This is a genomic window from Micromonospora sp. R311, from assembly GCF_056780015.1.
In genome coordinates this window covers 1-114,289 of sequence record NZ_JBSWCE010000002.1, presented here as the reverse complement: position 1 = coordinate 114,289, position 114,289 = coordinate 1, and the positions used below count along the sequence as shown (strand labels likewise).

At 74.0% G+C, this 114,289-nt stretch carries 98 protein-coding genes, 1 tRNA gene and 3 pseudogenes (1 of these 102 cut by a window edge); 65 read left to right on the top strand and 37 right to left on the bottom strand.

Annotated features, from left to right (window positions below; translation table 11 throughout):
* The 4 genes from AC1WTP_RS01885 to AC1WTP_RS01870 all read right to left on the bottom strand — a co-directional run.
* Positions 1–2,285 carry the 5' portion of a multifunctional oxoglutarate decarboxylase/oxoglutarate dehydrogenase thiamine pyrophosphate-binding subunit/dihydrolipoyllysine-residue succinyltransferase subunit gene (locus tag AC1WTP_RS01885; RefSeq protein WP_481647507.1) on the bottom strand. Its footprint begins 1,447 nt before the window's first position, so 2,285 of the gene's 3,732 nt are visible here — the first part of the coding sequence; the start codon lies at positions 2,283–2,285; the stop codon falls past the left edge of the window.
* Between the two features lie 247 nt (positions 2,286–2,532).
* Complete coding sequence (locus tag AC1WTP_RS01880; RefSeq protein ID WP_481647506.1) at positions 2,533–3,345, bottom strand: ABC transporter permease family protein; 813 nt, start codon at positions 3,343–3,345, stop codon at positions 2,533–2,535.
* On the bottom strand, positions 3,342–4,274 hold the full coding sequence (locus AC1WTP_RS01875; RefSeq protein WP_481647505.1) for an ABC transporter ATP-binding protein: 933 nt from the start codon (positions 4,272–4,274) through the stop codon (positions 3,342–3,344). Before AC1WTP_RS01875 ends, AC1WTP_RS01880 begins: the two co-directional genes overlap by 4 nt.
* Before the next feature lie 135 nt (positions 4,275–4,409).
* Positions 4,410–5,066, bottom strand: a complete 657-nt coding sequence (locus AC1WTP_RS01870) for a hypothetical protein (protein WP_481647504.1) — start codon at positions 5,064–5,066, stop codon at positions 4,410–4,412.
* Between the two features lie 184 nt (positions 5,067–5,250).
* Here AC1WTP_RS01870 and AC1WTP_RS01865 point away from each other — a divergent pair, with 184 nt between their 5' ends.
* The 9 genes from AC1WTP_RS01865 to AC1WTP_RS01825 all read left to right on the top strand — a co-directional run bounded on the left by AC1WTP_RS01865 (position 5,251) and on the right by AC1WTP_RS01825 (position 14,615).
* Positions 5,251–6,024, top strand: coding sequence for a GNAT family N-acetyltransferase (locus tag AC1WTP_RS01865; protein ID WP_481647503.1), 774 nt, complete (start codon positions 5,251–5,253; stop codon positions 6,022–6,024).
* Positions 6,021–6,905 (top strand): lysophospholipid acyltransferase family protein, encoded by an 885-nt coding sequence (locus AC1WTP_RS01860; protein ID WP_481647502.1) that lies wholly within the window; start codon positions 6,021–6,023, stop codon positions 6,903–6,905. The genes AC1WTP_RS01865 and AC1WTP_RS01860 overlap by 4 nt, the downstream gene beginning before the upstream one ends.
* A gap of 92 nt (positions 6,906–6,997) precedes the next feature.
* Positions 6,998–7,825: a DUF4097 family beta strand repeat-containing protein gene (locus AC1WTP_RS01855; RefSeq protein WP_481647501.1), complete on the top strand. Its 828-nt coding sequence runs from the start codon at positions 6,998–7,000 to the stop codon at positions 7,823–7,825.
* Entirely contained in the window at positions 7,822–8,448 is a 627-nt protein-coding gene (locus AC1WTP_RS01850; RefSeq protein WP_481647500.1) for a PadR family transcriptional regulator, read from the top strand. The genes AC1WTP_RS01855 and AC1WTP_RS01850 overlap by 4 nt, the downstream gene beginning before the upstream one ends.
* Before the next feature lie 108 nt (positions 8,449–8,556).
* On the top strand, positions 8,557–9,258 hold the full coding sequence (locus AC1WTP_RS01845) for a response regulator transcription factor (protein WP_481647499.1): 702 nt from the start codon (positions 8,557–8,559) through the stop codon (positions 9,256–9,258).
* A complete protein-coding gene (locus tag AC1WTP_RS01840) occupies positions 9,255–10,817 on the top strand; it encodes a sensor histidine kinase (protein ID WP_481647498.1) in 1,563 nt (520 codons plus the stop codon). Before AC1WTP_RS01845 ends, AC1WTP_RS01840 begins: the two co-directional genes overlap by 4 nt.
* A 62-nt stretch (positions 10,818–10,879) precedes the next feature.
* On the top strand, positions 10,880–12,523 hold the full coding sequence (locus tag AC1WTP_RS01835) for a S1C family serine protease (protein ID WP_481647497.1): 1,644 nt from the start codon (positions 10,880–10,882) through the stop codon (positions 12,521–12,523).
* 174 nt (positions 12,524–12,697) lie between these two features.
* Positions 12,698–13,369 (top strand): BON domain-containing protein, encoded by a 672-nt coding sequence (locus AC1WTP_RS01830; protein ID WP_481647496.1) that lies wholly within the window; start codon positions 12,698–12,700, stop codon positions 13,367–13,369.
* 184 nt (positions 13,370–13,553) lie between these two features.
* Positions 13,554–14,615: a glycosyltransferase gene (locus AC1WTP_RS01825; protein ID WP_481647664.1), complete on the top strand. Its 1,062-nt coding sequence runs from the start codon at positions 13,554–13,556 to the stop codon at positions 14,613–14,615.
* A 20-nt stretch (positions 14,616–14,635) separates the two neighbouring features.
* On the opposite strand, the gene AC1WTP_RS01820 is transcribed toward AC1WTP_RS01825, so the two are convergent.
* Complete coding sequence (locus AC1WTP_RS01820; protein WP_481647495.1) at positions 14,636–16,096, bottom strand: serine/threonine-protein kinase; 1,461 nt, start codon at positions 16,094–16,096, stop codon at positions 14,636–14,638.
* A gap of 131 nt (positions 16,097–16,227) precedes the next feature.
* On the opposite strand from AC1WTP_RS01820, the gene AC1WTP_RS01815 reads away from it, so the two are divergent.
* The 5 genes from AC1WTP_RS01815 (at position 16,228) to AC1WTP_RS01795 (ending at position 23,080) form a co-directional block, all read left to right on the top strand.
* On the top strand, positions 16,228–17,061 hold the full coding sequence (locus AC1WTP_RS01815) for a patatin-like phospholipase family protein (RefSeq protein ID WP_481647494.1): 834 nt from the start codon (positions 16,228–16,230) through the stop codon (positions 17,059–17,061).
* Positions 17,061–18,077, top strand: coding sequence for a 1-acyl-sn-glycerol-3-phosphate acyltransferase (locus AC1WTP_RS01810; protein ID WP_481647493.1), 1,017 nt, complete (start codon positions 17,061–17,063; stop codon positions 18,075–18,077). The genes AC1WTP_RS01815 and AC1WTP_RS01810 overlap by 1 nt, the downstream gene beginning before the upstream one ends.
* A gap of 9 nt (positions 18,078–18,086) precedes the next feature.
* Entirely contained in the window at positions 18,087–18,404 is a 318-nt protein-coding gene (cutA, locus tag AC1WTP_RS01805; RefSeq protein WP_481647492.1) for a divalent-cation tolerance protein CutA, read from the top strand.
* A 47-nt stretch (positions 18,405–18,451) separates the two neighbouring features.
* Positions 18,452–21,889, top strand: a complete 3,438-nt coding sequence (locus tag AC1WTP_RS01800; protein ID WP_481647491.1) for an SCO7613 C-terminal domain-containing membrane protein — start codon at positions 18,452–18,454, stop codon at positions 21,887–21,889.
* A 144-nt stretch (positions 21,890–22,033) separates the two neighbouring features.
* Positions 22,034–23,080 (top strand): fatty acid desaturase family protein, encoded by a 1,047-nt coding sequence (locus tag AC1WTP_RS01795; RefSeq protein WP_481647490.1) that lies wholly within the window; start codon positions 22,034–22,036, stop codon positions 23,078–23,080.
* Positions 23,081–23,136: 56 nt separating this feature from the next.
* On the opposite strand, the gene AC1WTP_RS01790 is transcribed toward AC1WTP_RS01795, so the two are convergent.
* Positions 23,137–23,904 carry a hypothetical protein gene (locus AC1WTP_RS01790; RefSeq protein WP_481647489.1) on the bottom strand — a complete coding sequence of 256 codons (768 nt, stop codon included), beginning with the start codon at positions 23,902–23,904 and terminating at the stop codon, positions 23,137–23,139.
* A 251-nt stretch (positions 23,905–24,155) separates the two neighbouring features.
* Here AC1WTP_RS01790 and AC1WTP_RS01785 point away from each other — a divergent pair, with 251 nt between their 5' ends.
* Together AC1WTP_RS01785 and AC1WTP_RS01780 are read left to right on the top strand one after the other, a co-directional pair.
* A complete protein-coding gene (locus AC1WTP_RS01785) occupies positions 24,156–24,449 on the top strand; it encodes a 4a-hydroxytetrahydrobiopterin dehydratase (protein ID WP_481647488.1) in 294 nt (97 codons plus the stop codon).
* Entirely contained in the window at positions 24,446–25,597 is a 1,152-nt protein-coding gene (locus AC1WTP_RS01780; protein WP_481647487.1) for an FHA domain-containing protein, read from the top strand. The genes AC1WTP_RS01785 and AC1WTP_RS01780 overlap by 4 nt, the downstream gene beginning before the upstream one ends.
* 82 nt (positions 25,598–25,679) lie before the next feature.
* On the opposite strand, the gene rocD is transcribed toward AC1WTP_RS01780, so the two are convergent.
* From rocD to AC1WTP_RS01765, 3 genes are all read right to left on the bottom strand, one after another.
* On the bottom strand, positions 25,680–26,894 hold the full coding sequence (gene rocD / locus AC1WTP_RS01775; RefSeq protein ID WP_481647663.1) for an ornithine--oxo-acid transaminase: 1,215 nt from the start codon (positions 26,892–26,894) through the stop codon (positions 25,680–25,682).
* Positions 26,894–27,709: a dimethylargininase gene (ddaH, locus tag AC1WTP_RS01770; protein ID WP_447138934.1), complete on the bottom strand. Its 816-nt coding sequence runs from the start codon at positions 27,707–27,709 to the stop codon at positions 26,894–26,896. The genes rocD and ddaH overlap by 1 nt, the downstream gene beginning before the upstream one ends.
* 585 nt (positions 27,710–28,294) lie before the next feature.
* Positions 28,295–29,095 (bottom strand): thrombospondin, encoded by an 801-nt coding sequence (locus AC1WTP_RS01765; protein ID WP_481647486.1) that lies wholly within the window; start codon positions 29,093–29,095, stop codon positions 28,295–28,297.
* A gap of 188 nt (positions 29,096–29,283) precedes the next feature.
* On the opposite strand from AC1WTP_RS01765, the gene AC1WTP_RS01760 reads away from it, so the two are divergent.
* Positions 29,284–30,093 carry an Fpg/Nei family DNA glycosylase gene (locus tag AC1WTP_RS01760; RefSeq protein ID WP_481647485.1) on the top strand — a complete coding sequence of 270 codons (810 nt, stop codon included), beginning with the start codon at positions 29,284–29,286 and terminating at the stop codon, positions 30,091–30,093.
* 132 nt (positions 30,094–30,225) lie between these two features.
* Here AC1WTP_RS01760 and AC1WTP_RS01755 read toward each other — a convergent pair whose 3' ends face one another.
* The 4 genes from AC1WTP_RS01755 to AC1WTP_RS01740 all read right to left on the bottom strand — a co-directional run bounded on the left by AC1WTP_RS01755 (position 30,226) and on the right by AC1WTP_RS01740 (position 35,331).
* On the bottom strand, positions 30,226–31,098 hold the full coding sequence (locus tag AC1WTP_RS01755) for an aminoglycoside phosphotransferase family protein (protein WP_481647484.1): 873 nt from the start codon (positions 31,096–31,098) through the stop codon (positions 30,226–30,228).
* Positions 31,099–31,201: 103 nt separating this feature from the next.
* Complete coding sequence (locus AC1WTP_RS01750; RefSeq protein WP_481647483.1) at positions 31,202–32,623, bottom strand: WGR domain-containing protein; 1,422 nt, start codon at positions 32,621–32,623, stop codon at positions 31,202–31,204.
* 167 nt (positions 32,624–32,790) lie between these two features.
* A complete protein-coding gene (locus AC1WTP_RS01745; RefSeq protein ID WP_481647482.1) occupies positions 32,791–34,170 on the bottom strand; it encodes an FAD-dependent oxidoreductase in 1,380 nt (459 codons plus the stop codon).
* Positions 34,171–34,194: 24 nt separating this feature from the next.
* Positions 34,195–35,331 (bottom strand): carboxylate-amine ligase, encoded by a 1,137-nt coding sequence (locus AC1WTP_RS01740; protein WP_481647481.1) that lies wholly within the window; start codon positions 35,329–35,331, stop codon positions 34,195–34,197.
* 174 nt (positions 35,332–35,505) lie between these two features.
* On the opposite strand from AC1WTP_RS01740, the gene AC1WTP_RS01735 reads away from it, so the two are divergent.
* From AC1WTP_RS01735 to AC1WTP_RS01720, 4 genes are all read left to right on the top strand, one after another.
* On the top strand, positions 35,506–35,793 hold the full coding sequence (locus AC1WTP_RS01735) for a DUF6412 domain-containing protein (protein ID WP_481647480.1): 288 nt from the start codon (positions 35,506–35,508) through the stop codon (positions 35,791–35,793).
* 94 nt (positions 35,794–35,887) lie between these two features.
* The gene (locus AC1WTP_RS01730; protein WP_481647479.1) at positions 35,888–36,649 is read left to right on the top strand and encodes a YidC/Oxa1 family membrane protein insertase; all 762 of its coding nucleotides are present in this window, start codon (positions 35,888–35,890) and stop codon (positions 36,647–36,649) included.
* A 72-nt stretch (positions 36,650–36,721) separates the two neighbouring features.
* A complete protein-coding gene (locus tag AC1WTP_RS01725; RefSeq protein ID WP_481647478.1) occupies positions 36,722–38,131 on the top strand; it encodes a carbohydrate-binding protein in 1,410 nt (469 codons plus the stop codon).
* A 146-nt stretch (positions 38,132–38,277) separates the two neighbouring features.
* The gene (locus tag AC1WTP_RS01720; protein ID WP_481647477.1) at positions 38,278–39,654 is read left to right on the top strand and encodes a chitinase; all 1,377 of its coding nucleotides are present in this window, start codon (positions 38,278–38,280) and stop codon (positions 39,652–39,654) included.
* A 62-nt stretch (positions 39,655–39,716) separates the two neighbouring features.
* Here the strand turns inward: AC1WTP_RS01720 and AC1WTP_RS01715 are convergent, their stop codons facing one another.
* Together AC1WTP_RS01715 and AC1WTP_RS01710 are read right to left on the bottom strand one after the other, a co-directional pair.
* Positions 39,717–40,376 carry a DedA family protein gene (locus AC1WTP_RS01715; protein WP_481647476.1) on the bottom strand — a complete coding sequence of 220 codons (660 nt, stop codon included), beginning with the start codon at positions 40,374–40,376 and terminating at the stop codon, positions 39,717–39,719.
* A 94-nt stretch (positions 40,377–40,470) separates the two neighbouring features.
* Positions 40,471–41,067 (bottom strand): DUF1349 domain-containing protein, encoded by a 597-nt coding sequence (locus tag AC1WTP_RS01710; protein WP_481647475.1) that lies wholly within the window; start codon positions 41,065–41,067, stop codon positions 40,471–40,473.
* 63 nt (positions 41,068–41,130) lie between these two features.
* Between AC1WTP_RS01710 and AC1WTP_RS01705 the strand changes: the two genes are divergently transcribed.
* A complete protein-coding gene (locus tag AC1WTP_RS01705) occupies positions 41,131–42,783 on the top strand; it encodes an alpha-amylase family protein (RefSeq protein WP_481647474.1) in 1,653 nt (550 codons plus the stop codon).
* Positions 42,784–42,897: 114 nt separating this feature from the next.
* Positions 42,898–43,656, top strand: coding sequence for a 3-oxoacyl-ACP reductase FabG (gene fabG / locus AC1WTP_RS01700; RefSeq protein ID WP_481647473.1), 759 nt, complete (start codon positions 42,898–42,900; stop codon positions 43,654–43,656).
* Here the strand turns inward: fabG and AC1WTP_RS01695 are convergent.
* Positions 43,629–44,113 (bottom strand): annotated as a pseudogene (locus tag AC1WTP_RS01695) (hypothetical protein). The gene fabG and the pseudogene AC1WTP_RS01695 overlap by 28 nt on opposite strands.
* A pseudogene (locus AC1WTP_RS01690) lies at positions 44,106–44,515 on the bottom strand (hypothetical protein). The pseudogenes AC1WTP_RS01695 and AC1WTP_RS01690 overlap by 8 nt, the downstream one beginning before the upstream one ends.
* 149 nt (positions 44,516–44,664) lie before the next feature.
* On the opposite strand from AC1WTP_RS01690, the gene AC1WTP_RS01685 reads away from it, so the two are divergent.
* Together AC1WTP_RS01685 and erm are read left to right on the top strand one after the other, a co-directional pair.
* A complete protein-coding gene (locus AC1WTP_RS01685) occupies positions 44,665–45,570 on the top strand; it encodes a Gfo/Idh/MocA family protein (protein ID WP_481647472.1) in 906 nt (301 codons plus the stop codon).
* 523 nt (positions 45,571–46,093) lie between these two features.
* On the top strand, positions 46,094–46,891 hold the full coding sequence (gene erm, locus AC1WTP_RS01680; RefSeq protein WP_481647471.1) for an ErmE/ErmH/ErmO/ErmR family 23S rRNA (adenine(2058)-N(6))-methyltransferase: 798 nt from the start codon (positions 46,094–46,096) through the stop codon (positions 46,889–46,891).
* Between the two features lie 47 nt (positions 46,892–46,938).
* On the opposite strand, the gene AC1WTP_RS01675 is transcribed toward erm, so the two are convergent.
* A complete protein-coding gene (locus tag AC1WTP_RS01675; RefSeq protein ID WP_302919253.1) occupies positions 46,939–47,130 on the bottom strand; it encodes a DUF2795 domain-containing protein in 192 nt (63 codons plus the stop codon).
* 92 nt (positions 47,131–47,222) lie between these two features.
* Between AC1WTP_RS01675 and AC1WTP_RS01670 the strand changes: the two genes are divergently transcribed.
* Positions 47,223–48,479 carry an erythromycin esterase family protein gene (locus tag AC1WTP_RS01670; RefSeq protein WP_481647470.1) on the top strand — a complete coding sequence of 419 codons (1,257 nt, stop codon included), beginning with the start codon at positions 47,223–47,225 and terminating at the stop codon, positions 48,477–48,479.
* On the opposite strand, the gene AC1WTP_RS01665 is transcribed toward AC1WTP_RS01670, so the two are convergent.
* Positions 48,461–49,102 carry a TetR/AcrR family transcriptional regulator gene (locus AC1WTP_RS01665; RefSeq protein WP_481647469.1) on the bottom strand — a complete coding sequence of 214 codons (642 nt, stop codon included), beginning with the start codon at positions 49,100–49,102 and terminating at the stop codon, positions 48,461–48,463. The two genes, AC1WTP_RS01670 and AC1WTP_RS01665, sit on opposite strands and share 19 nt — an antisense overlap.
* 106 nt (positions 49,103–49,208) lie before the next feature.
* On the opposite strand from AC1WTP_RS01665, the gene AC1WTP_RS01660 reads away from it, so the two are divergent.
* Positions 49,209–49,850 carry a CatB-related O-acetyltransferase gene (locus AC1WTP_RS01660; RefSeq protein WP_481647468.1) on the top strand — a complete coding sequence of 214 codons (642 nt, stop codon included), beginning with the start codon at positions 49,209–49,211 and terminating at the stop codon, positions 49,848–49,850.
* Between the two features lie 180 nt (positions 49,851–50,030).
* Here AC1WTP_RS01660 and AC1WTP_RS01655 read toward each other — a convergent pair whose 3' ends face one another.
* From AC1WTP_RS01655 to AC1WTP_RS01645, 3 genes are all read right to left on the bottom strand, one after another.
* The gene (locus tag AC1WTP_RS01655; RefSeq protein ID WP_481647467.1) at positions 50,031–52,238 is read right to left on the bottom strand and encodes an MMPL family transporter; all 2,208 of its coding nucleotides are present in this window, start codon (positions 52,236–52,238) and stop codon (positions 50,031–50,033) included.
* 39 nt (positions 52,239–52,277) lie between these two features.
* Entirely contained in the window at positions 52,278–52,823 is a 546-nt protein-coding gene (locus AC1WTP_RS01650; RefSeq protein WP_481647466.1) for a TetR/AcrR family transcriptional regulator, read from the bottom strand.
* A gap of 111 nt (positions 52,824–52,934) precedes the next feature.
* A complete protein-coding gene (locus AC1WTP_RS01645; RefSeq protein ID WP_481647465.1) occupies positions 52,935–53,375 on the bottom strand; it encodes a winged helix-turn-helix transcriptional regulator in 441 nt (146 codons plus the stop codon).
* 74 nt (positions 53,376–53,449) lie between these two features.
* On the opposite strand from AC1WTP_RS01645, the gene AC1WTP_RS01640 reads away from it, so the two are divergent.
* Positions 53,450–54,937 (top strand): MFS transporter, encoded by a 1,488-nt coding sequence (locus AC1WTP_RS01640; protein WP_481647464.1) that lies wholly within the window; start codon positions 53,450–53,452, stop codon positions 54,935–54,937.
* 27 nt (positions 54,938–54,964) lie between these two features.
* Here AC1WTP_RS01640 and pdxR read toward each other — a convergent pair whose 3' ends face one another.
* Positions 54,965–56,377, bottom strand: a complete 1,413-nt coding sequence (gene pdxR / locus AC1WTP_RS01635) for a MocR-like pyridoxine biosynthesis transcription factor PdxR (protein ID WP_481647662.1) — start codon at positions 56,375–56,377, stop codon at positions 54,965–54,967.
* Positions 56,378–56,429: 52 nt separating this feature from the next.
* Between pdxR and AC1WTP_RS01630 the strand changes: the two genes are divergently transcribed.
* From AC1WTP_RS01630 to AC1WTP_RS01615, 4 genes are all read left to right on the top strand, one after another.
* Entirely contained in the window at positions 56,430–57,200 is a 771-nt protein-coding gene (locus AC1WTP_RS01630) for an isocitrate lyase/PEP mutase family protein (protein WP_481647463.1), read from the top strand.
* Between the two features lie 71 nt (positions 57,201–57,271).
* Positions 57,272–58,231: a DNA polymerase domain-containing protein gene (locus tag AC1WTP_RS01625; protein WP_481647462.1), complete on the top strand. Its 960-nt coding sequence runs from the start codon at positions 57,272–57,274 to the stop codon at positions 58,229–58,231.
* Between the two features lie 98 nt (positions 58,232–58,329).
* Positions 58,330–59,190, top strand: coding sequence for an RNA polymerase sigma factor SigJ (sigJ, locus tag AC1WTP_RS01620; protein WP_481647461.1), 861 nt, complete (start codon positions 58,330–58,332; stop codon positions 59,188–59,190).
* A 50-nt stretch (positions 59,191–59,240) separates the two neighbouring features.
* Positions 59,241–60,431 (top strand): NAD(P)/FAD-dependent oxidoreductase, encoded by a 1,191-nt coding sequence (locus AC1WTP_RS01615; protein ID WP_481647460.1) that lies wholly within the window; start codon positions 59,241–59,243, stop codon positions 60,429–60,431.
* Between the two features lie 62 nt (positions 60,432–60,493).
* On the opposite strand, the gene AC1WTP_RS01610 is transcribed toward AC1WTP_RS01615, so the two are convergent.
* From AC1WTP_RS01610 to AC1WTP_RS01595, 4 genes are all read right to left on the bottom strand, one after another.
* Positions 60,494–60,565 (bottom strand) — tRNA-Arg (locus AC1WTP_RS01610).
* Positions 60,566–60,749: 184 nt separating this feature from the next.
* Positions 60,750–61,442, bottom strand: coding sequence for a winged helix-turn-helix domain-containing protein (locus AC1WTP_RS01605; RefSeq protein WP_481647459.1), 693 nt, complete (start codon positions 61,440–61,442; stop codon positions 60,750–60,752).
* Between the two features lie 223 nt (positions 61,443–61,665).
* Positions 61,666–62,331 (bottom strand): DUF305 domain-containing protein, encoded by a 666-nt coding sequence (locus AC1WTP_RS01600; protein WP_481647458.1) that lies wholly within the window; start codon positions 62,329–62,331, stop codon positions 61,666–61,668.
* A 7-nt stretch (positions 62,332–62,338) separates the two neighbouring features.
* A complete protein-coding gene (locus AC1WTP_RS01595; RefSeq protein ID WP_481647456.1) occupies positions 62,339–63,145 on the bottom strand; it encodes a DUF3105 domain-containing protein in 807 nt (268 codons plus the stop codon).
* A gap of 100 nt (positions 63,146–63,245) precedes the next feature.
* Here AC1WTP_RS01595 and argS point away from each other — a divergent pair, with 100 nt between their 5' ends.
* The 9 genes from argS to AC1WTP_RS01550 all read left to right on the top strand — a co-directional run bounded on the left by argS (position 63,246) and on the right by AC1WTP_RS01550 (position 80,830).
* Positions 63,246–64,910: an arginine--tRNA ligase gene (gene argS, locus AC1WTP_RS01590; protein ID WP_481647455.1), complete on the top strand. Its 1,665-nt coding sequence runs from the start codon at positions 63,246–63,248 to the stop codon at positions 64,908–64,910.
* Position 64,911: 1 nt separating this feature from the next.
* Positions 64,912–66,297, top strand: coding sequence for a diaminopimelate decarboxylase (lysA, locus tag AC1WTP_RS01585; RefSeq protein WP_481647454.1), 1,386 nt, complete (start codon positions 64,912–64,914; stop codon positions 66,295–66,297).
* Positions 66,298–66,305: 8 nt separating this feature from the next.
* Positions 66,306–67,628, top strand: coding sequence for a homoserine dehydrogenase (locus AC1WTP_RS01580; RefSeq protein ID WP_447138931.1), 1,323 nt, complete (start codon positions 66,306–66,308; stop codon positions 67,626–67,628).
* A gap of 138 nt (positions 67,629–67,766) precedes the next feature.
* Positions 67,767–68,816, top strand: a complete 1,050-nt coding sequence (gene thrC, locus AC1WTP_RS01575; protein ID WP_481647453.1) for a threonine synthase — start codon at positions 67,767–67,769, stop codon at positions 68,814–68,816.
* A gap of 240 nt (positions 68,817–69,056) precedes the next feature.
* Positions 69,057–72,338: an efflux RND transporter permease subunit gene (locus tag AC1WTP_RS01570; protein ID WP_481647452.1), complete on the top strand. Its 3,282-nt coding sequence runs from the start codon at positions 69,057–69,059 to the stop codon at positions 72,336–72,338.
* 100 nt (positions 72,339–72,438) lie between these two features.
* Entirely contained in the window at positions 72,439–73,689 is a 1,251-nt protein-coding gene (locus tag AC1WTP_RS01565) for an MFS transporter (RefSeq protein WP_481647451.1), read from the top strand.
* Between the two features lie 62 nt (positions 73,690–73,751).
* Positions 73,752–74,696 carry a homoserine kinase gene (gene thrB / locus AC1WTP_RS01560; RefSeq protein ID WP_481647450.1) on the top strand — a complete coding sequence of 315 codons (945 nt, stop codon included), beginning with the start codon at positions 73,752–73,754 and terminating at the stop codon, positions 74,694–74,696.
* A gap of 294 nt (positions 74,697–74,990) precedes the next feature.
* Complete coding sequence (gene rho, locus AC1WTP_RS01555; RefSeq protein ID WP_481647449.1) at positions 74,991–77,009, top strand: transcription termination factor Rho; 2,019 nt, start codon at positions 74,991–74,993, stop codon at positions 77,007–77,009.
* Between the two features lie 314 nt (positions 77,010–77,323).
* The gene (locus AC1WTP_RS01550) at positions 77,324–80,830 is read left to right on the top strand and encodes a phosphodiester glycosidase family protein (protein ID WP_481647448.1); all 3,507 of its coding nucleotides are present in this window, start codon (positions 77,324–77,326) and stop codon (positions 80,828–80,830) included.
* 44 nt (positions 80,831–80,874) lie between these two features.
* Here the strand turns inward: AC1WTP_RS01550 and AC1WTP_RS01545 are convergent, their stop codons facing one another.
* Entirely contained in the window at positions 80,875–81,771 is an 897-nt protein-coding gene (locus AC1WTP_RS01545) for a phosphatase domain-containing protein (RefSeq protein WP_481647447.1), read from the bottom strand.
* A 337-nt stretch (positions 81,772–82,108) separates the two neighbouring features.
* Between AC1WTP_RS01545 and rpmE the strand changes: the two genes are divergently transcribed.
* Together rpmE and prfA are read left to right on the top strand one after the other, a co-directional pair.
* Positions 82,109–82,333 carry a 50S ribosomal protein L31 gene (gene rpmE / locus AC1WTP_RS01540; RefSeq protein WP_109900196.1) on the top strand — a complete coding sequence of 75 codons (225 nt, stop codon included), beginning with the start codon at positions 82,109–82,111 and terminating at the stop codon, positions 82,331–82,333.
* A gap of 92 nt (positions 82,334–82,425) precedes the next feature.
* A complete protein-coding gene (gene prfA / locus AC1WTP_RS01535; RefSeq protein WP_481647446.1) occupies positions 82,426–83,514 on the top strand; it encodes a peptide chain release factor 1 in 1,089 nt (362 codons plus the stop codon).
* Positions 83,515–83,533: 19 nt separating this feature from the next.
* Here prfA and AC1WTP_RS01530 read toward each other — a convergent pair whose 3' ends face one another.
* On the bottom strand, positions 83,534–85,084 hold the full coding sequence (locus tag AC1WTP_RS01530) for a GGDEF domain-containing protein (protein ID WP_481647445.1): 1,551 nt from the start codon (positions 85,082–85,084) through the stop codon (positions 83,534–83,536).
* 82 nt (positions 85,085–85,166) lie between these two features.
* Here AC1WTP_RS01530 and prmC point away from each other — a divergent pair, with 82 nt between their 5' ends.
* The 4 genes from prmC (at position 85,167) to AC1WTP_RS01510 (ending at position 89,652) form a co-directional block, all read left to right on the top strand.
* Positions 85,167–86,105, top strand: coding sequence for a peptide chain release factor N(5)-glutamine methyltransferase (prmC, locus tag AC1WTP_RS01525; protein WP_481647661.1), 939 nt, complete (start codon positions 85,167–85,169; stop codon positions 86,103–86,105).
* Entirely contained in the window at positions 86,105–86,752 is a 648-nt protein-coding gene (locus AC1WTP_RS01520; protein ID WP_481647660.1) for an L-threonylcarbamoyladenylate synthase, read from the top strand. The genes prmC and AC1WTP_RS01520 overlap by 1 nt, the downstream gene beginning before the upstream one ends.
* The gene (locus AC1WTP_RS01515) at positions 86,753–87,364 is read left to right on the top strand and encodes an arsenate reductase/protein-tyrosine-phosphatase family protein (protein WP_481647444.1); all 612 of its coding nucleotides are present in this window, start codon (positions 86,753–86,755) and stop codon (positions 87,362–87,364) included.
* A gap of 176 nt (positions 87,365–87,540) precedes the next feature.
* Positions 87,541–89,652 (top strand): transglycosylase domain-containing protein, encoded by a 2,112-nt coding sequence (locus AC1WTP_RS01510; protein ID WP_481647443.1) that lies wholly within the window; start codon positions 87,541–87,543, stop codon positions 89,650–89,652.
* On the opposite strand, the gene AC1WTP_RS01505 is transcribed toward AC1WTP_RS01510, so the two are convergent.
* Positions 89,627–91,120 carry an SDR family oxidoreductase gene (locus AC1WTP_RS01505; protein WP_481647442.1) on the bottom strand — a complete coding sequence of 498 codons (1,494 nt, stop codon included), beginning with the start codon at positions 91,118–91,120 and terminating at the stop codon, positions 89,627–89,629. The two genes, AC1WTP_RS01510 and AC1WTP_RS01505, sit on opposite strands and share 26 nt — an antisense overlap.
* A gap of 35 nt (positions 91,121–91,155) precedes the next feature.
* Here AC1WTP_RS01505 and AC1WTP_RS01500 point away from each other — a divergent pair, with 35 nt between their 5' ends.
* The 13 genes from AC1WTP_RS01500 (at position 91,156) to AC1WTP_RS01440 (ending at position 102,115) form a co-directional block, all read left to right on the top strand.
* The gene (locus AC1WTP_RS01500) at positions 91,156–92,445 is read left to right on the top strand and encodes a serine hydroxymethyltransferase (protein WP_481647441.1); all 1,290 of its coding nucleotides are present in this window, start codon (positions 91,156–91,158) and stop codon (positions 92,443–92,445) included.
* Complete coding sequence (locus AC1WTP_RS01495) at positions 92,438–92,872, top strand: hypothetical protein (protein ID WP_481647440.1); 435 nt, start codon at positions 92,438–92,440, stop codon at positions 92,870–92,872. The genes AC1WTP_RS01500 and AC1WTP_RS01495 overlap by 8 nt, the downstream gene beginning before the upstream one ends.
* A gap of 180 nt (positions 92,873–93,052) precedes the next feature.
* Positions 93,053–93,289 carry an AtpZ/AtpI family protein gene (locus AC1WTP_RS01490; protein ID WP_447138876.1) on the top strand — a complete coding sequence of 79 codons (237 nt, stop codon included), beginning with the start codon at positions 93,053–93,055 and terminating at the stop codon, positions 93,287–93,289.
* An 11-nt stretch (positions 93,290–93,300) separates the two neighbouring features.
* Positions 93,301–94,098 (top strand): F0F1 ATP synthase subunit A, encoded by a 798-nt coding sequence (gene atpB / locus AC1WTP_RS01485; protein ID WP_481647439.1) that lies wholly within the window; start codon positions 93,301–93,303, stop codon positions 94,096–94,098.
* A 67-nt stretch (positions 94,099–94,165) separates the two neighbouring features.
* Positions 94,166–94,396 (top strand): ATP synthase F0 subunit C, encoded by a 231-nt coding sequence (locus AC1WTP_RS01480; protein WP_363768919.1) that lies wholly within the window; start codon positions 94,166–94,168, stop codon positions 94,394–94,396.
* A 27-nt stretch (positions 94,397–94,423) separates the two neighbouring features.
* A complete protein-coding gene (locus AC1WTP_RS01475) occupies positions 94,424–94,963 on the top strand; it encodes a F0F1 ATP synthase subunit B (RefSeq protein ID WP_481647438.1) in 540 nt (179 codons plus the stop codon).
* On the top strand, positions 94,963–95,784 hold the full coding sequence (locus tag AC1WTP_RS01470) for a F0F1 ATP synthase subunit delta (RefSeq protein ID WP_481647437.1): 822 nt from the start codon (positions 94,963–94,965) through the stop codon (positions 95,782–95,784). Before AC1WTP_RS01475 ends, AC1WTP_RS01470 begins: the two co-directional genes overlap by 1 nt.
* Before the next feature lie 90 nt (positions 95,785–95,874).
* Positions 95,875–97,530, top strand: coding sequence for a F0F1 ATP synthase subunit alpha (gene atpA, locus AC1WTP_RS01465; protein ID WP_481647436.1), 1,656 nt, complete (start codon positions 95,875–95,877; stop codon positions 97,528–97,530).
* Positions 97,531–97,540: 10 nt separating this feature from the next.
* On the top strand, positions 97,541–98,470 hold the full coding sequence (locus tag AC1WTP_RS01460; RefSeq protein WP_447138871.1) for a F0F1 ATP synthase subunit gamma: 930 nt from the start codon (positions 97,541–97,543) through the stop codon (positions 98,468–98,470).
* The gene (gene atpD, locus AC1WTP_RS01455; protein ID WP_481647435.1) at positions 98,470–99,909 is read left to right on the top strand and encodes a F0F1 ATP synthase subunit beta; all 1,440 of its coding nucleotides are present in this window, start codon (positions 98,470–98,472) and stop codon (positions 99,907–99,909) included. Before AC1WTP_RS01460 ends, atpD begins: the two co-directional genes overlap by 1 nt.
* Positions 99,910–100,130: 221 nt before the next feature.
* Positions 100,131–101,273 (top strand): LCP family protein, encoded by a 1,143-nt coding sequence (locus AC1WTP_RS01450; RefSeq protein WP_481647434.1) that lies wholly within the window; start codon positions 100,131–100,133, stop codon positions 101,271–101,273.
* Positions 101,274–101,363: 90 nt separating this feature from the next.
* Positions 101,364–101,648 (top strand): F0F1 ATP synthase subunit epsilon, encoded by a 285-nt coding sequence (locus AC1WTP_RS01445; protein WP_481647433.1) that lies wholly within the window; start codon positions 101,364–101,366, stop codon positions 101,646–101,648.
* Positions 101,649–101,659: 11 nt separating this feature from the next.
* Positions 101,660–102,115 carry a DUF2550 domain-containing protein gene (locus AC1WTP_RS01440; protein WP_481647432.1) on the top strand — a complete coding sequence of 152 codons (456 nt, stop codon included), beginning with the start codon at positions 101,660–101,662 and terminating at the stop codon, positions 102,113–102,115.
* Between the two features lie 168 nt (positions 102,116–102,283).
* Here AC1WTP_RS01440 and AC1WTP_RS01435 read toward each other — a convergent pair whose 3' ends face one another.
* Both AC1WTP_RS01435 and AC1WTP_RS01430 read right to left on the bottom strand, forming a co-directional pair.
* Positions 102,284–102,673, bottom strand: coding sequence for a VOC family protein (locus AC1WTP_RS01435; protein ID WP_481647431.1), 390 nt, complete (start codon positions 102,671–102,673; stop codon positions 102,284–102,286).
* 23 nt (positions 102,674–102,696) lie between these two features.
* Entirely contained in the window at positions 102,697–103,269 is a 573-nt protein-coding gene (locus AC1WTP_RS01430; protein WP_481647430.1) for a cob(I)yrinic acid a,c-diamide adenosyltransferase, read from the bottom strand.
* Here AC1WTP_RS01430 and murA point away from each other — a divergent pair.
* Positions 103,268–104,710 (top strand): UDP-N-acetylglucosamine 1-carboxyvinyltransferase, encoded by a 1,443-nt coding sequence (murA, locus tag AC1WTP_RS01425; protein ID WP_481647429.1) that lies wholly within the window; start codon positions 103,268–103,270, stop codon positions 104,708–104,710. The genes AC1WTP_RS01430 and murA overlap by 2 nt on opposite strands.
* A 72-nt stretch (positions 104,711–104,782) precedes the next feature.
* A complete protein-coding gene (locus AC1WTP_RS01420) occupies positions 104,783–105,631 on the top strand; it encodes a 3-hydroxyacyl-CoA dehydrogenase family protein (RefSeq protein WP_447138864.1) in 849 nt (282 codons plus the stop codon).
* Positions 105,632–105,655: 24 nt separating this feature from the next.
* Here the strand turns inward: AC1WTP_RS01420 and AC1WTP_RS01415 are convergent, their stop codons facing one another.
* Complete coding sequence (locus AC1WTP_RS01415) at positions 105,656–106,840, bottom strand: MFS transporter (protein WP_481647428.1); 1,185 nt, start codon at positions 106,838–106,840, stop codon at positions 105,656–105,658.
* Between the two features lie 118 nt (positions 106,841–106,958).
* On the opposite strand from AC1WTP_RS01415, the gene AC1WTP_RS01410 reads away from it, so the two are divergent.
* Positions 106,959–107,852 (top strand): ArsR/SmtB family transcription factor, encoded by an 894-nt coding sequence (locus AC1WTP_RS01410; protein ID WP_481647427.1) that lies wholly within the window; start codon positions 106,959–106,961, stop codon positions 107,850–107,852.
* 43 nt (positions 107,853–107,895) lie between these two features.
* Here AC1WTP_RS01410 and AC1WTP_RS01405 read toward each other — a convergent pair whose 3' ends face one another.
* Positions 107,896–108,741, bottom strand: coding sequence for an ABC transporter permease (locus tag AC1WTP_RS01405; protein WP_481647426.1), 846 nt, complete (start codon positions 108,739–108,741; stop codon positions 107,896–107,898).
* Entirely contained in the window at positions 108,738–109,586 is an 849-nt protein-coding gene (locus AC1WTP_RS01400) for an ABC transporter ATP-binding protein (RefSeq protein ID WP_481647425.1), read from the bottom strand. Before AC1WTP_RS01400 ends, AC1WTP_RS01405 begins: the two co-directional genes overlap by 4 nt.
* 151 nt (positions 109,587–109,737) lie before the next feature.
* Between AC1WTP_RS01400 and AC1WTP_RS01395 the strand changes: the two genes are divergently transcribed.
* The gene (locus tag AC1WTP_RS01395) at positions 109,738–111,744 is read left to right on the top strand and encodes a protein meaA (RefSeq protein WP_481647424.1); all 2,007 of its coding nucleotides are present in this window, start codon (positions 109,738–109,740) and stop codon (positions 111,742–111,744) included.
* 72 nt (positions 111,745–111,816) lie between these two features.
* Here AC1WTP_RS01395 and AC1WTP_RS01390 read toward each other — a convergent pair whose 3' ends face one another.
* Together AC1WTP_RS01390 and AC1WTP_RS01385 are read right to left on the bottom strand one after the other, a co-directional pair.
* Positions 111,817–112,116, bottom strand: coding sequence for a DUF1540 domain-containing protein (locus tag AC1WTP_RS01390; RefSeq protein ID WP_481647423.1), 300 nt, complete (start codon positions 112,114–112,116; stop codon positions 111,817–111,819).
* Between the two features lie 59 nt (positions 112,117–112,175).
* Positions 112,176–113,090: a polysaccharide deacetylase family protein gene (locus AC1WTP_RS01385; RefSeq protein ID WP_481647422.1), complete on the bottom strand. Its 915-nt coding sequence runs from the start codon at positions 113,088–113,090 to the stop codon at positions 112,176–112,178.
* A gap of 945 nt (positions 113,091–114,035) precedes the next feature.
* On the opposite strand from AC1WTP_RS01385, the pseudogene AC1WTP_RS01380 reads away from it, so the two are divergent.
* Positions 114,036–114,289, top strand: a pseudogene (locus AC1WTP_RS01380) (hypothetical protein); the annotation flags it as partial.

Genomic DNA, 114,289 nt, shown 5'->3' with positions numbered 1-114,289 from the left:
ATCACGACGTCCTTGTTGAACGCCTGGCGGTACTCGAAGGCCAGCCGGGCCACCCGGACCACGGCCTCCGGGTCGTCGCCGTTGACGTGGAAGATCGGCGCCTGGATCATCCGGGCCACGTCGGTGCTGTACAGGCTGGACCGGGAGTACTCCGGCGCGGTGGTGAAGCCGACCTGGTTGTTGACCACCACGTGCACGGTGCCGCCGGTGCGGTAGCCGCGCAGCTGGGACAGGTTGAGCGTCTCGGCCACCACGCCCTGGCCGGCGAAGGCGGCGTCACCGTGCACCGCCAGCGGCAGCACGGTGTAGCCCTCCAGCTTGAGGTCGATCCGGTCCTGCTTGGCCCGGACGATGCCCTCCAGCACCGGGTCGACGGCCTCCAGGTGCGACGGGTTCGCCACCACCGAGACCTTGACCGAGTGCTCGCCGCCGGGGGCGGTGAACTTGCCGTTCTGGCCGAGGTGGTACTTCACGTCGCCCGAGCCCTGGGTGGAGCGCGGGTCCAGGTGCCCCTCGAACTCGGAGAAGATCTTCTCGTACGGCTTGCCGACGATGTTGGCCAGCACGTTGAGCCGGCCGCGGTGGGCCATGCCGATGACGACCTCGTCCAGCCCGCCCTCGGCGGACGCCTCCAGCACCTCGCCGAGCAGCGGGATCAGCGACTCGCCGCCCTCCAGCGAGAAGCGCTTCTGGCCGACGTACTTGGTCTGCAGGAAGGTCTCGAACGCCTCGGCGGCGTTGAGCCGGTTGAGCACGTGCTTCTGCTCTTCCGGGGAGGGCTTCTCGTACTTGCGCTCGACCCGCTCCTGGATCCAGCGCCGCTCCTCCGGGTCCTGGATGTGCATGTACTCGATGCCGACCCGGCGGCAGTACGAGTCGCGCAGCACGCCGAGGATCTCGCGCAGCTTCATCCGCTGCTTGCCGGCGAAGCCGTTGACCGGGAAGGTCCGGTCCAGGTCCCACAGGGTCAGCCCGTGCTGGAGCACGTCCAGGTCGGGGTGCTTGCGGATCTTGAACTCGAGCGGGTCGGTGTCGGCCATCAGGTGCCCGCGCACCCGGTAGGCGTGGATCAGCTCGTGCACCCGGGCGGTCTTGTTGATCTGGCCCTCGCTGTCGACCGCGACGTCGCGCATCCAGCGCACCGGCTCGTACGGGATGCGCAGCGAGGTGAAGATCTCGTCGTAGAAGCCGTGCTCGCCGAGGACCAGCTCGTGCATGGCCTTGAGGAACTCGCCGGACTGCGCGCCCTGGATGATCCGGTGGTCGTAGGTGCTGGTCAGCGTGATGACCTTGCTGACCGCCAGCTCGGCCAGGGTGGCCTCGCTCATGCCCTGGTAGGGCGCCGGGTACTCCATCGCGCCGACGCCGATGATCGCGCTCTGCCCCTGCATCAGCCGCGGCATCGAGTGCACGGTGCCGATGCCGCCCGGGTTGGTCAGCGAGATCGTGGTGCCGGCGTAGTCCTCCATGGTCAGCTCGTTGCGGCGGGCCCGCCGGACCACGTCCTCGTACGCCTGCCAGAACTGCCGGAAGTCCATCTGCTCGCAGGCCTTGATGGAGGGCACCACCAGGTTGCGGCTGCCGTCCGGCTTGACCAGGTCGATGGCGATGCCCAGGTTGACGTGCTCCGGGCGGACCAGGGCCGGCTTGCCGTCGGCCTCGGCGAAGGAGTTGTTCATCTCCGGGTGCTGGGCCAGCGCCCGGACCAGCGCGTAGCCGATCAGGTGGGTGAAGCTGACCTTGCCGCCGCGACCGCGGGCGAGGTGGTTGTTGATCACGATGCGGTTGTCGACCAGCAGCTTGGCCGGGACGGCGCGCACGCTGGTCGCGGTGGGCACGCTCAGCGAGGCGTCCATGTTCTGCACGATCCGGGCCGCGACGCCGCGCAGCGGGGTGGTCTGCGGGCCGGCGGCGGTCGGCTGGGCCGCCTTGGCCGGAGCCGCCTTCGGCTGGGCCGGCTTCGCCGGGGCGGGCTTGGCCGCGGCCGGCTTCGGCTCGGCCGGCTTCGGCGCCGCCGCCGGCTTCGCCGGGGCGGGCGGCTGGGCGACCTTGGCCGCCGCCTCCGGCTGGCCGTCGGGCTCCGGCCGGACGGCGGGCGTGGTCGGCTTGCCGTCACGCGGCGTGGCGGCGCCCGGCCCCGGCCGGTAGTCGGCGAAGAAGTCGTGCCAGGCCGGGTCGACGCTCTTGGGGTCCGCGAGGAACCGCTGGTACATCTCCTCGACGATCCACTCGTTCGGGCCGAAACCCGCCAGTGGGTTCTCCTGCGAAGTCTGCTGGGTCGACACGGCCGGTAATCGCCTCTTTCACGCGGGTTTGTGTGTCACGCGGTGCCCGGCGACGCCCGCCGATCGGGCGCGCACGAGACGGCTCCCAGGCTACGCCGTACGGATGCCGCAGGCATTTCCGCCTCTGCGGCGTGGTCGGTTTCACAGAAGATGCCAGAAGTTCGGCAAACGCTGCGTGTGCCGACGACTCCTGGTAAAGCGCGGGGGGTGGCGCCGGCCGGCGCCACCCCCCGCGGGACCGCGTCGGTCAGGAGATGTCCCGCCGCCGGGTGATCAGCACCCCGAAGGTGCCGGTGACCACCGCGTAGCCGATCAGCACCAGGGCGCCGACCCACCACGCCGGGGTGAACTCGGACTGGCCCTCCGAGATCATCACCGTGGACGCCACCGCCGGCCAGATCACCTGCCACTTCACCACGGCCGGATTGTCCAGCGCGTTCGACAGCAGCAGGAAGAGCAGCCCGATCACCTGGGTGCCGACAAGGTAGAGCACCGCGGCCGTGATCACCGCGCCGAGCTGGTTGGTGATCAGCGTGCCGATGCCGACCCCGAGGATCGTCCAGATCGCGTACGCCAGCAGGTTGAACAGCAGCGCCCGCTGCACCGCCCACTCGCCGAGCAGGGCGCCCTGGTCCTGCAGGTTCAGGAAGACCGCGCCGGCGACCAGGTCGATCACGGTCGTCGCCAGCCAGAACAGGAAGCCCAGCAGGCTGGCCGCGACCAGCTTGCCGGCGATCACCGAGGTGCGCCGCGGGGTGGCCAGGAAGGTGGTGGTCGCCGTCTGGTGGAAGAACTCGTTGGTGACCATCAGGATGCCGATCAGCATCACGAACATCAGGCCGAGGTACTGGCCGGAGGTGTAGAGGTTCGCCGCCTGCGCCGCGGCGGTCGCCTGGTCGGGGCTGAAGCCCAGGTTCTCGCCGTTGCCCTTGAACACCTCGCTGGCCGCCCAGGCGTTGAACGCGAAGGCCATCGCGATCGCCAGGAACGCGCCGATCGCCAGCCACCACCAGGTGCTGGTGGTACGGATCTTGAGCAGCTCGGATCGGACCAGGTTCATCGGATGTCCGCCTTTCCGGCCGTCAGCTCCAGGAAGACCCGCTCCAGGTCGGGCCGTTCCGTGGTGAGTTCGTGCAGCTCCACGCCGGCCGCCAGGGCGATCCGGCCCACCGTCGGCGCGTCCACCCCGCCGACCAGCAGGGTGCCGTGCTCGTCGACGTCGACCGTGGCCGGCTCCGCCTTCAGCGCCGCGGTCAGCGCCTCGGCCTGCGGGGTGCGGACCCGCACCCGGACGCCCTGCGCCATCGAGCCGATCACCTGGTCGACCGGGCCCTGCCGGACCAGCTGACCGGCGGCGATGATCACCACGTCGTCGGCCAGCAGCTGCATCTCCGACAGCAGGTGGCTGGAGACCAGCACGGTGCGGCCCTGCTGGGCCAGGCCCTTGAGGAACCCGCGCATCCACCGGATGCCCTCCGGGTCGAGCCCGTTGGCCGGCTCGTCGAGGATCAGCACCCGCGGGTCGCCGAGCATCGCGGCGGCGATGCCCAGGCGCTGCTTCATGCCCAGCGAGTAGCCCTTGAACTTGCGCTTCGCCGCCGGGGTCAGCCCGACCAGGGCCAGCGCCTCGTCGGCCCGGCTCTTCGGCAGCCCGGCCGCCGCGCAGATCACCCGGAGGTGGTTGATCCCGGTCCGGCCCTTGTGCGCGCTGGACGCCTCGAGCACCGCGCCGACGTGCCGCAGCGGGTCGGTCAGGTCGGCGTACCGGCGCCCGCCGATGGTCGCCACGCCGGCGGTCGGGGTGACCAGGTTCAGCAGCATGCGCAGGGTGGTGGTCTTGCCGGCCCCGTTCGGGCCGAGGAAGCCGGTCACCCGCCCCGGCTCGACGGTGAACGACAGGTCGTTGACCGCCGTCACGTTCTTGTACTGCTTCGTCAGGCCGGACACCATGATCTGACCGTCGGTGGGGCTTCGCTGCCCGTCAGTCATTACGCTCCCTCCGTGCGATGGCGTCGGGGTACGCCGTGGCACAGCGTGACGGGCCCGCGCAACAAGGTCAATCAGGCGCGGTCCGTAGTTTCGTCTCCACCCCGGGCAGGAGGCGGGTCATCCTCCCGAACGACCTCAGCCGGTCGGCAGCGCCACCCAGGTGGCCCGGGCCGCGCCGAGCAGTCGCCCGGCCGGGCCGTACAGGCTGGTGTGCACGAGCGCCTTGCGGCCCTCGCCGCCCACGGTCGCGCCGGTCACCACGCACACCTCGCCGGGCGCCGGCAGCGCGTGCACCGTCGCGGCGATCCGGCCCAGCACGTACGGGCGGCCGGGTGCGATCACCGACCAGCCGCCGGGGCAGTCCAGCGCCGCCCACACGGTCGCCGCGTCGACCTCCGCCGGCACCCGGAACGGGGCGGCGGTCCGGCCGTCCGGCAGCCGCCCCGGGAAGATCCGCAGCCCGTCCGCCCGCTGCGGGCCGCACACGTAGCACCCGGGGAAGGGGTGGTCGACCAGGCCGGGGTAGCCGGCCGCGGCCGCCCGGGCGGCCGGCAGGTCCACCGGCGGCACCACCGCGTCGACCTCCCCGGTCGCGCGGACCTCGGCGACGAGCAGCCCGTCCGGGTCGCGCACCTCGCCGTCGGCGAGGGCCAGCGGGGTCTCCAGCGGCGGCGGCCGGCGCAGCGTCACCTCGACCGGATCGGGCCCGCCGTACGCGGTCGCGAAGAGCCCGGCGCTCCAGCCGCCGTTGCCCGAGCCGGGCGGCCCGTTGAAGCGCGACTCGATGATCATCGAACACCTCCGGACGGTCGCGGTCCCGGCGTCGTCGCCGGGGCGCCCCGGCAGCCTCGCACGACCGGCGTCCCGGCAGCCCCGCGCCCCGCGCCGCGGCGCCGCCACGGGCCGCCGGCCGGCGTTCACCGGATCGACACTCCTGGTCACCGTGACCGGTACCCGGGCCGCCTACACAGGTCCCATGGCTGTCCTGCCCGCCGCTGGCGCACCCCTGACGACCAGCGGTTACACCCTGCTGATCGCCGACGACCCGACCCAGGTCGCGGCCGCGCAACGCCTCCGGCACGAGGTGTTCGCCACCGAACTCGGGGCCACCGTCCCGGGCGCCGCCGGCCTGGACGCCGACGACCTCGACCCGTACTGCGACCACCTCGTCGTGCGGCAGGAGCGCACCGGCGAGGTGGTCGGCACGTACCGGCTGCTGCCGCCCGGACGGACCGCCCGCTGGTACGCCGAGGGCGAGTTCGACCTGACCCCGCTCGCCCCGCTGCGGGGCGCCCTGGTCGAGGCGGGCCGTTCCTGCGTGCACCCGGATCACCGGTCCGGCGCCGTGATCAACCTGATGTGGGCCGGCATCACCCGCTATCTGCACCTGCGCGGCTCCCGCTGGCTCGGCGGCTGCGCCTCGGTGCCGGTCGCGGACGGCGGGCTCACCGCGGCCGAGGTCTGGGCCCAGGCACAGGCCCGGCACCTGGCCCCGCCGCCGCTGCGGGTCCGCCCGCTGCGGCCCTGGTTCGCCGAGCCGGGCGCCCCGACGTCGACCCCGGGCGCCGGCGCGGCGGGCCGGCCCCCGGTGCCGCCGCTGCTGCGCGGCTACCTCCGGCTCGGCGCCTGGATCTGCGGCGAGCCGGCGTACGACCCGGACTTCGGCGTTGCCGACTTCTACGTGCTGTTCTCGCTGGACCGGATGAACCCGCGCTACCTGCGGCACTTCCTGGCCGGGGCGCAACGGTGAGCGGGCGGGACCTGTTCCGGCCGGTCTCCGGCTGCGGCCCCGACTGCCTGCCGGCGCCCGATGAGGTCCGGGGCGTGCCGGTCGCCCGCCGGGCCGGCCGGCTGGCCGGCCTGCTCGGGATGCTGGTGCTCGGCGCGGGCCTGGCGGTGCTGCTGCCGCTGCTGCCCGCGCCGGAACGGCGGGTGCTGCTGGGCGGCTGGGCCCGGGGCGCCGCCCGGGCGCTCGGGGTGCGCCTCGTGATCCGCGGCCGGCCACCCCGGCGGCGCGCGCTGCTGGTCGCCAACCACGTGTCCTGGCTGGACGTGCTGGCCGTGCTCGCCGTCGCACCGGCCCGGCTGCTGGCCAAGCGCGAGGTGCGCGGCTGGCCGCTGCTCGGCTGGCTCGCCCGGGCCGCCGGCACCCTCTTCGTGGACCGGGCCCGCCCCCGTGACCTGCCGGCCACGGTGGACCGGGTGGCGGACGCGCTGCGGGCGGGCCGGTCCGTGGCGGTCTTCCCGGAGGGCACCACCTGGTGCGGCGCGGCGGCGGGCTGCCGGCCGGCCGGCGGGTTCCGGCCGGCGGTGTTCCAGGCGGCGGTCGACGCCGGTGCGCCGGTGGTGCCGGTGCGGATCGGCTACCGGCACGCGGCGACCGGCGACGCGACGACGGCGGCGGCCTTCCTCGGCGACGAGAACCTGTGGCGGTCGCTGCGCCGGGTGCTGGGCGCCCGGGACCTCGTGCTCACGGTCACCGTGACGGCCGCCCTGCACCCGGCCCCGGGCGCGGACCGGCGGCTGCTGGCCCGGGCCGCCGAGTCGGCCGTGCACCTCCGGCCGGCGGTCGCCCGCCCGGTACCGGCCGGGTGGCGCGGCGTGAAGCGGGAGGTCGACCTGGCCGCGTGATCCGTGGGCGGCCACTTGTCCTATCGCGATGTATCGCGTTAGTCTCCTCGGCGTCGGAAACGCCCCGCCGCGTTCCGCCGAGGGGAGGAACCATGACCGAGTGGACCGTCGACAGCCCCCAGCGGCTCACCCTGGACGGGCCGGTCACCCAGCTCGACGTCCACCTGGTCAGCGGCCGGCTGAACGTGGTGGCCACCGACGGTCCGGCCCGGCTGGACGTCACCCGGGTCGGTCGCCGGCCGGTCCGGGTGGAGCACCGCGACGGCCGGCTCTCCGTCCGGCAGAAGCGCGGCGACCGGTGGTTGGACCTGCTGTTCCGGGCCGGGCCGCTGGCCCGGCTGCCCCGGGTCGACGTCTCGGTCGCGGTCCCCGCCGACGTGCTCGCCGATCTCAATCTCATCGAGGGCTCGCTGGTCGCCTCGGGCCTGCGCCGGCAGACCCGGGCCGACGTCACCGCCGGCCAGATCACCCTGATGGGGCTGCGCGGGCGGACCGCCGCGAAGATCGTGTCGGGCCCGGTGGAGGCGCTCGGGGTGACCGGCGACCTCGACGTGGAGACGGTCTCCGGCGAGGTGATCCTCGCCGACAGCGCCGCCGGCAAGGTCCGCGCGCAGACCGTCTCCGGCGCCATCACCTGCGACTTCGACAACCCGCGGCGGAGCGACATCCGGCTGAGCACGATCTCCGGCAGCATCACCGTCCGGGTCCGGGAGGACAGCGACCTCGCCGTCCGGCTGCACACCTCGTCCGGGCGGATCACCAGCGGCTTCCCGGCGGTGCGCGGCAACGCCGCGCTGGGCGCGGTGGTCGACAGCGAGGGGGTGCTCGGCACCGGCGAGGGTAGGCTCTCGGCGTCCGCCACGTCGGGCAGCATCGCGCTGCTCGCCCGCCCGGTGGACGACGAGGAGGAGCTGCCGTGACCGCCGTGTTCAGTCACGGGCGGCTCCGGCTCTACCTGCTCAAGCTCCTCGACGACGGCCCGAAGCACGGTTACGAGCTGATCCGGCTGCTGGAGGAGCGCTTCCTCGGCCTGTACGCGCCCAGCGCCGGCACCATCTACCCGCGGTTGCAGCGGCTGGAGGCCGACGGCCTGGTCAGCCACACCGCCGCCGGCGGCCGCAAGGTCTACGAGATCACCGATGCCGGGCGGGCCGAGCTGCGCCAGCGGGCCGGCGAACTGGCCGCCCTGGAATCGGACATCGCCGCCTCGGTGGCGGATCTCTCCACCCTGGCCGGGGAGATCCGCAGCGAGGTGAGCGGGTCGGTCCGCGACCTCAAGCGGGAACTGCGCGAGGCGACCCGGCAGACCCGGCGCGGCCGGTGGACGCCCCCCGCCCCCGCGCCCGCCGCCGCCCCCGCCGCCGCCGGGCCGCGGCCCGGGCCGGAGCCGGCCGCGCAGGCCGAGTTCGACCAGCGGCTGGCCGCCTTCACCGGCGAGGTGGCCGCGCTGGTGCGGGCCCGCCGGCTCAGCGACGCCCAGCTCCGCACGGCGATCCGGCTGCTCGACGGCGCCCTGGACGGGCTGCGCCGGCTGCTGCGCTGACCCACCCGCGACCACCCGCCCGGCCGCACGGTCCCGGCCGGGCCGGCTCACAGGATTTTTCCAGCGACCGCCCAGCCCGGACGCAGCGAGAACGCGGATGATGGGCACATGCCCGCTACCCAGACCGAGGCGCGCCTGCTCGTCGTCGAGGACGACCCCAACATCCTCGAGCTGCTCTCCGCGAGCCTGCGGTTCGCGGGCTTCGACGTGGCCACCGCGACCAGCGGCAGCGCCGCGCTGCACGCCGCGAAGGACCACCGGCCCGACCTGGTGGTGCTCGACGTGATGCTGCCCGACCTGGACGGCTTCGAGGTGATCCGGATGCTGCGCGAGGGCGGCACCCGCACCCCGGTGGTCTTCCTGACCGCCCGGGACGCCACCGACGACAAGATCCGCGGGCTCACCCTGGGCGGCGACGACTACGTCACCAAGCCGTTCAGCCTGGAGGAGCTGACCGCCCGGATCCGGGCGGTGCTCCGGCGTACCAGCACCGGCGAGCAGGCCCCGTCCCGGCTCACCTTCGCCGACCTGGAGCTGGACGAGGAGACCCACGAGGTGCACCGGGCCGGCCAGCGGGTGCAGCTCTCGCCGACCGAGTTCAAGCTGCTGCGCTACCTGATGCTCAACGCCAACCGGGTGCTGTCCAAGGCGCAGATCCTCGACCACGTGTGGAACTACGACTTCCGGGGCGACGACAACATCGTCGAGTCCTACATCTCCTACCTCCGCCGCAAGGTGGACAACACCCAGCCCCGGCTGATCCACACCCTGCGGGGCGTCGGTTACGTGCTGCGCAAGCCGGCGGCGTGAACCCGTACCAGCAGGCGAAGGTACGGCTCCGAAGCGTCCCGCTCCGGGTCAAGCTGGTCACCTCCGTCCTCGCCCTGGTGGCGCTCGCGCTGCTGGTGATCAGCTCGCTGACCGCCTTCTTCCTCCGCAGCTACCTGGTCGACCAGGTCGACAGCGAGCTGCGGGGTGGCGCGGCCGGGGTGGCGCAGGCGCTCGAACGGGCCCGGCGCGAGGGAAACCAGATCTCGGTCGGCATCCCCAGCGACTACGTGGCCGCGCAGGCGTTTCCGCCGGCCAGCGTCGATCCGGTCGCGTACTACCCGGGGCTGCGCCCCGGGGAACTGCCCCCGATGCCCGGCAGCTACCAGGGGTTCGCCGAGGAGGTCGGCGAGCCGTTCACCGTCCGGTCCGTCGACGGCCACACCCGTTGGCGGATGCTCTACACGGAGCTGGACAACGGCCGCATCCTGGCGTTCGGCCAGCACCTCACCGACGTCGACCGGGCGGTCACCCGGCTGGTCTGGATCGACGTCCTGGTCGGCGGGGCGGTGCTGATCCTGCTCGCCTCGATCGGCGCGGCGATCGTCCGCACCAGCCTCAAGCCGCTGGTGGAGATCGAACAGACCGCCGCCGCCATCGCCGGCGGCGACCTCACCCGGCGGGTGCCCGACCCGGAGGAGGGCCAGCCCTGCCCGACCTCGGAGCTGGGCCGGCTGTCCCGCGCGCTGAACGCGATGCTCACCCAGATCGAGGCGGCGTTCACCGCCCGGGCCGCATCGGAGACCGCCGCCCGCGCCGCCGAGGCCAGCGCCCGGGACGCGGCCGGCGCCGCGCAGGCGTCCGAGGCGCGCGCCCGCCGCTCGGAGGAGCGGATGCGGCAGTTCGTCGCCGACGCCTCGCACGAGTTGCGTACCCCGCTGACCACCATCCGCGGCTTCGCCGAGCTGTACCGGCAGGGCGCGGCCCGCGCCCCGGAGCAGACCGCCGACCTGCTGCGCCGGATCGAGGACGAGGCGGCCCGGATGGGCCTGCTGGTGGAGGACCTGCTGCTGCTCGCCCGGCTGGACCGGGAGCGGCCGCTCGCCCTCGCCCCGGTCGAGCTGCCGGTGCTGGCCAGCGACACGGTGCAGGCCGCCCGGGTGGTGGACCCGGACCGCCGGATCGAGCTGGAGATCGAACCGGGCTCCGGCCCGCTGGTGGTCTACGGCGACGACGCCCGGCTCCGGCAGATCATCGGCAACCTGATGACGAACGCGCTGACCCACACCCCGTCGGACGCGGCGGTGACCCTGCGGCTGCGGGCCGAGCCGGGCAACCTGGCCGTGGTGGAGGTCGCCGACACCGGCCCCGGCCTCTCCCCGGAGCAGGCGGAACGCGTCTTCGAGCGCTTCTACCGGGCGGACGCCGCGCGGACCCGGCGGGCCGGCGGCAACACCGGCACCGGGCTCGGCCTGGCCATCGTCGCCGCGCTGGTGAGCGCCCACCACGGCACGGTCGAGGTGGCCGAGACCCCGGGCGGGGGCGCGACCTTCCGGGTCCGGCTGCCACTGGTGCCCGACGCGGACGCCGACGGCGAGTGACTTTCAGCCAACCTTCAGGCCGGTTCCAGGCTGGTCGCAGAGCCCCGGGGCAAGGTGGAGCCATGACCGAGTACGAGTCCGACCCGCAGCGCCGGCCGGCCCCCACCGACGCCGAGCCGTCGCACCCCACCGCCGAGCTGCCGCACGTCGAGCGCGCGCAGTCCGACTCCGCGACCACCGGGGCCGGCGCCGCGCCGGCCGCCGAGCAGCCCACCGCCGCGACCGCGGCCACGACGAACGCCGGCGGCCCGACCGGCCCGGTCCCGGGTGACCCGGGCACCGCCGAGCCGGCCCGGACCGACGGCGACGCCGCGGCCCGTACCCCGGAACCCGCCGGCGCCCCCGGCCCGGCCGCCGACGCTCCGGCCAGCGAGCCGACGGTGCCGCTGGCGACCGTGCCCGCCGGCCAGCCGCCCGCGGCCACCCCGTCCGCCCCGCCCTACCCGGTCTCCGGTCACCCGCAGGCCGGCGGCTACCCCTACCTCGGCGGCCGGCCCGGCCAGCCGCGGGGCGGCTACCCGGGCGGCCCCTGGTACGCCGGGCAGCACTCCGGCTGGACCGGCGGGGGGCAGCCGGGCGCGACCGGTCCGGTCTTCCCGCAGCAGCACGCGGGCCAGCCGGCCCCGGCCTGGGCTCCGGCGCACCCCGCGCCGCGCCCCGGACGGATCGCCAAGTTCGCCGGCGCGGGCGTCGCGGTGCTGGCGCTGATGCTCGGCTCCGGCGTCGCCGGCGGCGCGCTCGCGCTCGCCGTGGACGGCGACTCGGGCGGAATCACCCGCACCTACTCCGCCGCACCGGTGATCAACGGTGCGGACCTGCCGCGGATCGCCGCCTCGGTGCAGGACAGCGTCGTCTCGATCAACACCGACAGCGGCGAGGGCTCCGGCGTGATCCTCAGCGCCGACGGCTACGTGCTCACCAACAACCACGTGGTCGCCGCGGCCGGCGGGAACAGCGTCCGGGTGGTCTTCGCCGACGGCAAGAGCGCCCAGGCCCGGATCGTCGGCACCGACCCGAAGACCGACCTGGCCGTGGTGAAGGCCTCCGGGGTCAGCGGCCTGAAGCCGGCCACCTTCGGCGACAGCGACGCCATGCAGGTCGGCGACCAGGTGCTCGCCCTGGGTAGCCCGCTGGGGCTGCAGGGCTCGGTGACCGCCGGCATCCTCAGCGCCCGGGACCGCACCATCCAGGCCGGCAGCGCCGAGCAGCGGCAGGACCCGAGCCAGGGGGCCAGCTCGATCTCCGGGCTGCTGCAGACCGACGCGCCGATCAACCCGGGCAACTCCGGCGGCGCGCTGGTCAACACGCGGGGCGAGGTGATCGGCATCAACACCGCGATCGCCACCGCCGGGCAGGGCAGCGGCAACATCGGGGTGGGCTTCGCCATTCCGAGCAACAAGGCCAAGGACGTGGCCGGCAAGCTCCAGCGCGGCGAGAAGGTCAGCCACCCGTCGCTGGGCGTGAGCGTCAACGCCGCCCCGGACGGTGGGGCGCTGGTCGCCTCGGTCACCCCGGGCAGCGCCGCCGAGAAGGCCGGCCTGCAGCGCGGAGACGTGATCACCCGGTTCGGCGACAAGGTGATCAACGACTCCAACGACCTGGTCGGCGCCGTGCAGGCCGGCCGGGTCGGGGACCGGGTCGAGGTGACGTACCAGCGAAACGGATCCGAATCGACGGCAACCGTGACGCTCGCCGAAGCGTCCTAATCCGTACCGAGCCTGCCTCCTCCCACGGGCGGCGGGTGACGGGGCCAAGGGGGTTGGCTCCGTCACCCGCCGCCCCCTCCGTTTCCGGGTGGTTCACCCGGTCCGGGTGAACCACCGTCACCCGCCCCGCGGGCACCGTCGGCAGGAGACCCGGCAGGCGTACGGGAGGGTGCGATGACCACGGCAGCGACCGTCCGGACCGACACGCAGATCCAGCGGGACGTGCTCGAGGAACTGGCCTGGGACGTCCGGGTGCAGCCGAACGAGGTCGGCGTGACCGTGCACGACGGCGTGGTGACGCTGACCGGCTGGGTGGACAGCACCGCGGCGAAGTGGGCGGCCGAGCGCTGCGCGCAACGCGTCCGCGGCGTGCGGGTGGTGGCCGACGACGTCGAGGTCCGGTTGCCCGGTTCGGCGGAGCGGACCGACGAGGACATCGCCATCGCGGTCAGCCGGGCGCTGGAGTGGGACAGCTTCGTCCCGGCCGAGCGGCTGGACGTCACCGTGGCCAACGGCTGGGTGATGCTCCGTGGCGAGGTGGAGTTCGGCTGGCAGCGGCGTACCGCCGAGCACGAGGTGCGGCGGCTGCGGGGTGTCCGCGGCGTGACCAACCTGGTCGACGTGCGGCCCGCCGCCCGCCCGGACGGCGAGCGCACCCGCCGGGACATCCAGCGGGCGTTGTCGCGGGGGATCGGCACCGAGCGGGTGACCGTCACGGTGGACGGCGACACGGTCACCCTCGAGGGCGTGGTCCGCTCCTGGTGGGAACGGGACGAGGCGGAACGGACGGCCTGGTCCGCCGAGGGTGTGGGGGCGGTGCGCGTCCACCTCCTGGTGGGCGGTTGAGCGCCCGGGATGCCCGGTTTAGCGGGATCGTCGCCGGGAAAGCGCCGCCGATCCTGAGCGGGCGGGTCGCGGTGGACGCCGGCCGGCGGACGGCCCGCCCACCGACGGGACGGACGGGGGAGGACTCGTGGCCGTGAACGACCTGCCGGGCGGCCGCTCGCCGGCGCGGCCGCTGCGGATCGCGATGGTGGTCCCGCCGTGGCTGTCGGTGCCCCCGCCCGGGTACGGCGGCCTGGAACAGGTGGTCGCGGTGCTGGTGGACGCGCTGGTCGCCCGCGGGCACGCGGTGACCCTGTTCGGCGCGGGGCGGGCGCACGGCACCGCCGCCGACGTCGTCCCGACCGGTCGGGACCTGCAGTACGAGCGGCTCGGCGAGGCGCTGCCCGAGCTGGCCCACCTGGCCCGGGTCAACCAGCTGATCAGCGCCGACGACTTCGACGTCATCCACGACCACACCACCATCGGCCCGCTGGTCGCCGGCCGCCGGGCGGTGCCCACGGTGGCGACCGTGCACGGCAACCCGGTGGGCGAGTACGGCACCGTGCTCAGCGACACCGACCAGGGCGTGGGGTTGGTGGCCATCTCGCACGCCCAGCGCCGGCTCAACCCCCGGCTGCCCTGGGTCGGCACCGTGCACAACGCGATGGACCTGCGGGGCGTGCCGCGCAAGACCGCACCCGCGAGCGGCCCGGTGCTCTGGCTGGCCCGGTTCAGCCCGGACAAGGGGCCGGACGCGGCCATCCGGGCCTGCCGCGCCGCCGGCCTGCCGCTGGTGCTCGCCGGCAAGTGCAACGAGCCGCCGGAACGCCGCTACTACCAGGAGGTGGTCCGGCCGATGCTCGGCGAGGACGTCACCGTGGTGCTCGACGCCGACCGGGACGCCGCGCTGCGGATGCTGGTCGACGCCCGCTGCCTGATCATGCCGATCCAGTGGGAGGAGCCGTTCGGCATGGTGATGGTGGAGGCGATGGCGACCGGCACGCCGGTGGTGGCGCTGAACCGTGGCGCGGTGCCCGAGCTGGTCCGGCCGGGGGTGACCGGCCTGGTCTGCGACCGGGTCGAGGAGCTACCGGACGCGTTGCGCGAGGCGCACCGCCTCGACCCGGCCGACTGCGTGGCGCACGTCGCGGAGAACTTCTCCACCGAGCGGATCGCGATCGGCTACGAGGACGTCTACCGGCGGTTCGTCGCCGGCTCGGTGCCGTACCTGGGCAGCCGCGAGCCGGTCCGGGCCGCGCCGCGCTGAGCACCCGTCGGTCGGAACGCTCAGACCCGCGCGGCCCCCAGCTCCGCGATCGCCGCGTCCAGCCGCTCGGCGTACCCGGGAGTGATGCCACCCTCGCGCAGCCGGGTGGCCACCTTCTCGCGCAGTCGGGCCACCGGCCCGGTCAGGTCGGCCGGCCCGGAGCCCACCGCGGCGGTCAGGTTGCGGAGTTCGTTGCGCAGGTCCAGGCCCACGTCGGCGCGGATCTCGCCACCGTCGAGCCCGGTGCCGATCAACCCGTCGAGCCGGTTGGCCACCGTCAACAGGCTGTCCGGCCCGGGCACCGCGCCGGTCGACCCGCCGGGCCGGGGTTCGGCCGCGGGAGCCGACGTGCGGGGGGTGGTCTCCGGCACGCGGGGCGTCGGCTGTCCGGTCGCCTCCGTGGTGGGCAGCGCCGCCGGTGGCGGGGACCGGTCCGGCCACAGCGCCGGCACGGCCAGCCCCGCCGCGGCCAGCAGGGCCACCGCCGCGACCAGCGCCGGGCGGGGCACCCGGCGGGCCGGCCCCGATCCCGGCGCGGTACGGCCGGCGGTGGCCGTCGGGGCGTGGCCGGGCGCCGGTGCCGTCGAGGCCGCGGGGGGCTCGGGCGGGGTCAGGGGCGGCGCGAGCGTGGTGGCCGCCTGCGATTCCGGAAGCGGGTGGTCACGCAGCACGGTGGCGACCTGACGGGCGGTCGGCCGCCCGGCCGGGTCCCGGGTCAGGCAGCGCAGGCAGATCCGGGCCACCTCCGGCGGCAGCCCGGGCACCCCGGCCAGCGAGGGCGGCCCGCCCGCGGCCAGCGCGGCGCTGAGCTGGTCCCAGGTGTCGGCGGGGTACGGGACCCGACCGGTCAACGCCTCGTGGAGCAGCACCCCGAGGGAGTACACGTCGGTGGCCGGCTGCGCGGGCGCCCCGTCGAGGCGTTCCGGCGCCACGTAGGCCGGGGTGCCGAAGGTGCCGCCGTCCTCGTCCTCGTCCGGCGCGCCGACCCGGGTGGCGATGCCGAAGTCGAGCACCTTGGCGCCGACCGGGGTCATCATCACGTTGGCCGGCGTGATGTCGCGGTGCACGATGCCCAGCCGGTGCGCGGCGGCGAGCGCGTCCGCCACCTGCGCGCCGATCTTCACCGCCTCCGGCCAGGGCAGCGGGCCCTCGGTGAGCCGCAGCTCCAGCTCCTCGCCGACCAGCAGCTCCATCACCACGAACGAGGTGATCGAGCCGTCGGGCGCGACCGTCTCGCCGTAGTCGTGCACCGAGGTCACGTGCGGGTGCACCAGTTGGGCGGCGGAGCGCGCCTCGGTGCGGACCATGTCCCGGAACCGGGCGTCGGCGGCGAGCGACGGGGCGAGCACCTTCAGCGCGACGACCCGGTCCAGCACCTCGTCGTGGGCCCGCCAGATCACCGACATCCCGCCGGCGCCGATCTGGTCGAGCAGCCGGTACCGGCGGGCCAGCAACCGGCCGGGGTGCAGCGCTGGCTTCACGGATCGCACCTGCCTCGGGGTGGGAGCGGTATCAGGTTGCGTGAATGTGTCCGGCCTGTCAACGGGTGGGGCGGCGCGGGCGCCGACCCGCTCCACGGGGGCACCGGCGCGGGCGTGCCAGGATGAACGACATGGCGCGGGGACCGGTGGCGTTCGTGCTCGGGGGCGGGGGCGTCCTCGGCGCGGTCGAGGTGGGCATGCTGCGCGCGCTGTTCCGCGCCGGGATCCGGCCGGACCTGGTGCTCGGCACCTCGATCGGCGCGGTGAACGGCGCGCTGGTCGCCGCCGACCCGTCCGAGGCGGTCACCGACCGGCTGGTCCGGCTCTGGGCCTCCCCCGAGGCCAGCGAGGTGTACGGCGACTCGGTGGCCCGGCAGCTGCGCCGGTTCGCCGCCCGGACCCACCTGCACTCGCCCCGCCCGCTGCGCAAGCTGCTCGAGAGCGAACTGGGCGCGGAGACCACCTTCGCCGATCTGCGGGTGCCGTTCCGGTGCTGCGCGGCGAACATCGAGCGGGCCGCCGAGTACTGGTTCGACAGCGGGCCCGTGGTGCCGGCGGTGCTCGCCTCCGCCTCCGTACCGGGGCTGCTGCCACCGGCCCGGATCGGCGACCAGCACTTCGTCGACGGGGGAATCGTGAACTCGATCCCGATCGGCGAGGCGGTCGCCGCCGGCGCCGGGCAGATCTTCGTCCTCCAGGTCGGCCGGATCGAGCGGGAGCTGACCCCGCCCCGCCGGCCGTGGGAGATCGCGCAGGTCGCGTTCGAGATCGCCCGCCGGCACCGGTTCGCCCGGGAGATGGCCGCCCTGCCGGTCGGGGTGGAGGTGCACGTGCTGCCCACCGGCGGCCTGAACCCGCGCGACGACACGCCCTGGGCGTACCGGGACATGGCGGCGGTGGGGCGGCGGATCAGCCGGGCGTACACCGCCTCCCGGCGCTACCTGGCCACCATGTTGGAGCGCTGATGCCGCTGCCGCCGCGGTGGGTACGCCGGGTGCTGCTGGCACCGGGATTGGTGCTGCTCGCCTTCGCGGTGGTGACCACGCTGCCGATCTGGGCGCTGCTCGCGGCGGCCGCGTCGCCGCTGGTCCCGGGCCGGTTGCGTCCGCTGCGGCTGCTCTGGCTCGGCTGCGTCTACCTGGTCTGGGACGCCGCCGCGCTGCTCGCGCTCTTCGTGCTCTGGCTGGTCTCCGGCTGCGGCTGGCGGGTCCGTGCCCCGGGCTTCCAGCGGGCGCACTACCTGCTCGCCGGCTGGTTCCTGCGACTGCTGTTCTGGCAGGCCCGGTGGACGCTGCGGCTGCACATCGACATGGTCGGCACCGACCCGGACACCGCCCTGCCCGGCCGGCCCGAGTTGGTGCTCTGCCGGCACGCCGGGCCGGGCGACTCGTTCATCCTCATCCACGCCCTGGTGAACTGGTTCCGCCGCGAGCCGCGGATCGTGCTCAAGGACACCCTGCAGTGGGACCCGGCGATCGACGTGCTGCTCAACCGGCTGCCGAACCGGTTCCTCGCGCCCGGGCCGGACGGGCGCGGGTCGGTCACCGACCAGATCGGGCACCTGGCCGCCGACCTGGACGACGACGACGCGTTCGTGATCTTCCCGGAGGGCGGTAACTTCACCCCGAAGCGCCGGCTACGGGCGATAGACCGGCTGCGCTCGCTGGGCCTGGAGCGGATGGCGCTGCGGGCGGAACGGATGCAGCACGTGCTCGCCCCGCAGCCCGGCGGGCTGCTGGCCGCGCTGGACGCCGCCCCCGAGGCCGGGGTGATCTTCGTGGCGCACACCGGGCTCGACCGGATGCTCACCGTCACCGACGTCTGGCGGGAACTGCCGATGGACAAGCGGATCGTGATGCGTTTCTGGTCGGTGCCGCCGGAGGAGGTGCCGACCGGCCGGCAGGAGCGCATCGACTGGCTCTTCGACTGGTGGGGCCGGATCGACGAGTGGATCGCGGTCAACCGGGACGGGCCCGCGTAGGGTGCGGTCGTGGACCAGATCTGCGTGGTGACGACGGTGGTGGACGCGCGGTCGGTCGCCGACGCGCTGGCCGGCGCGGCGGTCGACGGGCGGCTGGCGGCCTGCGCGCAGGTGGGCGGCCAGGTGGACAGCACCTACTGGTGGCGTGCCGCAGTGGAGACCGAGACCGAGTGGTCGGTGCAGTTCAAGACCGCGCCGGACCGGCTCGCCGCGCTGGTCGACCAGATCCGGACCGGCCACCCGTACGAGGTGCCGGAGATCCTGGTGAGCCGGGTGGAGAGTGATCCGCCGTACGCGGCGTGGGTGCGCGAGCAGACCCGGCCCTGAGTACGCGCACTCTGGGCGGCTGAGCCCCGGCCGCCGATGATGGCCGCGTGGAGAACACCGGCTACCCCTGCCCGGCCTGCGGCGCGCCCGCCGACCTGGGCTCCGGCTGCTCCGGTTGCGGCCGGCCGCCGTACCCGCCCGCCGCCGAGGTGATCCGCCTCGACCGGGACATCGTCGCGCTCGGCGCCGAGGCGGAGCGCGCCCGGCAGACGTACCAGGGCCTGGTCGACCGGCTGGCGACGACCCGGCAGCGGCGGGACCGGCTGGCCGCGGCGATCCGGGCGGAGTTCCCGCCGCCCGCCGCACGCCCGCCGGCCGCGGTCGGCGGGCCGCAGCGGCCCGTCCCGCCCGCCGTGGCCGGCGTGCCGGAGACCTCGACCCGCACCGTGCAGGGCCTGCTCTTCGTCCTCGGTGGACTGCTGCTCGGCACCGCGGCGGTGGTCTTCACGGCGGTGGCCTGGGCCGCCGTCGGGGTGGCCGGACGGGCGCTGATCCTGGCCGCGGTCACCGCGCTGGCGCTGGCCGCGCCGCTGGTGGCGGTGCGGCGCGGGCTGCGGGGCACCGCGGAGACGTTCGCCGCGGTGGGGCTGCTGCTGGTGGTGCTGGACGGCTACGCCGCCTGGTCGGTGGACCTGTTCGGGGTGGCCGGTTGGCCGGAGACCCGGTACGCCGCGCTGGTCGGGGGGGCCAGCGCGGCGGCCGCCGCCGGATACGCCCGGCTCAGCGGGCTCACCGTGCCCTGGTTCGCGGCGCTGCTGGCCGCCCAGCCGGTGCTGCCGCTGCTCGCCGTCGGGGCCCGGCCGGAGCCGGCGGGCTGGTCGGTGGTCTTCGTCGGGGTGACGCTGCTCGACCTGGCCGTGCTCGTCGCGCTGCGCGGCCGGCCAGCCGGTGCGGCGCTCGCCGGCCGGGTCGCCGCCTGGGTCGGCTACGCCGCCGCGCTGGTCGTGGCGACCGGCTGCGCGCTGGTGCCGCTGATGCTCGGTCGGGCGGCCGGGACGCCGCTGCTGGCCGGGCTGCCGCTGCTGCTGGCGGCGCTGACCCTGCTGGGCGCGGCGCTGCTCGCCGGCGGGCCGGTCTTCCGCGCGGAGGCCGCCGGACTGCTGGTGCCGGTGCTGGCTGCCGCCCTGCTCCGCCCGGTGGCCGAGCTGCGGGCCTCGCTGCTGCTGCTGGCGGCGGCGCTGGTCGCGGCCGGGCTGGCCGGCGCGGTGCGGCTGCTTCCGGCCGGCTGGCGCCGCGGTCCGCGGACCGGCGCGCTCCTGGTGGCCGGCGGGACGGCCCAGCTGACCGTGCTGATCACCGTCGTGTTCGCCGGCGGCGCCGTCGCCCGGTCGGTGCCGCCGTGGCGGGGCGCCGCCCCCGGGCCGGACCTCGCCTGGGGCTGGCAGCTCCCGGTGGCGGTGGCGCTCGCCGTGCTCGCCGTGGCGGTGCTGCTGCCCGCGGCGGCCCGGCCGGCGCTGGCCGTGGCCGGCGTGGCGTCGATCGCGCTCGCCCTGCCCGCCGCCGGGCCGGCGCCCTGGTCGGTGGTGCTGGTCGCGGACCTGGCGGTGGGGGCGGCGCTGCTGGTCGTCGCGGCCACCCGGCCGGCCCGTTCGTGGACCGTGCTGACCGCGGCGGCGGCCGGGGCGGTGCTGCTCGGGCACGGCCTGCTGGTGGGGCTGGCCGCTCCCGCCGGAGCCGGCGCGGCGCTCGCGGTGACCCTGGTCGCCGGGGCGGCCGCGGCGGTCGCCGGGCGGCGCGGCACACCGGTGCAGCGCGCGGTGGGCGGGTTCGCGCTCATCGCCGCGCTGCTCGCGGTGCCGGCCGGTGGGGCGGTCGCGCTGATCGGCGCCGGGGCGCCGGCCTGGTGGCAGGCGCGGGCCGCGCTCGGCGCCGCCGCGCTGCTGCCGGCCGCGCTGCTCGCCGTCCGTCGTCTTTGGCCGGACCTGTCCGGGTACGCCTCGGCCGGGCTGGCCGTGGCGGCCGGGCTGGTCGGGCTGGGGCCGCTGGGCGTACCGGCCGACGAGCCGGTGGTGCTCTACGCCGCCGTGGCCGTCCTGCTGGTGGCGCTGGGCGGGCCCCGGGCCGGGTTCGGGGTGCCGCTGCCGGCGGGCGAACCGGCCCGGCGGATCGCCGGGGCGGTACTGCTGACGGTGGCCGTGCTCGCCGCCGCCCCGGTGCTGCTGGCGGCGCTGGTCGCCCCGTACGGCGATGCGCCCGCGCCGTGGTCGGGGCGGCCCGCCGCGGAGCCGGACCCGGCGGCCCTGCCGGCGGGCCTGGCGCTGGCCGTGCTGGCGCTCGCCGCCGCGGCGCGGCTGTGGCCCCGCCGCGCCGCCCGGCCCGCCGACGGTCCGGGCACGGAGCCCGCCCCGACGACCGCCTTCGGCGCGGCGCTGGCCGCCCTGCCGTTCGCCGCGGCCGCCGCGCCGGTGCTGCTGGTGGCCGCCGGCGCGCCCTGGCCGGTGGTGCCGGCCGTCGCCCTGGCCCTCGGCGTGGCCGCGCTGCTGTTCGCCGCCCTGGCCGCGGCGCGCCCGCTGCTCGCCCCGGTCACCGTGCCGGTGGGACTGGTGCTGACCGGCTCGGGAATGGCTGGTCTGCTGGCCACCCGGGCCGGCACGCTCACCGGCCTCGGCGTGCTGGTGGTGGCCGCGACCGTGGCCGGCGCCGCCGGGCGGCGCGCCGGGGTGCGCCTCGCCGGCAGCCTGGTCGCGGTGGCCGCCGCGACCGCCCTCGCGGTCACCGCACCGCTGGCCGGCGGACTGCCGCTGCGGACGGCGGCGTTCACCGTGCTGGCCGTGGCGGCACTGACCCTGGCCGTGGCCGCCGCGCTCGCCGGCCGGGGCCGTTCGGCGGGGCCCGGGCTGGACGCTGCCGCCCAGGCGGTGGCGCTGGCCGGGCTGCTGCTGACCGTCGGCGCGCTCCGGCACGCCGCGGCGGTCTGCGTGCTCTGGGGGGCCGCCACCGCGGTGCGGGTGCTGCGCCGGGGCGAGCCCGTCGGCCGGCGGTGGGCGTTCGCCGGGATCGCCGGCGGCACCGAACTGCTCGGCGCCTGGCTGCTGCTGGCCGCCGGGGGAGTGGCCGTGCTGGAGGCGTACACGCTGCCGGCCGCGGCGCTGGCCCTCGGCGCGGGCACGCTGGCGCTGCGCACCCGGCCCGGGTTGACCAGCTGGCTCGCGCTCGCTCCCGGGCTGGCCGCCGGGCTGCTGCCGAGCCTGGTGTCGGTGCTGGTGGCGCCGGAGGCGCAGCCGTGGCGCCGGCTGCTGCTCGGCGTCGCCGCGCTCGCCGTGGTGCTCGCCGGGGCGACCCGGCGCTGGCAGGCGCCGGTGCTGCTCGGTGGCGGCACGCTGGCCCTGCTCGCGCTCCACGAACTCGGCCGCGGCTGGGACCTGCTGCCCCGGTGGATCTTCCTGGCGGTCGGCGGGCTCGCGCTGATCGGGCTGGCCGCCACCTACGAGCGGCGGCGGCGGGACCTGGCCCGGCTGCGGGCCGTGGTGGGCCGGATGAGTTGAGCCGTGGGCGGTGCGCGGGGTAGGGCTTGCCCTACCCCGGATCGGGGGGTTGTCAGGGTTACTCAGCGCGACCGTTCTCCGGAGACTGGATGTGGGTGTCGCTCCGGTCGGCGCGACCCGGAGCCGAGGGACGGGAGCTAATTGATGCTCGGAGCGGTGGCGGACCCGCCGGTACGGCGGGGCAGTGACTACGCACAGTTGTCCCGGCGGATCAGCCAGGCCGGGTTGCTGGACCGGCGGCCCGGGTGGTACGCGGTGCGGATCGTGCTCACCCTGGGTGTCTTCCTGGCGGGTTGGCTCGCGGTGGTGCTGGTGGGCGACTCCTGGACGCAGCTGCTGCTGGCGGTCGGGCTGGCGGTGGCCACCACCCAGGTGGCGTTCCTCGGCCACGACGCCGGCCACCGGCAGATGTTCCGCCGGCGCGGCCCGAGCGAGCTGGTCGGTCTGCTCGCCGGCAACCTAGCGGTGGGGCTCAGCTACGGCTGGTGGGTCGACAAGCACAACCGGCACCACGCCAACCCGAACCACGAGGACGAGGATCCGGACGTCGGGGCGGGCGCCCTCGTCTGGACGTACGAACAGGCCGCCGCGACCCGGGGCTTCGGGCGGTGGCTGGCCCGCCGGCAGGCCTGGCTGTTCTTCCCGATGCTGCTGCTCGAGGGGCTGAACCTGCACGCGGCGAGCGTCCGGGCGATCGTGGAACGGGAGCCGGACGGCCGGTACCGGACCCCGATGCGGCACCGGGGGGTCGAGGCGCTGCTGCTCGTCGCGCACACCGCCGGCTACCTCGGCGTCCTCCTGCTGGCCATGTCGCCGGTGAAGGCGCTGCTCTTCGTCGCCGTCCACCAGGGACTGTGGGGCCTCTACATGGGCTGCGCGTTCGCCCCGAACCACAAGGGCATGCCGATGCCGACCGCGGCGGACCAGCTCGACTTCCTGCGCAAGCAGGTGCTCACCTCACGCAACGTCCGGGGCAGCCGGTTCGTCGACCTGGCGCTGGGCGGCCTCAACTACCAGATCGAGCACCACCTGTTCCCCAACATGCCCCGGGCGAACCTGCGCCGGGCCCAGCCGATCGTCCGGGCGTACTGCGCCGAGCAGGGCATCACGTACGCGGAGACCGGGCTGGTCGAGTCGTACCGGCAGGCGCTCGGGCACCTGCACGAGGTCGGCCGGCCGCTGCGCGGCTGACCCGAGACGACGGGGGCGGCGCCGACCGGCGCCGCCCCCGTGCTCAGCTCAGCCCGTCAGGCGCCGAACGCCTTGATTAGCTCCTCCGGAGCCTCCTGGGTCTCGCTCGCCGCCGGCTTCCGGACGCTCACCGGGGTGCCGAAGTCCGAGTAGGTGGTGGTCATCGTGTCCAGCGACTCGTGCAGCACGCTGACGTCGATGGCGATCTCGGTGAGCCGGCCCTGGTCGTCCACCTTGGCGGTGAACGGGACGGCCTTGGCCTTCTCGCCCAGCGCCGCGATGTCCTTGTCCTTCGCCATCGTGCGGGTGTAGTCCAGGGTGCCGGCGAAGCTGCCCTCGCCGGTCTCCTTCACCTCGGCGACGGCGGAGATGAGCTTCTTGGCGCCGCCCGGGTCGCCCTCCGGCATCAGGTTGAGCTGGCCGCTCTCGCCGAGCTTGGTGGTGTCCATGTGCAGCCACTTCTTGGGCAGCCCGGCCATCCCGGTCACCTTCAGGTACGCGTCGTCGCCCACCATCACGATCCGGAACTTGCCCGAGGTGCCCATGTTCAGCGTCATGTCCCCGGTCTTGGTCGACGGGTCCAGGACGCCCCCGCCGCTCATCACCGACGACTTCAGCTCCATCCGGACGCTCTGCTCGTTCAGCTTCTGCGCGGCGGCGGTCAGCTTGCCGAGCGCGTCGGCCGGGGCGCTGCTGGACGGTGCCGCGCTGGCACCGTTGCCGGCCGGGGTGTCCGCTCCCGTCTTGTTGCCGCATCCGGTCAGTCCGAGACTGAGCGCGGCGACGAGCGCGACCCCCGTGGTCGCCAGCCGTCGAGTGTTCATGCTGGATGTCTCCTCGTGAAGGTTGGGCCGGGGCGACGACGACGGTCGATCCCCCGGCCGGGCCGTTGGTCAGCCTAACCCGTCGTATCCACAGCCCGGCGTCGATACTCCGGCCGCCGGGCCCGCGAGCCGCCGGGCCCACTGGATTCCCACCCGCCGGCAGCGGGCCCGCCGGCGCGCCGACGGGCGGCCCGGACACACCCGCCACCGCTGGTCGGCGTCGTCCCGATCTGCCCCGGTAGGGTCACCCCATGGCAGACGTGCTCACCGCGGAGGCGGTGCGAGACGAGCTGGGTGGGCTGGCGGGCTGGTCGGGAGACCCGGCCGGGATCGTCCGCACCGTGGAGCTGGGCAGCTTCCCGGACGCCATCGCGGTGGTGGACCGGGTCGCGGCGACGGCCGAGGAACTGGACCACCACCCCGACATCGACATCCGCTGGCGGACCCTCACCTTCCGCTGCGTCACCCATTCCGCGGGCGGGGTCACCCGGCGTGACCTGGAGCTCGCCCGGCGGATCGACGAGATCGTGCGGAGCGCCCGATGAGATTCGAGATCAGCAAGGTGCTGGACGCCATCGAGGGCCGGGTCTGCACCGACCCGTCGCTGGCCCGCGCGGTCGTCGACCTCGCCGAGGTGATCCGCTACCAGGACATCGACGGCGGCCGGCCGGCCAGCCTGCTCCGCCTCGGCATGGTCATCGACGCGCTGGCCCGGCAGCTGGAGGAGGACAGCGTCCCGGTCTACGCGATCGTGCACCGGGCCCTGCTCTCCGACGCCGACCTGACCAGCAACGAGCGGATGGTGGTCCGCCGCTGGGCCGACGACGGGCTGGTCGAGGTGCTGGACAACCCGGGCGACCGGATGTTCGAGGTGGCCGACCTGCTCGGGTTGCCGGTGCTGAGCCGGGCCCGCGCCGACGGCCTGCGCGGGCGGTACCCGTGGCTGGTCGAGCAGCCCGGCCGGGTGGTCGCCCCGGTGCCCGGCGCCGGCGGGCCGGCCTTCGTGGCCCACGTCGGCAAGGGCGACACCCCGGTGGCCGGCGACCGGTCGACGGTCGGCGTCAAGCTGCTCGCCCGCCACTGGCGCTGCCCGGAGCCGGGTTGCGCGCTGTTCGGCGGCGGCGGGGGCGGTGGCGCGTTCGCCGACCTGGCCCGGGTGGACCGCAGCCCGGCCGCCCAGCCGCCGCCCACGCTGCGCGGCGGCGTGCCCACCTGCCCCCGGCACGGCAGCCGGCTCGGTGACGCCGGCCCGCGGCCGCGTACCGAGGTGCTCGCGGTGCGCGTCGGCGGGCTGATCCGGCGCCGCTTCGTGCTCAGCGAGGAGCAGCCGGTGGTGGTCGGCCGGGCGCCCGAGCAGAGCGGCGGGATCATGCTCGGCCAGTGGCTCAACGACGAGGCGCGGCGCTGGATCAGCCGCGCCCACGTCCGGTTCGAGCTGCGGGTGGGCGAGGTGATCGTGACCGACGTGAGCACCAACGGCTCCGGCATCCGGCCGGGCGGCTCGATGGCCGAGTCGGACCGGATCGCGCTCGCGCCGCAGCAGTCCCGGGTGCTCGACGCCGGTGACATGGTGGAGCTCTATCCCGGGGTGCAGGTGGGCCGGCCCGGCGAGTTGCCGGCCGGTGCCCCGTACACCCCCGCCTCGGTGATGGCCGAGGCGCCCACGATGGCGATGCGCCTGCCGCGCGCCTGAGCGCCGGGCCCGCGCCGACCGGACATGCGGCGGCGGGCGCCGGGACCGTGGTCCCGACGCCCGCCGCCGGCGTACGTCGAACTCAGCCGGCCAGGACGGCGGCGAGCTGGGCGACGGCGTGGTCGATCTCCTCCTCGGTGACCACCAGCGGCGGGGCGAGCCGGATGGTGGAGCCGTGGGTGTCCTTGGCGAGCACGCCGCGTTCGGCGAGCCGCTCGCACGCATGCCGGCCGGTCATCAGCGCCGGGTCGATGTCCAGCCCGGCCCACAGGCCCCGGCCCCGGACCGCGACCAGGCCCTTGCCGATCAGCCCGCGCAGGCCGGCGTGCAGCCGCTCGCCCAGCTCCGCGGAGCGGTGCTGGAACTCGCCGGTGGCCAGCAGCCGGACCACCTCGGTCGCCACCGCGCAGGCCAGCGGGTTGCCGCCGAAGGTGGAGCCGTGCTGGCCGGGCTTGAGCACGCCGAGCACGTCGGCGTCCGCGGCCACCGCGGAGACCGGCACGATGCCGCCGCCGAGCGCCTTGCCCAGCAGGTACATGTCCGGCGTGACACCCTCGTGGTCGCAGGCGAAGGTCGCCCCGGTCCGGCCCAGGCCGGACTGGATCTCGTCGGCGATGAAGAGCACGTTGCGCTCGGTGCAGACCCGGCGCACGCCGGGCAGGTAGCCCTCCGGCGGCACCACGACGCCCTGCTCGCCCTGGATCGGCTCGAGCAGCACCGCCACGGTGTTCTCGTCGATGGCGGCGGTCAGCGCCGCCAGGTCGCCGTACGGCACCACGGTGAATCCGGGGGTGTACGGCCCGAAGTCGGCGCGGGCGTCCTCGTCGGTGGAGAAGCTGACGATGGTGGTCGTCCGGCCGTGGAAGTTGCCCTCGGCGACCACGATGTTCGCCTGCCCGGCCGGTACGCCCTTGACCTGGTAGCCCCACTTGCGGGCGACCTTGATCCCGGTCTCCACCGCCTCGGCGCCGGTGTTCATCGGCAGGACCAGGTCCTTGCCGCAGAGCTCGGCCAGTTCGCGGCAGAAGTCGGCGAACTGGTCGTGGATGAACGCCCGGCTGGTGAGCGTGAGCCGGTCGAGCTGCGCGTGCGCGGCCTCGATCAGCTTGGGGTGCCGGTGGCCGAAGTTCAGCGCGGAGTAGCCGGCCAGGAAGTCGAGGTAGCGGCGGCCGTCCACGTCGGTCAGCCAGGCGCCCTCGGCGGAGGAGATCACCACCGGCAGCGGGTGGTAGTTGTGCGCGGTGTACCGCTCCGCGTCCCGGACGGCTCCCGGCGTCCGCAGCATGTCGTCGACGATCACTTGCTTGCCTTTCCCTGACGGAGTCGCAACGTGCAGCACTTTGGTCCACCGCCGGCCTTGCGCAGCTCGGACAGGTCGACCCCGATGGTCTCGTAGCCCCGGTCGCGCAGCTTCGCGGCCAGGTCGGTGGCCTGGGCGGGCAGCACCACGTGCCGCCCGTCGCTGACCGCGTTGAGCCCCAGCACCTCGGCGTCGGCCATGGTGGCGTGCACCGCGTCCGGGAAGAGCCGGCGCAGCGCGGCCTGGCTGCCCGGCGAGAACGCCTCCGGCAGGTACGCCACGGTGCGCTCGTCGAGCACGGTCAGCGCGGTGTCCAGGTGGTAGAAGCGCGGGTCGACCAGCTGCATGGTGATCACCGGGTAGCCGAAGACCTCCTGCAACTGCGCGTGCGAGGCGTGCGCGGTGCGGAAACCGGTGCCGGCCAGCAGGACGTCACCGGCGAGCAAGATGTCGCCCTCGCCCTCGTTGACGTGCTTCGGGTCGTACATCTCGAAGCCGGCGGCCTCGAACCAGGCGCGGTAGGCGGGGGCCTCGTCGGCGCGCTGCGGGTCGCGGAACTGCACCGCCATCGCCTTGCCGTCGATCACCGTCCCGCCGTTGGCGGCGAAGACCATGTCGGGCAGGCCGGGCACCGGAGCGATCTCCTCGACGGTGTGGCCCAGCTCCCGGTAGACCTGGCGGAGCGCCTCCCACTGCCGGATCGCCAGGTCGGTGTCGACCGGCGCGGTCGGGTCCATCCACGGGTTGATCGCGTAGTCCACGGCGAAGTACGTCGGCCGGCACATCAGAAAGCGCTGGCTGGTGGCGTCCATCGTCATTGTCCTGCTCCCAGGGGTCGGGCGCGCCCGGCCACCGTGGCCCACGGGCTGGCGCCGTTGCTCAACGTTATGCGGCCCGGCCCGGCAGGATCCACCGGCGATGGTTGCGTAGCCCGACCGATCGTTGCGTCTGGGCGCAGCGGAGCGGCGGATCGTTGCGTCTGCGCTCCCCGCGACCGACCGGCGGCCCGAGGACCCCGCCCGGCGCCCGCCACGCCGCGTCGCCCCGGGCCGCGTCCCACCCGTCCGGGATCGCGCAACTTCCTGGATGTAGTGGCCTGGTCCGGTGCCGGAGGCCACTACTCCAGGAAGTAGTGCGATCTTGCGGTTGCCCGGCGGGCATGCCGGGCCGGCGGGTCGCGCGGGCGGCGCGGGCGGGGTGAGGGCGGTGGGGCGGGCGCGGTGGCGGACGGCATGCCGGGCGGGGTGGGGGGCCGGGGTGGAAACGCTTCGGGGGCGGCGAATCGCCGCCCCCGAAAGAGGTCGCCCGGCTGGTGAACCACCAGGCTGATCGGGCTCGCCACCGGTGAACCACCGGTGAGTCGGCCGGCGCACCGCCGGCGGCCCGGACAGTGCCCGCTAGAAGCGGTCGGCAAACTGTGAGTCAAGCCACTCGCGGAACCGCTGCACCCAGTCGCCGTCGGTGGTCGGCCAGTCGAACTGGCCGGTCATCGCCAACACGCCGAGCACCACCGCGCCGAGGCCGAAGGCGATGCCGAACAGGGCGTCGGTCTTGCCGGCGATGTGCCGGCGGCGGGTGGCCATCAGGCCGAGCACGGCGAGCACCGCGCCGACCGCGCCGAGCCCGATGCCGTACCCGGCGAGGGTGCCGGTGAGCACGAAGAGCACTCCGGCCACCCCGACGATCAGGCCGAGCGTGGCGAGCAGGCTGGCCCGCGGCTTCGGGCCGGCCACCACCGGCCGCTCCGCGAGGTCCGGCACCCCGTCGCCGTCCCGGTCCACCGCGCCGTGCCGCCCCGTGCGGTCCCGGTCCGGGTCGACGGTGGCCTCGCGGTCGGCCGGGCGCTCCAGCGCCGGGTCGGGCGGGCCGGCCGGCCGTCGGGTGTCCTCGTCGACCGGTCGGGCGGTGGCGGCCCGCGCGACGGCGGCCCGTTCCGCGGCCCGGCGTTCGGCCTCCGGATCCCGGCCACCGACCGTCCCACCGGCCGTGTTGCTCCGGTAGGTCGTCGCCTCGTCCCGGTCGGCGACCGCCGGCCGGTTCGATCCGTCGCGGCCGTCGGGCCGGTCCGGGCCGGCGTTCGTCGACATGTCCCGGCCGGCGCCGGCCGGAGCGTCCCGGCCGTCGACGCGGCCGTCGAGGTTCTCGTCCCGCGGCGGCGCCGGTTCCGACCGGCGCGACAGCGAAGGAATCTTGACCACAACACACCTCCTGGTGAATGCGTGGTGGCCGATGGAACGGGTGGCACCCACGCGGTATGTCCCCGGGATACCCAGGTGGCTCTTTTCTGACACCGGGCCGCTGGCCAGGCGGCGGGCCGCCCGGTCGCACTCCTGGGCGACCGTCGCCCACTCGGCCGGGCCGGCGACCCGGGCTAGGCTTGGTGGTCGTGCCAGAGGGACACACCATCCACCGTCTGGCGGCCCGCCACGCCGACCTGTTCGCCGGCGACAAGGTGCACGCCGCCAGCCCGCAGGGCCGGTTCGCCGAGGGCGCCGCCCGGCTCAGCGGCACCGTCCTGGCGGCCACCGAGGCGTACGGCAAGCACCTGCTGCACCACCATGCCGACGAGTTGACCCTGCACGTGCACCTCGGGCTGTACGGGAGGTTCACCGACGGCGTCGGAGCGCCGCCCGAGCCGGTCGGCCAGGTGCGGCTGCGGCTGGCCAGCGACCGGCACTGGCTCGACCTGCGCGGCCCCACCGCCTGCGAGTTGCTCACCCCGCCCGAGGTGGCGGCGCTGCGCGACCGGCTCGGCCCGGACCCGCTGCGCGCCGACGCCGACCCGGAGCGGGCGTACGCCCGGATCTCCCGCAGCCCGACGCCGCTGGCCGCGTTGCTGCTGGACCAGTCGGTGGTGGCCGGCACCGGGCTGATCTTCGTCACCGAGGCGCTGTTCCGGGCGGGGCTGTCGCCGACGCTGCCCGGCCGGGGGCTGACCCGGGCCGGCTGGGAGCGGCTCTGGGCCGACCTGGTGGCGCTGATGGGCCGGGCCGTGGTGAGCGGGCGGATCGACACCGTCCGGGACGCCCACCTGCCCGAGGCGATGGGGCGGCCGGCGCGGGTCGACCGGCACGGCGGCGAGGTGTACGTCTACCGCCGGCCGGGCGCGCCCTGCCACGTCTGCGGGACGGCGGTCAGCCGCGGCGGGCTGGCCGGCCGCAACCTCTACTGGTGCGCCACCTGCCAACCGGCCTGACCCGCCCGCCGGCCCCGAGCGGTCCACCCGCCCCACGCCCACCGCGGCGCCGTGCCGCCCGGGGTCGCACCCGCCCTTCCGAGGCCGGTTTCGCCACCCCCCGCCGCCGGCGCGACGAAGGGTCGGCGGGGTTCAGTCGCCGTCCAGCAGCCAGCGGACCACCTCGACCTGGCGGGGGAAGACCTGGTCCTCGCCGATGCTCCAGGCCAGCGTCTGGCCGATCGTCCAGCCGCGCGCCCGCTCCCGGTCCAGCCCCAGCTCCGCGGTGAGCCGGTCCAGGCGATGGCGGACGGCCGCGGGGGAGTGGCCCAGCTCCGCGCCGCGGACCAGGGACGCCACCCCGAACTCCCGCTCTCCGGCCAGCGGCTTCGGGTCGATGACCAGCCACGGTTCCCGGGCGGCCCGCAGCACGTTGCCGGCGTGCAGGTCCTGGTTGACCAGCACCGGCTCGCCCTGGCTCGGGACCAGCTCGGCCAGCACCCCGAGCGCCGCGTCGAGCAGCCGCCGCTCGTACGGGCGGCCGGCGCGGTCCCACTTGACCGGCAGCCGTTCCGCCCAGCCGGCCGCCTCCTCGGCCAGCGGGGTGAACGGCGCGCCGGCCGGCCGCCAGAGCCGGGGGAGCAGCTCCACCAACACGCCGAGCGCCTCCTCGGGCGGCACGGCGTGCAGCGGCGTACCGGGTTCGCAGCGCTCCACCAGCAGCGCCCGTCGGGCCGGGTCGTGCCCGAGCAGCCGGACCGCCCCGCCGCCGGCCCACCGGTCGAGGGCGGTCGCCTCGTGCTCGCTGTCCGGCTCCGGGTACTGCACCTTGAGCACCGCCGGCGTACCGTCGGGCAGCTCGGCCGGCAGGGCCAGGGAGGCGAACGCGTACGCGAACGGCGGGCCGACCCGCAGCGACCACCGCTCGACGCAGGTGGCCAGCCGCTCCGGCAGGGCGGCCAGCCACGCCCGGCCGGCCGGCGACGCGCGCACCCAGTCCAGCCCGGACGGGATCTCCACCTGCATCCGGCCATCCTGGACCGGATCCGGCCGGGCTGTACAACCGACTCCGGGCGGGGCGGGCGCCCGGCCGTACCCGCGGCGGCGGCCCGGCCGGCCGTCACCACGCTCAGCGGAGCCGGCGGATGTCGCCGTACGCCCGGTAGAACCCGCCCCGGCCGGACTCGCGGACCTCGGTGACCAGGTAGCGGGCGCCGGGCTCGCGGATGCCCTTGGGGAACTGCACCGACCAGTCCCGGCGGTAGCCGGTGGAGAGCACGTGCACCCGGAGCCGGCCGCGGTCCTCCACGCACTGCACCACCACGCCGCCGTCGACGTCGCTGGTCACCTCCACCGCCGTCCACGCCGCCGGTTCGGGCAGCCGGGGCGGGGCCTTGACGTCGACCACGTCGGGGACGCTGCCCGCCTCGGCCGCCCGGATCGCCGGCTCGCTGGCGTCGATGCAGGCGAGGTGGCCACCGGTGGTGACCACGTAGAGCCGCTCGTCGTGGTACTGCATCGAGTAGGCCGAGCCGCAGCCGGTGCCGAGCTTCCACAGCCGGTTGCCGGCCGCGTCGAAGCAGTAGACCGAGGACTGGCTGTCGCCGGCGAAGACGTACCGGCCGCCCTCGGCGGTGGCGCAGGAGAAGACCGGGGCGTCGCACCGGTAGGTGCGCTCGACCCGGCCGTCCTTGGCCAGCCGCACCACCTCCCGGCTGCCGGTGCCGGCGAACACCGCGCCGGGCTCCTGCCAGCCGAAGAGCACCGAGCCCGTCCGGGTGTGCCACAGTTCCCGGCCGCTACGCCAGTCGTAGCCGGTCACCCCCTGCGAGTGGCCGTGGTAGAGCGCGTCGGTGTCGCAGCGGACCATCCAGGCGGAGCGGCCCCGCCCCGGCCGGCGCCAGAGGAACTCGTCCTCGTGGTCGATGGCGGCGATCCCGCCGTCGGCGTCGGAGACACCGAGCACGCCGTCGTGGATGTCCAGCCAGTAGATGTCGATCTCGGGCGCGATCGCGTACGCCACCCGGGGCACCTTGCCGGACAGGTCGTAGACGTTGCCGTCGTCGCAGCCGGCGTAGATCCAGGCGTCGTCGGCGACGATGCACTTCACCCCGTCGGGAAGGCGGACCTGGTCGAGCACCCGCGCGTCGTGGCTGAGCGTCGTGATCACCCCGCGCTCGTTGCCGACCATGCAGCTCTGCCCGTCGACGAAGATGCCGAAGGCCGGGGCGCCGGAGTCGTAGCGCCAGAGCACCGGCGCGGTGCGGGCGGTGGAGCGGGTGCTGACGATCTGCCGGCGGGACACCGCGCGCTTCTGCCGGACCCCGCGCACCGCCGGGGCGTAGCCCCTGCGGATCTTCTCGCCGATCTTCTTCGCCGCCGCCGCGCGGGCCCGGGCGTTGTCCGCGAAGGTGGTCGTCTTGACCTGGCCCTGGTCGCCGATCCGGCCGTACCGCACGGTCAGCGCGGTGTCGTCCACCACGACCTCGTAGAACTTGTGCGCGCTACCGTCCACTTCGGACAGTTCGAGGTAGGTCGTCTCCTGCGACATGGGGGCCTCCGAGGGGGATCAGCTACCGGCCCGACGTGGCCGGCGCGGCGACAGCGGGCACACGCTAACCACTCCCTGCGACAAGATCGGGTGCGTCTGTTGTCGCTCCAACGACAACAACCGCACCCGACGCCGACACGGGCGCGGAACCGACAGCGTGCGGGGCGTCAGCGGCCGGAGCCGACCAACGCGTCCACGGCCTTGCGGGCGGCGATCAGCACCGGATCCCAGACCGGCGCGTACGGCGGGGCGTAGCCCAGGTCCAGCGCCGTCATGTCGTCCACCGTCATCTTGTTCCACAGCGCCACGGCCAGCGTGTCGATCCGCTTGGCCGCCTCGGACCAGCCGACGATCTGCGCGCCGAGCAGCCGCCCGCTGGGCTTCTCGGCGATCAGCTTCACCGCCATCGGCCGGGCGCCCGGGTAGTAGCCGGCGCGGTTGGTCGACCGGGCGATCACCGAGATGAACTCGAAGCCGGCGGCGACCGCGTCCCGCTCGCGCAGGCCGGTGCGCCCCACCTCCAGGTCGCAGACCTTGGTGACCGCGGTGCCGATCACCCCGGCGAAGGTGGCGTAGCCGCCGCCGATGTTGATCCCGGCGACCCGGCCCTGCTTGTTGGCGTGGGTGCCCAGCGGCACGTGCACCGGCATCCCGCTGACCCGGTGCAGGGTCTCCACGCAGTCGCCGGCCGCCCAGACGTCCGGCACCCCGGGCACCCGCATCCGGCGGTCCACCCGGACCGCGCCGCTGGGGCCCAGCGGCAGGCCGGCGGCCCGGGCGAGCGCGACGTTGGGGCGTACGCCCAGGCCGAGCACCACGACGTCGGCCGGGATCGGCCCCTCCGTGGTGACCACCGCGGACACCCGGCCGTCGCGCTCCTCGAGCCCGGTCACCGTGAGGCCGGTGCGGATGTGCATGCCCAGCCCGCGCATCGCGTCGACGACCAGCTCGGCCATGTCCGGGTCGACCGTGGACATCGGCTGCTCGTCCCGCTCGACCAGGGTGACCGAGAGCCCGCGTTGGATCATCGCCTCGGCCATCTCCACGCCGATGTAGCCGCCACCGACCACCACCGCGTGGCGCGGCGGCGGGTCGGCCTCCAGCCAGTCCCGCAGCGCCGCGCCGTCGTCGAGGGTCTGCATCCCGAACACCCCGCCGACGCCGGTGCGGGCCCAGTCCGGCCGCACCGGGTCCGCGCCGGTGGCGTACATCAGAATGTCGAACCCCGCGCGGACCTCGTCGCCGCGCTCGAGGTTCCGGGCGACCACCTCGCGCCGGTCGAGGTCGATGGCGGTCACCTCGTGCCGGAGCCGGACGTCGATGTCGAACGACTCGCGGAACGTCTCCGGGGACCGGGCGATCAACTGATCCCGCTCCGGCACCACACCACTGATCCAGTACGGGATGCCGCACGCGGAGTACGAGGTGAAGTGGCCCCGCTCGAACGCGACGATCTCCAGGTCGCCGCGGTCGCGGCGGCGTCGGGCCTGGGACGCCGCCGCCATCCCGGCGGCGTCCGCCCCGATCACGATCAACCGCTGCGCCACGTGCATCATCCTGTCACGGACGGCTCAGCCGCGGGTCTGTCGCGCGACGTCCGCCACCACGTCGGCCAGCCGGCCGGTGCGGGCGAAGACGGCCCGCTGCCGGGCCGCGCCGCTGCCGTGCCGGCGCAGCCCGCCCAGCAGGTCGGTCACCTCGGCCAGGTCGCCGTGCCGCTCCAGGGCCGGGCCGACCCGCGCCACCAGGGCGTCCAGCAGCTGCCAGGCCGGGCGCAGCTCACCGTCGGTGAGGTCCACCGCGTCGCCCTCCAACCCGTCGTGGGCGGCCCGCCAGTGGGCGCCGACGAGCAGGTGGTGATCGGTGCGGATGGCCGGCCGGCCCGCCGCGATGTCCGCCATGGCGGTCGCCACCAGCGCCCGGACCAGCGCCGCGACCAGCACCGCGTCGTCCACCGACGGGCAGACGTCCCCGATCCGGATCTCCACCGTCGGGTACTTCGCGGACAGCCGGGCATACCAGTAGAGCATCCCCTCGTCGAGCATCACGCCGCTGGCGACGAGCTGCCGGATCAGCCGCTGGTAGTGCTCGTGGGAGTCCAGGAACGGGGTGGGCGCCACCGAGGGCCAGCGCTCCCACTCCACCGAGCGCCAGCTCGCGTACCCGGTGTCCTCGCCCCGGGCGAACGGGGAGTTGGCGGTCACCGCGTGCAGCGTGGGCAGCCAGGGTCGAACGTGGTTGAGCACCTGCACGCCGGTCTCCGCGTCGGGCACCCCCACGTGCACGTGCATGCCGTTGTTGCCGGGGCCGGGGACCAGCAGCCGGTACCGCTCGACCATGCGGTCGAACCGGGGCTTGTCGACCACCGGCGGGACCGGGCCGTCGACCGGCCCGGTGCCGATCGCCAGCAGCCGTACGCCGGCTCGCTCCGCGGCGTCGGCGAGCGCGGTGCGCAGCAGGCCGAGGGAGTGCCGGATCGAGCTCAGTTCCAGCCCGGGCGGGCTGCCGATCTCGATCTGGCTGGTCTGGAACTCCCGCTCCACCTGGCCGCGCAGCTCCGCCGGCACCTGCTCGAGGACCAGGTCGACGGCGGGCACCGCGGCCCCGGTGTGCGGGTCGACGAGCAGGAACTCCTCCTCGACACCCACCGTGAGCAGGTCGGTTCCCTCCGCCGTCGCGCCCGGGGCCGTCGCCACCTGGCCGGTCATCGTGACCACCATCCGTTTCCGCACCGTCGACGGCCGTCCGGCCGCCGTGTCGGCAGTGGTTACCCCCCGTGGTCGTGGCCGGAAACGCCCGTGCCGGCGCGTCGGCGGCGTGTCGCGTCCGGCGGCCGGCGCGATGGCCGGAGGTGGCGTGACAACGGGTCCTAGGCTGGGCCCGTGCCGGGGACGCCGAGGTTGCTGCTGGGGGCGTGGGTCTACGCGCTCGCCCAGCTGACGCTGTTCGCGGACCGCCCGGCCGAGCTGCTGGCCGGCGCCGCGCTGGTGCTTCTCGTCGCGCTGCTCGCGGTGCAGGCCGCTGCCACCGCCGGCGCCCCGGCGGCCTTCGGGCGGGCGACCGCGCTGCGGGCCCGGGCCCGGCGTCGACGGGTGCCCCGCCAGATCGATCCCGACGCCCCCGGCCGACCCCGGCCCCGGGCGCCCGGCATCCGCCCCTCGGCCGCGTAGCGACCCGCCGCGCGGCCGATTCCGCCGCCATCGCGCCCGCGCCGGACCTGCTCTCCGGCGGGCGCCCACCGGAATCGGACCGAGGGGTTCACCCATGCTCGCCTTCGCACCACTGCACGACGCCGTCGGCGCCGCCGGCGCCGCCCTGTCCTGGCTCACCGCCCTGCTCGAACCGCTGGCCGGCGGCACGGCCACGGCCACCGTCGCCGCCATCGTCCTGCTCACCGTCGCCGTCCGGCTGCTGATCTCACCGCTCACCGTGGCGCAGGTCCGCGGCGAGCGGCGCCGCGCCGCGCTCGCCCCCCAGGTCCGCGACCTGCAGCGGCGGTACGCCGACGACCCGGCGCGGTTGCAGTCCGAACTCTTCTCGCTCTACCGCTCGGCCGGCGCGAACCCGGTCAGCGGCTGCCTGCCGCTCCTGCTCCAGGCGCCGGTCCTGCTGGTGATGTACCGGCTCTTCAGCACCGCCGAGGGCGGCACCGGGCTGCTCGACGAGCGGCTCGCCGGGGTGCCGCTCGGGCACCACCTGGCCGACGGGCTGGCCGGTGCCGTGTTGCCGCTGTTCGGCGTCCTGCTGGCGCTGCTGGTGGCGCTGGCCTGGTGGACGTCGCGCCGGATGCGGCGGGCCAGCGCCGCGACCGGGACGGTGGCCGGCGCGCCGGTGGAGGGGCCGGGCGCGGCCACGCTGGGTCGGCTGCTGCCGCTGCTGCCGTACGCGACGGTGCTGGTGGCGCTGGTGCTGCCGCTCGCCGCGGTGATCTACCTGGTCACCACCACCGCGTGGTCGGCGCTGGAACAGCTGGTGCTGCGCCGCCCGCAGCCGGCTCCGGCCGGGGCGGACATCGATCGACGTTGACAACTGCGTCCGGCGCACGTACAACTCCTGTGAGAGCGCTCTCTTGCCCCGTCCCCGCAGAGAGGCACGCCCATGGAACCTGCCCCGGCGGCTCGCGCCGCCCTGCCCGCGCGACGCCGGCTCCCGCTGGCGTTGGCACTGCTCACCGCCACCACCACCGTCCTGGCCGGGGTCACCGTGACCGCCGACGCCGCGGTGCCGCCCCCGGCATCGGGGTGGAGTCTGGTGTGGAGCGACGACTTCACCGGCGCGGCCGGCACGCTGCCGTCCGCCAGCAACTGGATCATCGACACCGGGACCAGCTACCCCGGCGGGCCGCCCAACTGGGGCACCGGTGAGATCCAGACGTACACCGCCAGCACCGCCAACGTCAGCCACGACGGCGGCGGCAACCTGCGGATCACCCCGCTGCGCGACGGCTCCGGCCGGTGGACCTCCGCCCGCATCGAGACCGTCCGCAGCAACTTCAAGCCGCCGTCCGGCGGCGTGCTCGCCATCGAGGGCCGGATCCAGATGCCGAACGTCACCGGTGCCGCGGCGGCCGGCTACTGGCCGGCGTTCTGGGCGCTCGGCTCGCCCTACCGGGGCAACTACCAGAACTGGCCGGGCATCGGCGAGTTCGACGTGATGGAGAACGTCAACGGCATCAACTCGGTGTGGGGGGTGCTGCACTGCGGCGTCGCCCCGGGCGGGCCGTGCGACGAGTTCAACGGCATCGGCGCGTCCCGGGCCTGCCCGGGCAGCACCTGCCAGTCGGCGTTCCACACCTACCGGTTCGAGTGGGACGCCGCGGTCAGCCCCCAGCAGCTGCGCTGGTACGTCGACGGGCAGCTCTACCACACGGTCAGCCAGTCCCGGGTCGGCGAGCCGTACTGGTCGCAGATGACCACCCACGCCGGCTACTTCCTGCTGCTCAACGTGGCCATGGGCGGGGCGTTCCCGAACGGGGTGGCCGGCGGCGCCACGCCGACCGCCGCCACCGTGCCGGGCCGGCCGATGCTGGTCGACTACGTCGCGGTCTACAGCCGGGGCGGCGGCAGCACCCCGCCGCCGACCACCCCGCCGCCGGGCGGCACGCGGGACGCGTACGCGACCATCCAGGCGGAGTCGTTCAACGCCCAGAACGGCGTCATCGTCGAGGCGTGCGCCGAGGGCGGGCAGAACATCGGCGCGCTGCGCAACGGCGACTGGGTGCGCTTCGACAACGTGGAGTTCGGCGCCACCCCGCCCCGCGACTTCCTGGCCCGGGTCGCCTCGGGCGCCGGCGCCGGGGTGAGCGGCCTGGTGGAGGTCCGGCTGGACAGCCCGACCAGTCCGCCGATCGGCAGCTTCGCGATCGGCAACACCGGCGGTTGGCAGAGCTGGCGTTCCGTCCCCGGCAACGTCGCCGGGGTCACCGGCCGGCGCACGGTCTACCTGACCTTCAGCAGCGGCCAGCCGAACGACTTCGTCAACGTCAACTGGTTCACCTTCCGCCGCTGAGTCGTACCGGGCCGGGCCCATGGCATGGGGCCCGGCCCGGTATCCCGCTCGGGTCCGCGCCCCGCTCTGGACAACAACAGTTAACAGTCTTAATAATAAGCGCCAACGTTGATGGCTGTGGATGTCGTCCGGGTGTGGAGGATGCCGTGAAGCGTTCCAGATCTCTGGTCTTGTCGCTGGTCACCGCGCTGACCGCGGCGGTGGGGGCGGTGTGGGTGGCGTTGCCGGCGTTCGCCGCCGGGGCCACCGCCAGCTTCGTGAAGACCTCCGACTGGGGGTCGGGCTGGGAGGGGAAGTACACCATCACCAACGGGGGCGGCTCGACCGTCAACGGGTGGAGCGTCAGCTTCGACCTGCCGGCCGGCACCACCGTCGGCAGCTACTGGGACGCGCTGCTGACCTCCTCCGGGCAGCGGCACACGTTCACCAACCGGTCCTGGAACGGCAGCATCGCGCCGGGCGCCTCGGTCTCCTTCGGCTTCCTGGGCAGCGGCCCCGGCGCCCCGACCAACTGCCTGCTCAACGGCGCGCCCTGCGGTGGCGGTGGCACCCCGACCACCCCGCCGCCCACCACCACGCCGCCGCCCACCACCCCGCCCCCCACCACGCCGCCGCCGACCACCGGCCTGCCGAAGCACATCCTCACCGGCTACTGGCACAACTTCGACAACCCGGCGGCCGAGCTGCGGCTGCGCGACGTGCCCGCCGAGTACGACGTGGTCGCGGTCGCCTTCGCCGAGGCCACCGCCACCCCGGGAGCGGTCGCCTTCGCGGTCGACCCGGGGCTGTCGGCCGCGCTCGGCGGGTACACCGACGCCGACTTCTCCGCCGACGTGCGCACCCTGAAGAGTCGGGGCAAGAAGGTGATCATCTCGGTCGGTGGCGAGACCGGCCGGGTCGCGGTCAACGACGCCGCCTCCGCCGCCGCCTTCAGCGACTCGGTGTACGCGCTGATCCAGCGCTACGGCTTCGACGGGGTCGACATCGACCTGGAGAACGGGCTCAACCCGACCTACATGGCGCAGGCGCTGCGCTCACTCCGGTCGCGGGTCGGGGCCAACCTGATCATCGCGATGGCCCCGCAGACCATCGACATGCAGTCACCCGGCAGCAGCTACTTCAAGCTGGCGCTGGACATCAAGGACATCCTCACCGTGGTGAACACCCAGTTCTACAACTCCGGGGCGATGCTCGGCTGCGACAACAACGCCGCGTACAGCCAGGGGACGGTGAACTTCATCGTCGCGCTGGCCTGCATCCAGTTGGAGGCCGGGCTCCGCCCGGACCAGGTGGGCCTCGGCCTGCCGGCCGGACCGGGCGCGGCGGGCGGCGGCATCGTCGCGCCGAGCGTGGTGAACGCCGCGCTGGACTGCCTGGCCCGGGGCACCAACTGCGGCAGCTTCCGCCCGCCGCGCACCTACCCCGGCCTCCGCGGGGCGATGACCTGGTCGGTCAACTGGGACGTCACCAACAACAACGCCTTCGCCCGCACCGTCGCCCCCCACCTCGACACGCTGCCCTGACGCGGATCAGGCGGTCGTGGTGCCCGGTCGCGCCGGGCGCCACGACCGCGTGGTCGCCGCGGTCAGCGGGTGGCGCCGACGCGGCGGGAGCGGCGGCGCCGGGTCTTCTTCACGACCCACCAGGCGATCATGAGGACGAAGACGGCGACGATGGCGTAGTCGAACCAGTTGCTGTACTTCTCCACCTGCTGCCAGCGGGAGCCGAGCGCGAAGCCGAGCCCGACGAAGAGCGAGTTCCAGATGCCACTGCCCACCGTGGTCAGCAGGACGAACTCGGCCAGCGGCATCCGGTTCGCCCCGGCGGGAACGGAGACCAGGCTGCGGACCACCGGCACCATCCGGCCGAAGAACACCGCCCAGCGGCCGTGCCGCTCGAACCAGCGGTCGGCCTTCTCGAGGTCGTCCAGGTCGACCAGGGGGAGCCGGTCCAGCCAGCGCTTCAGCCGGTCCTCGCCGACCACCGCGCCCAGCCAGTACAGCACGAGCGCGCCGAGCAGCGAGCCGGCGGTGGCGGCGACCACCACCAGCACCACGTTGAACCGTCCCTCGCCGGCCAGGTAGCCGGCCATCGCCAGGACGATCTCGCTCGGGATCGGCGGGACGATGCTCTCCAGGGCGACCAGCAGGGCCACCCCGACCGCGCCGGCCGCGTCGATGATCCCCGCCACCCAGCCGGTCAACCCGCCGAGTCGGGTCGGGTCGACATTCTCGGCGAGGGCCATGGCGATCCTTTCCGCCGTCCGGGAAGGGGGATCTGGATCCTCTACCCGGTGTCCGGGCCACCACACCTCACGGTGATCGCGGCCACCGCCGGGTTCACTCCGGGTGCAGCGCGGCGTCGGCCGGGCCCCGGCGCCAGCCGGTGAACCGGACCCGCAGCCCGCCCCGGGTCGGCGAGCAGCAGTACGGCCCGGCCGTCGCCGCCGCCTCCGGCGCCAGCGGGGCGAGCCGGACCAGCCGCCACGGCCCCCCGTCCGCCCGGGCCCGTACGGTCAGCGCGTCGCCGGCGCGGCTCGCCCGGACGGTGATCTCCCGCCCGACCCACTCCGGCACCGGGGCGACCGACCAGTCGGAGACCTCCCGGGTCACCACCGCGCCGAGCTGCGGCTGGCCGTCGCTGATCTCGACCCCGGCCTTCACCCAGTTCCGCTCGTCCACCCGGACCAGCACTCCGGCCTGGTCGAACTGCTCCGTGTAGTCGAGCCGGAAGCTCACCTCCACCGCGCTGCCGGCGGGCAGCGGGGCGAGCAGCGCCGAGCCGTCGTCGTGCACGAAGCCGTAGCTGGTGTGCCGCCACAGGTCGCTGCCCTCGGCCGGCTCGACGAGCAGGCCTCCGGAGTCGGGGGTGAACCGGACCGGCGGGTTCAGCCAGTCCCCGGTGGACCAGTCGACCGGGGCGGGGGTGGGGTTCATGACCGGCACCGTACCGCCGCGCGGGTGTTTGCCGGGCGGACGGATCGGAGAAGGTAGTTCGGCATGGCTGACCGGTGGTACTCGGAGGCGGTCGTCTACTGCCTCGACATCGACACGTACGCGGACTCCGACGGCGACGGCGTCGGCGACATCCGGGGGCTGCTCGGCCGGCTGGACTACCTGGCCCGGCTGGGCGTGACCTGCCTGTGGCTGCACCCGATCCACCCGTCGCCCAACCGGGACGACGGCTACGACGCCACCGACTTCTACAACGTGGACCCCCGGTTCGGCACCCTCGGCGACTTCGCCGAGCTGCTGCACCAGGCACGCAACCGCGGCATCCGGGTGATCATCGACCTGGTGGTGAACCACACCTCGGACCAGCACCCGTGGTTCCAGTCGGCCCGCTCCTCACCGGACTCGCCGTACCGGGACTGGTACGTCTGGTCGGAGCACGAGCCGGACGACCGCCACCAGGGCATGGTCTTCCCCGGCGAGCAGAACGAGACCTGGACCTACGACGAGACCGCCAGGGCCTGGTTCTACCACCGGTTCTACAAGTTCCAGCCGGACCTCAACTTCGCCAACCCCCGGGTGCGCGAGGAGGTCAAGAAGGTCATGTCGTTCTGGCTCCAGCTCGGCGTCTCCGGGTTCCGGATGGACGCGGTGCCGTTCATCATCGAGCTGACCGAGCCGGGCAACCCGAACTCCCCGAAGGACTTCGAGTTCCTCACCGAGCTGCGCCAGCACGTGCAGTGGCGCCGCGGCGACGCCGTCCTGCTGGCCGAGGCGAACGTCGAACCCGACCAGCTGCCGACCTTCTTCGGCGACGCCGGCGGCTCGGCGAACCGGCTGCACATGCTCTTCGACTTCATGCTCAACGGCCGGCTGATGCTGGCCCTGGCCCGGCAGGACCCGGAGCCGGTCATCGAGGCGCTGCGGGACACCCCGGCGCTGCCCGAGGGCGGGCAGTGGGCCACCTTCCTGCGCAACCACGACGAGATCGACCTCTCCCGGCTCACCGCCGAGCAGCGCAACCAGGTGTACGCGGAGTTCGGCCCGGACGAGAACATGCGGATCTACGACCGGGGCATCCGCCGCCGGCTCGCCCCGATGCTCGGCAACGACCGCCGCCGCATCGAGCTGGCGTACTCGCTGCAGTTCTCGCTGCGCGGCACGCCGGTGCTGCGCTACGGCGAGGAGATCGGCATGGGCGAGGACCTGTCACTGCCCGGCCGGGAGGCGATCCGTACCCCGATGCAGTGGTCGTACCAGCCGAACGCCGGCTTCTCCACGGCGGACCCGGAGAAGCTGGTCCGCCCGGTGATCGACAAGGGTGACTACCGCTACGACAAGGTCAACGTGACCGCCCAGCGGAGCGACCCGAAGTCGCTGCTCGCCTGGTTCGAGCGGATGATCCGTACGCTCCGGGAGGCCCCGGAGGTGGGCTCCGGCTCGACCACCCACATCGACGTGCCGACGCCGGCCGGGGTGCTGGCGCACCGGGCCGACGGGCCGACGGGGACGATGGTCTTCCTGCACAACCTGGGCACCACCGACGCCGAGGTGGACCTCGGCCTGCTGGCGCCGGAGGCGGACCTGCCCATCGACGTGCTCGCCGACCGCAACTACGAGCCGGTGGGCAAGCTGGACCGGCTCAAGCTCGCCGGCTACGGCTACCGCTGGATCCGGCTGTGCCGCGGCCGGGCGCTCTGACCGTGCCCCGCCCGGCCGGGCGGGCGCGGCCGGTCCCGGCTGAGCGGGCCGGCGCCGGCCGGGTACGCCTGGGTTAAGCTCCTTCGATCGAGCCCAAGTTACCGGGAGGTAATCATGTCGGAGGAGCCCCGCGTCGCCATCGTCACCGGAGCCGCGCGCGGTATCGGCGCGGCCACCGCGCGCCGGCTGGCCGCCGACGGGATGGCGGTCGCCGTCGTCGACATCGAGGAGTCGGCGACCAAGGAGACCGTCGACGCGATCGCCGCCGCCGGTGGCCGGGCGCTCGGCGTCGGCGCCGACGTGGCCGACCGGGCGCAGGTCGAGGCGGCCGTCGAGCGGGTCGCCGCCGAGCTGGGCGCGCCGACCGTGCTGGTCAACAACGCCGGCGTGCTCCGCGACAACCTGCTGTTCAAGATGAGCGACAGCGACTGGGACACCGTCATGGGCGTCCACCTGCGCGGCGCGTTCCTGTTCAGCCAGGCCACCCAGAAGCACATGGTCGAGCGGAAGTGGGGCCGGATCGTCAACCTCTCCAGCACCTCCGCGCTGGGCAACCGGGGGCAGGCGAACTACTCCGCCGCCAAGGCCGGCCTGCAGGGCTTCACCAAGACCCTCGCCATCGAGCTGGGCCCGTTCGGGGTGACCGTCAACGCGGTCGCGCCGGGCTTCATCGTCACCGACATGACCGCGGCCACCGCGGCCCGGATGAAGGTGGACTTCGAGGCACTGCAGAAGCACGCCGAGTCGGAGATCCCGGTCCGCCGGGTGGGCCGGCCGGAGGACGTCGCGCACACCATCTCGTTCCTGGCCAGCGAGGGCGCGTCCTTCGTCTCCGGCCAGGTCGTCTACGTCGCCGGCGGGCCCAGGGACTGACCCGCGCACCACCCCGGCGGGCGCCGCCCGCCGGGGCTCAGGCCGGGTCGTGCCGGGTGCGCCAGAGCCAGGTCAGGCCGAGCACCGGGAGCACCAGCGGGATGTAGCCGTACCCGCTGCCGAACTGCGACCAGACCGTCTCGTCGGGGAAGAGTTTTGGGTCGACGAGGCTGAGGACGCCCACGCCGAGCACCCCGACCAGCTCCACCGAGCAGCAGGCCAGCGCCAGGCGCCGGCCGGCGGCGCCGGCCCGGGCCAGCCCGACCGCGGCCACGATGTAGACCAGCGCCGCCAGCGCGGAGAGCAGGTACGCCACCGGCGCCTCGGCGAACTTCGTGGCGATCTGCAACCCGGCCCGGCTGGTCGCGGCGATCGCGAAGAGCAGGTAGACCGCGATCAGCAGCCGTCCGGGCCCGGTGTTGGTCCGCTTCCGGGCCGCGGTGGGCGCCTCAGCCACCGAGCACCTCCCAGGTCTGCTGCAACCGGACCACCACCACCGGCGTGACCAGGCAGACCGCGCAGACGATCGCCGAGCCCCAGCGGGTCGGCTCCATCCGGGCCAGCACCCAGGCCAGCGGCGGCAGGCAGACCAGCGTCACCAGGTAGCCGGCGAACGCGCCGGGCTCGCCGGGGCGGTCGCCGCCGCCCAGCGCGACCAGCGCCAGCGCCGCCAGCGCGAGCAGCGCCACCTCCAGCACGGCCAGCCCGATCAGCTGTACCCGGTCCGGCGCGCGGTGGCGCAGCGTCGCGACCAGCGCCCAGGCCGCGACGAGCAGCGACAGCACGATGGCGGCGGTGGCCAGGACCCCGTCCACCGGCGAGTTGGCCGCGGTCATCGGCGGGTGCTCGATTCGGTCACCGGGACAGCCTACTAACCCGTGTAGTACTGCCCGCCGCCCCGGTCACCCGCCCGGGGTGAGTGTCGAGGGGGCGGGCGCTGGACGCGGCGACTAGCGTGGATCACGGCCGCGGGCCTCGCCGCGGCGGACGACGACACCGGGGGTTCTCGTGCTGCGGTTCGGCTTGTTCGGCACCGGTCACTGGGCGACGGAGACGCACGGCGCGGCGCTCGACGCGCACCCGAAGACCACGCTGGCCGGAGTCTGGGGGCGCAACCCGGAGAATGTCGCCGCCCTCGCCAGCCGCTTCGGGGTGCCCGCCTTCGACGACGTCGACGCGCTGATCGACGCCTGCGACGCGATCGCCGTCGCGCTCCCGCCGGACGTGCAGGCCGACATCGCGGCGCGGGCGGCCACCGCCGGCCGGCACCTGCTGCTGGACAAGCCGCTCGCGCTCAGCCTCGCCGACGCCGACCGGGTGGTCGAGGTCGCCCAGCAGTCCGGGGTGGCCTCGGTCGTGTTCTTCACCCAGCGCTACCACCCGGACGTGACGGCGTTCCTCGCCTCGATCGCGGCGGCCGGGGGCTGGCAGCACGCCCGGGCGACGATGTTCGCCTCGATCTACCAGCCCGACAGCCCGTACGGCGGGTCGCTGTGGCGGCGGGAGCACGGCGCGCTGTGGGACGTCGGCCCGCACGCGCTGTCGACCCTGCTGCCGGTGCTGGGCCGGGTGGACCGGGTGGCCGCGGCCGACGGCCCGAGCGGGATCGTGCACCTGCTGCTCACCCACTCCGGCGGGGCGACCAGCACCGTCTCGCTCACCCTGGACGCGCCGGCCGAGGCGAGGACCCGCGAGTTCGTCTTCTACGGCGAGAACGGCATCGAGACCGTCCCGGCCGGGCAGGGGAGCGCGGTGGACGCGTACCGGGTGGCCATCGACCAGTTGCTGGAGGAGATCGAGGCGGGCACCCGGGACCACCGCTGCGACGTCCGCTTCGGTCGCGAGGTGGTCGCCGTCCTCACCGCCGCCGAGACCGCCCGCCGCAACGCCTGCACCATCACCGTCCCCGCCTGACCACCCCACCCCCACCCCCACCCGCCCGGGGCGCCCCCAGCCCCCACCTCGCCCCCAGTTGATCGTGAAGTTCGCGTCACGCGCTCCGGCGTGTCGTGACCGAAACCCCATGATCAACAGGCAGGACGGCGGGGCGGCCGGGGGGTGGGAAAAGTGGGTGGTCGGGGTGGGGGTGTGGGAGCTAGGGTGCGGGCATGTTCGCGCACGCTCTGATCGAGGGGGTCGGCACGCCGGCCGCCTTCGGGCCGCTGCTGGTGGCCCGCCCGCGAGTCCGGCGTCCGGCCCTGGCCGGCCGGGACGCGACCCGCGCCTGATCCACCTCCCGCACGCAGCGCCACCCCGCCCGGGCACCACCCGGGGGTGACCTGCCGCCCCGGGCACCCGCCCGGCGTGCCGTGCTGTCCGCGCCGAACCGTCCCGTGCCATCACCCAGGGCCGTCCGAGTCCCCGACCACCCGGACAGGCCCGATTCCGGCCGCCTGTCCGTACCGTCGCCCACCGGCGACAGACAGGACGACGACCCGTGGCGCCCCGCCGTACCCGAGCAACCGAACGCGACCGGTCCCGTCGCGTACTCTCCCAGAACTTCCTCGCCGACCCGGCCGCGATCGCGCGGATGGTCCGGGCGGCCCGCCCCGACCCCGACCGGCTGGTGCTGGAGGTGGGCGCCGGCCGCGGCCAGCTGACCCGGCCGCTGGCCGCCCGCTGCCGGCGCCTGGTCGCGTACGAGGTGGATCCGGTGGCCGGCGCGGAGCTGGCCGCGACCTGCGCGGCGCTGCCCAGCGTGACCCACCGGCAGGCCGACTTCCTGGCCACCGAGCCGCCGCCGGAGCCGTTCGAGGTGGTCGGCAACATTCCCTGGTCACTCACCTCGGCCGTGGTCCGCTGGTGCCTGGCCGCCCCGGGGCTGCGCGCGGCGACGCTGCTCACCCAGCTGGAGTACGCCCGCCGGCGCAGCGGCGACTACGGCCGGTGGACCCGGCTCACCGTGTCGACCTGGCCGGAGTTCGGGTGGCGGCTGGCCGGGCGGGTGCCCCGCACCGCGTTCCGGCCGGTGCCCCGGGTGGACGCCGGCATCCTGCGCCTGGAACGACGGTCCGAGCCGCTGCTGCCCCCGGCGGCGCTGCCCGCTTACCGCCGGATGGTGGAGACCGGGTTCGACGGTGTCGGCGGCTCGCTCGCGGCCTCGCTGGCGCGGCACCACCCGCGGGCCCGGCTGGCCGCGGCGCTGCGGGCGACCCGGCTCGACCCGGGCACCCCGGTCGGGCACGTCTGGCCGGAGCAGTGGCTGGTGCTGTTCCGCCTGCTGCACGCGCGCTGACCGGCGACCCGGCCGGCCCCACGGGCACGTCGAGGGGCCGGCCGGCGTCAGGCCAGGGTGTTGAGCGCCTCGCTGAGCTCGGCCGGGTCGTCGAACTGCTCCGCCGGCAGCGCCCGCAGCATCTGGAGCATCTCGGTGCTGGCCCCGTTCTCCTGACCCCAGCGGACCAGGTCCTCGCGGGAGACCGGGTAGTCGAGCCCGGCCAGGTACTCCTGCAACTGCACCCCGGTGACGGTCATGTCCGCCGGCTACCCGCCCAGCCGTCGGACACACCACCCCGGGGCCGCCCGGCCGCCGGTTTGCCCGCCCGACCCGCCGGGTAGCCGCGGGCATGCTGGTTCAGCGGCTCGGCGCGCCGAGCGACTTCGACCCGTTGCTGGAACGCGTCCGGGACGCCCGGATAGTGATGATCGGCGAGGCGACGCACGGCAGCTACGACTACTACCGGCTCCGCGAGCAGCTCACCCGGCGGTTGATCGCCGAGTGCGGCTTCTCCTTCGTGGCGGTGGAGGGGGACTGGCCGGACTGCGACCGGGTGCACCGCTCGGTCACCGGGGCACCGGGTGGCGTGGTCGAGCCGGTGACCGCGCTGGAGCGGTTCGAACGCTGGCCGACGTGGATGTGGGCGAACGCCGAGGTGGCCCGCTTCTGCCGCTGGTTGCGGGCGTGGAACCTGGAACGGCCCGAGGGGGCCCGGGCCGGGTTCCACGGCCTCGACGTCTACAGCCTGTGGGAGTCGATGCAGGCGATCTTCGACTACCTGGGCGAGGAGGACCCGGCGTCGCTGGAGGCGGCCCAGGACGCGTACCGCTGCTTCGAGCCGTACGGCAAGCGGGTCGAGGAGTACGGGGCGGCCAGCCGGTTCGTCTCCGCCCGGTGCGAGGAAGAGGTGGTCCGGCTGCTGGCGCGGACCCGGGAACAGGCCGCGGCGGACGGCGCGGACAGCTTCTCGGTCTGGCAGAACGCCGAGGTGGTGGCCGGCGCCGAGCGCTACTACCGGGCGATGGTGGCCGGCGGGCCGGAGTCGTGGAACGTCCGGGACATCCACATGGCGGACACCCTGGACCGGCTGCTGGACCGTTACGGCCCGGACTCGCGGGGGATCGTCTGGGCGCACAACACCCACGTCGGCGACGCCCGGGCCACCGACATGGCCGCCGACGGGATGACCAACATCGGCCAGCTGGGTCGGGAGCGGCACGGCGCGGACGAGGTGGTCCTGGTCGGCTTCGGCAGCTACCGGGGCAACGTGGTCGCCGCGCCCCGCTGGGGTTCGCCGGCCGAGGCGATGGTGGTGCCGCCGGCCCGTCCCGGCTCGATCGAGCGGCGGCTGCACGAGCTGATGCCGGAGCGGGCGGTGCTGGTCTTCGGCGGCGACGACCAGCCCGGCTGGGTCACCGACACCGTCGACCACCGGGCGATCGGGGTGGTCTACGACCCGTCCTTCGAGTCGTGGGGCAACTACGTGCCGACCCGGCTGGGGGAGCGGTACGACGCGTTCATCTGGTGCGACGAGGCGACCGCCCTGCACCCGCTGCCGGCACTCGGCGCGCCGGGCGAGATGGAGACCTACCCGGCCGGCGTCTGAGCGGGCGAGCCCTCCGCAGCCGGCGCGACCCGAAAGACGCCCGCCCGGGCGGCCGCCAGCGCGGCGTCGGCGGCCCGGTCGGCGGTCGCCGGGTCGATCGGCTCCCCGCTGACGAAGAGCCGGTAGTAGAGCGGGGCGACGGCCACCCGGACCACCTCGGCGGCGTCGGTGCCGGCGGGCAGTTCACCCCGCGCGACCGCCCGCCGCACCACCGGCGCCGACTGCTCGTGCCGGGCGGCGAGGAAGGCGTGCAGGGCGCGGGCGGCCGCCGGATTCTGCACCGCCGCCGAGACGAAGGCCGTCGCGACCGGCCCGGTCTCCGGGTCGGTGAACCCGGCCAGCACCTCCCGGGTCAGCGCCCGCAGGTCGGTGGCGAGGTCGCCGGTGTCCGGGACCGGCCACGGCTCGCCGGCGGCCAGTTCCAGGGCGTCGGTGATCAGTCCCTCGACGCTGCCCCAGCGCCGGTAGACGGTGGTCTTGTGCACGCCGGAGCGTTCGGCGACCGCGTCGACGGTCAGCCCCTGGTAGCCCTTCTCGGCCAGTTCGGCCAGGGTGGCCGCGCGGACGGCGGCGCGTACCCGGGCGGTGCGGCCGCCGGGGCGGGCGGCGCGGTCGGCAGGCAAAAGCAACTCCAGTTGCGTTAGGGCGGAACGGCAGGCATCCTGGATGCTATCGCAACACGAGTTGCTTTTAGGGGTGCCGTGCCGCCGCTCGGCGGAGAGGAGTCGCATGACCACCGTTCCGGACCCGACGACCCGCCACCCCCTGCCCGGCTTCGACCGGGTCGCCTTCCTCAAGCCCGTGGTCACCTCGCCGACGATCGAGGTCGGGGAGTACACCTACTACGACGACCCGGCCGGGCCGGCCGACTTCGAGCGGCTCAACGTGCTCTACGCGTACGGGCCGGAGCGGTTGGTCATCGGCCGGTACTGCGCGATCGCCACCGGCACCCGGTTCCTGATGGCCGGCGGAGCCCATCCCACGGTCGGGGTCTCCACCTACCCGTTCGCGATGTTCGAGGGCGCCTGGCGGGACGCCACGCTGGACCTCGCCATGGGCATGCCGAGCCGGGGTGACACCGTGGTCGGCAACGACGTCTGGTTCGGCTACGGCTGCCTGGTCATGCCCGGCGTACGGATCGGCGACGGCGCGATCGTCGCGGCCGGGTCGGTGGTGACGGCCGACGTCGAGCCGTACAGCGTGGTCGGCGGGAACCCGGCGCGGCCGATCCGGCGGCGCTTCGCCGAGGACGACGTGCGGCGGCTGCTCGACCTCGCCTGGTGGAACTGGCCGGCGGAGCAGGTGGCCCGGCACGCCCGGATCATCATGGCCGGCACCCCCGCCGAGCTGGAGCGGGCCGTGCGCGGCTGACCGGACCGCGGCGCGGCGGCGAGTCGCTCCGACCGCCTGCCGCGCCTCCCCGCGCCTCCTGGCTGGTGCTGGCCTGCCCGCTGGTCGGGGTGCACCTGGTGGCCGGCACGCACCCGGTAGGTGGCCGCGGACGGGCCCGCCCGGCGACGCCGGGCGGGCCCGTCCGCGCTGTCGGCCGGCTCAGCCGCGCGGGCCGACCGCGGCCGGTTCGTGCAGGTGGGCGCGGAGGCCCTCGCCCTCGACGTCCACGTTGGGCAGCGCCCGGTCGAGCCAGCGCGGCAGCCACCACGCCCCCCTGCCGAGCAGCGACATCACCGCCGGGACGATGGTCATCCGCACCACGAAGGCGTCGATCGCGACGCCGACGGCGAGCGCGAAGCCCATCGACTTGATCACCGGGTCGTCGAGGAAGACGAAGCCCCCGAAGACCGAGATCATGATCAGGGCGGCGGCGGTGACCACCCGGGCACCGTGCCCCATCCCGTTGATGGTGGCCTGGTGGGCGGTGTCGCCGTGCACGAAGTCCTCGCGCATCCGGGAGACCAGGAAGACCTCGTAATCCATCGCCAGGCCGAACAGGATGCCGATCAGCAGGATCGGCAGGAAGCTGATCAGCGGGCCGGGCGTGTCCAGGCCGGCCAGGTCGGCGAGGTGACCCTGCTGGAACACCGCCACCGTGATGCCGAAGGTCGCGGCAACGGTGAGCAGGAAGCCGGCCGCGGCCTTGACCGGCACCAGCAGCGACCGGAACACCAGCATCAGCAGCAGCACCGAGAGCCCGACCACCAGCAGCAGGTAGACCGGCAGCGCGTCGGAGAGCTTGTCCGAGACGTCGATGCCGATCGCGGTGACGCCGGTCAGCAGCACGTCCGCGTTCGGGATCCCGCCGACCGCGGCCCGGACGTCGTGGACCAGCGTCTCGGTCGCCGCGTCGGTCGGGCCGGTCTTCGGCACGACCCCGAGCAGCGCGGTCCGGCCGTCCGGGCTGAGCTGCGGCGGAGCCACCGCGAGGACGTTGTCGGTGCGCTGGACCAGCGCGGTCACCTGCGGTACGGCGGCGGCGGTGTCCTGCGCGGTGTCACCGGCGACGACCACCGCCAGCCGGCCGGTGAAGCCCGGCCCGAAGCCCTCGGTGATCAGGTCGTTCGACACCCGGGCCGGGGAGCCGGCCGGGGCGGTGCCGGCGTCGGGCAGGGCCAGCCGCATGTCCGGCGCCGGGAGCGCGAGCAGCCCGAGCCCGAGCAGGCCGACCAGGATGACCGGCACCCGGAACCGGGTGACCGCGCGGGCCCAGCGGAACCCGAAGCCGGACCGGTCCTCGGCCGGCGCGGGCGGGCGCTCCCCGTCCGTCGCGATGTCCCCGGCCCGCGCCGCGGCGCGCAGCTTGCGGGGGAGCACCCGGCTGCCGGCGAAGCCGAGCAGCGCCGGCTGGAGGGTGATCGCCACCAGCACGGCCACGGTGACCGTGCCGGCGGCGGCCAGACCCATCACGGTGAGGAACGGGATGTCGACCACGGCCAGCCCGGCCAGGGCGATGACCACGGTGGCGCCGGCGAAGACCACCGCCGAACCGGCAGTGCCCACCGCGCGGCCGACCGCCTCGTCCGGAGGCAGGCCGTCCAGCAGGTTCTGCCGGTGCCGGGAGGTGATGAAGAGCGAGTAGTCGATGCCGACGGCCAGGCCGAGCATCAGGGCGAGGATCGGTGCGGTGCTGGTCAGCTCGACCACGTCGCTGAGCGCGAAGAGGCCGGCCATCCCGACGCCCACCCCGATCAGCGCGTTGAGCATGGTCATCCCGGCCGCCACCAGCGACCCGAAGGTGATCACCAGGACGATCGCGGCGACCAGCACGCCGAGCGCCTCGGTCGAGCCGACCTCGGGCTCGCTGTTGAGCACCTCACCGCCCGGGGCGACCTGCCAGCCCCGCTCCTCGGCCGGCGCGCCGATCTTCTCGTACGCCGCGCGCTGCTCGTCGGTGACCTCGTCGGCGCCGGTGGCGAACTGGACCTGGACCAGCGCGTACCGGCCGTCCGGGGTGACCGCCCGGGCCTGGAACGGGTCGACCGCGGCGACCACGCCGGGCAGCGCCGCCGCCTCCCTGGTGATCTCCCCGACCACGGCCTGCCCCTCGGGCGTGCCGAGTTGGCCGTCGGCCGGCGCCTTGACCGCGATGGTGCCGGTGGCCCCGCTGGCGTCCGGGAACTGCTCGGCGAGCAGGTCGAGCGCGCGCTGGGACTCCGTGCCGGGCATGGTGAAGTTGCTCGCCGTCGGGCCGCGCAGGGTCGCGGCGGCCAGGCCGAAGCCGACGAGTACGACGAGCCAGATCGCCGCGACGAGTCGCCGCCGGCGCAGCGCGCCCCGGCCGAGCCGGTAGAGCAGGGTCGCCATGAAGGTTTCCTTGTCCTCGGTCGTGGGTGGATGGACGGGTCAGTCCAGGGGGACGAGGCCGCGCCGGATCAGCGCCAGCAACGCCGGGCGCAGCTCGGCGTCGGGCACGTCGACGAACTCCGCGCACGCCTCCGGGATGCCGGCGAGCAGCACGAACGCGGCGATCCGGGCGTCCGGCCGGTCGCAGTTCCCGGCGAACGCGTCGCGCAGCCGTTCGGAGATGCGCTGGATGTGCGCGAACGCCGGCTGCTGGAGCAGCTCCGGGAACTCGCCGCGGAGCAGTGTGATCTCCCGCCGGAACCGGACGGCCAGGTCGACGAAGCCCTCGGCGGCGATCCGCTGGGCGGCCGCACCGGTCTGCCCGGCGATCCGCTCGTCCAGCGCCTGGAGCACCTCGATCGCCGGAGCCATCAGCTCGGTGAGGATGGCGTCCTTGTTGGCGAAGTGGTAGAGCACGGCCGCCTTGGAACAGCCCACCTCGCGGGCGATGTCCTGCAACGACGTGCCCCGGTAGCCGCTGACCGCGAACCGCCGCGCCGCCGCGGCGAGGATCTCGTCCCGCGTCTCCGGTACCGCCCGTGCCATGCCGGTCACCCCCTTCCGAACCAGCATGCCTGACCGATCGGTCAGGTGCTGACCGATCGGTCAGATGGGTCGGGTGGCGTTTGCCACAGCGGGGCTACCGGCGGCGCGGGCCTAGCTCGGGACGCCGTGCTCCCGGTCGTACGCGGCCCGCGCCTCGGCGATCGCCGTGCGGTGCCGTTCGGCCCAGTTGGTGAGGGCGACCAGCGACCCGTAGAGCTCCAGGGCGATCGGGGTGGCGGTGTACTCCACCCTGGGCGGCACGGTGGGGTAGACCCGCCGGTGCAGCAGGCCGTCGCGCTCCAGGTTGCGCAGGGTCAGCGTGAGCATCCGCCGGCTGATCCCCTCCACGCAGCGCTCCAGCTCGGTGAAGCGCACCGGGCCCTGGGACGCGGCGACCAGGATGCCGATGCTCCACTTGCCGCCCACCCGGTCGAGCACCTCGCGGACCGTGCAGGCCCGCGCCTGGTCCGGGGTGAAGGGCAGGTCGCCGACCCCGCACGACTGGCTCCGGTCGCCGGTCACGGGCACATCGCTGTTCCCCTGGGACATCAAAGTGCCTCCTTACGCTCCGCCTAATAGTCACAGAGGATGTCTCCGGTAACAAACCATGCACCTAGGGGGCTCCGATGACCCGCACCGATCCGTCCCGCTGGCCCGCGCTGCTCGTGCTCTGCGCCGGCAGCCTCATGATCATCCTCGACGGCAGCATCGTCGCGGTGGCGCTGCCCGCCATCCAGCGGGACCTCGGCTTCACCGCCACCGGCCTGGCCTGGGTGGTCAACGCCTACCTGGTCGCCTTCGGCGGGCTGCTGCTGCTCGCCGGGCGCCTCGGCGACCTGCTCGGCCGCCGGCAGGTCTTCCTCGCCGGGGTCGCGCTCTTCACCCTCGCCTCGTTGCTCTGCGCGGTGGCGACCGGGCCGGCGGTGCTGGTCGTCGCGCGGTTCGCCCAGGGCGTCGGCGGGGCGCTCACCATGGCGGTCAGCCTCGGCATGATCGTCCGGCTCTTCCCGGAACCGGCCGAGCGGGCCCGGGCGATCGCGGTGTTCAGCTTCACCGGGGCCGCCGGCTCCTCGATCGGCATGCTGGCCGGCGGCGTGCTCACCGACCTCGCGGGCTGGCCCGCGATCTTCCTGATCAACCTGCCGATCGGGCTGGTCATCCTGGTCGCCGCGGTGCGCCGGATCGCGCCGGACCGGGGGGTCGGGCTGCGCGCCGGCCTGGACGTGCTCGGCGCGGCGCTGGTCACCGCCGGACTGATGGCCGCCGTGCTGGCGATCGTCGGCACCGGCGAGCACGGCTGGACCTCGGCCCGGACGCTCGGCGCCGCCGGCCTCGCCGCCGCCCTGCTCGGCGGCTTCGCGCTCCGCCAGCGAACGACCGCCACCCCGCTGCTGCCGCCCCGGCTGCTGCGCGCCCCCGACCTGGTCGCCGCGAACGCGGTCCAGTTCCTCATGGTCGCCGCGTTCTTCGGCTTCCAGTTCCTGCTCGCCCTGGAGCTCCAGCTGGTCCTCGGGCTGGACGCGGCGGCCACCGGGCTGGCCTTCCTGCCCACCCCGGTGATGATCGCGGTGGTCTCGCTCGGCCTCGCCGGCCGGCTGGTGGCCCGGTTCGGCGCCCGGGCGGTGCTGCTCACCGGGCTGGCGCTCGCCGTGGTCGGGTTCCTGCTGCTGGCCCGGCTGCCGGTCGACGGCGGCTACCCGGTCGACGTGCTCCCCGCGATCCTGGTCTTCGGCGCCGCCGGCGGGCTGACGCTGCCGGCGGTGACCACGCTGGCCATGGCCGGCGCCGGCGAGGCGGACGCCGGGCTCGCGTCGGGGCTGGCGAACACCACCCAGCAGGTCGGCGGCGCGGTCGGGCTGGCCGCGCTCGCCACCCTGGCCGCCAGTCGCACCGACGGCCTGCGGGGTGCCGGCTGGGCGGAGACCGCCGCCCTCGCCGCCGGCTACCGGACCGCCTTCGCCGTGGCCGCCGCCCTGGTCACCGCGGCCCTGCTGCTGGCCCTGACCACCCTCACCCGCCGCCCCACCCCGACCGCGTCCGCCGGCCCCGGCCCCTCCGACCCCCGTGATCTTGCGCTTTCCGCCCCGGCATCTCGGACGAAGGTCGCGAAGTGAGGACCGGACCTGCACGATCGCGGGAGGTCAGCGCGACCCGGCGGCGCGGAGGACGGCGAGCAGGGTGTCGAGGGCGGCGGGGTAGGCGTGCGCGGGCGGGGTGGCGTAGCCGACGACCAGGCCGGGCGGGTGGGCCCCGGGGCGGTGCCGGTGACCGGCCAGGCCGCCCAGGGCCAGACCTCGCCGCTCGGCCTCGGCGAGCAGTTCGGCCTCGCCCGGTCCGTCCGGCGGCAGCTGCAGCAGCGCGTGCAGGCCGGCGGAGACCCCGCCGACGGCGTACCGCCGGCCGGTCCCGTCGAGCCGGTCGAGCAGCAGGTCCCGGCGCCGGCGGTAGTGCCGGCGGACCGCCCGGATCTGCCGGTCGTAGCCGTGGCCGGTGACCAGGTCGGCGAGCGCCAACTGCCCGATCGTCTCCGAGTGCAGGTCCAGGTGCCGCTTCGCCTCCACCACCGGCTCGACCAGCCGGGCCGGCAGCACCAGCCAGGCCAGCCGCAGCGCCGGGCCGAGGGTCTTGGCGGCGGTGCCGACGTACGCCACCTGCTCCGGCGCCGTGCCCTGCACCGCGCCGACCGGCTGCCGGTCGTAGCGGAACTCGCCGTCGTAGTCGTCCTCCACCACCAGCGCGTCCCGCTCCCGCGCCCAGCGGGTCAGCGCGTGCCGGCGCTCGGGCGCCAGCGTTACCCCGGTCGGGTACTGGTGGGCCGGGGTCACCACGACGGCGGCCACGTCGGCCAGCTCACCGGTGCCGAGCAGGTCGGTGCGGGCACCCCGGTCGTCCACCGGCAACGGCAGCACGCTGCCGCCGTGCCGGCGGGCCACCTCCCGGTGGAAGGCGAGCCCCGGGTCCTCCATCGCCAACATCGGCCGGCCCGCGTCGCGGAGCACGCCCACCAGCAGCGCCAGCGCCTGCACGTACCCGGTGGTGACGACGATCCGGTCGGGGTCGGCCAGCACGCCCCGGGCCCGGCCCAGATAACCGGCCAGCGCGGTGCGCAGCTCGATCCGCCCGCGCGGATCGCCGTAGCCGTAGGCGCTCGCCGGGGCGGCGGCCAGCGCCCGCCGGGTGGCGCGCAGCCAGGCGGTGACCGGGAAGGCGGCCACGTCGGGGCTGCCCGGGCGCAGGTCGTAGCGGTGCGCGGCCGGGCCGGGCGGGGCGGCGGCCGGCGGGGGTGCGGCGCGCCGCAGCGGGCTCACCTCGGTGCCGGCGCCCACCCGGGCCACCAGCCACCCCTCGGCGACCAGTTGGTCGTACGCCGCGCTGACCGTGCCCCGGGACAGGCCCAGCTCGGCGGCGAGCGTCCGGGTGGCGGGCAGCCTGGTCGACGGGGCCAGCCGACCGTCCCGGATCGCCTCGCGCAGCGCGCGTTCCAGCCCGGCCCGGCGGCCGGCCGTCGCGTCCAGCTCCAGGTGCAGGTCGACCCCGAAAGCGGCCCAGTCCATCGGCACGGAATTGGAGCTTAGGGCGGGCCGCCGGAGGGCCGACAATCGGCGGATGACCGCCACCCTGACGGGTCGGGCGGCGGCGCTGCGCGCGCTGCACCGGCCCGGTGACCCGCTGATCCTGCCCAACGCCTGGGACGCCGGCTCGGCCCGGGCCGTCGCCGCCGCCGGCTTCCCGGCCGTGGCCACCAGCAGCGCCGCCGTCGCCGAGTCGCTCGGCCACGCCGACGGCGAGACCACTCCGGTCGGCGAGATGGTCGACGCGGTCGCCCGGATCGCCCGCGCGGTCGAGGTGCCGGTCACCGCCGACCTCGAGCGAGGGTACGGGCTGCGCCCCGCCGAACTGGTCGACCGGCTGCTCGCCGCCGGGGCGGTCGGGCTCAACCTGGAGGACTCCGACCCGCGGACCGGCGCGCTGGTCGACGCCGGGGAGCAGGCCGACCTGCTGGCCGAGGTGCGGGCGGCGGCCGACGCGGCGGGGGTGCCGGTGGTGCTCAACGCCCGGGTGGACGTCTTCCTGCGGCCCACCGGGGCCCCGGCCGACCGGCTCGCCGAGGCGGTCCGCCGGGGCCGGCGCTACCTCGCCGCCGGCGCGGACTGCGTCTACCCGATCCTGCTGGCCGACCCGGGGGAGTTGCGGAGCTTCGTCGACGCGGTGGCCGGGCCGGTGAACGTGCTGGCCCGTCCGGGCGGCCCCGCGCCGGCCGGGCTGGCCGCGCTCGGGGTGGCCCGGGTCAGCTACGGCTCCGGCCTGTACGCCGCCACGCGCGCGTACACCGCCCGGTTGCTCGACGCGGTCGCCACCGGCGAACCGGCGCCCTGACGCGGGACCTGCCCGCCGGTCGTCGGTCGTGTCCGGTTGACCGGCGGGCCCCGGGCCGGGAAGGTGATCGGATGAGCGGGGCTGACGAGACCCGGGACGGGGTGGCGCTGACCAACCTGGACCAGGCGCTGTTCGACGGGGCCGACGCGACCAAGCGGGACCTGGTCGACTACCTCGACGCGGTCCGCGACCGGATCGTGCCGCAGCTGCGGGACCGGCCGCTGTCGGTGATCCGGGTGCGTCCCGGGCAGCCGCCGTTCATGCAGAAGAACCTGCCGAAGTACACCCCGGAGTGGGTGCGCCGGGCGCCGGTCTGGGCCGAGGCGTCGCACCGCGAGGTGTCGTACGGGCTCTGCGACGACCGGCGGACCCTGCTCTGGTTCGCCAACCAGCGGGCGGTGGAGTACCACCCGACCCTGGCCACCGTCGCCGACCTGCACCGCCCGACCCATCTGGTGCTCGACCTCGACCCGCCCGAGGGGGACTCGTTTGCCCTCGCCGTGGCCGCCGCCCGGCTGGTCCGGCAGGCGCTGGCGGACGCCGGGCTCGTCGGCGCGGTCAAGACCAGCGGGGCCAAGGGTGTGCACGTCTTCGTACCGGTGGCGGCGGGGGCCACCGCCGTGGACATGGCCGCCGCCACCCGGGCGATCGCGGCCCGCGCCGAGCGGCTCGATCCCGCGCTGGCCACCACCGCGTTCATCCGGGAGGACCGGGGCGGCAAGGTCTTCGTGGACTCCACCCGGGCCGGCGGGGCGACCGTGGTGGCCGCGTACAGCCCGCGGCTGCGGCCGGGGGTGCCGGTGTCGTTCCCGGTGGACTGGGCCGACCTGGGCGACGTCACCCCGGCCGACTTCACCATCCGTACCGCGCCCGGCCTGGTCGCCGACCGCGACCCGTGGGCCGAGCAGCTGCCCGCGCCGCAGCCGCTCCCGGCGGACCTGGTCGCCGAGGGGCACACCATCCCGGTCGCCCGGGTGCAGGCCATGCACGAGGGCAAGCGCCGGGCCGGCGCCCGCCGCGCCGCCGGCTGAGGTACGCCCGGCCGCCCACCCGAAGCAGCCCGAGGCCGACCGTGGACCGCCGCCCGCACGCCAACCCGACGAGCCCGGCGCCTTCGTATTCTTTGCGGGTGCGACACGACACGGTCTTCGCCGAACATCGCGCGCTCCTGGTGGGCGTCGCCTACCGGGTGCTGGGCCGCTCCAGCGACGCCGAGGACGTGGTGCAGGACGCCTGGCTGCGGTGGAGTGCCGTCGACACCGGACAGGTCGAGAACCCGGAGGGCTACCTGGTCCGGGTGACCACCCGGCTGGCCATCGACCGGTTGCGCAGCGCGGCCGCCCGGCGCGAGTCGTACGTCGGGCCGTGGCTGCCCGAGCCGATTCTCACCGCGCCGGATGTCGCCGACGATGTGGCCAGGTCCGAGTCGGTGTCGCTGGCCCTGCTGCTCATCCTGGAGTCGTTGTCGCCGCTGGAGCGGGCGGTTTTCGTGCTGCACGAGGCGTTCGGCTACTCCCACAACGAGATCGCCGACATCGTCGACCGGAGCCCGGAGTCGGTACGCCAGACGGCGGTGCGCGCGCGCCAGCACGTGAGCGGACGCCGCCGGCGCTATGACACCGATCAGGGAACGCGACGCAAGGTCACCGAGTCGTTCATGTCGGCCAGTGCCGGCGGCGACCTGGCCGCCCTGATGGAGGTGCTCGCGCCCGACGTCAGGTTGGTCTGCGACGGCGGCGGCCTGGCGCCCGCGCCCCGCAGGGCGATCGACGGCATCGATCTGGTGGTGCGGGCGCTGGTCACGTTCGCCGGGCGCATGCCGGAGTCGCCGCGCGTCGTCGTCACGGAGGTCAATGGCGGCCCCGGCGTCGTCATCTACTCCGCCGAGACCCCGGTGGCGGTCGTCGTGCTGCACCTTGTCGACGGGCGCGCCCGGGAGATCCACCTGATCAGCAACCCGGAGAAACTCACCGCCGTCGGCGGGATGTGACGCCGCTCACAGCAGCTCACGTGCCACGCCCGCGGTCCCGTCCGTGGGGCATGACGAACACAGAGCGGACACGAATCGTTGTTGTCGGCGCCGGCTACACCGGCATGCTGGCGGCTCTCGGCGCGGCGCGTCGGGGCGGGGGCCGGGTGCGCGTGACGCTGATCAACCCCTGGGAGAGGTTCACCGAGCGGCTGCGGATGCACCAGATCGCGACCGGACAACAGCTCGCCGAGCACCGCATCCCGGACCTGTTGACCGGCACCGGGATCGCCTTCGTCCAGGGCTGGGCGACCGGCATCGACACCGCCGCGCGGACGGTCACCGTGGATGGTCGGATCGCCGTGGACTACGACACGCTGGTCTACGCGATCGGCAGCACCACGGACACCGCCCGCGTGCCGGGAGCCGACGCGCACGCCTACACCCTCAACAGCCCCCGGAGCGCACAGCGCATGGCCGAGCACCTCAAGGCCGCCGGTCGGGGCAGCTTCCTGGTGTGCGGGGGTGGGCTCACCGGGATCGAGGCGGCCGCCGAGATCGCCGAGTGCCACCCGGACGTCGCCGTGACGCTGCTGAGCCGCGGCGAGCCGGGCGCGATGATGGGCCCCCGGGCCCGCGCCTATCTGCGGGCGTCGCTCGACCGGTTGGGCGTGACCGTCCGCGCCGGCGTCGAGGTGGCCAAGGTGCTACCGGAGGGTGTCGAACTGGCCGGGGGCGAGGTCGTGCCGGGCGACGGAACCCTGTGGACCACCGGGGTGCGGGTGCCGCCCCTGGCGGTCGAGGCCGGGATCACCACCGACGAGACCGGCAGGATCGTGACCGACGCCACCCTGCGCTCCGTGTCGCACCCGGAGATCTACGCCATCGGGGACGCCGCCGCGATCCGGCAGGCCTACGGCGTCATCCACGGCACGTGCCAGAGCGGCCTGCCGACCGCCGCCCACGCCGCCGAGAACGTCGCCCGCCAGGTGCGCGGCAAGGTGCTCAAGCCGTTCCGGTTCGGCTACCTCCACCAACCGGTCAGCATCGGGCGCAGGGACGCGGTCATCCAGTTCACGTACGCCGACGACACTCCCCGGCGCTGGCTGCTCACCGGCCGGGCGGCCGTGTTCTACAAGGAGACCGTCAGCAGCAGCCCGATCAAGACCTACGGGCTGGCGAAGCGGATCGCCATCTCGGCCGGCATGCTGAGCACCACCGGCGGCCGGCGCAACCGGCCGGTGACCGCCCAGCGGGGCTGAGGGTGGCGCAGACGAAACGGGACCCGCCGGCAGCGGCGGGTCCCGAACGCGGTGGTTCTCGGTGCCCCCGGCAGGATTCGAACCTGCGCCCCCGCCTCCGGAGGGCGGTGCTCTATCCCCTGAGCTACGGGGGCTCAGCGACTGGAGAAGACTAGCAAACGTCCCCACCGAACGCCGAATCGGTATCCGTGGTCGACCCGTGTCGCGGCGCCCGGGCCGACGGCTGCGGATGCCGCCGTCGACGACGACGGCGCGCCTGTGGGCGGTGCGCCGCGGGTCAGGCGGCGACGGCGCGCCTGTGGGCGGTGCGCCCCCGGGTCAGGCGGCGACGGCGCGGCCGCAGCTGGGCAGCGGGTGCAGCACGATGCGCCGGGGCAGTCGGCGGGGCCACTCGTTGCGGGGCCACGAGCCGTCCACGATGAGGTGCACGGTGCGCTGCTCCTCGCCGCTGAGCCGGAGCACGAACTCGCGGGGGAGCGGCGGGTCGACCGTAGGTGTTGTGATCATGAAGCGGACCCGGCCGCGGGACGAGACGGCGGAGATCACGTCGGCCGCCGGCATGGTGCCGCGCAGCCGGACCCGGCCGATCCAGTAGACCTCGGCGAGGTGCTCCTGGGCCGCTCGGGTGATGACCGGGTACTCGCTGCGGACCCAGCGCTCGACCGCGCCCACGCAGAGCCCGCAGGCCCGCTCCCGGGGCTCCCGCGGACCCAACCCCCAGGCCCGCAGGTACGCCCCGACCGCGCCGGCGTCCAGCGACAGGTCGAACCGGCGCTGGATGAGCGTCTGGAGGCTCTGCCGCGTCCACAGCTCCTCGTCCAGGCCGAACTCGTCGGGGTGGACGCCCCGCAGCACGTCGATCAGTTCGAGTTCCTGTTCGCGGCTGAGCGATCCCGACTCGCTCTGCCGCTGTCCGCGACGGACGGCTGCCACCGCCCCGTCACCGCCGATGGTGTGGCGTCGGCACCAGCTGGTGACCGAACGCCGCGCGTCTCTGAGTGCAACCCCCACGTCCTGCGCAACGAGCCCGAATCGCAACTGGTCACGATATGTGCGGAGAAAACTCTCTTAGCAAAGCAATCGCCCACACCCCGCAAAACTCATAAATGGGATACAGCGAACAAAGCGGAAGACTTCTCCGGTCCCACCGGGTCCGAAATGATCAAGAGGTCTGCGTCATCCGGGAGGACCGGTGGTGACGCAGACCTCTCGGTCGACGCGGAGGTGGAGCGGATCAGCCGCCGAGGCGCTTGAGGGCGTTCTGGAGGTTGGTGAGGTCGGTCTGCTGGGTGTTCTTCATGGTCTGCGCGGTGCGGACCACGTCCGGCTCGTCGCTGGCGTCGAGCACCCCGTCGATCATGTGGATCCCGCCCAGGTGGTGCTTGATCATCATTTGCAGGAACCGGACGTCCAGGTCCCGCCCCTGGGCGGCGCGCAGGGCCGCCATCTCCTCGGGCGTGGCCATCCCCGGCATCAGGCCGTTCTGCACCGACAACTCGCCGTCCGGCATCCAGGACATCGGCGGCTGCGAGCCGGTCGGGTCCAGCCCCCACGACCGCAGCCAGGTCTGCATGGCCCCGAGTTCGCCCTGCTGGCCGAGGGCGATGTCGCCGCCGATGCTGCGGACCTCGGGGTCGGTGCCGCGCTGGAAGGCGATCAGGCCCATCTCCACCGCCTGCGCGTGGTGGGTGCTCATGTCCCGGGCGAAGCCCGCCTCCACCGAGGCGTCCCCGGGCCGGGTCAGCCGGGGCGTCAGCAGGCCGCCGGCGTACCCGAGGAGCAGCCCGACCACGACGGCCAGGGCCAGGGCGACCGTGCCCCAGCGGCGCGCGGTGGACCGGCGCCCCGGCGGGGTCGGGTCGTCGAGGTCGACGGTCTCGGTCGTGGTCGGTGCGCTCATCGTCGTCTCAGCCCTGCGTCCCCGCGTTGTCGCGCGGGGTGGTGCCGGTCGCGGTGATCCCCTGGTTGCACAGCGCCGTCGGCCCCTCGATCGAGGCGTTCACCCGCAGCGTCTTGATGAACTCGTCGATCCGCTTGTCGTCGGCGTTGTCGACCTTGAGCTGGTAGCCCCAGGCCTGCAGCGAGATCGGCTTGTCCAGCCCCTCGAACGGGCTGAGCATGGTCTTCTCCACGCCCTCGACCTTGCCGCGCAGCTTGGCCACCTGGTCGGCGGGCAGGTCCGGCCGGTAGGTGATCCAGACCGCGCCGTGCTCCAGGCTGTGCACCGCGTGCTCGCTGGCGATCGGGGCGTCGTAGACGTCGCCCATGCAGTTCTGCCAGGCCGCGTTGTGCGGGCCGGCCACCGGCGGGGAGATCTCGTACTTGATCGGGCCGGGCTGGTGGTTGCTCCCCTTGACCAGCTCCTTGTCCAGCTCGCGGTAGTTCACGATGCCGGAGATGTCGGCCGCCCGCTCCTCCCACGGCTTCGAGCCCTGGAACGCCGCCCAGGCGCCGTAGCCGATGATCGAGGCGGCGAGCACGCCCACGGCGACGAAGAGCGCGATCGGGCCCCAGGAGCGGCCCTGGCTGACCTTGACCGGGGTGATCGGCTTGCGGCCCTTGCCCCCGGCGCCCGGGCGGGGACCGGTCGACTTGCCGGACCCGGCCTTGCCGCCGGCCGGCTTGCCGGCAGCGGCCGGCCGGGCCGCCGGCTTCTTGCCGGTGCTGACCACGGTCGGACGGCGCTGCTCGCCGCCCGGGGTGCTGATGCTCATCGTGCCTCGTCAGGTCGGTCGGTCAGGGGAACCGGCGGGTCGGGTTCACATGCTGGGTCGCCGCCGCGGGTGCCGAGTCTACCCCCGATAACATGGTTCGGTGACTCCCGCAGAACTCGCCGAGGTCGTCCTCTCCGCAGCCCACGCCGTCTTCACCGAGCGGGGCCTGGATCGCTCCGCCCTGCCGGAGCGGACGGCGGTGGAGCGACCCCGCAACCCCGAGCACGGCGACTACGCCTCGACGCTGGCGCTCCAGCTCAGCAAGAAGGTGGGCGTCCCGCCGCGGGAACTCGCCACCGCGCTGGCCGAGCAGCTCGGCCGGTCCGCCGGGATCAAGTCGGTGGAGATCGCCGGCCCCGGCTTCCTCAACATCCGGCTCGACGCGGCCGCGGCCGGCCAGCTCGCCCGGGCGATCGTCGAGGCCGGCCCGGAGTACGGCCGCAGCGACCGGCTCGCCGGGCAGCGGATCAACCTCGAGTTCGTCTCGGCCAACCCGACCGGCCCGGTGCACATCGGCGGGGTCCGCTGGGCCGCGGTCGGCGACGCGCTGGGCCGGCTGCTGCGCGCCACCGGCGCCGAGGTGGGCACCGAGTACTACTTCAACGACGCCGGCTCGCAGATCGACCGGTTCGCCCGCTCGCTGCTCGCCGCCGCCCGGGGCGAGCCGACTCCGGAGGACGGTTACGCCGGGGCGTACCTCGGCGAGATCGCCGCGGAGGTGCGGGCCCGCCGGCCGGACGTGCTGACGCTGGACGACGCGGCGGCCCAGGAGGTCTTCCGGGTCGAGGGCGTGGCGCTGATGTTCGACGAGATCCGCTCGTCGCTGCGCGACTTCGGCGTCGAGTTCGACACCTACTTCAACGAGAAGGACCTGCACGACCGGGGCGAGCTCGACCTGGCGCTGAGCCGGCTGCGGCAGCAGGGCCACGTCTTCGAGGCCGAGGGCGCCACCTGGCTGCGCACCACCGAGTTCGGCGACGACAAGGACCGGGTGCTGCGCAAGTCCAACGGCGAGTGGACCTACTTCGCCGCCGACTGCGCCTACTACCTCGACAAGCGCGAGCGCGGCTTCGAGCGGGTGGTCATCATGCTCGGCGCCGACCACCACGGCTACATCGGCCGGATGAGGGCGATGGCCGCCTGCTTCGGCGACGACCCGGAGCGAAACCTGGAGATCCTCATCGGCCAGCTGGTCAACCTGGTCCGCGACGGCGCCCCGATGCGGATGAGCAAGCGGGCCGGCACCGTGGTCACCCTGGAGGACCTGGTCGACGCGATCGGGGTGGACGCCGCCCGGTACGCGCTGGCCCGCTACTCCAGCGACTCCCCGATCGACATCGACGTCGAGCTGTGGACCCGGGCCACCCGCGACAACCCGGTCTACTACGTGCAGTACGTGGCGGCCCGGACGGCCAGCGTCGGGCGCAACGCCGCCGAGGTCGGGCTCACCCGCGGCGACGCCGCCGCGTTCCGCCCCGACCTGCTCGACCACGAGAAGGAGAACGAGCTGCTCAAGGCGCTCGCCCAGTTCCCGGCGGTGGTGTCCACCGCGGCCGAGCTGCGCGAGCCGCACCGGGTGGCCCGCTACCTGGAGGACCTGTCCGGGGCCTACCACCGGTTCTACGACAACTGCCGGATCCTGCCGCGCGGCGACGAGGAGGTCGCCGACCTGCACCGGGCCCGGCTCTGGCTGAACGACGCCACCCGCGTGGTGATCGCCAACGGGCTGCACCTGCTCGGCGTCTCCGCCCCCGAGAGGATGTGACATGCGGGCTCACGAAGCCGGTGCGCTGCACGGCGACATCGGCAGCCGGGGGCCGGCCTGGCTGCGTACCCCGGACGACGTCAACGCCCTGGTGCCGCAGCTCTGGCCGCGCACCGTGGCGCGCGACGCGGACGGCCAGCTCACCGTCGCGGGCCTGCGCGTGCGCGACCTCGCCGCCGAGTTCGGCACCCCGGCGTACGTGCTCGACGAGGACGACCTGCGCTCGCGCTGCCGCGACTTCCGGGCCGCGTTCCCGGACGTCGACGTCTACTACGCCGGCAAGGCGTTCCTCTGCCGTGCCGTGGTGCGGATGATCGACGAGGAGGGCCTGCACCTGGACGTGTGCAGCGGTGGCGAGCTGGCCACCGCGCTGGCCGCCGGGATGGAGCCGGCGCGGATCGGCTTCCACGGCAACAACAAGTCGGTCGCCGAGCTGACCCGGGCGGTGGACGCCGGGGTGGGCCGGATCATCGTCGACTCGTTCACCGAGATCGACCGGCTCACCGCGCTGGCCCGCGAGCGCGGCGTCCGGCCGAAGGTGCTGATCCGGGTCACCGTCGGCGTCGAGGCGCACACCCACGAGTTCATCGCCACCGCCCACGAGGACCAGAAGTTCGGCTTCTCGCTGGCCGGCGGGGCGGCCGCGGCCGCCGCCTTCAAGATCCTCGACGAGGACGTCCTGGAGCTGCGCGGCCTGCACTCGCACATCGGGTCGCAGATCTTCGACGCCAGCGGGTTCGAGGTCTCCGCCCGCCGGGTGCTCGCCCTGCAGGCGCAGATCCGCGACGCGCGCGGGGTGGAGCTGCCCGAGCTGGACCTCGGCGGCGGCTTCGGCATCGCCTACACCACCCAGGACGACCCGGCCGCCCCGCACGACCTGGCCAAGCGGCTGCGCAAGATCGTCGACGGGGAGTGCGCGGCCGAACGACTCGCCGTGCCCCGGCTCTCCATCGAGCCGGGCCGGGCCATCGTCGGGCCGGCCGTGTTCACCCTCTACGAGGTCGGCACGGTCAAGGACGTCGACGGCATCCGCACGTACGTCAGCGTCGACGGCGGGATGAGCGACAACATCCGCACCGCGCTCTACGACGCGTCCTACTCCGCCACCCTGGCCTCCCGGGCGTCGGCCGCCGAGCCGATGCTCGCCCGCGTGGTGGGAAAGCATTGTGAGTCCGGGGACATCGTGGTGAAGGATGAATTCCTGCCCGCCGACGTGCAGCCCGGAGATCTTGTCGCGGTGCCCGGCACCGGCGCCTACTGCCGGAGCATGGCCAGCAACTACAACCACGTGCCCCGCCCCCCGGTGGTCGCGGTGCGGGGCGGCCAGGCGCGCGTGATCGTCCGGCGGGAGACCGAAGAGGACCTGCTGGCATTGGATGTTGGATGACGTCACCTGTGCGCCTGGCGCTGCTCGGCTGCGGCACCGTCGGTAGCGAGGTGGTCCGGCTGCTGCACGAGCAGTCGGCCGACCTCGCCGCCCGGATCGGTGCCCCGATCGAGATCGCCGGTATCGCCGTCCGGCGGCTCGGCCGCGACCGCGGTGACCTGCCGGTCGATCCGGCGCTGTTCACCACCGACCCGCTCGGCCTGATCAAGCGGGACGACGTCGACGTGGTGGTCGAGGTGGTCGGCGGCATCGAGCCGGCCCGGGGCTGGCTGGTGGAGGCGCTGCGGGCCGGCAAGAGCGTGGTCACCGCCAACAAGGCGTTGCTCGCCGAGGACGGCGCGGCGCTGCACGACGCGGCCGCCGAGGGCGGCGGCGACCTCTACTACGAGGCGTCCGTGGCCGGGGCGATCCCGCTGCTGCGCCCGCTGCGCGAGTCGCTGCACGGCGACCGGATCAACCGGGTCACCGGCATCGTCAACGGCACCACCAACTTCATCCTCTCCGCCATGGACGCCACCGGGGCCGGCTTCGCCGAGGCGCTGGAGGAGGCGACCGAGCTGGGGTACGCCGAGGCCGACCCGACCGCCGACGTGGAGGGCTTCGACGCGGCGGCCAAGGCGGCCATCCTGGCGTCACTGGCCTTCCACACCCGAGTGGGCGCCGCCGACGTGCACCGGGAGGGCATCACCGAGGTGACCGCCGCCGACGTGGCCAGCGCCAAGGCCATGGGCTGCACGATCAAGCTGCTCTGCATCGCGGCCCGGGGCGCGGACGCCGCCGGCCGGGAGACGGTCAGCGTGCGGGTGCACCCGGCGATGATCCCGCGGACCCACCCGCTGGCCGGCGTCGGCGACGCGTTCAACGCCGTCTTCGTCGAGGCCGAGGCGGCCGGGCAGCTGATGTTCTACGGCCGGGGCGCCGGCGGCGCGCCGACCGCCAGCGCCGTGCTCGGCGACGTGGTGGCGGTCGCCCGCAACCGGCTCGCCGGGGTCCGCGCGGCCAGCGAGAGCGCGTACGCCGACCTGTCGGTGCGGCCGATGGGGGAGGCGCTCACCCGCTACCACATCAGCCTGGACGTGGCCGACCGTCCCGGTGTGCTGGCCGCGGTGGCCGGGGTGTTCGCCCGGCACGACGTCTCGATCGCGACCGTCCGGCAGGGCTCGGCGGAGGCCGGCAGCTCCGGCGCCGCCGGCCGGGGCGACGACGCGGAACTGGTCATCGTGACCCACGTGGCGCCGGACGCCGCGCTCGCCGCCACCGTCCGCGAGCTGCGCGGACTGGACATCGTCCGGACCGTGACCAGCGTGCTGCGGGTCGAGGGCGGGCTGTGACGGTCCGCCCGGCGTGTGGGCTGGTGCTCTTGTCCCGCCAGGTGGTTAATGGCGGGTGTGCCGCGGCCGGCCCGGCGAGGCTGGTCCAGGCTGGAGGCGCTCCCGGCTGGGCGGGGCGGTAGAGGCGAGGAGAGCGACATGTGGCGGGGCCTGATCGACGCCTTCCGGGACCGGCTGCCGGTCACCGACGCCACCCCCGTCGTCACCCTGCACGAGGGGAACACCCCGCTGCTGCCCGCGCCGGTGCTCTCCGCCCGCCTCGGCTGCGACGTCCACCTGAAGGTGGAGGGGGCCAACCCGACCGGCTCGTTCAAGGACCGGGGCATGACGCTCGCGGTCTCCAAGGCGGTCGAGGCCGGTAACAAGGCGATCATCTGCGCGTCCACCGGCAACACCAGCGCCTCGGCGGCGGCGTACGCGGCCCGGGCCGGGCTGACCTGCGCGGTGCTGGTGCCGCAGGGCAAGATCGCGCTGGGCAAGCTGGCCCAGGCGCTGGTGCACGGCGCGAAGCTGCTCCAGGTCAACGGCAACTTCGACGACTGCCTGTCGCTGGCCGCCAAGCTCGCCCAGGACTACCCGGTGGCCCTGGTCAACTCGGTCAACATCGACCGGCTGCACGGCCAGAAGACCGCCGCGTTCGAGATCGTCGGGGCGCTCGGCGACGCCCCCGACATCCACTGCCTGCCGGTCGGCAACGCCGGCAACATCTCGGCCTACTGGATGGGCTACGCCGAGGAGCTCGACGACGGCAACGCCACCCGCACCCCCAAGATGTACGGCTTCCAGGCCGCCGGCGCGGCGCCGATCGTGACCGGCGAGGTGGTCCGGGAGCCGTCCACCATCGCCACCGCCATCCGGATCGGCAACCCGGCCAGCTGGACCCGGGCCCTGGACGCCCGGGACGCCTCCGGCGGGTTGATCGAGGCGGTCACCGACCGGGAGATCCTGGCCGCGTACCGGCTGCTGGCCCGCGAGGTCGGGGTCTTCGTGGAGCTGGGCAGCGCGGCCAGCGTAGCCGGCCTGCTCCAGCAGGCGGCAGCGGGCCGGGTCCCGGCCGGTTCCACCGTGGTCTGCACGGTCACCGGGCACGGCCTGAAGGACCCGGAGTGGGCCATCTCCACCGCCCCGGCCCCGGTCACCATCGCCAACGACCCCCTCGCCGCCGCCCGCTCCCTCGACCTCGCCTGACGGCCCGCGCACCACCCACCACCCACCTCCCGCGCTCTCCCACCCCCGTGATCATGAAGTTTGCGTCAGGAATCCGCCCGCGTCGGTCTTACGCAAACTTCATGATCAGCAAGCGCTCGGCGGGGCGGGACGGGTGGGTCCTGTTGGTGGGACGCGGAACGGGGGCGGGCGGGGCGTCGTGGACCGGGTCGGGCACACTCTGCGTACCCCATACACTTTCCTCAGGAGTGAGCCGAGCCGATGTCGCTGCTCGCCAGATTCAGCCTCGCCAACCGGGGGCTGGTCGCCCTCATCGCGGTGGTGGCCACGGCGTTCGGAGCGTTCGCCGTACCGTCGCTCAAGCAGCAACTGCTGCCGTCGCTGGAGTTCCCGGCCGCGTTCGTCGTGGCCGCCTACCCCGGTGCCGGCCCGGAAGTCGTCGAGTCGCAGGTCACCGAGCCGATCGAGAACAGTCTCCAGGGCATCCCGGGGCTGGAGAAGGTCACCTCGACCTCCCGCGAGGGCTCCGCGACCATCCAGGTGCAGTACGAGTTCGGCACCGACCTGGACGACGTGGTCAACAAGATGCAGACCGCGCTGAGCCGGATCGACGCCCGGTTGCCGGCGAGCGTCGACCCGCAGGTCATCGCGGGCAGCACCGACGACCTGCCGGCCGTGGTGCTGGCCGCGTCGGGCGGCGACGACCAGCGTGTCCTGGTCGAGCGGCTGCGCGGCACGGTGGTGTCGGAGCTGGAGGCGATCGACGGGGTGCGGTCGGTCGACGTCACCGGCACCCGGGACGACGTCGTGGTGGTCACCCCCGACCCGGCGAAGCTGGCGGCGGCGAAGCTCTCCCCGACCGCGATCGGCGCCGCGCTGCAGACCAACGGCGTGACGATCCCGGTCGGCACGGTCGCCGACGGCAGCAAGGCGCTGCCGGTGCAGGTCGGCACCCCGCTCGGCACCCTGGACGACCTGCGCGGCATCGTGGTCGCCCCGGCCGCCGGCAGGGCGGCTCCGGTGCGCCTGGGTGACGTGGCCACCGTCTCCGAGCAGCTCGCCCCCGCCACCGCGATCACCCGGACCAACGGCAAGGACAGCCTCGGCATCGCGGTCACCGCGTCCCCGGACGGCAACGCCGTGGAGATCTCCCGCGAGATCCGGGACCGGCTCGCCGAACTGCGGGAGGCCTCCGGCGCCGAGCTGACCATCGTCTTCGACCAGGCGCCGTTCGTCGAGAAGTCCATCGAGAGCCTGACCACCGAGGGCCTGCTCGGCCTGGTGATGGCGGTCGTGGTGATCCTGGTCTTCCTGCTGTCGGTGCGCTCCACCCTGGTCACCGCGGTCTCCATCCCGCTCTCCGTGGTGGTCGCGCTGATCGCCCTCTGGATCGGCGACTATTCGCTCAACCTGCTCACCCTCGGGGCGCTGACCATCGCCGTCGGCCGGGTGGTCGACGACTCGATCGTGGTGTTGGAGAACATCAAGCGGCACCTGGAGTACGGCGAGGAGAAGGTCCGCGCGATCCGCACCGCCGTCCGGGAGGTGGCCGGCGCGGTGACGGCGTCGACCCTCACCACGGTCGCCGTCTTCGCCCCGATCGCACTGGTCGGCGGCTTCGTCGGGCAGCTCTTCGCGCCGTTCGCGATCACCGTCACGGTGGCCCTGCTCGCCTCGCTGCTGGTCTCGCTGACCGTCATCCCGGTGCTCGCCTACTGGTTCCTCAAGCCGCCGTCCGGCACGCCGGACGACGAGGCGGTACGCCGGGCGGCGGAGCAGAAGGAGCTGCGCAGCCCGTTGCAGCGGGCGTACCTGCCGGTGATCGGGTTCGCCACCCGGAAGCGGGCGACCCGCTGGATCACCCTGGGGCTCGGCGTGCTGGTGCTGTTCGGCACGTTCGGGCTCTCCCGGCAGCTGGAGACCAACTTCCTGGACGACTCCGGGCAGGACACCCTGAGCATCACCCAGGAGCTGCCGGCGGGCACCGGCCTGGCCGGCACCGACGAGGCGGCCCGCCGGGTCGAGGCGGTGCTGGAGCGCACCGAGGGCGTCGAGACGTACACGGTCACCGCCGGCAGCGGGGACAACCCGTGGGCGGGCGGCGGCGGCAACAACGTCGCCACCTGGTCGCTGTCGCTCGGCGACGACACGGACGCCAAGGAGGTACGCGGCGTCCTGCGCCGGGAGCTCGACGCCCTCGGCGAGGGGGCGGGCGAGTTCAGCTTCGGCGCCGGGCAGGGCGCGGCCGCCAACCAGATCGAGGTGGTCGTCCAGGCCAGCGACCCGGAGACGTTGTCCCGGGCCGCCGCCGAGGCCGAGGCGGCGATGGCCGGGATCGCCGGCGTGGAGGACGTGTCCACCAGCCTGGCCGACCGGGTGGAACGGGTGGACGTGACCGTCGACCGGGTCGCCGCCGGCCGGGTCGGGCTCACCGAGGCGGCCGTCGGCCAGCTGGTGGCGCAGGCGTTCCGCGGCGCTCCGCTCGGTCAGGTGACGCTCGACGGCGGCCAGCGGGACGTGGTGCTGCGGCCGGCCGCCGTGCCGCCGACGACGGTGGAGCAGCTGCGCGCGCTGCCCGTGGGCCCGGTGAAGCTGGACGACATCGCCGACGTCACCGAGGCCGAGGGCCCGCAGCAGGTGACCCGGATCGGCGGCGAGCGCAGCGTCTCGGTGACCGGCACGGCCACCGGCTCCAACCTCGGCGCGACCAGCCAGGAGCTGCAGCGCCGGCTGGACGGCATCGACGTGCCGGGGGCGACGTTCACCATCGGCGGCGTCAGCGCCGACCAGGAGGAGGCCTTCGCCGACCTCGGGCTGGCGGTGCTGGCGGCGATCGCGATCGTCTTCCTGATCATGGTGGCGACGTTCCGCAGCCTCACCCAGGCGCTGATCCTGCTGATCTCCATCCCGTTCGCCGCCACCGGCGCGATCGGGCTGCTGCTGGCCACCGGGACCCCGCTCGGCGTGCCGGCGCTGATCGGCGTGCTCATGCTGGTCGGCATCGTGGTGACCAACGCGATCGTGCTGCTGGATCTGGTCAACCAGTACCGGGCCCAGGGTCTCGGGGTGCGCGAGGCGGTGGTCGAGGGCGGCCGGCGCCGGCTGCGGCCGATCCTGATGACCGCGGTGGCCACCATCTTCGCGCTGCTGCCGATGGCGTTCGGGCTCACCGGGGAGGGCGGCTTCATCTCCAAGCCGCTGGCGGTCGTGGTGATCGGCGGTCTGCTCAGCTCCACGCTGCTGACCCTGATCCTGGTGCCGACGCTCTACGCGATGGTGGAGCACACCAAGGAGTCGCTCCGGGCCCGGCGGCGCCGCGCCGGCGGGTCGGGTCCGGCGGAGCCGGCCGAGCCGGTCACCGGCGGGCCGGCCGCGGCCGAGCCGGTGCCGGTCCCCGCGGCCGCCCCGGCCGCCGAGGCCGGTGACCGGGAGCCCGCCGGGCCGGCGCTCCGTCCCTCGGCCGCGCTGGTGGACGGCACCGACCAGTTCGAGGTGCTGCGGCTGCCGAAGAGCCGCAGGTCGCCGCTGCCGCCGACCGAGTAGGCCGGCACGTCTGCGAACGCCCTCGGCGGTCCGCCCGTCGGGGGCGTTCGCTGTCCGCGCGACGACGGTTCGCCGAGGGCCGGCCGGGTAGGGTCCGGTCGTGGCGTCCACCCTCTCGGTCCTCACCCGGAACCGGAACTTCCGCAACCTCTTCCTGGCCGAGCTGGTGGTCTTCGGCGCCGACTGGTTCGTCATGGTGCCGCTGCTCGTGCTGCTGCCGAAGTTGACCGGCAGCGGAGTGTGGGGCGCGCTGGTGCTCGCGGTGGACACCGGGATCGTGGCGCTGCTGCTGCCGTACACCGGCACGGTCGCCGACCGGTTCGACCGCCGGAAGATCATGATCGCCTCGAACGTCGCCGCGTTGCTCGGCGTGCTGCTGCTGCTCGGCGTCCGGAGCGCCGGCACCGCCTGGCTGGCCATGCTGGGCATCGGGGTGGTCGCGGTGGCCAAGGCGTTCTACTCCCCGGCGGCCCAGGCCGCCCTGCCCAACGTCCTCGAACCCGACGAGCTGGCCGCCGGCAACGCGGTCGCCGGCTCGGCCTGGGGCACGATGACCATCGTCGGCGCCTCGCTCGGCGGGGTGCTGAGCGGCGAGGTCGGCCCGTACGCCTGCTTCTGGGTCGCCGCGGTCGGCCTGGTGCTCGCGGCCGGCCTGGCCGCGTTCATCCGCCGGCCGTTGCAGGCGCCCCGGGAGAGCGGGTCGCCGACGCCGCAGACCTGGGCGGCGGTCGGCGAGGCGCTGCGCTACATCGGGCACCGGCCGCGGGTGCTGGCGCTGGTGACGGTGAAGTCGGCGGTGGGCCTGGGCAACGGGGTGCTGACGATCTTCCCGCTGCTGGCCGGGGTGTACGGGGCCGGCCCGGCGGGCGCCGGCCTGCTCTTCGCGGTACGCGGGGCGGGCGCGCTGGTCGGGCCGATCCTGATGCGCCGGGTGCTGACCAACCGGTCCTGGCTGCTGCCGGGGCTGGCGCTGTCGATGTCGCTGTACGGGCTGGCCTACCTGGGCACCTCGGTGGTCGACTGGTTCCCGCTGGTGCTGGCCCTGGTCTTCGTCGCCCACTTCGCCGGCGGCAGCAACTGGGTGATGTCGAACTTCGCCCTGCAGGGCGAGGTGCCGGACCGGCTGCGCGGGCGGGTCTTCGCCACCGACATGATGCTGGCGACCCTGGCCATCTCGGTCAGCCAGCTGGTGGTGGCCGCGGTGGTCGACACCGTGGACGAGCGGGTGGTGCTGGCCGGTTGCGGCCTGGTCACGCTCGTCTACGCGGTGGGCTGGCGGATCGCCACCCGGCGGCTGTCGCTCTCCGACCCGGCCGCCGAGCCGGACCCGACCGCCGTGCGCCAGGGCTAGGCCGGTTTCCCAGGGTCCGGACGGTCGTCCGTCCTGTCGGTGCCGGGCCATAGCATGAGCCCGTGCCGACGACTTTCACCGCCGGGCCGGTCCGGGTCCGGGTTCCCGCCACCAGCGCCAACCTGGGGCCGGGGTTCGACGCGCTCGGGCTGGCCCTGGCCCTCCACGACGACGTGGCGGCCGAGGTCACCGCGGGTGGCGTGACGGTGAGCGTGGCCGGGCAGGGCGCGGGGGAGTTGCCGGCCGACGACCGGCACCTGGTGGTCCGCGCCATGCGGGCCGCCTTCGACGCCCTCGGCGGGCAGCCGCCGGGGCTGGCGGTCGAGTGCGTCAACCGCATCCCGCAGGCCCGCGGCCTCGGGTCCTCCTCGGCGGCGATCGTGGCCGGCGTGCTGCTGGCCCGGGCGTTGGTGGTCGACGGTGAGCAGCGGCTCGACGCCGCCGGCGTGCTGCGGCTGGCGGCCGAGATCGAGGGCCACCCCGACAACGTGGCCCCCTGCCTGCTCGGCGGCTTCACCCTGGCCTGGACGGAGCCGTCCGGCGCCCGGGCGGTGTCGCTGCCGGTCGCCGAGGAGGTGCACCCCACCGTCTTCGTGCCCGCGGAGCGGGGCCTGACCGCCACCGCGCGGGCGGCGTTGCCGGCGACCGTGCCGCACCGCGACGCCGCGTTCAACGCCGGCCGGGCCGCGCTGCTGGTGCACGCGCTCAGCACCGATCCGACGCTGCTGTTGCCGGCCACCGTCGACCGGCTGCACCAGGAATACCGCGCGCCCGGCATGCCCGGCACGGCCGCCCTGGTGAATGCGCTGCGTGCGGCGGGTGTGGCGGCTGTGGTCAGTGGGGCGGGGCCGACCGTTCTGGCGCTGACCGAGCCGCCGGAGGGCTTCGAGGCGGGAACAGGATGGCAGGTTCGGCAGTTGATGACAGACGTGCGCGGCGCACAGGCCGCTCGGGGTAGACTTGGACACGCGGAGCGGGACCCTGTTGCCGCAGGTCGGAAGAGTTGATTACGCTCTAGACTTAGCACAGCCGCGAAGCATGCGATCTCCTGCGGGTCGGCGCACCCCCGAAGCTTTCGGCGGTAAGCCCGTCACCCCTGCCTAGGCCACGCCGCACCGCAGTCTCCACAGGTCGCCGCAGACGGCGAGACCTGCTCACCGATGCTGGTGAGTTGGGAAACCGACCGGCTGCTGTGTCACAGACTCCCGCGACGCGTCCATGCGAGGCGGGTGCACCGAGGCCGCCCGGCCACCTTGCTTTTCGACTCCGGGCAGTCCCGGCCTATCGAGGGAAGGAATCCATTGAGCGACACCACCGACGTGACGTCGGATGTTTCCAACGTCGCTGGCGATGCCACCACCGCCGCTCCCGCCCGTCGTCGGCGCAGCGGCACCGGTCTGTCGGCGATGCTGCTGCCAGAGCTGCAGAGCCTGGCCGCGTCGCTCGGCATCTCCGGTACGGCTCGCATGCGTAAGGGCGAGCTGATCAGCGCGATCTCCGAGCGGCAGGGCGGCGCCGCCGCCGGCACCCCTCGACCGCGGGCCGAGGTCGCGGCCGCGGCCGCTCCCACCCGCGAAGAGGTCCACGCCGAGGTCCGGGACACCGGCGAGCGGCCGGAGGCCGAGCGGCGTACCGCGGAGCAGCCGTCCGCGGAGCCGGCGGCCACCGAGTCCGAGGGCCGGAGCCGTTCCCGGCGCAGCCGGGCCACCGCCGCCGAGGCGCGGGCCGAGGAGACCACCGCCGAGACCGGTGAGCGGGCCGAGCGCGGCGAGGGCCGGGGCGGTCGCGACCGCGCCGAGCGTGGCGGTGACCGGGCCGAGCGCGCCGAGCGTGGCGGTGACCGGGCCGAGCGCGGCGAGCGTGCCGAGCGGGGCGAGCGTGCCGAGCGGGGCGAGCGCGGCGACCGCAACGAGCGGGGCGAGCGTGCCGAGCGCGGTGAGCGTGCCGACCGCAACGAGCGGGGCGAGCGTGCCGAGCGCGGTGAGCGTGGCGACCGCAACGAGCGGGGCGAGCGCGGCGACCGTAACGACCGGGGTCAGCGCGCCGAGCGCGACACCGACTCCGACGACGACGGCGAGGGCGGCGGCCGGCGTGGCCGGCGCAGCCGGTTCCGCGACCGGCGGCGGGGCCGTGGTGAGCGCGCCGAGGGCGGCGGCGACGGCGGGCGCGAGCCGCAGGTCAGCGAGGACGACGTGCTCGTCCCGGTGGCCGGCATCATCGACGTGCTCGACAACTACGCCTTCGTGCGGACCACCGGCTACCTGGCCGGCCCGAACGACGTCTACGTCTCGATGTCCCAGATCAAGAAGTACGGCCTGCGGCGCGGTGACGCGATCACCGGTGCGGTGCGCGCGGCGCGGGACGGCGAGCAGCGGCGGGACAAGTACAACCCGCTGGTCCGGCTGGACACCATCAACGGGATGGAGCCCGAGGAGGCCAAGCGCCGGCCGGAGTTCTACAAGCTGACCCCGCTGTACCCGCAGGAGCGGCTGCGGCTGGAGACCGAGCCGCACATCCTCACCACGCGGGTGATCGACCTGGTCATGCCGATCGGCAAGGGCCAGCGGGCGCTCATCGTCTCGCCGCCGAAGGCCGGTAAGACGATGGTGCTGCAGGCGATCGCGAACGCGATCACCCACAACAACCCGGAGTGCCACCTGATGGTGGTGCTGGTCGACGAGCGGCCCGAAGAGGTCACCGACATGCAGCGGTCGGTGAAGGGCGAGGTCATCGCGGCGACGTTCGACCGTCCGCCGCAGGACCACACCACCGTGGCGGAGCTGGCGATCGAGCGGGCGAAGCGGCTGGTCGAGCTGGGCCACGACGTGGTCGTGCTGCTCGACTCGGTGACCCGGCTGGGTCGGTCGTACAACCTGGCGGCGCCGGCCAGTGGCCGGATCATGTCGGGTGGTATCGACTCCACCGCGCTCTACCCGCCGAAGCGCTTCCTCGGCGCGGCCCGCAACATCGAGAACGGCGGCTCGCTGACCATCCTCGCCACCGCGCTGGTGGAGACCGGGTCGATGGCGGACACGGTCATCTTCGAGGAGTTCAAGGGCACCGGTAACGCGGAGCTGAAGCTGGATCGGAAGATCGCCGACAAGCGGACCTTCCCGGCCATCGACATCCACCCGTCCGGTACGCGCAAGGAGGAGATCCTGCTCGCGCCGGAGGAGCTGGCCATCGTCCACAAGCTCCGCAAGGTGCTGCACTCGCTGGACTCGCAGGCGGCCCTGGACCTGCTGCTCGACAAGCTCAAGCAGACCCGGACCAACATCGAGTTCCTGATGCAGATCGCCAAGTCGACGCCGGGGGAGTGAACCTTTCCGGTTGACTGACGAAGGGGCACGGCCGTCCGGCCGTGCCCCTTCGTCGTGCCGGCGTGACTCCGACGGTCCCGGCGGTCCGCCGCCCGCCGGCGGCAAGGAACCCCCCGGCCGGTCCTTTGCTCTGCTTCAACCCACGCAGCGAAAGTCGGTGCCAAGCGTTGCGTGGGTTGAAGCAGTGCAAAGGGGGTCCAACAGGCGTCGCCGGCGGCGGCGACGCGTGCGACAGACGGCGGAGCGCGAAGTTTTCCTTCGCTTCAGCCGGTAGGTATTGAAACTTCTATTCACGGTCCGGTTGACTGTCGTCCATGCGTACCCGCAGACGATCCGCCCGGCTCGCCGGCGTCCTGCTGTTGACGCCGCTGATCACCATGGCCGGCCCCGTGCCGGCGAGCGCCGGGGCGCCCGCCGCCCCGGCCACCGACCACTTCGCCACCGCAGCCGAGGACGCGCCCCGCGCCTCCTCCCACCCTTCGAACTTTGTGACGCTGGCCGGCGACCCGGCCGCGAGCACGGCGACCGCCGCGGTGCCGACCGGCGTCGAGCCGGCCGGCGGCCTGGAGACCGCGAAGACCACCCGCCCGGTCGCGCCGGGTCTGGAGCTCACCTCCTTCGACCGGTACGACGCGGACGGCTGGTTGCGAGCCGACGCGCTCACCGCCGACCTGACCGGCGACGTCACCGTCGACTACGTCAACTCCGGCGTGGTCAGTCGCGCCGAGCCGCTGCGCGGGGCGGTGGACGCCTCCCGCGCGGTCGCCGCGGTCAACGGGGACTTCTTCGACATCAACAACTCCGGCGCGGCCCAGGGCGTCGGCATCCAGGGCGGCAAGCTGGTCCAGTCCGCGGTCAGCGGGCACCGCAACGCCGTGGCGATCACCACCGAGGGGCTCGGCCGGGTGATCGAGGTGAACTTCGACGGCACCGCCACGCTGCCCACCGGGCCGGTGACGCTGACCCAGTTCAACAACATGGTCCAGGCCAACGGCGTCGGCGTGTTCACCGCGCTCTGGGGGTCGTACACCCGGGAGCGCGCGGTCGCCGGAGCCGCTCGGGTCACCGAGGTCGCGGTGGTCGACGGCCGGGTGGCGAGCGTGAGCACGACCGCCGGCAGCGGACCGATCCCGGCCGGCACCACCGTGCTGCTCGGCCGCGAGGCCGGCGCCGACGCGCTCGCCGGGCTGCGCCCCGGCGACCCGGTGGAGGTGGCCTACCAGCCGAAGCCCGCCGACGGCAGCACCCTGCACGCGGCGGTCGGCGGTGGCAACGTGCTGGTCCGCGACGGCGTGGTGCAGAGCATCGCCGACGCGTCGCTGGCGCCGCGGACCGCGGTCGGGTTCTCCGCCGACGGCCGCCGCATGATCATGCTCACCGTGGACGGCCGGCAGGTCGACAGCCGTGGCGTCACGCAGACCGAGATGGGCCGGATGATGGCCGAACTCGGCGCGCACCACGCGCTGAACCTCGACGGCGGCGGCTCGTCCACCCTGCTCGCCCGGGAGCCCGGTGCGGCCACCGTGCAGGTCGCGAACAGCCCCTCGGACGGCACCGAGCGCGCCGTGCCCAACGGCCTCGCCCTCTACGCGCCCAAGGGCAGCGGCCGGCTCACCGGCTACTGGCTGGAGACCGCCAGCGACCCGACCAGCGCGCCGGGCGTCTCTCCGGTGCGCGGCGGCCGCCCCGACCGGGTCTTCCCCGGCCTCACCCGGCGGCTCACCGCCGCCGGCCACGACGAGACGTACGGCCCGGCGGCCGGCACGCCGAAGTGGCGGGCCAACCCGGCGGTGCACGGCATCGTCGACGCCGACGGCCGCTTCCGGGCCGGCCTGCCCGGACGCACCACGGTCACCGCGTGGCGCGACGAGGCCAGCGGCACCCTCGACCTGACCGTGCTCGGGCCGCTGGCCCGGCTCGACTCCACCGTGGAGCGTGTCGGGCTGACCGGCTCGGGCGGCACCGCGCTGTTCGGGGTGGTCGGCTACGACGCCGAGGGCAACACCGCCCCGATCGAGCCCGCCGACCTGCGCCTCGAGTACGACCGCGAGCTGCTGAAGATCACCCCGACCGCGGACGGCAACCTCTCCGTCGCCGCGCTGCGCGACACCGGCTCGGCCCTGGTCACCGTCCACGTCGGCCGGAGCAGCACGGTCGTGCCGGTCACCGTCGGGCTGACCGACGTGCCGGTGGCCACCTTCGACGACGCGGCGTCCTGGCGGTTCAGCCAGGCCCGGGCCAGCGGCGCCGTCGCCCCGGCGCCCGGCCACACCGGCACCGGCCTGCGGATGTCGTACGACTTCAGCCAGTCCACCGGCACCCGGGCCGCGTACGCGGACCCGCCGGCCTGGATCCCGGTCGCCGGCCAGCCGCAGGCGTTCGGCATGTGGATCCACGGCAACGGCACCGGCGAGTGGCCGAGCCTGCACCTGCACGACGCGCAGGACACCCAGCACGTGCTGCGCGGCCCGTACATCACCTGGACCGGCTGGCGGTACGTCGAGTTCACCGTGCCGGCCGGGGTGCAGTACCCGGTGCGGATCCGCCGGTTCTACGTGGCGGAGACCAACGCCGCCGCGCAGTACCGGAGCGAGGTGGTCATCGACGACCTGGTGGCCAAGGTGCCGCCGACGGTCGACGTGCCGGCCGAGGCGCCGCGTACCGACCGGGTGGTGCTGCGCGACGGCACCGTGGACGGCGCGCCGTGGCGGTTCGCGGTGATGTCCGACGCGCAGTTCGTGGCCGCCGACCCGGACAGCGACCTGGTCGCCCAGGCCCGCCGTACGCTGCGCGAGGTCAAGGCGGCCCGGCCGGACTTCCTGGTGATCAACGGCGACTTCGTCGACACCGCGTACCCGGCGGACTTCGCGCTGGCGAAGCGGGTGCTGGACGAGGAACTCGGCGGGGAACTGCCGTACTACTACGTGCCCGGCAACCACGAGATCATGGGCGCCCCGATCAGCAACTTCCGGGCCGTCTTCGGCGACACCGAGCGGACCTTCGACCACAAGGGCACCCGGTTCGTCACGCTGAACTCGTCGACCGGGTCGCTGCGGGGCGGCGGCTTCGACCAGGTGCGGATGCTGCGCGAGGCGCTGGACTCGGCCGCCGGCGACCCGGCCGTCGGCTCGGTGGTCGTGCTGCACCACCACCCGCCGCGCGACCCGAGCCCGGCCAAGGCCAGCCAGCTCGGCGACCGGAAGGAGGCGGCGCTGCTGGAGCAGTGGCTGGCCGACTTCCAGCACCGCACCGGCAAGGGGGCGCTCTTCGTCGGCGGGCACGTCGGCACCTTCCACGCCGACCGGGTCGACGGGGTGCCGTACGTGATCAACGGCAACTCGGGCAAGAACCCGTCCACCCCGGCCGACCAGGGCGGGTTCACCGGCTGGACGGAGTTCGGGGTGGACCCGGTGAGCCTGGCGGAGGCCGACCGGGCCCGCCGTGACCCGCTCGCCGAGGGGCCGCGCTGGGTGGCCGCCGAGACGCACGCGCACGTCGACCAGCTCGCGCTGGCGGCGCCGGCGAGCGTCGAGGTCGGCGCCCCGGCGACCGTCACGGCCACGCTCGCCCAGCCGGGCGGGCGTACGGTGCCGGTGGCCGCGCCGGTGAGCGCGGACTGGTCCGCCTCACCGAACCTGCACGTCGGCTCGGCGGCCGGGCTGAGGCCCTGGCACGTGGCCCGCTTCGACCCGGCCACCGGGCGGCTCACCGCGCTGCGCCCGGGCGCCCAGGTCACCCTCGCCGTCGAGGTCAACGGCGAACGGGCCCAGGCGAGCATCGCCCTGACCGCGGCGACGGCGGCGGAGGCGCCCGCCGCCTGACCGCGCCGGTGGGCTCCCCGCGGACCGCGGGGAGCCCACCGGGGTCAGAAGTCGCCCTCGGCCACCTGGAAGACGGTCAGACCGAGGGCGCGCCACATCCGCACCACCTGCTGGCGGTCGTCGAAGACGCCGACCACCCGGTAGCGGTTCCTGACCTCACGTTCGTAGATCTCCCGCTTGACGACCGAGTCCTTCCGCGAGTCGCCGACGGCCCGCAGGTGCAGGTCCAGGTACGGCACCCCTACGTGCCGCTCCAGCCAGGCCTCGGTGTCGGCCCGGGCCGAGGCGTCCCGGCCGGAGCAGAAGACCACCCCGTAGCCGGCGGCGTTCATCGCCCGCACCGCCGCGATCACCGCCGGGTTGGGTTCGTCCTCGCCCACCCGGGTCATGTCGTACGGGCTGCGCGAGACGTTCAGCGCCACCGTGCCGTCGATGTCCACCAGCACGATCTCCGGCGCCCCGGCCGACGGCTCGTGCACCCGGGCCGGCCGTCCGGTACGGGCCTGCGGCACCGGCAGCGGCAGGGTGCGCCCCACCAGGTAGCGCTCGTGCAGCCGGCGGATCCACTCCTCGCCGACCCGGTCCGCCTCCGGCCGCGCCGCGTCCCGGCGCAGGCACTCCTCCAGCGGCACGTCGGTGAAGTCGTGTACCTCGAACTCGGCCCCGCACCGGGCGGCCAGGTCGGCCAGCTCCCGCAGCGTGCGGGAGCGCAGGTTGGTGTCGTCCACGCAGACGTCGGCCCGGGCCCGCAGCAACGCCTCCACCTGGGCCCGTTGCACGACGGTCACCTGCGCCTCGGCCCACTGGGTGAAGAGCCGCTCGCCGTGCAGCATCCGGCGCAGGTCGTCCCGGTTCACCCGGACCACGGAGGGTTGCAGGGTGCGGGCGAAGGTGGTCTTGCCGGAGGCGGGCAGTCCCCGGGTCGCGATCAGGCGGGCCATCACTCACTCCGTGTCTGCTCGAACGGGCGGTCCGGGAGCCCGCGTCGGCCCGACTGCCGGCCGTGGGCGCCCGCGCGGCCACCGGACGTCGCGTACCCCGGGCGGGGCACGGGCGCGGCGGCGTGTGGGTGAATGCCCCGGCACGCGGCGGGAATGCGGACGGGGAGGCCGGCGTTGTCGATGCCGGACCCGCTGTGCGGCCCGATTGCCGGGTCGGCGTACGCCCATGGCACACTGGTCAATCGGCCACCGGTTCCGGTTCACGCCCGAGCCCGTCGCAGGGTGCGGCGGGCGGTGACGGCGACCCGGCGACCACCGACGAGAGGACCGAGGCGACATGAAGCCCAACATCCACCCGGAGTACGTGACCACCGACGTCACCTGCTCCTGCGGCAACACCTTCACGACCCGCAGCACCGCCAAGGGCGGCTCGATCCACGTCGAGACCTGCAGCGCCTGCCACCCGTTCTACACCGGCAAGCAGCGCGTGCTCGACACCGCCGGTCGGGTCGCGAAGTTCCAGCAGAAGTACGCCAAGGTTCAGGCCAAGAAGGGCAAGTAACCTCTCGTTCGGCGCCCGCGTCCGGTTTCCTGCCGGACGCGGGCGCCGTCCGTATGTCCCCCGGTCCGTCGCGTCGAAGGAGCAACCCCAGCATGAGCAGCGAGCGCCTGGCCGCCCTCCTCGACGAGTACGCCGAGCTGGAGAAGCGGCTGGCCGACCCGGCCATCCACGCCGACCAGGGCACCGCCCGCCGGGTCGGTCGGCGCTACGCCGAACTGGTGCCGCTGCACAAGGCCGCCGGCGAGCTGGAGCAGGCCCGGGCCGACCTGGCCGCCGCCCGCGAGCTGGCCGCCGAGGATCCCGCCTTCGCGACCGAGGCCGAGTCCATCGCGGCGTCCCTGCCGGCGCTGGAGGAGCGCCTCGCCGAGCTGCTGATCCCGCGTGACCCGCACGACGCCAAGGACGTGATCGTCGAGATCAAGGCCGGCGAGGGCGGTGAGGAGTCCGCGCTCTTCGCCGGTGACCTGCTGCGGATGTACACCCGGTACGCCGAGCGGCGCGGCTGGCTGACCGAGGTGATCGACGCCCAGGACTCCGACCTCGGCGGGGTGAAGGACGTCTCGCTGGCGATCAAGACCAAGGGCGTGCCCGAGGGCGGCAACGGGGTCTGGTCGCGGCTGAAGTGGGAGGGCGGCGTGCACCGGGTGCAGCGCGTCCCGGTCACCGAGTCGCAGGGCCGGATCCACACCAGCGCGGCCGGCGTGCTGGTGCTGCCGGAGGCCGAGGACGTCGACGTCACCATCGACCCGAACGAGCTGCGGATCGACGTGTTCCGCTCGTCCGGCCCGGGCGGGCAGTCGGTGAACACCACCGACTCGGCGGTGCGGATCACCCACCTGCCGAGCGGGATCGTGGTCTCCTGCCAGAACGAGAAGTCCCAGTTGCAGAACCGCGAGCAGGCGATGCGGATCCTGCGCGCCCGGCTGCTGGCGGCGGCCCAGGAGCAGGCCGACGCGGCCGCCTCGGACGCCCGCAAGGCCCAGGTGCGCACCGTGGACCGCTCGGAGCGGATCCGCACCTACAACTTCCCGCAGAACCGGATCACCGACCACCGGATCGGCTACACCGCGTACAACCTCGACCTGGCCCTGGCCGGCGACCTGGACGGCGTGCTGGACGCCCTGGCCGAGGCGGACCGCGCCGCCCGCCTGGCCGGCGACAGCGAACTCACCCGCCGCTGACCGCTCCCGCCCGCCCGGCTCAGGAGGCGCGGGGGCGGGTCTTGGCCCGGAGCATCTCCCGGTCGGCGATCTCGAAGGCGGTGCTCAGCGCGTCGCGCAGCCCGGCGCCCGCGCCGGAGACCTCGGCGAACCCGATGCTCACCCCGACCGGGGTGCCCGGCACCAGCGACTCCCAGTCCTCGGTGCGCACTGCGGCCTCGATCCGGCGGGCCACCTCGGCGGCCTCGGTCATCCCGGTGCCCGGCAGCACCACCACGAACTCGTCGCCGCCGTAGCGGGCCACGAAGTCACCCCGGCGCATCACCCGGTTGATCACCCCGGCGACGCGTTGCAGCACCAGGTCGCCGGAGTGGTGCCCGTGCCGGGTGTTGACCGCCTTGAAGCCGTCCAGGTCGCAGACGCCGATCACCACCTGCTCGCCGCGGGCGACCACGGCGGCGATGTAGCGCTCCAGGCGGCGGCGGTTGGGCAGCCCGGTCAGCGGGTCGGTCAGCGCCTCACCCTCGTAGCGGGCCGCCTCGCGGCGCATCTCCTCGTGGTCGATCCGGGCGGCGATGCCGTCGATGTAGACGTCCCGGAGCCGGTCGTTGCGCTGCGCGGCGAGCCGGAACGCCAGCCGGTCGGCCCGGTGCGCTGCCGCGTGGTCACCGGCCCGGGACAGCGCGATGCTGCGCAGCCGGGCCGGCTCGGCCGCGCCGAGCGTCTCGCTGGAGACCCGGACCGTCTCCAGCCGGCTGACCGCCTCGATCGGCCGGCCCTCGGCGATGGCCAGGCAGACCTGGCCGAGCTCGCGCATGTCGCGGGCGCGGGCGCTGTCCCCGCCGTGGCCGAGCAGCCGGGCCGGGGCGGCGTCGCCGCCCACCTCCAGCCGGTCGCCCAGCGACGCCTGGCGGGCGGCGGCGTAGCCGTAGGCGGCGAGGCTGCTCGGGCGCAGCCGCCCGGCCCGCCCGCTGCGGACGAACCGGCCGAGGTCGGCGGCGACGTCGCGGAGCACCCGCAGGCAACCGTCGCTGTCACCGTTGTGGTCCAGCGCCACCGCGTTGCGCAGCCGGATGCCCGGCGCGGCGAAGGTCTCCTCGGGGATCCCGGCGCCCTGCCCGAGCTGCCGGGCCCGCTCGATGGCGCCGAGGGCGTAGCCGTGGAAGCTGAGGTAGGAGTAGGCCATCGCCAGGTCGTGCCAGCCCCAGGCGGTGTCCCGGTCGGGGTCCTCCACCGCGGTCAGCGCCCGGGCGGCCTTGACCAGGTGGGTGACGCAGCGGTCCAGCGCGCCCTGGTGGTGGGCGGCGAGCGCGGCCAGCGCGTTCAGGTGCCCGTGCAGGTAGGGCTCGGCGAGGTCGCGGACGGCACCGGAGGCCTCCTCGATGGCCCGGGTGAACTCCGCGGTGCGACCGAGATTGATCAGCGCGGAGAGCCGCTGCACGAGCGCGTCGGCCCGGGCGTACGGATCGCTGGTGGTGCGGATGACCCTGTCGACCAGGGTGTACGCCTCGGCGGACCGGCTCGCCTCCTGCAACGCCCGGGACTGCCTCAGGGCGTCAACCTGGTCTGTGACCCGGTCGAGCCAGCCCACCCGCGACCTCCTGTCGGTGTGCGCCCGCACGCACCCGCTCGTGATGTGAACCGCGACGCTTCATGATTATGTCGTGACCACCGTGCCGCAACACCCGTCCGAAGGGACGAACCGGGAGCGCCCGTCCGTGGCGGTGGCCCGGGCGGCCCGCGTCCTGGCCGACGCCGGCATCGAGGCGGCCCGCGCCGAGGCCGAGCTGCTGGCCGCGTACGTGCTGGACGTGCCGCGCGGCCGGCTGGCCCTGGCGGACGGGTTCACCCCGGCCGAGCATGAGCGGTACGCCGCGCTGGTCGCCCGCCGGGCGGACCGGGAGCCGTTGCAGCACCTCACCGGCCGGGCCGCCTTCCGGCACCTGGAGCTGGCCGTCGGCCCCGGCGTGTTCGTGCCCCGGCCGGAGACCGAGCTGCTCGCCGGCTGGGGCGTCGAGCAGGGCGGACGGATGGCCGATCCGCTGGTGGTGGACCTGTGCAGCGGCTCCGGCGCGATCGCGCTCGCGGTGGCCCAGGAGCTGCCGTCGGCCCGGGTGCTGGCGGTGGAGAGCTCGCCGGCGGCGCTGCCCTGGCTGCGCCGCAACGCGGCCGAGCGGGCCGCGGCGGGGGACCGGCCGATCGAGGTCATCGAGGCGGACGTCACCGCGCCGGACCTGCTGGCCGAGCTGGCCGGCCGGGTGGACGTGCTGCTCTGCAACCCGCCGTACGTGCCGGCCGCGGTGGCGGTGCCGCCCGAGGTGGCCCGGCACGATCCGGCGACCGCGGTCTTCGGCGGGCCGGACGGGCTGGCGGTGATCCGCCCGGTGGTGGCCCGGGCGGCGGTGCTGCTGCGGCCGGGCGGGGCGCTCGGAGTCGAGCACGACGACACGCACGGCCGGGTGGTGCCGGAGCTGCTCGCCGCGGACGGCCGGTACGCCGCCGTCGCCGACCATCCGGACCTGGCCGGCCGCCCCCGGTTCGCCACCGCGTCCCGGCGGGCGGACGGTCGGCACCGGTTCGCCGGCGCGGCGTGGCAGACTGGCTCCTCGTGATGCTCTACGACTGCCGGTCGCCCGCCGACCGGGACCGCGGCATCGCTGCGGCCATCGAGGCGGTCAAGAACGGCGAACTGGTCGTCCTGCCGACGGACACGGTCTACGGGATCGGCGCGGACGCGTTCACCCCGTACGCGGTCAAGGCGCTGCTCGACGCCAAGGGCCGGGGCCGGCAGATGCCGCCCCCGGTGCTGATCGGCTCCCGGCAGACCCTCGACGGGCTGGTCCTCTCGCTGCCCCGGGCGGCCCGGGATCTGGTCGAGGCGTTCTGGCCGGGTGCGCTGACCATCGTGGTCGAGCACTCGCCGAGCCTGCAGTGGGACCTCGGGGACAAGACCGGCACGGTGGCGGTGCGGATGCCGCTGCACCCGGTGGCCCTGGAGGTGCTGCGGGAGACCGGCCCGATGGCGGTCTCGTCGGCGAACAAGACCGGCCAGCCGGCCGCGGTCACCGCCGAGGAGGCGCGCGACCAGCTCGGCTACTCGGTGCGCGCGTACCTGGAGGCCGGGCCGTGCCCGGACCCGGTGCCGAGCACGATCGTGGACCTCACCGGCGAGGTGCCGCAGCTCCTGCGGCTGGGCGCCATCCCGCTGGAGAAGCTCCGCGACGTGGTGCCGGACATCGTCGAGAGCCAGGTGGCCTGAGTGCCCCCGTTCACCGTGCTGCACGTCTGCATGGGCAACATCTGCCGGTCGCCGATGGCCGAGCGGCTGCTCGCCCTCGCCGTCCGGGAGCGGCTGTCCCGGCGCGGGCTGGACCCGGCCGGCGCCGAGGAGCTGCTGCACAGCCACAGCGCCGGCACCGGCGGCTGGCACGCGGGCGAGGAGATGAATCCGCCGGCGGCCCGCCAGGTGACCACCCGGGGCGGCAGCGTCGATGGGTTCGCCGCCCGCAAGCTCCGCTCGGACCACATCGACGCGGCCGACCTGGTCCTCACCGCCACCGCCGACCAGCAGGAGTACGTGGTGGCGCTGCGCCCGGACGCCGCCGCGCGCACCTTCGTGCTGGGGGAGTTCGGCCGGCTGCTGGCCGCGGTGGACGCCGCCGCGCTGCCGCCGGCCGAGGCCACCGGCGAGGCGGTGCACGCCCGCGGCGTGGCCCTGGTGGCGGCGGCCGACGCGGCCCGCCAGGGCACCACCCCGCTGCCCACGGACGACCTGGACGACCCGTGGGGCCGGGGCGACCAGTGCTTCAGCCGGGTCGCCGACGAGATCGAGGAGACCGTGCACCCGCTGGCGGCGGCGCTGCTGCCCTGAGCCGGTCGGTCGGCGGCCCGTCGGCATCGCGCGGGCGGCTGCCGGCGTGTCCGTCGGCGCGCGCCGTGTCCGCCTCGCGAATTTCCTGCGGGTTTGCCGAAAGCCGGGGGCGAAAGGGGTGTTTCGGGTCATTCTGAACGGGTCCTAGCGCGATCCGGCTCCTGCGGGGAGAGCTGATGACCCGGGCCCATCTGCACCGACTGCTGACCGTCCTGATCGCCGGCGTGCTGGCCGGACTGGCGCTGGCGGCGGCGGCCCTGCCGGCCGCGCTGGTGTTCGGGGTCGGGTTCTCGGCGCTCGCCGCGCCGTACGCGGAGCTGCCGAACACGCTGCGCACCCCGCCCACCGCCCAGCGGTCGAACCTGTACGCCAACGACGGCACCACCCTGATCACCTCCTTCTACCAGGAGGACCGGGTGGACGTGCCGCTGGCGGAGGTGGCCCCGGTGATGCGCCAGGCGATCGTCGCCGCCGAGGACGAACGGTTCCACGAGCACAGCGGGGTCGACCTGCGCGGTGTGGTCCGGGCCTTCACCGTCAACCGTGGGGCCGGCGAGACCCGGCAGGGCGCCTCCACGCTGACCATGCAGTACGTCCGCAACGTGCTGAGCAGCGATCCCCGGCTCAGCGAGGCGCAGCGCGCCGCGGCCACCGAGGTGACCACCGCGCGCAAGATCCAGGAGATGCGGTACGCGCTGGCGCTGGAGCGGGAGCTGAGCAAGGACGAGATCCTCGCCCGCTACCTGAACATCGCGTACTTCGGCGCCGGGGCGTACGGGGTGGCGGCCGCCAGCAAGCGCTACTTCTCCAAGGCGCCGGTCGACCTCACCCTCGGCGAGGCGGCCCTGCTGGCCGGACTGGTCCGCTCGCCGCACAGCGACGACCCGATCAACGGGGACGCGGACAGCGCGCTGCGCCGCCGGGCGTACGTGCTGGACCGGCTGGTGGAGTCGGGTCAGGTGCCGCCCGCCGAGGCCGCCCGTGCCGCGGCCGAGCCGCTGAAGCTGCGCCCCAGCGAGACGCCGAACGACTGCACGGCGGTGCCCGAGGGGCACAACGACTGGGGCTTCTTCTGCGACTGGTTCACCCGGTGGTGGAACGCCCAGCCGGCGTTCGGCGCGAGCGTGGACGAGCGGCAGCGCACCCTGCGCCGGGGCGGCTTCTCGATCGTCTCCTCGCTCGACCCGGCCGTGCAGCGCGCCACCGTCGAGCAGGTGCGCCGGATCTACCGGGTGGACGACCGCCGGGCGATGCCGACCGCCGTGGTGCAGCCGGGCACCGGCCGGGTCCTCGCGATGGCGGTGAACCGCGTTTACAGCGTCGACGCCAACCCGCCCGGGCAGAAGAACCACCCGAACACGGTCAACCAGCTCGTCGCCGGCGGCGGGGCGATCGAGGGCTACCAGGCCGGCTCGACCTTCAAGCTCTTCGCCCTGCTGGCCGCCCTGGAGTCCGGGCTGCCGCTGCGGACCGAGTTCGACTCGCCGGACCGGTTCGTCACCCGCTACCCGGTCTCCGGCGAGGCGAGCTGCGACGGCTACTGGTGCCCGGAGAACGCCAGCTCGTCGGTGGCGGGCCGGCACGACATGTGGACCGCCTTCGGCGATTCGGTGAACACCTACTTCGCCTGGCTGACCGAGCGGGTCGGCGCGGACCGGGTGGTGGAGATGGCCGAGCGGCTCGGCATCGTGCTGCGGGCCGAGGACGACGCCCGGCTCGCCCGCCACGGCGCCCGCAACTGGGGGCCGTTCACCCTCGGCGTGGCCGCGACCACCCCGCTCGACCTGGCCGGCGCGTACGCCACGGTGGCGGCCGAGGGGACCTGGTGCGCACCGCTGCCGGTCACCTCGATCACCGACGCCGCCGGCCGCCCGATCGAGGCGGCCCGGCCGGACTGCCGCCAGGTGCTCGACACCGACGTGGCCCGCGCGGCGGCGGACGCGGCCCGCTGCCCGGTCGGCGACCAGTCCATGTACAACCGCTGCGACGGCGGCACCGCCAGCCGGCTGCGGGAGCGGGTGGGCCGGCCGGTGGCCGGCAAGACGGGCAGCTCCGAGCGGTACGCGACGGAGACCGTGGTGGCCTTCACCCCGCAGCTGGCGGTGGCCGCGATCGCCACCAACCCGGACGACCCCCGGGACGCGGTGGGCCGGGCGGTGCAGGACCGGATGGTGGTGGCGGTGGGCGAGCTGATGTCGTTCGCCCTGCGCGACGAGCCGGTGCGGGACTTCGTACCGCCGAGCGAGGTGACCGCCTTGCAGGTCACCGGGGCGCGGACCGGGAACTGACCGCACCGGTCAGCTGCTCGGCGCCCCGGGCGATGTTGCGGGCCATCCCGCCGAAGACCACCGCGTGGAACGGGGCCACCCCGCCCCAGTACGCGTGCCCGGTCAGGCCGTGCGGCAGGAAGACGGCCCGCTGGTGGTAGCGGCTGTGCCCGTTGTCGGCCGGCAGCACCCGCATCTCCAGCCAGGCCCGGCCGGGCAGCCGCATCTCGGCGCGCAGCCGCAGCAGCTCGCCGGGGACGATTTCCTCCACCCGCCAGAAGTCCAGCGCCTCGCCGACCTGGAGCCGGTGCGGGTCGCGCCGGCCCCGGCGCAGCCCGACCCCGCCGACCAGCCGGTCCAGCCAGCCCCGGATCGACCAGGCGAGCGGGAAGGAGTACCAGCCGTGCTCCCCGCCGACCCCCTCGATCACCCGCCAGAGCGCCTCCGGTGGCGCGGCCACCGCCCGTTCCCGCACGTCGGTGTACGTCGTGCCGCCGGACCACTTCGGGTCGCTGGGCAGCGGTTCGGCCGGCGCGTCCGGGCCGCTCGCGTTCGACCACCGGGTCTCCACGGCGGCGTCGCGGACCTTGACCAGTGCCAGCTGCACCGCCCGGTCGAAGCCGGTCAGCCCCTCCGGCGGGTCCGGGACGTACCGGGCGATGTCGTGCTCGCGCGCGACCGCCTCGTGCACCAGGCTCTCCACCAGCGGCCGGGCGATCGCGTTCGGCACCGGGGTGATCAGGCCGACCCAGAGCGAGGAGAGCGACGGGGTCAGCGGCCGGACCGGCAGGACCAGCCGCCGGGGCAGCCGGGCCACCCGGGCGTAGCGCTGCATCATGTCCTGGAAGGTGAGCACGTCCGGCCCGCCGATGTCGAAGGCCCGGTTGACCTCCGGCGGCAGGTCCGCGCAACCGACCAGGTAGCGCAGCACGTCGCGGACCGCGATCGGCTGGATCCGGTTGCGCACCCAGCGCGGGGTGACCATCACCGGCAGCCGCTCGGTCAGGTGGCGCAGCATCTCGAACGACGCCGACCCGGAGCCGATGATCACCGCGGCCCGCAGCACCGCGGTCGGCACCCCGCTGTCCAGCAGGATCCGCCCCACCTCGGCGCGGGAGCGCAGGTGCGCCGAGGGGACCGAGCGGTCGGCGGCCGGCTCCGGGCCGCCCAGGTAGACGATCCGGCGCACCCCCGCGGCGCGGGCCGCCGTCGCGAAGTTCTCCGCGGCCTCCCGGTCGGCCGCTTCGAAACCGGCCTGGCCGAGCGAGTGCACCAGGTAGTACGCGACCTCCACGCCGGCGAACGCGGCCGGCAGCGTCTCCGGCTTGCGCAGGTCGCCCTCGGCGATCTCGACCCGGCTCGCCCACGGCACGTCGCGCAGCCGGCCGGCCTTGCGGGCCAGGCAGCGTACGGCGTGCCCGTCGGTCAGCAGCCGGGGCACGAGGCGCCCGCCGATGTAACCCGTCGCTCCGGTGACCAGGCATCTCACGGCTTCCAGTCTGCGGCCCAATAGACTCTGGCGCTGTGGACACCGCGAGGAGCACCTTTTGGGGGCCGGATTTCGACCAGCTCCGGGCCACCGACCCGGAGATCGCCGGGGTGGTGCTCGGTGAGCTGGACCGGCTCCGTGGCGGCCTCCAGCTGATCGCCAGCGAGAACCTCACCTCGCCGGCCGTGCTGGCCGCGCTCGGCTCGACGCTCACCAACAAGTACGCCGAGGGCTACCCGGGCCGGCGCTACTACGGCGGCTGCGCCGAGGTGGACCGGGCCGAGGAGATCGGCATCGCCCGGGCCAAGGACCTCTTCGGCGCGGAGCACGCCAACCTCCAGCCGCACTCCGGGGCGAGCGCCAACCTGGCCGCGTACGCGGCACTGGTGCAGCCGGGCGACACGGTGCTCGCCATGGACCTGCCGCACGGCGGGCACCTGACCCACGGCAGCCGGGTGAACTTCTCCGGCAAGTGGTTCGCCACGGTCGGGTACACCGTCCGGCGGGACACCGAGCTGATCGACTACGACGAGGTGCGGGACCTCGCCCTGGCGCACCGGCCCAAGATGATCATCTGTGGGGCGACCGCCTACCCGCGGCTGATCGACTTCGCCCGGTTCCGCGAGATCGCCGACGAGGTCGGCGCGTACCTCATGGTGGACGCCGCGCACTTCATCGGCCTGGTCGCCGGCCGGGCCATCCCCTCCCCGGTGCCGTACGCCGACGTGGTCTGCTGCACCACCCACAAGGTGCTGCGCGGGCCGCGCGGCGGCATGATCCTGTGCCGGGAGTCGCTGGCCCAGCGGATCGACAAGGCGGTCTTCCCGTTCACCCAGGGCGGCCCGCTGATGCACGCCGTCGCGGCCAAGGCCGTCGCGCTGCGCGAGGCCGCCCAGCCCGGGTTCCAGACGTACGCGGCCCAGGTGGTGGCCAACGCGCAGGCGCTGGCCGGCGGCCTGGCCGCCGAGGGCATGCGCCCGGTCTCCGGGGGCACCGACACCCATCTCGCCCTGATCGACCTGACCGGGGTGGGGGTGACCGGCGCGGACGCCGAGGCGCGCTGCGACGCGGCCGGCGTCACGCTGAACAAGAACGCCATCCCGTACGACCCGCAGAAGCCGATGGTGGCCTCCGGCATCCGGGTCGGCACGCCCAGCGTCACCACCCAGGGCATGCGGGAGGGGGAGATGCGCCGGATCGCCGGGCTGATCGCGCGGGCGGTGCGCACCGACCCGGCCGCCCCGGGCGGGGCCGACGCGCTGGCCGGGATCGCCTCCGAGGTGACCGAGCTGGTCACCGCCTTCCCGGCGTACCCCCGTGGCTGAGCCCGGGGTGCGCGAGCCGGCGCCGACCGCGTCGGCCGACCGGCGGTGGCGGTTGCGTCACCTGCCGGTGCTGCTGGCCGCGAGTGCCCTGCTGACCGCGCTGGCCGCGCTGGCCGGCGCGGTCACCGGCGGCACCCCGGCGGCGCTCGGCGCGGCGGCCGGGGTGGGCGTCACGGTGGCCAGCTACACGCTGACCACCCTGGTGCTGGCCTGGGCCGACTCGGTGAACCCGCAGCTCGTGCTCCCCTTCGGACTCGGCCTCTACGCGGCCAAGTTCACCCTCCTGGGGGTGGTGATGGTGGCCGTGGCGTCCACCGGCTGGCCCGGCCTGATCCCGCTCTGCCTGGGCATCGCCGCCGGGGTGGTGGTCTGGACCGGCGTGCACATCTGGTGGCTCACCGCCGTGCACGTGCGCGGGGCCCGCTGACCGCGGGAATCCCACACCTCGGGCGGCGCGGAAATGTGTCCGCCATCGGTCATTCTCAGGTCGCTCGAAGGGGAGTAGCGTGCCCACAGATGCGCCTGCCCGCCCGAGGCCCACACAACCACGGTTGTGCGGGGGGTGAGGCACAGCCTCGTCTTCCCGACTGATATCGTTCGCCCCGTCATGGCTGGTGACCAAACCCCCCGACCCAGCGGCGACCGGGACGATGTTCCGTCCGGCGCCGGCCAGGGTTGGACCGCGCTCAGCTACCTGATCGCGGGCATGCTCGTGTGGGGCTTCATCGGCTGGCTGGTCGACCAGTGGCTCGACTCCGGGGGCGTCGCCACCGGGATCGGCGTCGTGCTCGGCATGGCCGGGGGGATCGTCCTGGTCATCCGCAAGCTCGGCACGCCTACTTAGGAAGGGACGCGGTGTTCGGACAGGCGAACGTCCTGGCACAGGGCGAGGCAGCATTCCCACCCAGCGTGGAGGACTTCTACCTGCCCAGCATCCTCCCCTGGGGTGCGGAGAACTCCTACTGGTTCACCAAGATCACGGCGATGGTCTGGCTGGCCGTCGGCATCCTGATCATCTTCTTCCTGGCCAGCTACCGGAAGCCGCAGCTGGTGCCGACGAAGAAGCAGTGGTTCGCCGAGTCGATCTACGGCTTCGTGCGCAACAACATCGCGGTCGACATGATCGGGCACGCGGGGGTGCGGTTCGCGCCGTACTTCACCACGCTGTTCTGCTTCATCCTGCTGACCAACTTCTTCGCCATCCTGCCGGGCTTGCAGATCTCGCCGAACTCGCACATCGCCTTCCCGGCGATCCTCGCGGTGATCAGCTACGTGCTCTTCATCTACGCGGGCATCCGGCACCACGGTGCCGGCAAGTTCTTCAAGAACTCCCTCATCCCGCCGGCGCCCTGGTACATCCTGCCGCTGCTGATCCCGATCGAGTTCTTCTCGACCTTCCTCGTCCGGCCGTTCTCGCTGGCCGTCCGTCTCTTCGCGAACATGTTCGCCGGCCACATGCTCCTGCTGGTCTTCACGCTCGGCGGCTTCGCGATGCTCAACGCCAACGCCTGGCTGGCGCCGGTCTCGGTGCTGTCCTGGGTGATGACCATCGCGCTCACCTTCCTCGAGTTCCTGGTGATCGTCCTGCAGGCCTACGTCTTCACCGTGCTCACGGCCAGCTACGTACAGGGCGCGCTCGCCGAGGAACACTGACGCACTTCGCACCAACCGTTGTCGTCCCGCGTGACCGTCACGCGTGATAACCAGGAGGAACCCACTAATGGACATCTACGCCGCGGTAGAGGGCAGCACCGCCGCCATCGGCTACGGTCTCGCGGCCATCGGCCCGGGCATCGGTGTCGGCCTGGTCTTCGCCGCCTACATCCAGTCGACGGCCCGCCAGCCGGAGTCGTCCCGGATGACCCTGCCGTACGTCTGGATCGGCTTCGCCGTCATCGAGGCGCTCGCGCTGCTGGGCATCGCCTTCGGCTTCATCTGGGCTGGCAACTGATCCCGCCCTTCGACCGGGAGGTTTCCCATGTTCCTGCTCGCCGCTGAGGGTGGTGAGTCGACCCACAACCCGATCGTCCCGCTCTGGCAGGAGCTCGTGGTTGGCACGGTCGCCTTCGCCGTGCTCTGCTTCGTGCTGATGAAGTTCGTCTTCCCTCGCATGGAGCAGACGTTCCAGGCTCGGGTCGACGCGATCGAGGGCGGCATCAAGCGGGCCGAGGCCGCCCAGGCCGAGGCCAACCAGCTCCTCGAGCAGTACCGCGCGCAGCTCGCCGAGGCGCGCACCGACGCCGCCAAGATCCGGGACGACGCCCGGGCCGACGCCGAGGGCATCCGGCAGGACATCCTCGCCAAGGCGCGGGAGGAGTCCGACCGGATCATCGCGGCCGGCAAGGAGCAGCTCGCCGCCGAGCGGGCCACCATCGTGCGCGAGCTGCGCACCGAGGTCGGCACGATCGCGGTCGACCTGGCCAGCAAGATCGTCGGTGAGTCGCTCGCCGACGAGGCGCGTCGCAAGGGCACCGTGGACCGGTTCCTGAGCGGTCTCGAGAGCGCGGGGGCCCGCTGATGCAGGCCGCCAGCCGGGAGTCGTACCAGGCCGCGGCGGAGCACCTGGAGACGTACGTCCGCGGCGCGGAGCCGCTGGCGGTGGCCAACGCCGCCGCCGGCATCCTCTCCGTCGCCGCCCTGCTGCGGCGCGAGCCGCGGCTGCGCCGGGCGCTCTCCGAGCCGGCACGGTCCGGCGCGGACCGGGCCGGCCTGCTCGGCGACATGCTGCGCGGCAAGATCGACGCGGAGGCGCTGGACCTGCTCGCCACGCTGGTTTCCGGCCGGTGGTCGGCGCCGTCGGAACTGCTCGACGGCGCCGAGCGGCTCGGCGTGGAGGCGCTGCTCGCCAGCGCCGACTCGGCCGGCGACCTCGGGGAGGTCGAGGACGAGTTGTTCCGCTTCGGTCAGGTGGTCGCCGGTCAGTCGGCGCTCTCCAACGCGCTGGCCGACCCGGTGGCTCCGATCGAGCGGCGGGCCGCCCTGGCCCGTGAACTGCTCGCCGGCAAGGCCCACCCGGTCACCGTCCGCCTCGTCGAGGCGGCGCTGGGCGGGTTCGGGGGACGCTCCTTCACCGGGGCGCTCACCCGGCTGGTCGAGCTCGCCGCCGACCGGCGGGACCGGCAGGTGGCGTACGTGACCGTCGCGGCCCTGTTGAGTGACGAGGAGGAGCGCCGACTGGGCGCCAGCCTCTCCGCGATATACGGTCGGGAGGTATCCGTCAAGCAGACGGTGAACCCCGAAGTTCTCGGTGGCGTGAGCGTGCGGGTCGGCTCCGACCTGTACGACGGCACCGTCCTGCGCCGCCTCAACGAGAGCCGCAACGCGCTCGCGAAGCGCTGACCGGCACAGCCGCCCAGCGCCCTGAATAGACGCCATTCGGACCGGTCGGTACTAGGTATCCCGGGCCCCTGATACTTAAGGAAGCAGAGGATGGCCGAGCTGACCATCTCGACGGAGGAGATCCGCGGCGCCCTGGAGCGCTACGTCTCCTCCTACACGTCCGACGTCTCCCGCGAGGAGGTCGGCACCGTCGCCGACACCGGCGACGGCATCGCCCACGTCGAGGGCCTCCCCTCGACCAAGACCAACGAGCTGCTGGAGTTCGAGGACGGCACGCTCGGCGTGGCGCTGAACCTCGACGTCCGGGACATCGGCGTCGTCGTTCTCGGTGACTCCGCCAAGCTCGAGGAGGGGCAACGCGTCAAGCGCACCGACCGGGTGCTCTCCGTGCCGGTCGGCGACGCCTTCCTCGGCCGCGTGGTGAACGCGCTCGGCCAGCCGATCGACGGCCTGGGCGACATCGCTGACGAGGGCTACCGCGAGCTGGAGCTGCAGGCTCCGAACGTGATGGCCCGGCAGTCGGTGTTCGAGCCGCTGCAGACCGGCATCAAGGCCATCGACGCCATGACGCCGATCGGCCGTGGCCAGCGGCAGCTGATCATCGGTGACCGGAAGACCGGCAAGACCACGGTCGCTCTGGACGCCATCCTCAACCAGCGGGAGAACTGGCGCTCCGGCGACCCGAAGAAGCAGGTCCGCTGCATCTACGTCGCCATCGGCCAGAAGGCCTCCACGATCGCCTCGATCAAGGGCCAGCTGGAAGAGGCGGGCGCGATGGAGTACACCACCATCGTGGCTTCCCCGGCGTCGGACCCGGCCGGCTTCAAGTACATCGCCCCCTACACCGGCTCGTCCATCGGGCAGCACTGGATGTACGGCGGCAAGCACGTCCTGATCGTCTTCGACGACCTGAGCAAGCAGGCCGAGGCGTACCGCGCCGTGTCGCTGCTGCTGCGTCGCCCGCCGGGCCGCGAAGCCTACCCGGGTGACGTCTTCTACCTGCACTCCCGGCTGCTGGAGCGCTGCGCGAAGCTCTCCGACGAGCTGGGCGGCGGGTCGATGACCGGTCTGCCGATCATCGAGACGAAGGCCAACGACATCTCGGCCTTCATCCCGACCAACGTCATCTCGATCACCGACGGCCAGATCTTCCTCGAGACCGACCTGTTCAACCAGGGCGTCCGGCCGGCCATCAACGTCGGCACCTCGGTCTCCCGGGTCGGTGGCGCCGCGCAGGTGAAGCCGATGAAGAAGGTCGCCGGCTCGCTGCGGCTGAACCTGGCCCAGTACCGCGAGCTGGAGGCGTTCGCCGCCTTCGCCTCGGACCTGGACAAGGCGTCCCGCGCCCAGCTGGAGCGCGGCTCCCGCCTGGTCGAGCTGCTGAAGCAGCCGAACTACTCGCCGTACCCGGTGCAGGAGCAGGTCGTCTCGGTCTGGGCGGGCACCGAGGGCAAGCTGGACGACATCCCGGTGGGTGAGATCCGGCGGTTCGAGTCGGAGTTCCTGCAGTACCTGCGGCACAAGCACGAGGGCGTCCTCGCGGCCATCGCCGACAACAAGTGGGACGACGACATCATCGGCTCGCTGGACGCCGCCATCACGGAGTTCAAGCAGCTCTTCCTCGGCAAGGAGGAGGAGCGCCGGATCAACGAGGCGCCGGCCGCGCCGCTCGAGGGCGAGGAGAACCGCGAGACGGTGACCCGCTTCCGCGACGGCACGACCGACCGCCCGGTCGAGAACCAGTAAGGGCTGATTCATGGCGGCCCAGGTACGCGTTCTTCGTCAACGGATCCGCTCGGCGAAGTCGATGAAGAAGATCACCAAGGCGATGGAGCTCGTGGCGACGAGCCGGATCGCCAAGGCCCAGGCCCGGGTGGAGGCGTCCCTGCCGTACGCCCAGGCCATCACCAACGTGCTCACGGCGCTGGCGTCCAACGCGCGGATCGACCACCCGCTGCTGACCCCGCGTCCGCGGGTGCGGCGGGCCGGCGTCCTGCTGGTCACCAGTGACCGGGGCCTGGCCGGCGGCTACAGCACCAACGCGATCAAGACCGCCGAGTCGCTGATCGCCCGGCTGAAGGCCGACGGCAAGGAGCCGGTGCTCTACGTCATCGGGCGCAAGGGCGTCACGTTCTACCGGTTCCGCAACCGGCCGATCGAGGCGAACTGGACCGGCTTCAGCGAGCAGCCGTCGTTCGCCGACGCCCGCGAGGTGGGCGAGACGCTGATCAAGGCGTTCTCGGCCGGCGCGGACGACGTCGACGGCGGCACCGGGCCGGACGGGGTGCTCGGGATCGACGAGCTGCACATCGTCTACACCGAGTTCAAGTCCCTGATGACCCAGACCCCGGTCGCGAAGATCATCGGCCCGATGCAGGTCGAGGACCGCCCGCGGTCCGAGGGCCTGCTCCCGGCGTACGAGTTCGAGCCGGAGGCGGACGCGCTGCTCGACGCGCTGCTGCCGAGGTACATCAACACGCGGATCTACGCGGCGTTGATCGAGTCTGCGGCGAGCGAGTCGGCGGCCCGGCGGCGGGCGATGAAGAGCGCCACCGACAACGCCGAAGAGATGATCGAGAAGTACACGCGCGAGATGAACACGGCCCGCCAGGCCGGGATCACCCAGGAGATCAGCGAGATCGTCGGCGGCGCGAACGCGCTGGCCGCGTCGGGAAGTGAAGTGTGATGACTGCCCCAGTAGAGACCAAGACGGCCACCGGTCGCGTGGTCCGGGTCATCGGCCCGGTCGTCGACGCCGAGTTCCCGCGCGACGCCATGCCGGCCCTGTTCAACGCCCTGAACGTCGACGTGAACCTGTCCGGCGGCGAGAAGACGCTGACCCTGGAGGTCGCCCAGCACCTGGGTGACAACATGGTCCGCGCGATCTCGATGCAGCCGACGGACGGCCTGGTCCGCGGCGCGGAGGTGCGTGACCGCGGCGAGCCGATCACCGTGCCGGTGGGCGACGCGGTCAAGGGTCACGTGTTCAACGCGATCGGCGAGTGCCTCAACCTCACCGAGGGCGAGACCATCCAGGCCGACGACCGGTGGGGCATCCACCGCAAGGCCCCGGCCTTCGCCGACCTGGAGCCGAAGACCGAGATGCTGGAGACCGGCATCAAGGTCATCGACCTGCTCGCCCCGTACGTCAAGGGCGGCAAGATCGGCCTGTTCGGCGGCGCCGGCGTGGGCAAGACGGTGCTCATCCAGGAGATGATCACCCGCGTGGCCCGCAACTTCGGTGGTACGTCGGTCTTCGCCGGCGTGGGGGAGCGGACCCGTGAGGGCAACGACCTCATCGCCGAGATGACCGAGTCCGGCGTCATCGACAAGACCGCGCTGGTCTACGGCCAGATGGACGAGCCGCCGGGCACCCGGCTCCGGGTCGCCCTCTCCGCGCTGACCATGGCGGAGTACTTCCGGGACGTGAAGAAGCAGGAGGTGCTGCTCTTCATCGACAACATCTTCCGCTTCACCCAGGCCGGCTCCGAGGTCTCCACCCTGCTCGGCCGGATGCCGAGCGCGGTGGGCTACCAGCCGACCCTGGCCGACGAGATGGGCGAGCTCCAGGAGCGGATCACCTCCGTCCGGGGCCAGGCCATCACCTCGATGCAGGCGATCTACGTGCCGGCGGACGACTACACCGACCCCGCCCCGGCCACCACGTTCGCCCACCTCGACGCGACCACCAACCTGGAGCGGTCGATCTCCGACAAGGGCATCTACCCGGCCGTGGACCCGCTGGCGTCCTCGTCCCGGATCCTCGCCCCGGAGTTCGTCGGCCAGGAGCACTTCCAGGTCGCCACCGAGGTGAAGCGGATCCTGCAGCGCTACAAGGACCTGCAGGACATCATCGCCATCCTCGGCATCGAGGAGCTCTCGGAGGAGGACAAGGTCACGGTCGGCCGGGCCCGCCGGATCGAGCGCTTCCTCTCGCAGAACACCTACGCGGCCGAGCAGTTCACCGGCGTGCCGGGCTCGACGGTCCCGATCAAGGAGACCATCGAGGCGTTCCGCAAGATCAGCGAGGGCGAGTACGACCACTTCCCCGAGCAGGCCTTCTTCATGTGCGGTGGTCTGGAGGACCTGGAGCGCAAGGCGAAGGAACTGATGGCGGAGGGCTGAGCCGCCCCGAACGTCACACAAAAGGTCGCCCCGGCAACGCCGGGGCGACCTTTTGTTCATCTTCACGCCCTACCATTGCCGCTGGCCGGTTTCCTGTGGTCGGCGATCACGCCGGGTGCGAGGTACCGTCGATCCGCGCGCTCAGCCCCCGATGAGCGCTGATCCTTGCAACCATTCGGCTGCGCGCGCCCGTCTCCTGATCGTGGGCGTGACGAACGGAGATGCTCGTGGGTAAGGCCGGCAAGGTCGGCAAGCGGCCGTCCATGTGGTCGGGCGTGCCCCGGTGGGCCCGGGCCAGCACGGTGTTCGGCGCCGTGCTGATGCTGCTCAGCGGGGTGGTCCTGGTCGGCATGGAGGCGCTGATGGCCCGCTACGAGGGTGCGGTGGGCAAGGCCGACCTCTTCGGCGACCAGGCCGCCGGCGCGAAGGAGCGCAAGAGCGACATCAAGGGCCCGCTGAACATCCTGCTGGTCGGCATCGACCCCCGCAACCCGGAGACGCCCCCGCTGGCCGACTCGATCATGGTGCTGCACGTGCCCGCCTCGATGGACCGGGCCTACCTCTTCTCGCTGCCGCGCGACCTCCTCGTGGAGATCCCGCAGTTCACCAAGGCCAACTTCAACGGCGGCACCGACAAGCTCAACGCGGCGATGTCGTACGGCAGCCGGGTGCCGGGCAAGAACCCCGACGCCGCCCGCGGCTTCGAACTGCTCGCGGAGACCGTGCAGGACGTGACCGGGATCAAGCGTTTCGACGCCGGCGCGATCATCAACTTCACCGGCTTCCAGAAGATCGTCGACGCGATGGGTGGCGTCGACATGTACATCGAGCGCGACGTGCGCTCGGAGCACCGGAAGCCGGACGGCACGCACCGCGAGGGCAACCCGAACGGCGAGGGCTACATCGGGCCGCAGGCGGAATACAAGAAGGGCAACCAGCACCTCAAGGGCTGGCAGGCGCTGGACTACGTCCGCCAGCGCTACCCGAAGAACGGCGTCCCGGACGGCGACTACGGCCGGCAGCGCCACCAGCAGCAGTTCGTCAAGGCCATGGTGGGCCAGGCGTTCAGTGCCGACGTGGTGACCAACCCGCTCAAGCTGGACAAGGTGCTCCGCGCCGCCGGGCAGTCGCTGATCTTCAGCGGCCGGGGCCACAGCGTCGTCGACTTCGGGCTCGCGCTCAAGAACATCCGCCCGGACACGATCCAGATGGTCAAGCTGCCCGGCGGCGGGGTGATCGAGAACGGCAAGTACCGCGGCGAGCGCTTCAAGCCCGAGGTGGACGACTTCTTCACCGCCCTGCACAAGGAGCAGCTGGACGCGTTCCTGCTCGAGCACCCGGGCTTCCAGAACAAGACCAAGTAGGGCGTGGCGTAGCTCTCGCCACCCGCCTTGGGGGCGGCTCGGCCGCGGGACTAGACTTTCGGCAATCCGCCGCCGCAGCAAGGAGACAGCGTGGCACAGCAGCTTCACGTCGAGCTCGTAGCCGTCGAGGAGAAGGTCTGGTCCGGCGAGGCCGAGATGGTCGTCGCCCGGACGACCGAGGGTGAGCTGGGTGTGCTGCCGGGGCACGCGCCGCTGCTCGGCCAGCTCGCCGAGCCGGGCCAGGTACGCATCAAGCTCGCCGGCGGCGAGCAGGTCGCCTACGAGGTGGCCGGCGGCTTCCTGTCGGTCAGCGCCGAGGGCGTGACCGTCCTGGCCGAGAGCGCCACCCCGGTCTCCGCCGCGCAGAGCCGCTGACCGCACCGCCGATGGAGATCGTCGAAGGGATCGGAATCGGCATCGCCGTCATTCTCGGCGCGCTGTTGATCCTCTTCGTCCGGCGAGCCCTGGTCACCCGCAGCGGTGGCATCATCCGGCTCAGCGTCCGGGTCTCCACCATGCTCGACGGCCGCGGCTGGTCGCCCGGCTTCGGGCGGTTCGTCGGCGACGAGCTCCGCTGGTACCGGATGTTCAGCTTCGCGCTGCGACCCAAACGGGTGCTCTCCCGCAAGGGGCTCGCGGTGGAGCGGCGCCGGCTCCCCGAGGGGCAGGAGCGGCTCTCCATGCCCGCCGACTGGGTCATCCTCCGGTGCACCAGTCACCACGCACCGGTCGAGATCGCCATGGCGCGATCCACGGTCACCGGATTCCTCTCCTGGCTCGAGGCCGCCCCGCCCGGGGCGGTCTCGCCACGTCTGGCCTCCCAGGACTGGCCCGCGGCCTGACCCGGGCCACCCCTGAGATTTCTTCTCCCCACGCCGGCCGGCCGGCGGTTTCCCGACGAGAGCGACCCCGACGGTGTTTCCGGGGAGCCCGCTCGCGGAGGGATCAAGCCTGACCGCCCGGAGTGAGTGGGCTCCCCGGAAACACCCCACCGCAAGCCCTCCGGCGCCTCAGTCGGCCGCCACCAGTTCGACCTCGTACCCCTGGTTGTCGGTGAGGTAGCCGGCGTAGGCCTGCGGGCCGCCGGCGTGCGGGTGCCGGTCCGGGAAGAGCAGCGTCCAGCCGTACGCCGGCGCGGCCGCCACCAGCCGGTCCACGGCGGCCGGCGGGCCGGCGTGGAAGGCCAGGTGGTTGAGGCCGGGGGCGAGCCGGTCGTGCCGCCGCCCGGAGAGCGCGGGGGACTCCTCCAGGACCAGGTAGGTCGAGCCGAGCCGCCAGGAGCTGCCGGCCGGCCACTCCTGGAACGGCGTCCAGCCCAGCTCACCGAGGAGCCAACCCCAGCTGTGGCGGGCGGCGGCCAGGTCGGGCACCCAGACCTCGACGTGGTGCAACGTGCCCACGCCGGGCGTCGGCGGTCGCGCGGTCAGCGGTCACCGCCGGGAACCCATAGCACATCTCCGTCCGGATTTGCCGTTCTTGCCAGGATAAAGAGCAAATCGGAGAGCCGGTTGAGATACTTTGCCGGAAGAGGGCTGGTCCGGTCGGGGTCGTGGCCGACCAGGGCCCACGCCGCACGCTCGGCGCGTCGGGCGGTCGTCCGCGCCACGTGCAGCAGCGCCGCGCCCGCGGTGCCGCCGGGGAGGATGAAGGAGTCCAGCTTGCGCAGGCGTGCGTTGTACTCGTCGCACCAGCCCTCGAGGCGCTCCACGTACTCCTCGGTCACCCGCAGCGGCGGGTACTTCGGATCCGGCTCGACCGGGGTGGCCAGGTCGGCGCCCACGTCGAACAGGTCGTTCTGGATGGACCCGAGCACCGCCCGCAACTCCTCGTCGAGCTGGCCGAGGGCCAGCGCGACGCCGATCGCCGCGTTGCACTCGTCGACGTCCGCGTACGCGGCGATCCGGGGATCGGTCTTCGGCACCTGCTCGTTGTTGCTCAGCCTGGTCATGCCGGCGTCGCCGGCCTTGGTGTAGATGCGCGTGAGGTGGACGGCCATGACGCACAGCCTACGGATACCGGACCTGACGATCCCGGCGCGGCCGGACACGGCCGCCGGGTGGCCGGCCGCGTTCGGCCCCGGCGGCGCGGGCGCCCCGGCGGTTAACGACGTCGACGTGATCCGGGTGCCCGGTGACGCCCGGCTGGCCGGCACCGTGCACGTGGTGGGCGCCAAGAACTCGGCGCTGAAGCTGATGGCGGCGGCCCTGCTCGCGCCCGGCCCCAGCGTGATCACCAACGTGCCCCGGATCACCGACATCGCGATCATGGGGGAGGTGCTCCGCCGGCTCGGCTGCACGGTGAGCTTCGACGCCGACGACCCGGTCGACCCGATGGTGGCGCGGGGCGGGGTGGCCCGCTCCCGGTCGGTCACCATCGACGTGCCCGAGCAACCGGGCGCGGAGGCCGACTACGACCTGGTCCGCCGGCTGCGCGCGTCGATCTGCGTGCTCGGTCCGCTGCTCGCCCGGCGCGGGTACGTGCGGGTCGCCCATCCGGGCGGCGACGCGATCGGCTCCCGCGGCCTGGACATGCACATCTCCGGGCTGACCCGGATGGGCGCCGAGATCTCCGGCGAACACGGCTTCGTGATCGCCGCCGCGCCGCGCGGCCTGCACGGGGCCGACATCGTGCTGGACTTCCCCAGCGTCGGGGCGACCGAGAACCTGGTGATGGCGGCGGTGCTGGCCCGCGGGGCGAGCGTGATCGACAACGCCGCGCGGGAACCGGAGATCGTCGACATCTGCACCATGCTCAACCAGATGGGCGCCCGGATCACCGGGGCCGGCACCTCGACCCTGCGCATCGAGGGCGTGCCCGACCTGCGGCCGGTGCGGCACGCCACGGTCGGGGACCGGATCGTCGCCGGCACCTGGGCCTTCGGCGCGGCGATGACCCGGGGCGACGTGACGGTGACCGGGGTGGACCCGACGTTCCTGGAGGTCGCGCTGGACAAAGTGGTGTCGGCCGGCGGCCTGGTGGAGACGCGGTCGGGCGCCTTCCGGATCCGGATGGACGACCGGCCCACCGCGGTGGACGTGGTGACCCTGCCCTACCCCGGCTTCGCCACCGACCTGCTGCCGATGGCGATCGGGCTGGCGGCGGTCAGCGACGGCGCCTCGCTGATCACCGAGAACATCTTCGACGGCCGGTTCATGTTCGCCAACGAGATGATGCGGCTCGGCGCGGACATCAAGACCGACGGGCACCATGCCGTGGTCCGTGGCCGGGAGCGGCTCTCCGGCGCCCCGGTACGCGCCACCGACATCCGGGCCGGCGCCGGGCTGATCATCGCCGGCCTCTGCGCGGACGGGGTCACCGAGGTCTCCCACGTGCACCACGTGGATCGCGGCTACCCGGACTTCGTGGCCGACCTGCGGGCGCTCGGCGTCGAGGTGGAGCGGGGCACCGCCCCGGAGGAGCCGGCGGTCGCCATCTGAGGGCCTTAGCAGTCGTTCAGGCTCGCCGACTAGGGTGCTGACAGACACTCATTCAGGCGAGGGAGTAAGCAGATGGCGGGTCGACTCGCGGTCGTCGGGGCCGGGCTGATGGGCTCGGGAATCGCCCAGGTGGCGGCGCAGGCGGGCTGGCAGGTGACGCTGCGGGACCTGGACGACGCGGCCACCCGGCGCGGGCTGGACGGCATCCGGAAGTCGCTGGAGAAGTTCGCCGAGAAGGGCAAGATCGAGGCGTCGGACGTCGAGGCGGCGCTCGGCCGGATCACCCCGACCACCGACCTGGAGGCGGTCGCGGACGCGGACATCGTGGTCGAGGCGGTCTTCGAGCGACTGGACGTCAAGCACGAGGTGTTCCGGGCGCTGGACAAGATCTGCAAGTCGGACGCGGTGCTGGCCACCAACACCTCGGCCATCCCGGTGACCCAGATCGCCGCGGTCACCGAGCGCCCCGAGGCCGTGGTCGGTACGCACTTCTTCTCGCCGGTGCCGATGATGAAGCTCTGCGAGCTGGTCCGCGGCTACAAGACCAGCGACGAGACGCTGGCCACCGTGAAGGCGTTCGCCGAGGAGATCGGCAAGACGGTGGTCGTGGTGAACCGGGACATCGCCGGCTTCGTCACCACCCGGCTGATCGCCGCGCTGGTGGTCGAGGCGGTCAAGCTGGTCGAGTCCGGCGTGGTCTCGGCGGAGGACCTGGACACCGCGTGCCGGCTCGGCTTCGGCCACGCCATGGGCCCGCTGGCCACCACCGACCTGACCGGCGTGGACGTGCTGCTGCACGCCTCGAAGAACATCTACACCGACACCGCCGACGAGAAGTTCTTCCCGCCGGAGCTGCTCCAGCGCATGGTCACCGCCGGCGACCTGGGCCGCAAGACCGGCAAGGGCTTCTACACGTACTGACGGGCGTCCGCGTTCGCCGGCCGCTCAGCGGACCGCCCCCGCCGGCGCGGGGGCGGTCCGCCGCAGGCCGGCGGTGAGCGCGAGCGTGGCCGCCAGCGCCGCCCCGGCGAGCAGCGCGACGGCCCGGTTCGCCGGGACCAGGTCCGCGACCGTGCCGGCGAGTGCGGCGCACACCGCCTGCCCGGCCAGCATGCCGTTGTGGTGCAGGCCGAGCACCTGACCGCGGGCCTCGGCCGGCGAGTGGGCGATCAGCCGTTCCTGCAACGGCAGCCCGGCGGCGAAGCCGACCGACGCGGTCAGCGCGACGACCATGGCCAGCGGTAGCGGCGGCGACAGCAGGAAGACCAGATAGGGGACGGCGAGCAGCAACCGCAGTCCGGGAATCCACCGCTCCCGGCGGGCCCCGGTCAGGAACCGCCCCACCACCACGTCCCCGGTCAGCATGCCGAGGGCGGCGGCGGCGAACAGGAAGCCGGCGCGATCACCGGCGTACGGGACGAAGAGCGCCTCGCACCCGACGATCAGACCGCCGGGTACCCACAGGTTCAGGAAGAGCGACCGGCGGCCCGGGTCCGCCCAGAGTTCCCGGTTCACCCGCGCGGTGCGGGCGATCGTCGTCCGCTCGGTGACCCGGACCGGGCGTTCGGACAGCCCGAACCAGCCCACCGCGGCGGCCACCGCCCGGAGCACCGCGGCGAGCAGGAACACCTGCTCCGGGCTCAGCCAGACGAGCAGGGCGCCGGCCAGCCCGAACCCGGCGATCTGCATCACCCCGACGCTCGTGTTCATGGTGGCCCGGGCCAGTACGTAGGCGTTGGCCGGCAGGATGTCGGTGAGCAGCGCCCACCGGGCCCCGCCGGTGATCGAGCCGACGTACGCGCTGACGAAGATGATCGCGAAGCGGGCCCACAGCGGCAGCCCGGGCACGGCCTGCACCGCCGCTCCGACGGTGACCAGCACCGCGGCGAGGGTCAGCGCCCGGCGGGGCGGCAGGCTGTCCGCGGCCGACAGCAACGTCAGGCTGCCGAGCACGCCGGCCAGCGGTGCGCCGAACATGCTCAGCGCGGTGAGCAGCGCCGAGCCGGTCGACGCGTAGGTCAACGCGCCCAGCGCCAGCGCTGACGTGGTGTGCGCGGCGATCCCGGCGCAGTTGGCGAGGAACAGGTTGCGGAACTCACGGGCCGCGAACAGGTCTGCGTACGTTCTCACGGGCACGATCGTGCGGGGTGCCGGGTGGATCTCGTAGAGTTACGCCTGGAGGCGAAACGTGGGCGTCTGGCAGGTGCCGTCGGATCTTCTCGCGCGCAGCCGTTTCACGGTCTCGCCGATGGTCGACACGGTGGCCGCGCTGCGCGCGCTCTACAACCCGCGCAATCCCTGGCAGCGGGCCTGGCGAGGGCCGCACCTCGAGGCATTCCGGCAGATGCTGGCCGCCCGGCCCGTGGCCCGGGCACTGCTGCCCGCGTCGTTCAACCCCCGGTGGACCGCGGACTTCCTCACCATCGCGCCCGCCTCGCCGGAACCGACGTTCCGGTCGGAGCTGGCGGCCGTCGGGCGGTTGTCCGACGAGCGGCTCCGGGCCGACCTGCGGGCCACCCGCCCGGAGCCGCTCGCCGCCGAGTTGCTGGCGGACGGTCTCACCGGGCAGGTGGTGGAGCTCCTCGACTGGGTCTGGACGCACACCGTCGAGCCGGAGTGGCCGGAGCGGGAACGCCGGCTCCGGGCGGACATCGTGGCCCGCACCGCCGCGTTGAGCGCGCGCGGCTGGGCCGGGGTGTTCGCCGACCTCAACCGCGACATGCGCTGGCTGGGTGACGGTCGTCTCCAGATCAACGACTATCCGGAGCCGTCGCTGTCGCTGGACGGGGCCGAGCAGCTGGTCTTCCTCCCGGCGCACTGCCGTCGCGGCTGGGTGGTCTGGGACAGGCCGACCCGGTTCGGGATGGTGTATCCGGCGCGCGGGATCCTGGTCGATCCCACCTCACCGGCACCAGACGGGCTTGCCCGGCTGATCGGCGCGAACCGGGCCAACATCCTCGCCAGGCTGGACACGCCGCTGAGCACCTCGCAGCTCGTGGTGGTGACCGGGCTGTCCCTCGGGACGGTGAGTGACCACCTGCGGGTGCTGCTGGACGCGGGCGCCGTCAGCAAGCGGCGCTCCGGGCGCGAGGTGCTCTACTGGCGTACGCCGCTCGGCGTCGCGCTCGCCGCCGGCGGGTGAGCGGGGTCGTCCGGCCGGCGGCGCCGGGGCCGCCCCGCCGGGGTCAGCCGTCGCGCCTGGTGGTCCAGCGGAAGGTGGTCAGGCAGAGCACCAGGCCGACGACGCACCACGCGGCGAGCACCAGGGCGACCCGGCCCAGCTCGAACGAGCCCGCCGGCTCCTGGCCGCCGAAGCTCTCCGGCAGGAAGACCGACCGCAGCCCCTGGCACATCCACTTCAGCGGGAACAGGGCCGCCACCTGCTGCATCCAGGACGGCAGCTCGGTGAAGACGAAGAACACCCCGGAGATGAACTGGAGCACCAGGGCGACCGGGGTGACCACCGCCGAGCCGCTGCGCGCGGTGCGGGCCAGCGACGAGATGGCGATGCCGCACAGGGTGCAGGCGGTCACGCCGAGCACCGACACCCAGCCGAAGGTGAGCCACTTCGCGGCGGTGCCGGGCAGGTCCAGGTCGAACAGCGCCACCGAGACGGCCAGCAGCAGCACGGTCTCGGCGACGCCGATGGCGACCACCATCAACACCTTCCCGGCGAACCACACCCACTTCGGCATCGGCGTGCCCCGGTAGCGCTTGAGCACTCCCCGGTCACGCTCGATCGGGATCCAGATGCCGAGGTTCTGGAAGCTCACCGTCATCAGGCCGGTGGCGATCATGCCGGTGATGAAGTACTGGGTGTAGCTGACCCCGGGGGCGATCTCGTCGCGGAAGATCGCCGCGAAGATCAGGATCATGATGACCGGGAAGCCCATCGTGAACACGACGGACTCCCGGCTGCGCAGGAACTGGGTGATCTCCAGCCGGCCCTGCCGCACGGCGAGGGCCACCGGGCCCCGCCGCCGGACCGGCCCCGCGGCGGCCGGCGCGGCCGGCTTCATGGTGGCGGTCATGCGTGTCCGATCATGGTGAGGTAGATGTCCTCCAGGGTCGGCCGGGTCACCGTGAGGCCGGGCACCTCGCCGCCGTGGCGCGCGGCCAGCTCCGCCACCAGCGCCGTCGGCGTCGCGCTCTCGACGCTCTCCAGCGTCCCCTCCGGCGTACGCCAGGAGACCGTCGCCAGGGCCTCCTGCCGGTTGCCCAGCCGGTTCGGCGCGGCGACCTCGACCAGCCGGCCGTCCGCGATCACCCCGACCCGGTCGGCCAGCGCCTCGGCCTCGTCCAGGTAGTGGGTGGTGAGCACGATGGTGGTGCCGGCCGCGGCCAGGTCCCGGATCAGCTCCCAGAACTCCCGCCGCGCCTCCGGGTCGAAACCGGTGGTCGGCTCGTCGAGGAAGAGCAGCTCGGGCCGGCCGACGATGCCGAGCGCCACGTCGAGCCGGCGCTTCTGCCCGCCGGAGAGGGTGTGCGTCCGGGCCTTCGCCTTGCCGGCCAGGCCGACCCGCTCGACGACCTTGTCCGGGTCGTCGGCGTCGGTGTAGAAGCCGGCGAAGTGGCGCACCACCTCGCCGACGGTCAGCTCGTCGAACTCGCCGGTGCCCTGGAGCACGATGCCCACCCGGGAGCGCCAGTCCGCGGCCGGCCGGGCCGGGTCGCTGCCGAGCACCGACACCTCGCCCGCGTCCCGCCGCCGGAAACCCTCCAGGATCTCCACCGTGGTGGTCTTGCCCGCGCCGTTCGGGCCGAGCAGGGCGAACACCTCGCCCCGGTGCACGTCGAGGTCGACGCCCGCCACCGCGACGGTGTCCCCGTACGCCTTGCGCAGCCCCCGGACGGAGATCGCGAGCTCGTCATCCATGCCGTCAAGTGTGCGACCTGGCGGTGGGCCCGGCCCGGCCGGGGTGTGGTGGTGCGCGCCATGTCGGGCGCTTGCCACCCGGACGTCCGCTCCATGGAGCTGTGTGGTTTTCCACAGCCCAGGTGACTGAACGGTAACTTAGACTCCGGCCATGGACGAGAAGGCTTCCCCCGGCCGGCTGCCCGAGCGCGACCGCCCCTGGGTGATGCGCACGTACGCCGGGCACTCCTCGGCCGCCGCGACCAACGCGCTCTTCCGTCGCAACCTGGGCAAGGGGCAGACCGGCCTGTCGGTCGCCTTCGATCTGCCCACGCAGACCGGTTACGACCCCGACCACGAACTGGCCGCCGGCGAGGTCGGCCGGGTCGGGGTGCCGGTCGCCCACCTCGGCGACATGCGGGCCCTCTTCGACGGCATCCCGCTGGCCGAGATGAACACCTCGATGACCATCAACGCGCCGGCGATGTGGCTGCTCGCCCTCTACGGCACGGTCGGCGCGGAGCAGGGCGCCGAGCTGGCCCGCTGCGCCGGCACGACGCAGAACGACATCATCAAGGAGTACCTGTCCCGGGGGACGTACATCTTCCCGCCCGCGGCGTCGCTGCGGCTCACCGCCGACGTCATCGCGTACACGCTGCGCGAGATGCCGCGCTGGAACCCGGTCAACATCTGCTCCTACCACCTTCAGGAGGCCGGCGCGACGCCGGTGCAGGAGGTCGGTTTCGCGCTGGCCACCGCGGTCGCCGTGCTGGACGCGGTGCGCGACTCCGGCCAGGTGCCCGCCGAGCGGATGGGCGACGTGGTCCAGCGGATCTCGTTCTTCGTCAACGCCGGGGTGCGCTTCGTCGAGGAGATCGCCAAGATGCGCGCCTTCGGCGCGCTCTGGGACGAGATCACCCGGGACCGGTACGGCGTCGCCGCGGAGAAGCAGCGCCGGTTCCGCTACGGCGTGCAGGTCAACTCGCTCGGCCTGACCGAGGCGCAGCCGGAGAACAACATCCAGCGGATCGTGCTGGAGATGCTCGGCGTCACCCTCTCCCGGGACGCCCGGGCCCGGGCCGTGCAGCTGCCCGCCTGGAACGAGGCGCTCGGCCTGCCCCGACCGTGGGACCAGCAGTGGTCGCTGCGCATGCAGCAGGTCCTGGCGTACGAGTCGGACCTGCTCGAATACCCGGACCTGTTCGCCGGCTCGCACGTGATGACCGCGCTGGTCGACGAGATCGTCACCGGCGCCCGGGTCGAGTTGGAGAAGGTGCTGGAGATGGGCGGCGTGGTCGCCGCCGTGGAGACCGGCTACCTGAAGAGCGCGCTGGTCGCCTCGCTGGCCGAGCGGCGTCGCCGGATGGAGGCCGGCACCGACGTGGTGGTCGGCGTCAACCGGTTCACCGAGACCGAGCCGTCGCCGCTGACCGCGGCCGGCGCCGAGGCGATCGAGCAGGTGGACCCGGCGGTGGAGAAGTCCGCCGCGGCCGCCGTACGCGAATGGCGGGCCAACCGGGACGCCGCCGCCGTCCACGCGGCGCTGGCCCGGCTGCGCGCGGACGCCGCGACCAGCGTGAACCTGATGCCGGCGACGCTGGAGTGCGTGCGGGCCGGGGCGACCACCGGCGAGTGGGCCGGCGCGCTGCGGCAGGTCTTCGGCGAGTACCGGGCGCCGACCGGGCTGGCCGGCGGGGCCGGGGCGGGCGCGGACGCCGGGCTCGCCGCGGTGCGGGAACGGGTCACCGCCACCGCCCGCGAGCTGGGCAGCGCCCGGCTGCGGCTGCTGGTCGGCAAGCCCGGCCTGGACGGGCACTCCAACGGCGCCGAGCAGATCGCGGTACGCGCCCGGGACGCCGGCTTCGAGGTGGTCTACCAGGGCATCCGGCTGACCGCGGGGCAGATCGTCGCGGCCGCCGTCGAGGAGGACGTGGACCTGGTCGGGCTCTCGGTGCTCTCCGGCTCGCACCTGGCCGCGGTGCCGGCGGTGCTGGACGGGCTGCGCGCCGCCGGCCGGCCGGACCTGCCCGTGGTGGTCGGCGGGATCATCCCCGCGGCCGACGCGGAGCAGTTGCGCGCCGCCGGGGTGGCCCGGGTCTTCACGCCGAAGGACTTCGCGCTCACCGGCATCATCGACGAGCTGGTCACCGTGGTGCGGGAGGCCAACGGCCTGCGCTGAGACCCCCGCCGTCACCGACCGCCGGGGCGGTGGCGGCGGGTCAGCGCTCTTTCGGCGATGTCGTGCCGTGGGTCAGCGCTGGTCGTAGGTGATGCAGTCGGCCATGTCGGCGTCCGGGCCGACCTTGATCGCCGGCGCGTGGCACTCCAACTGGTCGTTGTGCCGGCAGTCGGCGCGCTGGCAGGCGCCGACCTGCGCGATGAGTCCGTCCACGCCGGCCCGGACGGCGGGCATCTCGATGAACGTGCGGCAGTGCGCGTGGTCCATGCTGCCGATCGTGATGGCGAACGCGTGGCAGTCGCCGGTGTGGTTGTAGCCGCAGGCCACCACCACGCACTCCTGCACCCGGGGCATCTCCATCGCTGCGGTCATGCCGACCTCCTCTAGTCTTGCCTGAATTCTAGGCATTTGTCGACATTCGTGACCTGGTTTCAGCTCTGCCCGAGCACCTCCGAGAGCGGGGCCGGCTCCAGGCCACGCTCGGCCAGCCCGGCCAGGATGTGCGGCAGGGCCTCGTCGGTCATCGGCGCGTTCGCCTCCGTCACGTGCAGGATGATCACGGAACCTGGGCGGACCCCGTCCAGCGCCGCCCGCACCACCGGCCGCCAGGACATCGCGAACGGGTCGCCGCTCACCACGTCGCCGTCCACCACGGTCAGCCCCAGGGGCGCCAGCGCGGTCAGGGCAGCCCGGTCGTGGCACAGGCCCGGGAAGCGGAAGTAGCGGGTCTGCCGCCCGCCGTACGCGGCCACCAGGTCGAAGGTCCGGGCCACGTCGGTGGTCATCTCCCGGGCGGGGATCCGGGGCAGTCCGTAGCAGTCCGGGGTGAAGGCCAGATGCCCGTACGTGTGGTTGGCCAACTCGAAGCGCGGGTTCGCGGCGAGCCGTCGGGTCACCGCCGGGTACTGCTCGACCCACTGGCCGGTCAGGAAGAAGGTGGCGGGCACCCGCTCCCGCTCCAGCAGGTCGATGATCTTCAGATTCGCGTACGACCGCACCGCCCCGCTGCGCAACTGGCGCCGCATCGCGTCGGTCATGTCCGCGTCGAAGGTGAGCGCCACCTTGTTCCCGGTACGCGGCCCGTGGTCGACGACGGGTGGCCTGGTCCCGGGCGGCGTCGCTCCCGGGACGGTCGTGCCGGGCGCCGCTGTGTCCGGTTCCGGCGCTGCCGGAGTCGGCGAGGCCGCCGCTGCCGGGGACTGCGCGGACGGCCCGGCTGACGGGATCCGGATGATGCCGGCGCTGGCCGGCGCGCGGAGCGGACTCGGACCGGCCAGCAGGGCCACCGCCGCGACGACGGCGGCGAGGGCCGCGAGGAGCGGGACGCGGAAGATCTTCACGGGCACCGGGAGATGATCTCAGTGCCGGCGCGGTACGTGGGGCCCGCTGTCCGCCGTCGTGGTCGGGGCGTGTGCCAGCTTGTGGTTTGGCGTGGTGGCTGCGCCGTGCCGCGTTCGTGGGCCGCTGGGCTTGGGTCCGGGCGGTCAGGCTTGATCCCTGCGCCGGTCACGGCGGGCCACACCCCCGTCGTGGTCCGGCCGGGTCCGTGCCAGCAGGTCCGTCCCCGCTTGGGCTCACCTGGCCGGATCGCCGATTGTCCGGCCAGATCCACTCGATGTGCGGCACGTGGCGGTGTATTCCGTAGCCGGACACCGGACATACCGCAGGTGGCGTCGATCTCCGCCCGACATCCCGCCCATCCAGTCGATCAGGTGTGGCGGCGGGGGCCTGCCGCGGCCGGCGCAGCGTCCGCACCGCACCCCCTCTACTCCCGTCGGCGCAGTCGGATGGGCGTGTCGTCACGGGTCGGCAACGTTGTCTTTCACGGTGATACCTGAGAGGCATTTTGATGACTCTGAGGTATCGCGCTCTTTCCGCGATATGAAGCCCCCGTGGCGGGCTGGTCGATGTCGTCGGGTCGCCCTGCTCGGTAAACGGGCACGGTGCCCCGAACCGGTGCGGTCTGCTGGCGTGGTCTGTCGGGTGGTGGGCTGTATATCCGGTTTGTGGGTGTGACCGGCCGCGTCCGGGTGGTGGAATCGGGGCCGGGTCGGGGGCGTTACATCATGCGGACGATCGAGCAAGAGCCCGCCCCGCCTGGATCGGGGTTGCGTGGCCGGGCCGCGGAATGAAGGTGGCCGGCCGGTCGTTACACATGGTCCCGGCGCCGCAAGGGCACCCCCGCCCGCGAGCGTCGGATCTTTCCCCCAAGACTTTCGAGCGCCGGACGGTGCTTGCGCCACCACGCCCTCCCCCTGGGCTGGTGGCGTCGACCCCCAAGGAGCTTCGTGATGAACACGATCATGCGTAAGAGCGTTCTCGGTGTCGCTGGTCTGGCCTTCGCCGGTGGTGTGTTCGCTGGTCCGGCTACCGTGCAGGCTGCTGCGGTGGAGCAGGTGAAGCCGGTTGCCGTGGTGCAGGCCGACAAGGCCGACAAGGCCGACAAGGGCAAGCTGATTCCGCACGGTGTGCAGGGCAAGCAGTCGCGGATCGACCTCTCCGACGAGCAGGTCGCGAATGTGAAGGCGATCATCGCGGCGACGAA

Bases quoted from the DNA above. Each gene is read 5' to 3' on its own strand.
- AC1WTP_RS01390 (WP_481647423.1), bottom strand. From the start codon at position 112,116: ATGACCGCAGCGATGGAGATGCCCCGGGTGCAGGAGTGCGTGGTGGTG.
- AC1WTP_RS01595 (WP_481647456.1), bottom strand. From the start codon at position 63,145: ATGAGCATCAGCACCCCGGGCGGCGAGCAGCGCCGTCCGACCGTGGTC.
- lysA (WP_481647454.1), top strand. From the start codon at position 64,912: ATGCGGGCTCACGAAGCCGGTGCGCTGCACGGCGACATCGGCAGCCGG.
- AC1WTP_RS01510 (WP_481647443.1), top strand. From the start codon at position 87,541: ATGACCCGGGCCCATCTGCACCGACTGCTGACCGTCCTGATCGCCGGC.
- AC1WTP_RS01410 (WP_481647427.1), top strand. From the start codon at position 106,959: ATGGTCGACACGGTGGCCGCGCTGCGCGCGCTCTACAACCCGCGCAAT.
- atpD (WP_481647435.1), top strand. From the start codon at position 98,470: ATGACTGCCCCAGTAGAGACCAAGACGGCCACCGGTCGCGTGGTCCGG.
- prfA (WP_481647446.1), top strand. From the start codon at position 82,426: ATGAGCAGCGAGCGCCTGGCCGCCCTCCTCGACGAGTACGCCGAGCTG.
- AC1WTP_RS01400 (WP_481647425.1), bottom strand. From the start codon at position 109,586: ATGGATGACGAGCTCGCGATCTCCGTCCGGGGGCTGCGCAAGGCGTAC.
- AC1WTP_RS01450 (WP_481647434.1), top strand. From the start codon at position 100,131: ATGCTCGTGGGTAAGGCCGGCAAGGTCGGCAAGCGGCCGTCCATGTGG.
- AC1WTP_RS01475 (WP_481647438.1), top strand. From the start codon at position 94,424: ATGTTCCTGCTCGCCGCTGAGGGTGGTGAGTCGACCCACAACCCGATC.
- AC1WTP_RS01830 (WP_481647496.1), top strand. From the start codon at position 12,698: ATGACCACGGCAGCGACCGTCCGGACCGACACGCAGATCCAGCGGGAC.
- ddaH (WP_447138934.1), bottom strand. From the start codon at position 27,709: ATGGACGCCACCAGCCAGCGCTTTCTGATGTGCCGGCCGACGTACTTC.
- AC1WTP_RS01430 (WP_481647430.1), bottom strand. From the start codon at position 103,269: ATGGCCGTCCACCTCACGCGCATCTACACCAAGGCCGGCGACGCCGGC.
- AC1WTP_RS01865 (WP_481647503.1), top strand. From the start codon at position 5,251: ATGGCTGTCCTGCCCGCCGCTGGCGCACCCCTGACGACCAGCGGTTAC.
- AC1WTP_RS01440 (WP_481647432.1), top strand. From the start codon at position 101,660: ATGGAGATCGTCGAAGGGATCGGAATCGGCATCGCCGTCATTCTCGGC.
- AC1WTP_RS01705 (WP_481647474.1), top strand. From the start codon at position 41,131: ATGGCTGACCGGTGGTACTCGGAGGCGGTCGTCTACTGCCTCGACATC.
- murA (WP_481647429.1), top strand. From the start codon at position 103,268: ATGACGCACAGCCTACGGATACCGGACCTGACGATCCCGGCGCGGCCG.
- AC1WTP_RS01630 (WP_481647463.1), top strand. From the start codon at position 56,430: ATGACCGCCACCCTGACGGGTCGGGCGGCGGCGCTGCGCGCGCTGCAC.
- AC1WTP_RS01725 (WP_481647478.1), top strand. From the start codon at position 36,722: ATGGAACCTGCCCCGGCGGCTCGCGCCGCCCTGCCCGCGCGACGCCGG.
- AC1WTP_RS01650 (WP_481647466.1), bottom strand. From the start codon at position 52,823: ATGGCACGGGCGGTACCGGAGACGCGGGACGAGATCCTCGCCGCGGCG.
- AC1WTP_RS01480 (WP_363768919.1), top strand. From the start codon at position 94,166: ATGGACATCTACGCCGCGGTAGAGGGCAGCACCGCCGCCATCGGCTAC.
- AC1WTP_RS01795 (WP_481647490.1), top strand. From the start codon at position 22,034: ATGCTCGGAGCGGTGGCGGACCCGCCGGTACGGCGGGGCAGTGACTAC.
- fabG (WP_481647473.1), top strand. From the start codon at position 42,898: ATGTCGGAGGAGCCCCGCGTCGCCATCGTCACCGGAGCCGCGCGCGGT.
- AC1WTP_RS01520 (WP_481647660.1), top strand. From the start codon at position 86,105: ATGCTCTACGACTGCCGGTCGCCCGCCGACCGGGACCGCGGCATCGCT.
- AC1WTP_RS01855 (WP_481647501.1), top strand. From the start codon at position 6,998: ATGACCGAGTGGACCGTCGACAGCCCCCAGCGGCTCACCCTGGACGGG.
- AC1WTP_RS01815 (WP_481647494.1), top strand. From the start codon at position 16,228: ATGGCGCGGGGACCGGTGGCGTTCGTGCTCGGGGGCGGGGGCGTCCTC.
- AC1WTP_RS01750 (WP_481647483.1), bottom strand. From the start codon at position 32,623: ATGTCGCAGGAGACGACCTACCTCGAACTGTCCGAAGTGGACGGTAGC.
- AC1WTP_RS01670 (WP_481647470.1), top strand. From the start codon at position 47,223: ATGCTGGTTCAGCGGCTCGGCGCGCCGAGCGACTTCGACCCGTTGCTG.
- AC1WTP_RS01490 (WP_447138876.1), top strand. From the start codon at position 93,053: ATGGCTGGTGACCAAACCCCCCGACCCAGCGGCGACCGGGACGATGTT.
- AC1WTP_RS01845 (WP_481647499.1), top strand. From the start codon at position 8,557: ATGCCCGCTACCCAGACCGAGGCGCGCCTGCTCGTCGTCGAGGACGAC.
- AC1WTP_RS01870 (WP_481647504.1), bottom strand. From the start codon at position 5,066: ATGATCATCGAGTCGCGCTTCAACGGGCCGCCCGGCTCGGGCAACGGC.
- AC1WTP_RS01715 (WP_481647476.1), bottom strand. From the start codon at position 40,376: ATGGCCCTCGCCGAGAATGTCGACCCGACCCGACTCGGCGGGTTGACC.
- AC1WTP_RS01420 (WP_447138864.1), top strand. From the start codon at position 104,783: ATGGCGGGTCGACTCGCGGTCGTCGGGGCCGGGCTGATGGGCTCGGGA.
- AC1WTP_RS01810 (WP_481647493.1), top strand. From the start codon at position 17,061: ATGCCGCTGCCGCCGCGGTGGGTACGCCGGGTGCTGCTGGCACCGGGA.
- AC1WTP_RS01545 (WP_481647447.1), bottom strand. From the start codon at position 81,771: ATGGCCCGCCTGATCGCGACCCGGGGACTGCCCGCCTCCGGCAAGACC.
- AC1WTP_RS01790 (WP_481647489.1), bottom strand. From the start codon at position 23,904: ATGAACACTCGACGGCTGGCGACCACGGGGGTCGCGCTCGTCGCCGCG.
- AC1WTP_RS01460 (WP_447138871.1), top strand. From the start codon at position 97,541: ATGGCGGCCCAGGTACGCGTTCTTCGTCAACGGATCCGCTCGGCGAAG.
- AC1WTP_RS01570 (WP_481647452.1), top strand. From the start codon at position 69,057: ATGTCGCTGCTCGCCAGATTCAGCCTCGCCAACCGGGGGCTGGTCGCC.
- AC1WTP_RS01615 (WP_481647460.1), top strand. From the start codon at position 59,241: ATGACGAACACAGAGCGGACACGAATCGTTGTTGTCGGCGCCGGCTAC.
- AC1WTP_RS01600 (WP_481647458.1), bottom strand. From the start codon at position 62,331: ATGAGCGCACCGACCACGACCGAGACCGTCGACCTCGACGACCCGACC.
- AC1WTP_RS01625 (WP_481647462.1), top strand. From the start codon at position 57,272: ATGAGCGGGGCTGACGAGACCCGGGACGGGGTGGCGCTGACCAACCTG.
- AC1WTP_RS01470 (WP_481647437.1), top strand. From the start codon at position 94,963: ATGCAGGCCGCCAGCCGGGAGTCGTACCAGGCCGCGGCGGAGCACCTG.
- AC1WTP_RS01880 (WP_481647506.1), bottom strand. From the start codon at position 3,345: ATGAACCTGGTCCGATCCGAGCTGCTCAAGATCCGTACCACCAGCACC.
- AC1WTP_RS01655 (WP_481647467.1), bottom strand. From the start codon at position 52,238: ATGGCGACCCTGCTCTACCGGCTCGGCCGGGGCGCGCTGCGCCGGCGG.
- AC1WTP_RS01825 (WP_481647664.1), top strand. From the start codon at position 13,554: ATGGTGGTCCCGCCGTGGCTGTCGGTGCCCCCGCCCGGGTACGGCGGC.
- AC1WTP_RS01730 (WP_481647479.1), top strand. From the start codon at position 35,888: ATGCTCGCCTTCGCACCACTGCACGACGCCGTCGGCGCCGCCGGCGCC.
- rpmE (WP_109900196.1), top strand. From the start codon at position 82,109: ATGAAGCCCAACATCCACCCGGAGTACGTGACCACCGACGTCACCTGC.
- pdxR (WP_481647662.1), bottom strand. From the start codon at position 56,377: ATGGACTGGGCCGCTTTCGGGGTCGACCTGCACCTGGAGCTGGACGCG.
- atpA (WP_481647436.1), top strand. From the start codon at position 95,875: ATGGCCGAGCTGACCATCTCGACGGAGGAGATCCGCGGCGCCCTGGAG.
- AC1WTP_RS01755 (WP_481647484.1), bottom strand. From the start codon at position 31,098: ATGCAGGTGGAGATCCCGTCCGGGCTGGACTGGGTGCGCGCGTCGCCG.
- AC1WTP_RS01675 (WP_302919253.1), bottom strand. From the start codon at position 47,130: ATGACCGTCACCGGGGTGCAGTTGCAGGAGTACCTGGCCGGGCTCGAC.
- AC1WTP_RS01640 (WP_481647464.1), top strand. From the start codon at position 53,450: ATGACCCGCACCGATCCGTCCCGCTGGCCCGCGCTGCTCGTGCTCTGC.
- AC1WTP_RS01740 (WP_481647481.1), bottom strand. From the start codon at position 35,331: ATGACCGGCCAGGTGGCGACGGCCCCGGGCGCGACGGCGGAGGGAACC.
- AC1WTP_RS01550 (WP_481647448.1), top strand. From the start codon at position 77,324: ATGCGTACCCGCAGACGATCCGCCCGGCTCGCCGGCGTCCTGCTGTTG.
- AC1WTP_RS01395 (WP_481647424.1), top strand. From the start codon at position 109,738: ATGGACGAGAAGGCTTCCCCCGGCCGGCTGCCCGAGCGCGACCGCCCC.
- AC1WTP_RS01785 (WP_481647488.1), top strand. From the start codon at position 24,156: ATGGCAGACGTGCTCACCGCGGAGGCGGTGCGAGACGAGCTGGGTGGG.
- AC1WTP_RS01710 (WP_481647475.1), bottom strand. From the start codon at position 41,067: ATGAACCCCACCCCCGCCCCGGTCGACTGGTCCACCGGGGACTGGCTG.
- AC1WTP_RS01875 (WP_481647505.1), bottom strand. From the start codon at position 4,274: ATGACTGACGGGCAGCGAAGCCCCACCGACGGTCAGATCATGGTGTCC.
- AC1WTP_RS01835 (WP_481647497.1), top strand. From the start codon at position 10,880: ATGACCGAGTACGAGTCCGACCCGCAGCGCCGGCCGGCCCCCACCGAC.
- AC1WTP_RS01660 (WP_481647468.1), top strand. From the start codon at position 49,209: ATGACCACCGTTCCGGACCCGACGACCCGCCACCCCCTGCCCGGCTTC.
- AC1WTP_RS01405 (WP_481647426.1), bottom strand. From the start codon at position 108,741: ATGACCGCCACCATGAAGCCGGCCGCGCCGGCCGCCGCGGGGCCGGTC.
- thrC (WP_481647453.1), top strand. From the start codon at position 67,767: ATGTGGCGGGGCCTGATCGACGCCTTCCGGGACCGGCTGCCGGTCACC.
- AC1WTP_RS01780 (WP_481647487.1), top strand. From the start codon at position 24,446: ATGAGATTCGAGATCAGCAAGGTGCTGGACGCCATCGAGGGCCGGGTC.